A 113797-nucleotide genomic window follows, 5' to 3' on the forward strand; every position below is an offset into this window, starting at 1 on the left:
TCGCGGAGGGTCTCTCCGGTCGCGGGGTTGACGACGGCGTAGTCGCTCACTGGTGTGCTCCTTTGTCTGAGGTGCTGCTGGTGCTGGCGCGGTGCCCGGCTCGGGTCGACGCCGTCGGGGCGGGTCGGACGCGAATGCGGAGCACCACCTGCACCGTATCGAACCAGGCCCCGCCTGTCAGGAGTGGAAGCCGCTTCAGGAGTCGAAGCCCAGACCCACAGCGTCCATCGTGCGCAGCCACAGGCCCCGCTTGCCGCGGTTCCGGTCGGCGCGGGCCATCTCCGAGAGGGAGATACGGGCGCCGATGAACGCGAGCGGGTCGGGCGGGAACGGCGTCGGCTTCTTCGTGACGAAGTCCATGGTCGTGCGCTCGGTGGGGGTGCCGCTGAGGAGGTCGAGCATCACGTTGGCGCCGTACCGGGTCGCGCCGACGCCGAGGCCGGTGAAGCCCGCGGCGTGTGCCACCTTGCCGCCGTGCGCGGTCTCGAAGAAGGAGAAGAACCGTCCGCAGGTGTCGATCGCGCCGCCCCATTTGTGGGAGAACCCGAGGTCGGCGAGCTGCGGGTAGGTGTGCGCGAAGTGCGCGGCGAGCTTGAGGAAGGACTCCTCGCGCTGGTCGAACCGCGGTTCCACCCGCCCGCCGTAGTTGTACACCGCGTCGTAGCCGCCGTAGAGGATCCGGGTCGACCCGTTCGCGTCGGTCGTGAGGCGCGAGTAGTGGAAGCGGTTGTCCAGGTCGGAGATGCCCTGCCGGCCCGCCCAGCCCAGAGCGTCGAGCTGCTCGGGTGAGAGCGGGTTCGTCATGAGCGCGTAGTCGTAGACCGGCACCGTGTACTTCCGCGCTTTCGGGATGAGCGCCTTGAACACGTTGGTGCCGAGGGCGACGCGCTTCGCGACGACCGAACCGTGCGTGGTCGTGAGGGTGACGGACGTCGCATCGGAGGCGATGGAGCGGACGTGCGTGTACTCGTGGATCTCCACCCCGAGGTCGAGGCAGACCCGCCGCAGCTCCCAGGCCAGCTTCGCCGGGTTGACGAGCGCGGCGCCCGTCGGCTCGAACAGGCCTGCCTGGAAGATCGGCGAGTGGACCTCCGCCTGCATCGCCTCGCGGTCGAGGAAGCGGGCGCCGTGCTCCTCGGCGCTCTCGCGCAGCCACTCGACGTGGTGCGGTGCGGTCGCCGCCTGCAGCAGCCCCGTCTCCTCCCAGTCGCAGTCCATGCCGTACCGCGCGATGGTCTCGCCGATCTCGCGCAGGTTCTCGCGTCCCAGCTCCTCCAGGCGGTCGAACTCGTGCGGGAGGCGGCTCTTGCCGTTCGAGGAACCGTGGGTGAGGCTCGGCTCGCAGAACCCGCCGTTGCGACCGGACGCCGCCCACGCGATCCGCCGCCCCTCGAGGAGCACGACCCGGCGGTCCGGGTCGCGCTCCTTCGCGAGGAGGGCCGTCCACAGTCCCGAGTACCCGCCACCGACGATCGCCAGGTCCGTCTCGATGTCCGCTTCCAGCCGGGGGAGTGGCGCCGGCCGGCTCGGGTCGTCGAGCCAGTACGGCTCCGGGTCGGCCGCTGCCAGCTGTTCCCGCAGGCGCGCGGTGTCGGCGAGCTCTTCGGCCAGTTCGTAGGTGGTTCTCATGGTGTGGTGTCCCTTGTGGTGCTCGGTGCTCGGTGCGTGGTGCTGCGGGGCTGGTGGTGCGCCTACTCGGTGCGTGCGGGGTCGGTGCGTTCGGCCGTGGCCTTCGGGCCCCCGGATCCGCTCGCCGCGGCTGCCGCGTCACGCTTGGTGCTCCGCTGGACGAACAGCCAGATGACGACGCCGAGGGCGAGGAGGCCGAGCGCGATGCCGAGCTCGAGGAAGCCGCCGTAGCCGGTGGTGGAGAAGCCGGTCGCGCCGACGATGAGGATGATCGCGAGGAGCACCGAGAGCACGACCGACAGCGGCACGAAGAAGCGCGGCAGACGGATGGGGCGCACGGCGTCCGGGCGGTCCTTGCGCAGCAGGAAGAAGCCGGAGACGGCGAAGAAGTGCGTGAGGATGTAGCCGAGGTTGCCGGTCACGATGATCGCCAGCGGGTTCTGCAGCACGACCAGGATGACGACGTTCATGACGAGCATCACGTTGAGCGAGCGGAACGGCACCCCGCGGCGGTTGAGCACACCGAGCGACGGGACGGTGACCCGCTCCTTGCCCATGTTGAACAGCACGCGGGAGGCGTCGGCCACCGAGGTGGTCATGATGAGCAGCAGCGAGGCGATGAGGCAGAGCACCATGACGTCCGCGGCACCACCGACGAGGGAGGCGAAGCTCGCGACGAAGAAGGTGGCCGGGTTCTCGGCGATCGCCGCTTCACCCGCGTAGCCGCCGAGGGTCAGCGGGATGACGAAGAAGACACCGAGGCAGAAGAGGACGGACGCCTTGATCGCCTTCGTCGTGTCCTTCACCGAGTCGCGGTACTCCGGGGCGAATGTCGCGCAGACCTCGATGCCGAAGGTGGTCCAGGCCATGATGTACAGCCAGACGATCGCGGTGTGGAGGCCCTCGATGCCCTCGAGCTTCCAGGTGAGGTCGAGCGGTGCCCAGTCGGCGCTGAACAGCGGGAACACGATGAACACGAACAGCGGGATGAGCAGGATGCCTGCCGTGATGTAGACGAACGCCATGGTGACGCGGACACCGATGACGTTGATGAGGTACATGACGCCGATGACGCCGAGCCCGATGAGGATCGGGAAGGTGATGGAGATCGGGCCGAGCTGGATGACCCAGTCCTCGTTCGGGAACCACTGCGCCTGGATGAGCGCACCGGTGACGGCACCGTAGGTGGCGAGGTTGGTGCCCCACGGGAGCCAGTAGCCGACGCCGGTGATCGGTGCGACCCAGGGTGCGCGCGACTTCCAGGCTTCGGCCGCGTAGTGCGCGATGCCGCCGGAGGAGTTCGGGAACATGGTCGCGAGCTCCGTGTAGATCCAGTTGACGCCCATCGCGAGGATCATGGAGATCGCCCACAGCACGGCAGCCCCCCAGCCGCCGAGGCCCGTGATGGAGGCGCCGAGGGTCGCGATGAGGGCGGCGGGCATGGTCATCGCCATGGCGAAGCCGTCGAACCAGCGCATCCGTTTCGGCAGGTGCGTGGTCTCGTCGGTGCTGGTGACGTGTTCGGTGGACATGGGCTCTTCTCGATTCGTGGGGGACGAGACGTCGCTGTCTCGCGGCTGATGCACTCAATGTGCCGAAAGATTGTCGCTACGACAAGATCGGGTGGTTTCAGTTGTTGTAATCGTAACTTTGACGAAACAATACTGCTTGTTCGAGGAATCGCAAGGTTCTAGGCTGATCCCACATTCTCCCGACGACATCCGCACGACGCTGTTCGGCGTCGTCGGCCAGCCACGACACCAGGAGGTCCGGAATGACCACGTTGCCGACACCCACTCGCACCCAGCTCTTCATCGCCGGCGAGTTCACCGACGGAACCAGCTCGGAGCGCACGGAGGTGATCAGCCCCGTCACCGGTGACGTCGTCGCGTCGATCCCCGTCGCCGGCACGGCCGAACTGGACGAGGCGGTGCGCCGGGCGCACGAGGCGCAGCGGGAGTGGCGGAAGCTCGGCGTGTTCAAGCGTGCCGAGATCTGCCACCGGGTCGGCGACGCGATCAACGCCCGCGTCGAGGAGCTCGCCCGCCTGCAGACGCTCGAGCAGGGCAAGCCGCTCGCCGAGTCCATCGCCGACATCGCCGAGGCTGCACAGCTGTTCCACCTCCACGCCGAGGACGCCCTCCGCCTCTATGGCGAGACCCTGCCGTCGAGCGACATCGACAAGCGCATGTTCACCTGGCGCGCACCGGTCGGCGTCTGGGGCATCATCACCCCCTGGAACTTCCCGCTCCTCATGTTCAGTGAGTTCGTCGCCCCGGGCCTCGCCACCGGCAACGCCTGCATCGTCAAGCCGCCGAGCAACACGCCACTCGCCGTGCTCGCCGCGATGGACTGCCTCGTGGAGGCCGGTGTGCCAGCCGGGCTCGTGAGCGTCCTCCCCGGTGACGGCGCCTTCGGCTCCGAGCTCGTCTCCCACGACGGCATCGACGCGATCGGCTTCATCGGCTCGTCCGCGACCGGCGCGAAGATCGTCCGCACCGCCGGCCTCAAGCGTTCGCTCATGGAGTGTTCGGGCAACGGCCCGATCGTCGTCCTCGAGGACGCGAACATCGAGCGCGCCGCGAAGGCCGCCGTCGACTCCGCCTTCTACAGCGGCGGGCAGGTCTGCTGCGCGACCGAGCGGCTCATCGTGCACCAGAACGTCCACGACGTCTTCGTCGAGGCGGCCCTCGCCTACGCCACCGCGAACGTGCGACTCGGCAACCCGTTCGACGAGGGGATCAACCTCGGCCCGCTCAACAACGAGGGCGTCGCCGCGAAGATGGACCGCCACCTCGACGAGGCGCGTTCGCTCGGCTTCGACATCCTGCTCGGCGGCGGTCGTGCCGCCGGCCACCCGACGGACCTCTACTACGACTTCACCATCGTCGACGGCGTCTCCGAGGACAGCCTGCTCTCGCGTGAGGAGTCGTTCGGCCCGGTCCTCCCGATCCTCACGGCGAAGGACGACGACGACATCCTGCGCATCGCCAACGCCGACGCGCTCGGCCTGCAGTCCGCGGTGTTCACCGACAGCCTCTCGAAGGCGTACCGGTTCATGGAGGAGCTCGAGACCGGCCAGGTGATCGTCAACGACTCCAACGGCTGGTGGGACATCAACATGCCGTTCGGTGGTGCGGGCGGCAAGGGCACCGGTTGGGGTCGGATCGGCGGCATGTACACGCTGCACGACATGACCGACCTCCGCACGGGCGCGATCCACATCCGCTGACCGCCAGGCTCCGCCGATCCGCCCGGCCTCCCTCGGCCGGTCGGGTCGGCGTCGCCCCGGTCGACCGCCCGCGTTCGGGTCGGTCGGTCGGCCGGGGCTCGCGGCCCGGGTGTGGTGGACACCGCACCCGGGCCGTCAGGTTCCCCTCGCTACGCTTGACCGATGACCGTCCGCCAGCTGCCGGAGGAGCCCCATGAACGACCTTGACGACATCGACCGTCGGCTGATCGCGATCCTGCAGCAGGACGGACGGAAGGCGTTCTCCGAGATCGCCACCGAGACCGGGTTGCCGGCCTCCTCCGTCCGCTACCGGATCCAGCGGCTCGAGGACACGGGCATCCTGCAGATCGTCGGTATCGCGAACCCGCTGTCGATCGGCTTCGACCACCTCGCGCTCATCGGCATCCGCTGCGAGCCCGGCATGGCGCGTGGGGTGTGCCAGGAACTGTCGAAGCATGCGGAGACGAGTTACGTGGTGCTCACGAGCGGTGGTTTCGACGTGATGGTCGAGGCGGTGTGCCGCGACATGGACCACTACAAGACGTTCCTCCTCGACACCCTGCAGCCGACGCCCGGCGTCCGCTCCACCGAGACCTTCTTCGTGCTCGAAGCCCACAAGCTCGCTTACGGCTGGGGCGTCGGGTAGACCGACGGGCTGCTCCCCATCCCGCTGTCTCCGTCCCGCTCTGAAAGGCCCCTCATGACCGACGACCTCCTCGCGACCAACGCCGTCCTCCAGGGTGCCGACGTGGTGCTCGCCGACAACGCGCTCGCGCCGGAGGACGTCGTCTCGGGTTCGCCACGGAGCGGGATCGTGTCGCTCACGGCCGTCGGTGATGCCGAGGTGGGCGTCTGGGAGCTCGGCGTCGGCGTCGTGCAGGACACGGAGGTCGACGAGGTGTTCGTGGTGCTCTCCGGTGCGGCGACCGTCGACTTCGCGGACGGCACCCCGTCGCTCGAGCTCCGCGCCGGTTCCATCGGCCGACTCGCCGCCGGCGCCCGCACCACCTGGACGGTCCGCGAGACCCTCCGCAAGGTCTACGTGGCCTGAGCCTGTACCCCTCCGGTCCCTGAGCTGCCTCCCTGCACCTCTGGTCCCTGAGCTTGTCGACGGGCGCAACCCTCCCCATAGGCTGGTCGCATGAACCTGCGCACCGTCGAGCTCGACCACACGGACCACGCTGCCCTCGATCTCTGGTGGGGCGCGGCCTCCCGTGGCTTCCTCTCGAAGCCTGAAACCGACGTCGCGGTGCGCGCCGAGCGTCGCCAGCTCCTCGTCGGCAGCTCCATCCTCGGCGTCTACGACGACACCGCGGCCGAACCACTCGTCCCCGTCGCCACGCTCGGGTCCTTCCCGACCGCGTTCTCCATCCCGGGCGGCACCGTCCGTGCGCTGGCGATCACCGAGGTCACCGTCTCCACCTCCCACGAGCGTCGCGGGATCGCCCGGTCGCTCATGGAGAACCGCCTGCATCACGCGCAGGCGACGGGCGCCGCGGTCGTCGCGCTCACCGCGAGCGAGGCCACCATCTACGGCCGGTACGGCTTCGCCCCGTCGACGTGGGAGTACACGCACGAGGTCGACCCGAAGCGCGTCGCCTGGCGGGGTGCGCCGCCCGCCGGCCGGGTGCACACGCTCGACCCGCGCTCGCTCGCGATCGTCGCCCCCGAGCTGTTCGAGCGCTCGCGTGGCGCGGGTGACATCGACCGCGGGGTCGCCTGGTGGAAGCAGGCCCTGCGCGAGGTGACGATCCGGCACTTCAGCCACGGTGAGGGCGACACGCTCGCGCTCCGCTACGACGATGCCGACGGCGAGCCTCAGGGCTACGCGCTGTACCGCGTGGGTGAGGAGTGGGGGACGATCGTCGTCGACGACCTCGTCACCACCACGCCCGAGGCCCGGTACGCGCTGTGGCGACACCTCACGGGGATCAGCCTGACGACGAAGGTCACCTTCCACCAGGCGCCGGCCGACGAGGCCATCCCGTGGCGACTGGTCGACCGTCGCGCCGTCAAGACCACCGCGCGAGCCGACTCCCTCTGGCTCCGCATCGTCGACGTGCCGACCGTCCTCGGCGCTCGGCGCTTCACCGTGCCGGGACCATCGACGCCGCGCGAGCACGTGCTCGACGTCAGCGACGCGCTCGGCTTCGCGGAGGGCCGCTTCGTGCTCCGCATCGACGAGCGCGGGGCTGCGGTCGCCGAGCGCCTCGGCGACGTCCCGGAATCGGACACCGACACCGACACCGACGCCGTGCGACTCACGATCAACGAGCTCTCCGCTGTCCTCCTCGGAGGCCCACGGGTGTCGGCGCTCGCCGAAGCTGGGCTCATCACCGGCTCGGCGGACGCCGTGGGCGCACTGGATCTCGCCTTCGTGACCGAACAGGCGCCCTTCCTGCGGACGCACTTCTAGGAGTTTCGGGCGCTCTGGTCCGTCGACCTCGAGCCTGCTCCACAGGCCGCCTGAGGTCCGGCTGGATGGTGTGACCGACGGGTGTCGGCAGCCCGGATCGACCACCGTCACTACCGTCGCCTGCAGCATCACGACGGGCTTCGTCGAGGTGCGTAGCCGGCGACAGGAGCGACGCGTGGATATGACCCCCGACGAGACGACGAACGACGGCCCGGGCGGACCGCCGATAGCGGGCGGACGGGCCCGGCTCGGGCGCCGTCCGGTCATCGCGATCGTCGCTGCCGTGGTGGTGCAGCTCGGAGTGATGGTGTTCCTGTTCGTCTCCTGTGCCGGATGGGTGGGAACGGTCCGCCAGCTGCCGACCAGCGCCCCGCCCACCTCCGGCACGCCGGGCCTGCAGGCCGATCCGCGGGAGCCCCGATACGATGACCAGCTCCCCACGAGGGACGCGGCGTTCCAGTCGGCCGGCATGGCCCTGGGGCGCGTCGCCCAGCTCGCGACCGGTGGTGTGCCGTTCGCGTTCACGCCCGAGGCGTCCGAGGCGCCCTGCACGAGCCTGTCGCCCTCCGGACGTCCGACGAAGCTCGCGCGCATGAGTGCCGTGATCGAGCTGCCGGTCGGCACGAGTCGTGCCGTGTTCCAGGACATCGTCGACAGGTATGCCCCGCCGCTCGCCCTCTCGGACAGCTCCGACGAATTCAGGGCGGAGCTGCGCGAACCGCCGTCGGGGCAGATGCGGTTGTCGACACAGGTGCAGGACGACGCCATCATCGTGGAGCGTGAGGCGGGGGAGGGCGGGGACCGACTGCGGATCACGGTCGAGAACGGCTGTTTCCTCCCGCCGATAGAGTGACATCCGTCGAGTACAGGGGAGAGTCGGATGAAGATCGTCGTCGCCGGGGGCAACGGGATGGTCGGGCGGCACGTCGTGGCTGTGGCCGAGGAGCGCGGACATCGGGTGGTCAGCCTGTCTCGTGCGACGGGCGTCGATCTCGTGTCCGGCGTGGGGCTCGCCCACCAGCTGGAGGCGGCTGACGTCGTCATCGACGTGACGTCGACGGCCACCCAGTCCGCTGCGAAGTCCAGCGCGTTCTTCGGTGGGGTCACCCGCACCCTGCTCGATGCCGAAGGCGCGGCCGGTGTGCCGCATCACGTCGCGCTGTCGATCGTCGGGAGCGATCGCGCTCCGTTCGGTTACTACGCCGGCAAGGCTGTGCAGGAGGAGCTGGTGAGCACGGGGCGGATCCCATGGACGATCCTTCGGGCCACGCAGTTCCACGAGTTCGCGCAACAGATGGTCGAGCGGTTCCGGTTCGGCCCGGTCACCATGGTGCCGACGATGACCTCGCAGCCGGTCGCCGCGCACGAGGTCGCCGAGCGCCTGGTGGAGCTGGCCGAGGGGGAGCCGCAGGGCCGTCCGGCCGACCTCGCCGGCCCGGAAGCGCTCCGCATGTCCGCGATGGTCAAGGCGTACGCGGCGGCCGAGGGCGTTCGCGGCCCGGTCATCGAGATCCCGCTGCCGGGCGGCTTCGGCAAGGCGATGCGCGACGGCACCACCCTCGCGGGCCCCGACGCACAGCGTGGCGTGCAGACGTTCGCGCAGTGGATCGAGGAGCTCCGCCAGGCTCGGTGACGGGGTACCCGAGACCGGCTCACGGCCGCAGGCTGAACGCCACCTCGCTGTTCCGCGGGGTGAGCCAGGAGACTCCGGACGCGACGGGGCGATCGTCGGCGTCGAACACCGTCGACTCGACGGTCAGCAGGCGTTCGCCCGGCTCGACGAACAGGTACTCGGCGACCTCCGCCTCGGCCCCTCGGATCGAGACGAGCAGATCGTTCCGAGCGAGATCCACGCCGTGATGGTCGCGGAGGGTCGCGAAGAGGGACGCGTCGGTCAGGTCGCTGTCGAGGATGCCCGGGAACCGATCGAGCGGGAGCTCGGTGACGGCGAGATGGTGCACCGCTCCGTCGACCGAGCGCACCCGGGTCAGCCTCGCGACCCGGTCACCTGGCGTGAGACCCAGGCGACCGGCGGCCGGTTCGCGGGCCGCGCGATCGGCCAGCTCCGCCACCCGGCTCGTCACGACGAAACCCTGAGCAGTCTGCTGTGCGTGGAACCCGGTGACCGCACCGGCGAAGCGCTCCCGGTAGCGCATCCGGTGCTGCGGCTCCGTCACGAACGTGCCACGTCCCTGCTCGCGGACAAGGAAGCCCTCGTCGATCAGTCCGTCGACCGCATGCCGCAGGGTGATCCGGCTCACCCCGTATTCGGCGCAGAGCTCCGGCTCGGCGGGAAGTCTGGCTCCGGCGGGGAGCAGGCGGACCCGCGCCAGAAGGAGCGCCCGGACCCTCAGGTACTTGCTGCCGCTCATCCGCATCGATGCCCCGTTCGTCCGGCCCGCCCGCGGACGACTGCGACGACCGCGATTCGTCTCGATTCATTATGACGTCATGATGTCTTGCGTAGCGTTCGACTGACACGACCTCAGGAGAACCGATGCCCTCACTCGACGACCGCGCGATCACCACCGCCCGACTCCTCGCCCTCGACGCCGTCGAATCGGCAGGATCGGGGCATCCGGGAACGGCGATCGCGCTCGCCCCGGTTGCACACCTCCTCTTCCAGCAGCACATCCGACACGACCCCGCGGACCCGTCCTGGATCGGCCGAGACCGGTTCGTCCTGTCCTGCGGGCACGCCAGCATCCTGCTCTACACGCAGCTCTTCCTCACCGGGTACGGACTCGAGGTCGACGACCTTCGGGCGTTCCGGAGCCTCGGTGCGAAGACGCCCGGGCACCCGGAGCTCGGCCACACGGCCGGTGTCGAGACGACGACCGGACCGCTCGGTCAGGGGCTCGCCACCGCTGTCGGTATGGCGATGGCGATGCAGCACGAGCGCGCCTCGCTCGACCCCGAGGCAGCACCCGGGGCATCCGTGTTCGATCGCACGGTGTGGGTGCTCGCGTCCGACGGCGACCTGCAGGAGGGGATCTCCGCAGAGGCGGGGGCGCTCGCCGGGCGTCACCGGCTCGACAACCTCGTGGTCGTCTACGACGACAACGACATCCAGATCGAAGGCGACACCTCGCTGACGAGCTCCGAGGACGTCGTCGCACGCTTCACCGCGCAGGGGTGGCAGGTGGACCGAGTCGAGCTGGCAGCCGACGGTGACGTCGACCTCGCCCGCCTCGACATCGTGCTCTCCGACCGAGCGGCCGCCGAGGGACGCCCGCGGCTCGTCGTGCTCAAGTCGCAGATCGCCTGGCCCGCTCCGAACGCGACGAACACCTCCGCCGCCCATGGCGCGCCGCTCGGCTCGACCGAGGCCGCACTCCTCCGCGAGGTGCTCGGCGTCGAGACGGCGCCGTTCGAGATCGACGAGGAGGTCCTCGCGCACACGCGGCGAGCGTCGGACCGTGGAGCGGATCTCCAGGACGCGTGGCAGGTCGGATACGAGCGGTGGCGCCAGGAGCACCCCGACCGCGCGGCCGAGTCCGACCGGGCCAGGAGCGGCCTGCTGCCGGACGACCTCGTCGACGCGCTGCCCGTCTACGAGCCAGGTCAGACGCTCGCGACCCGCGACGCCTCAGGGCAGACGATCCAGGCGCTGGCCGCCCGACTGCCGGAGCTGTGGGGCGGATCGGCCGACCTTGCCGAGCCCAACCGCACGGCGATCGCCGGCGGAGGGTCGTTCCTCCCGGAGGAGGGCGAGCGGACGGGGCGCGCTGGACGCAACGTCCACTGGGGCGTCCGCGAGCACGCGATGGCCGCGGCGATGAACGGCATCGCCCTCCTCGGCGGTTCCCGGTTCTTCGCCGGCACCTTCCTCGTGTTCAGCGACTACCAACGCCCCGCCATCCGCCTCGCCGCGCTCATGCAACTCCCGGTCACCTACCTGTGGAGCCACGACTCGGTCGCGCTCGGAGCCGACGGCCCCACGCACCAGCCGATCGAGCACCTCGCCAGCCTCCGCGCCATCCCGGGCTTCGACGTGGTCCGGCCGGCGGACGCGGCGGAGACCGCCGCCGCCTGGCTCGCCATCCTCGAGCGCAGCCGCCCAGCGGGTCTCGTCCTGGCCCGGCAGCCGCTACCCGTCGCGGACACGGACCGAGACGTCGTCGTCGACGGCGTCCGGCGTGGTGCATATGCCGTGCTCGATCAGCAGGATCCGGACGTCATCGTCGTCGCGACCGGCTCGGAGGTCGGGCTCGCGCTCGCCGCCGCCGACCTCGCCGAACAGGACGGACTCGCCGTCCGCGTCGTCTCGATGCCGTGCCGCGAATGGTTCGAAGAGCAGCCGGCCGACTACCGCTCCGCCCTCCTCCCCGAGCACGTCACGGCTCGAGTGGTCGTCGAGGCTGCAGCGAGCTTCGGCTGGCACGACGTCGCCGGGCCGTCCGGGCGCATCATCGGCATCGACGAGTTCGGACTGTCGGCGCCGGCCGAGGACGCCCTGCGCGAGCGAGGGATGACCGTCGACCGCGTGCTCGACGCGATCCGCTCGGTGGTCCGCGCCGGCTGATCCGGTCGCCGCCGCCGCGCTCACCGCTACCAGGCGGTGAGCGCGCCGTCGATCGGCAGGTTCACGCCGTTCACGTAGCTCGCGCCGACGCCCAGGAGGAAGACCACCGGCGCGGCGATCTCGGTCACCTCCGCCATGCGACCCATCGGCGTCTGATCGGCGAGGAAGCGGTTGCGCTCGGGCGGGTTCAGGTCGGTCATCTCCGTCCGCGTGTACCCCGGGCTGACGGCGTTCACCCGGATGCCCTGCGGCACCCACTCCACGGCGAGCGACCGGGAGAGGTGGACGACGGCCGCCTTCGACGAGGCGTACCCGATGTGCGGCTCCGCACCGCGGTTGTAGATGCTCCCGCTCGCGGACGCGATGTTCACGATCGACCCGCCGGCCTCCTGCATCGCCTCGAACTCCGCCAGGCAGCTGAACAGCACGCCGCTCAGGTTGACGTCGAGCACCCGCTGCCAGTCGTCCGTCGACATCTCAACGGTGGGCTGCAGGTGGTCGATGCCGGCGCAGTTCACGGCGTACCGGACGGGCCCGAGCTCGGCCGCGGTCGCCACGGCGGCCCTCATGGCGTCCCGGTCGCGGACGTCCACTTCGATGGCGCGCGCGTCGACACCGGCGTCGGCGCAGAGCCGCAGGGTGTTCGTGAAGTCGGCCCCGGCACGGTCGAGGCACGCCACGGACACCCCCTCCGCGGCGATCGCGGCGACGATGGCGGAGCCGATCCCGCCTGCTGCTCCGGTGACGACGGCGACGGTGCCGGGTTCGAGGGTCTGCATGGTGTCTCCTTCGGGGACGGGGAAAACGGGTGCCGGCGCGTCGCCGACCCCCCTGGTGGAGTGATCAGGACGCGGACGCGGCCTGGGACTGCTGGATCCGCGCGAAGAGCTCACCGTTGGTGAGGTACCACTGGATCAGCAGGAGGTATGAGCCGTAGAGGACACCTGAGGTGCCGCGTTGCGAGAACTTCAGCTCCAGGTGCTCCATCCGCACGGCGGGGAGGTAGGTGGCCAAGCAGCCGCGGATGCGCTCGAGGATCGTCTCCGAGGCGGGGAAAGCGTCGCCGACGACGATCACGTCCGGGTCCAGGACGAAGGTCAGGCCGGCGAGGCCGTAGGCGAGGAGCTGACAGACGCGTTCGACGGCCCAGACGGCCAGTGGGTCTCCGACGTCGAAGGCGGCGAAGATCTGCTCGGGTGTCGACTGCTCGGTCAACGATGATTCCGGGAAGTCCAGCAGCCGACTCGTCACATGCTGACGGAGCGCCCGCGGTGACGCGTAGTCCTCGAAGAGCCCGTTGAACTCGTGCGTGTCCACGTTGCGGGTGTGGATGCCGGAGTTGAAGTTGATGCCGAGGTGGCCCACCTCGCCGGCCACACCTCGCGCGCCACGGAAGATCTTGCCGTCGATGATGATGCCGCCACCGAACCCGATGCCGCCGACGATGTTGAGCAGGCAGGCCGGCTTCCGGCCCGTCTCGCGCACGTGGTCCTGGTACTCCGCCAGTGCGCTGGTCTTTGCGTCGTGTTCGAGGAGCACGGGGACGTCGGGGAACATCGACTGGACCGAGGCTCGGATGTCCCGTTTGCCGAGCTCCGAGAAGCCGTCGGTATGGAGGATGACCTCGTCGTCGGTCTCGAAGAGCCAACCCAGGCTGGAGATCGCGACGCCGAGGAAGCAGCGCTCGTCGCGACGTTCCAGGATGCCGCGCAGGGTCTGCTCGATGAGCGCCAGGAGCGGTTCGATCTTGATGTCCGAGGCGATGGGGACCTCGGTGGTCTCGACCTCGACGCCGGAGCCGTCGAAGGTCCGGAAGGTGAGCTCGTACCGGTTGATGCGGACCGCCACCATGAAGTACTCGGCGAGGTCGAGTCGGATGCCGGTGGCGCGTCGACCGCCGGCCGAGAACGTCGGGATGTTGTCCTCGACGATGCCGAGACCGATGAGGTCCTGCACGAGCAGCGTGACGGCGGCGCGGCTGAGCCCGGCCTCCCTGGCCAGGTCGGAGCGGGAGATGGGTGCCCCCTGGAGGATGAGTCCGAGGACTTCATCGGGGTTCACACGTTGCGGACCACCCATCAGCGTCCTTTCACGATCTCGGCGGCATCGACCGGGTCGATCCCACCTGCGAGGATTCTACCGGCGGCCCGATAGCGCGAGAATGCGGTGTCGAAGTGGGCGACGCCGGCCGGCATGGGTGCATAGCGCGCGACGAAGCCGCGACCGAGCGCCTGCTGCGCAGCCGGGAGGGCCTCGAAGCAGCCGGCGGCCGTGGCAGCATACATGGCTGCGCCCGTCGCGCTCGCCTCGCGCTCCTCGCTCACGAGTACGTCGACGCCCAGGGCGTCCGCCATGCTCTGGCAGATGAACGGGGACTTCCGGGCGATACCGCCGACGAGGATGACGCGTTCGAAGCGGAGACCGTTGGCGGCGAGTCCGTCGACGATCGCCTTCGTCCCGAGGACGGCTGCCTCCACGAGGGCGCGGTACACGTCGACGGCGTCGTGGCCGATCCGGAGACCGAGGAGGGCGGCGCTCGCGTCCTCGTCGACATCGGGGTATCGCCGCCCGTTGATCCAGTCGTGCGCGACGATCGTGGTCGGCTGACGCTCGACGAGATGCTGCTCGAGTTCGCCGAGGAGCCGGTCCGCGGTGCGCTCCATGATCTCCGCGACCTGGTCCTCTGGCAGCACGGCGCGCAGCTCAGGTGCGAGCACGGCGCGGATCGGCCACAGGAGGACGCGGGCGTACCAGGCGAACAGATCACCGAAGGCCGCCTGGCTGGTCTCGCCGCCGAGCCGGCCGGGGATGATCGAGTCCTCCGCGATCCCGCAGAGCCGGCGGAGGTCACGACCGCTGATGGTTTCGTCGTCGGTGAGGAAGAGGTCGACGGTGGAGGTGCCCATGACGGTGACCATGCTGCGGTCGTCGATGCCGGCGCCGACCCCGCCGGCGTGGGCGTCGAGTGAGCCCATACCGACGACCGTCGAGGTCGAGAGTCGCAGGCGCGCGGCCCACTCCTCGCTCAGGGTGCCGACCCTGGTGCCTGCCGGCAGGGGCGGCGTGGCGAAGGTGTCGGCGACGGCGGCCAGGTGCGGGTGGACGGCCACCAGGACCGCACGCGGGACCATGCCGCCGAGCCGGGTGTTGTAGAGCGCCTTGTGTCCGGCCGAGCAGGCGTTGCGGGCGAAGCGCTCCACGACGTCGGCCCCGGTGAGGAGGTTCGGCAACCAGTCGGCGTGCTCCACCCAGGAGTGGGCGTGTTCGAGGATGCGACCGTTGGTGCGGACGGCGCGGAGCATCTTCGCCCACCACCACTCCGAGCTGTAGACGCCCTGATACGAGGTGTGGTCGGGCTCCGCCTCGCGGAGCGCGCGGTCGACCTCCTCGGCCTCCGTCGCGGAGGTGCGGTCCTTCCAGAGCCAGAACATCGCGTCGGGGTCGTCGGCGAACTCCGGGTGGAGCGCCAGCGGGACGCCGTTCCGGTCGACGGGTGCCGGCGTGGAGCCCGTGGCGTCGATCGCGATCGCCGCCACGGCCTCGTCGCCGAGGCGATCGGCTATCTCTTCGAAGCAGGCCTCGAGTGTCTCGAGGTGGTCGAGGGGGTGTTGACGGAAGCGGTGTTCGAGCGGATCACAGTAGGCGCCGGTCGCCCAGCGGGGGTAGCTCCTGCTGACCGTCAGCACGCCCTCGCCGGAGGCGGCGTCGACCACCGCCACACGGACCGAGTCGCTTCCGTAGTCGACCCCGGCGACGAGTATCGGGCGTTGGCCGCTCATGCCGTCGGATCGATTCGGATCACGCACTTGGTGACCTCGGCCTTGTGGTGCACCGCGTGGTCCATGCCCTGCTGGACGTCGTCGAGCCCATAGACGGCGGAGACGACGTCCTGGAGCTTGATGGTCCCTGCTGCCACGGCGGCGATCGCCTTCGGGTAGGTGTTGCGGTACCGGAAGACGGTCGTGAGCGTCAGCTCCTTGTCGATGAGCAGGTTCACGTTGAGGTCGGCGCGGCCGTCCTTCGTGTAGCCGACGAAGGTGACCGAGCCGCCGCGCTTCGCGATCCGGATGGACTGGTCCATCGTGACGCGGTTGCCGGCGGTCTCGAAGACGGCATCCGGTCCGAAGCCGAACCTGGCGGTGAGCGCGGCGAACAGATCGGGGGTCGTCTCCGCGTTGAGGACCTCGGCCCCGAGACTGCGGGCGAGCTCCAGCCGGTTCTCCATGACGTCGACGACGACGACGTCCCGCACGCCCGCCGCGCGGAGCGTGAGGAGGGTGAGGAGTCCGATGCACCCGGCGCCGAGGATCACCGCGCTCGCCCCCAGGCCGACGTCGGAGCGGTCGACGGCGTGGAAGGCGACGGAGAGCGGCTCGATGAGCGCGCCGTCGAGCAGGCCCACCGAGTCGGGCAACGGGTGGCAGAAGCTCGCGCGATGACGCACGTACTCCTGGAACGTGCCCTCCACCACCGGCAGCGAAGCCCAGAAGTACACGTCCGGGCACAGGTTGTAGCGTCCACCTCGGCAGAACTCGCACTCCCCGCACGGGACACCCGGTTCGAGCGCGACCCTGGTGCCGGGCGTGAGGTCGGTCACGGCGGACCCCACCGCGACGACGACCCCCGAAGCCTCGTGACCCAGCACCATCGGCTCGGTCACGACGCTCTCGCCGATGTAGCCGTTCTGGAACAGGGCCATGTCCGAACCGCAGATGCCGACGTAGGCCACCCGGACGAGCGCCTCGTCCGGCGCGATCTCGGGCATCGGTCGCTCCTGCAGTTCGAGGACACCGGGTTCGGTCAGGACCGCTGCGCGCATGGTGGTGCTCATTCCTTCACGGCTCCGCTCAGGAGCCCCTTAATCAGACTCTTCTGAGCCACGAAGCCGAGGATGATCGGCACGATGACCGCGATCGTCGCGACGGCCGACATCTTGCCCCAGAAGAGACCCTGCTGCGTCATGAACCGGTTCATGTACACGGGCAGCGTGCCGGACTCGGTGAAGGTGAACGACACGGCCAGGAGGAACTCGTTCCAGGTGAGCACGAAGACGAGCAGCGCGGTTGAGATGAGTCCGCCGCGGATGATCGGCAGCATCACGCTGATGAAGGACTGCCACCGCGTCGCGCCGTCGATCTGTGCGGCCTCGAGGATCGAGACGGGGATGTCGGTCATGTACGTCGTGCACATCCACACCATGAGCGGGATGCCGATCGAGGTGTACAGGAGCACGAGGACGAGTGGCGAGTCCAGGAGCCCGAGCCAGTTGACGATGAGGTAGATCGGGATGATGACCGCGACCGCTGGGAGCAGCGTCGTCGTGATGTACCAGTTGAAGTGCACCGTCGGTCGCTTCAGCCGCCCGAACACGATCGTGTACGCGATCGGCACGCCGAGGATGAGGGTGAGGATGACCGTGATCACGGTGATCACGATGGAGTTCACGAGGTGGTGAACGAGGTCGGGGGTGATGACCGCCTGGTAGTTCTCAAGCGTCGGGGCGAAGGTCCACGACGGTGGGGCGATGTCCTGCTCCGACTTGAAGGAGGAGTACACCATGTAGAGGATCGGGAAGGAGTACACGATGGCGACGGCGAACAGCGCCACGGCCGCCAGCGCTCCGGTGAGCTTCCTCAGTTGGGCTTTGCGTGCGCGGTTCATCGCTCGGTCACATCCTTCTGCGTCCGGAAGAAGACATTGATGATGATGAGGGTGAGGACGACCATCACCACGGAGATGGCGGCGGAACGCCCGACCTGCCAGTCGTAGAAGGCGGTCCGGTACACGTAGTACGGCAGATTCGCCGAGGCGACACCTGGGCCGCCCTGCGTGGTGACGAAGATGATGCCGAAGACCTTCATCAGGTTGATGAGGCCGAAGGTGGCGGCGACCTTGAAGAACGGCTTCATGAGCGGGATCTTGAAGTACCAGATCTGCCGGAGGAATCCGGCGCCGTCGACGTGCGCGGCCTCGAGGACGTCCTCGGGGAGGCTCTGGAGCCCGGACAGCAGGATGAGGAAGAGGAACGGCGTCCACTGCCAGACGCACAGCATGATGATCGTCGGCAGTGCTGTGTCGGCACTGAAGAAGGACACGGCTTGGCCACCGAGTGCTCGCGAGACGACGTCGTTGATGCCGAAGGACGGGCTCAGGATGAGCGTCTTCCACACGATGCCGATGACCGGCTCCATCACGAAGTACGGGATGATCAGCAGCGATCGCGCGATGGCCACGCCGGGGAACCGCCGATTGAAGGCGAGAGCCAGCACGAACGCGAGGAACAGTGAGATGACGAGCGAGGCACCCGTGATGAGGAGGGTGTTCCGCAGGACGACGTAGAAGTCGCCGTCCTGGAACAGGTAGAGGAAGTTGTCGATGCCGGTGAAGGTCACGGGCAGGTCGGGGCGGCGGATGTTCCAGCTGACGAACGACAGGATGATCGTGACCAGGAAGGGGACCTGGGTCACGACGAGGACGACGATCAAGCCGGGAACCTGAAGCAGGTTCACGCGATTGCGGACGGGAGTCATGGCCATTCTCTTCGGGAGGTGGGGGACAGCGTCGGGCGGACGGGCCGGCTCGTGAGCCGCGCCCGTCCGCCCGATCCGATTACTTGGTGCGGCCGCCGTCGACGAAGGCGTCGGTCGCGACCTTCTGAGCGTTCGCGAGCGCGTCGTCCGTCGAGCCGGACCCGGAGATGTACTCGGCGAGGATCTGGCCGATCTTCTCGCCCATACCGGACCATTCGGGGATGCTCGGCAGGGAGTTGCCGACGTACGGGGTGTCACCGACCGCGGGGTGGGTGAAGTCCACGTTCTCCAGGGACTCCAGCACGAGGCTCGCGTAGGGGGCGACGGCCTGGTACTCGGGTGCCTGGTAGGTGGAGGCACGGGCACCGGTGAGGACGTTCAGCCAGCCCTTCTTCTCGGCGACGAGCTTGACGTAGTCCTTCGAGGTGACCCAGGTCATGAACTGGAACGCGGCGTCCTGGTTCTTCGAGGAGGAGGTGAGGCCGATGCCCCAGCCGCCGACGGTCTGCGTGTTGCCCTTGCCGGGACCCGCGGGGGACAGGGCGTAACCCATCTTGCCGGCGACGGCGGAGTCGGCGCCCTCGAAGACGTCGGCGGAGACGGTCGCGTCGTAGTAGATCGCCGCCTTGCCGCTCGACATCAGGTTGAGCGTCTCGGTGTAGCCGTTCGAGGAGGCCTCGGGTGCGCCGGCGTCCTTCTGCAGCTTGCGGTAGAACTCCCACGCCTCGGCCATCTCGGGCGAGTCGTAGCCGGCGTTCCAGTCGTCGTCGGCGATCTGGGCACCGTAGGCGTACTGGATGGTGTTGTGGATGTACATGTTCTCGCCGTAGCCCGCCTTGCCGCGGATGGCGATGCCGACCTGGCCGCTGGCCGGGTCGTTCAGCTGCGTGGCGAAGTCGTAGATCTCGTCCCACGTGGGCTGGGCGGGCATGGTGAGACCGGCCGCGTCGAACAGGTCCTTGCGATACATGGTCATCGTGCTCTCGCCGTACAGCGGGATCGCGGCCATGCCCTGCTTCTCGGAGGAGAACGCGGAGACGGTGCCGGCGATGAGGTCGTCCTCGTCGTAAGCGGCCTTCTCGTCGGCGTCCATCTTGTCGAACATGGGGTCGAGCGGCACGGTCCAGCCGGAGTCGAGGTACGTGCCGGCGTCCGAGGTGCCGAGGGTCACGACGTCGAACTGTCCGCCGTTGACGGCGACGTCCTGCTGGATCTTGGATCGGATGTCGTTCTCCGTGAGCATCACGAACTCGACCTCGATGCCGGTCTCCTTCGTGAACTCGGGGGCGAGTTCCTGCATCGTCATCATCGGTCCGTTGTTCACGGAGGCGATCACGATCTTCTTGCCGTCACCTCCGCCCGAGGGGTCTGCTCCCTGGCAGCCCGCCAGGGCGACGGCGAGGGTGACGACAGCTGCGGGGACGGCGAGTCTCCGTAAACGCTTCTGGGACATGGGGGCCTCCTGGTTAACACCATTGTTATTTACACGATAAACAGATTTGGCGGAGCTGGTCAACACTTCCGCGATAACGGATCGATATCGCCCGGCTTTTCCTTCGCACCGTGAACATCGTGGCCCACGAATGGGTGGGCGCGAAGCTCGCGGGTGGAGACCGCTCGGTCGGTGTGCGATCTCAGGGTTTTCGATTGCTACCGATTTGGCTTGTGTTTGCTTTGCTTCGAGTGCACAGAACCAGGTATCGTCGATGTTGTCAAGAAGTTGCCCGTTCGACGGGTGTTCCGATCGGCACCGCTGCGGAGCCGAGCACGACCAGGAAGGGAGGCTGCCATGAGCGAGCCTTCGAGCTCACGAGACGCGTTCGCAACCGAGCGCAGGGAGCGCATCTGGCGACTCGTCACCGAGCGGGGGCGGGTGCGCACCTCCGAGCTCGCCCGGTCGTTCGACGTCACCGAGCCGACGATCCGTAAGGACATCGCCGAGCTGGAGTCGCGTGACCTCCTGCGCCGCACGCATGGCGGCGCGGTCGCTCGACGGCCGATGACCGAGGTCCCCGTCGGTGAACGGGAACGGAAGTTCGTCGTGGAGAAGCAGCACATCGCCGAGGCGTGCTTGCAGTTCATCCAGGACGGCGACGCCATCTTCCTCGATGGCGGCACGACGACCATCCAACTCGCGATGCTGCTCGCGGACCGCGGGTCCGATGCACCTCGCGACGTCAAGGTCATCACCAATTCGTTCGCGATCGGCGAGGTCCTCGGCAACCGCCTGGACGAGCATCCGGTCGTCCTCGGCGGCCGCTACCGGCCGCAAGGACGGTGCTTCGTCGGTCCGCTCACCATGCGCAGCCTCGAGCAGTTCCGCGTCGACGTCGCCTTCATCGGCGTCACCGGCGTGAACGGCGACGGCGCGTTCGCGGCCGACATCGGCGAGGCCGAGGTGAAGGGTGCCGTCGCGAGACGGGCCACCCGGGTCATCATCCCGATGGACCACTCCAAAGTCGGCCTGACCGACTTCGTCGAGGTCTGCCCACTTTCGGCCGTCGACACGATCGTCACCGATCGTCCCGACGCGCAGCTCACGGAATGGGCGGGCGCGCACGACGTCTCCCTGGTGTACCCGGAGGCCTGAACCGGCGCCACCTCGACGGCCAGGGCGGTCGCGACAGCACGGGCGCGGAACGATTCCGCGGCCGTGACGATCCGTGCGGATCGACTCATCCATTTCGAAGGAGAAACATGAGCACCAACACCCACCCCGACCGCTTCGCCGGGAAGACCGCCATCGTGACCGGAGCCGGCGGTGCCATCGGTTCCGCGACCGCTCGTCGACTCGCCGCGCAGGGGGCGAACGTCGTCGTCGTCGACTTCGACGAGGCGACCGCGCAGCAGACCGTCGACGCGATCACCGCCGACGGCGGCACGGCACGGGTCCGCGTCGCGGACGTGAGCGACCCCGAGCAGGTCCGCGGCTATGTTGACTACACGCTGGAGCAGTTCGAGCGGATCGACATCCTCTTCAACAACGCGGCGATCAACGGGCAGATGGTCCCGATCGTCGACTATCCGCTCGATGTGTACCGCAAGGTGGTCGCCATCAACCTCGACGGGGTCTTCTACGGTCTTCACTTCACGCTGCCGCACATGATCGCGCAGGGCTTCGGCAACATCGTGAACACCGCGTCCGTCGCCGGCATCATCGGGCACGCCGACCACTCCGCCTACGCCGCGACGAAGCACGCCGTCGTCGGGCTCACCCGGGTCGCTGCCGCCGAGGTGGCGGGCAAGGGCGTCCGCGTCAACACGCTGGCTCCCGGCCCGGTGAACGCGCCGATGATGCACGCCAACGAACGCATGCAGACGCCGGACGACCCGATGCGCTATCGCCGCAAGGTGCTCGCCAACATCCCGGCCGGGCGCTACGCGGAGATCGACGAGATCGCGAGCGCCGCCTGCTGGCTCATGAGCGACGAGTCGGAGTACGTGCACGGCATCGTCCTGCCCGTCGAGGGCGCCTTCACGTCGTCGATCTGATGCCGACGTCGTCGATCTGATGCCGACGTCGTCGATCTGATGCCGACGTCGTCGATCTGATGCCGAACGGCCGGCGCCCGATGTCCGGGTGCCGGCCGTTCGAACGGTCGTCTCGCAGCGCTCAGCGCAGTGTCAGGCCGCCGTCGATGATGAGATCGGCGCCCGTCATGTGCCCGGACGCGTCGCTGGCGAGGAACACGTATGCCCCCGCGAGGTCCTCGATCGTCGCGAGCTTGCCCATCGGGGTGAGCTGCTTCCAGCCCTCCTGCTGCGGCTTCATGCGCGGCGTCTCGACCATCGGGGTGATGGTGAACCCCGGGCTTACGGAGTTGACCCGGACGCCGTGCGGCCCCCACTCGTACGCCAGGGTGCGGGTGAGACCCCAGGCTGCGGACTTCGACGAGTTGTACGGCGCCTGGTACTGCGGCACGGAGAAGAACGACGAGATGGAGGCCGTGTTGATGATGGACCCGCGCACCCCGTTGTCGATGAACCAGCGCCCCTCCTCGCGGCAGCAGTAGAACATGCCGTCGACGTTGACGCCGTAGACGCGACGCCACTCCTCGTCGGTCGTCTCCGTAGCGGGTCCTGCGTTCCCGACGCCGGCGTTGTTGACGGCGATGTCCAGGCCGCCGAGTCGGTCGGCGACCGCGGGGACGAGCTCGGCGACGGCGGCGGAATCCGTGACGTCGCAGGTGAAGTGCTCGACGTCCCGCCCGTGCCGTTCGGCGAGGCGTGCCGCGGCCGCGCCGGGGTCGGCGGCGGCGAGGTCGACGATCGCGACCCGTGCTCCGGCCTCGATCAGGGCGTCCGCCACGCCGTAGCCGATGCCTTGCGCGGCACCCGTGACGAAGGCCGCCTTGCCTTCGAGCGAAAACGACACCATGTGTGACTCCTTTGTTCCGTGATTGCGTGTTCTGCAGCTTCTGCGGCTCCCATGTTCGCTTGATGGCCCGGAAATGGCAAGAAACCAAAATAAAGCAAACCTGATACGATCCATTTCGAAAGTGAGGTAGCAGTGCACATCGGACTCGACATCGGCGGCAGCAAGGTCGCGGCGGTCGCCCTCGACGCGCGCGGACAGGTCGTCGCCGAGGATTGGCGGGCGCATCAGGCGCGCGGGAACACCGAGGTCGCGGCAGAGCTGCTCGCGGCGGCCAGGCGCCTTCGCGACACCGGCCCGTTCGATTCCGTCGGGGTGTCCGTGTCCGGACTCGTCCGACGGGACGGTCGGATCACGAGTGGCGCCTCACTGCGTATCGCGGGAGACCTCGGCTCGGAGCTCGCCGGATCACTCGGCACCGACGTCCGCGTGGTCAACGACGGCGACGCCACCCTGCGATCCGTGCTCGACCGGCACGAGTCCGAGACCGGGGAGCGGGTGACCGACGCCGTGCTGCTCACGCTCGGGACCGGGGTCGGCGGTGCGATGGTCGCCGATGGCCGGGTGGTGAGTGGCGTGACCGGCCTCGCCGGCGAACTCGGACACCTGCCCGTCTTCCCGCCGACCGACGCACGGTGCGTCTGCGGAGGCTCGGGCTGTCTTGAGCAGTACGCCGGCGGTATGGGCATCAGCGTCCTTGCCGCACGGGCGGTGGAGACCGGCTGGACCCCAGGGCACGACGTTCCGTCGACGCCGTCGGCGAAGGACGTCGTCGATGCGGCGCTGCGCGGCGACCCGGTCGCGTCGGGCGTGCTCGACCAGGCCGCCATCGCGTGCGCGCAGGCCATCCGCGCCATCTGCGTCACGATCGAACCCGCCGTCGTCTTCCTCGGAGGCAGCATCGCGCACGGAGCCGCCGAGCTCCTACCCGCCCGCATCGAGCACCACCTCCACCGGCACTGGTCGTTCGCGGGTCTCACGACACCGCCGCCGGTGCGACTCGACGCCATCGGACCGTTCGCCGCTGCGATCGGAGCCGCGCTCCTGGCCCGCCCCGACCTCACCCAGACCATCACCCCTGCGGCGACCATCTCCGCCGTCTGACCCTCACCCCGAACCAAACCCTGGAAGGCAACCGCTATGACCACCCCCCTGCGTATCGGCATGATCGGCTGCGGACGGATCGCGCAGGCCGCGCACCTCCCCGCCCTTGCGAAGACCGACCAGCTGACCCTCGTGTCCGTCTACGACCCGAGCGAACTCCTCTCGTCCCAGGTCGCGGCCCGCTACGGCGTGACCAGCTCCGTCACGCTCGACGACCTCCTCGCAACGGACATCGACGCCGTCGTCATCGCCACCCCGGACCGTTTCCACCACCAGCTTGGCATGGCTGCGCTCTCGGCCGGCAAGCACGTCCTCGTGGAGAAGCCACTCGCCGCGACGGTCGCCGAGGCCGAGGAGCTCGTGGCGCTCGCCGCCGAACGTGGACTCCGGCTGCAGACCGGCGCGATGAAGCGCCACGACCCCGGTGTCTCGTTCGCGCACGACGCCCTGCCGGAGCTCGGCCGGGCCGTGTCGTACCACTCGGTCTACCGGGTGCCAGCCCGTCGCGCGCCGATCGAGGCCACGCTCTTCCCCGACATGATCGTCGACGCCGAGGTCCGTGCTGTCGAGAACACCTTCAAGTCGAGCGGGAACCGGACCGGTTACCTGCTCGCGACGCACGGTGCCCACGTCTTCGACACCCTCATCCACTTCACGGGACTTCCGCGCTGGATCCGCGTCCACGGCAGCCAGGTGGGCGAGGACTACACGTGGCACGGCGTCGTCGGTCTGGCTGATGGCGGGGTCGGCTCGTTCGAGATGACCGTCGACGTCCACGGCGACTGGTCGGAGGGCATCGAGCTGTCGGCCGAGCACGGCACCATCCGGACCCGCACACACCAACCGTTCTGGAAGCGCGCATCGGACGTGGAAGTGTTCCTGGAGCGGGACGGCTTCTCGCGTCGGCCGCACCCGACCGACACCAACGCGTTCAAGTTGCAGCTGGAGGCGTTCGCGGCCGCCATCGCAGCGGGTGGTGGCGAGAGCCCGAGCCCGCAGGACGGCGTCGCCGTGGTCCGCCTCATCGACGCCGCCATCGCGAGCGCCGCTGCACACGGCGAGCTCGTCACCCTGACCGAGCCGGCCCTCCGATGAGCGCCGTCGAACTCGGGGTCTTCGCCCGTTGCTTCCCGGCCCAGGCGCCGGAGCCGCTCGGCCGGGAGATCGCCGCAGCCGGGTTCTCCACCGTGCAGCTCAACCTCTCGGCGGTCGGTCTGCCGACGATCCCGGACGCTCAGGCCTCGGCCGGAGTCGACCTGGTCTCCGTCCGGCGCGACCTCGAGGCCGCGGGCCTGCGCATCTGGGGACTCTCCGGCTCGTACAACCTCGTCCATCCCGACCAGGACCGCGCGCGTGCGCAGACGGTGGATGCCGCACGGCTCATCCGTCGGGCGCCTGAACTCGGGGTCGTCGCGGTCACGCTCTGCACCGGCAGTCGGAACGCCGACGACATGTGGGCTGCGCACCCCGACAACGACACCCCGGACGCGTGGGCAGACCTCCTGAGCAACCTCGGTCCGCTGCTCGACGCCGCCGAGGAGGCGGACGTGTTGCTCGCCGTCGAACCGGAACCCGGCAATGTCGTCTCGGGGACCGACGCGGCGGTGCGGCTGCTCGACGAGCTGGGGGACCGGGGCGGACGCATCGGCTTCATCCTCGATCCGGCGAACCTCGTCGGCGAGACGGAGCCGGACGCATACGAGAGGGTCCTCCGCGACGCGTTCGACCGACTCGGGTCGCGCGCCATCTGTGTCCACGCGAAGGACGTCGTCACCTGGGACGAACGGATCGCCGGCGCCTCGGGACTCGACTTCGCTCTGGTCCGCGAGCTGCACGCCGGGCTCCCACACGCGGTGCCGGTGATCGTCCAGGACGCCGATCCCGCGAACCTCGCCGCCGTCCGCTCGCTGGTCCTCGGCGACGCATGAGTGGCGTCGACCCCTCCGAGGCCTTCGCCGAGGCTGCCGCGACGTCGGTCCTCGGCTCCGGTGAGACGGTCGTGCTCATGCTGCACGGCCTCGGTGGCGACCGGAACCAGCCGCTCGGTCTGTTGAGCGAGCCGCTCGGCGCGGGGCTCACGGTGGTCGCGCCCGATCAACGCGCACATGGCGAGACGTCTGTCATCGGTGAGCCGGAGGACTTCACTGTGGATCGCCTGGCGGATGACGCCGTCGCGCTCCTGCGGAGGCGCGGCTTCATCGCTCGACCGCTGATCGTGGTGGGGATCTCGATGGGGGCTGCGGTCGCCCTGCGTCTGGTGCAGCGTGGCGGGCTCCGGCTCCGAGGTGCATTGCTCGTCCGGCCGGCGTTCGGCGAGGAGCCCTGGCCGGAGCATCTCCGGGTCTTCCGCGAGGTGGCCGCCCTCCTGCGGGCGCAGGGCGCCGACGGCGTCGGGAGGTTCGCTGCGTCGGAGGCGTATCAGCAAGTCGCGGAGGTCTCACCTGTGGCGGCCGAGAGTCTGCTCGCGCAGTTCACGAAGCCGGGCGCTGCTGGGCGGGTCGTGCGCCTCGAGCAGGTCCCGGCGAACCCGTCGATCACCTGGGGCGGCCGCTGGACGCCGTCGTGCCCGGTGACCGTCGTGGGTGCGGAGGCCGATCCGGTGCACCCGATGTGGGTCGCGGAACTCTGGCACGAGCGGATCACCGGTTCCGAGCTCGTGGTCACACCTTCGCGCGACCGCGAGCCCGCGGCCTACGACGAGCAGATGCGCGCGGCCACCCGTCGCTGCCTGGAGGCCTGGGCCGACGGCGTCTGACGCTCGGCGTCGGGCCCTGGCATCGACTCAGGCTGCGGCCCGGACGTCCTGCATCAGTCGGGGCGTGCGCCCCTCGCCGATCCGCTTGAACCACTCGGAGGGCGGATAGGCGAGGCGGACGACGAAGTAGTTCACGTACTCGATGACGCCCAGCAGCCAGATGAACGGGATGCCGATCGCCGCGAAGGGGTGAGCGGGGAACCAGACGATGATCCCGACGAGTCCTGCCAGTAGCAGCGCTACGTCGAGCACGCGGAACCCGCGGTAGACGGAGGCCAACCCGCTGGGCATCCTGCCCTGCTCGACCCACTGTCGGGCGAGCAGCCAGTAGACGCCGGCCTGCGCGAGGATCACCAGCAGCGGGATGAGCGCGGACCAGAACGCGAGCGCATCGCTCGGGCGTTCGAGTACCGGCAGTACCGAGACAAATGCGACGCCGATGAACACGATGGCGGCGAACAGCTCCCCGAATCCGAGGCTCAGGTACCGGCCCCGGAGGACCGTGCGGCGATCGTCGGTCATCCCACCAGCCTAAGCACAGCGTGTCGGGCTGGTCGAGTGCGTTGGGGAGACCTTCAGGTGCTCAGAACGTGACGGTCGGCAGCGTCATGATCTCGGCGCCGTCCTCGGTGATCGCGATGGTGTGCTCGCTGTGGGCGGTGCGGCTGCCGGTGACGCTGCGGAGCGTCCAGCCGTCGGCGTCGGTGACGAGCTTGTCGGTGTCGACCATCACCCACGGCTCGATCGCGAGGAGCAGACCGGGGCGCAGCTTGTAGCCGCGGCCGGCGCGACCGTCGTTGGAGACGTGCGGGTCCTGGTGCATGGTCGTGCCGATGCCGTGTCCGCCGAAGTCCATGTTGATCGGGTACCCGGCGCCGCTCAGCACGGTGCCGATCGCGAAGGATATGTCGCCGATCTTCGCACCCGGCTTGGCGGCGGCGATGCCGGCGGCGAGGGCGCGCTCGGTGGTCTCGATGAGCGCGAGGTCCTCCGGCTTCGCGGTGCCGACGACGAAGCTGATCGCGGAGTCTGCGGCGATGCCGTCGAGGAGGACGGCGAGGTCGAGGGTGAGGAGGTCACCGTCGGCGAGCGCGTAGTCGCGTGGGAGGCCGTGCAGGACGGCGTCGTTGACGGCGGTGCAGATGTAGTGGCCGAAGGGTCCGCGTCCGAAGGAGGGGGCGTAGTCGACGTAGCAGGAGACGGCGCCGGCCTCGAGGATCATCGCCTTGGCCCAGCGGTCGATCTCGAGGAGGTTCGTGCCGACCGTCACGCGGTGCTTCAGCGTGTGGAGGATGTTCGCGACGAGCTCGCCGGTGCGACGGGCCTTCGCGACCTCGGTGGGGGTGAAGATCTCGATCATGCGGGGCCCTTCCATCGGTGTGCTGCGTGTGCGGTGTGGCGGTGTTCGTGCCACTCTCGGCACCCGACCAATAACTATACCGGTCAAACTATCCCGTACTACACTGGGCGCATGGTCCGCCTCCCGCTCACCCCCACCGACGTCGAACGTGGTCAGCGCCTGGGTGCGCTCCTGCGTGAGGCCCGTGGCGAGCGGTCGATGCTTGACATCGCCCTCGACGCCGGGCTCTCGCCGGAGACGCTGCGGAAGATCGAGTCCGGTCGCGTCGCGACGCCGGCGTTCTCGACGATCGCCGCGATCGCCGAGGTGCTCGACCTCTCCCTCGACGAGGTCTGGGCGACGATCAGTCCAGCTCCTGCCCGCGAGCGCCTGCGCGAGCGTCTCGTCTCCTAGCATCGCGCCCCGGTCCTCTGACGGATCCCCCGGTCCCTGAGCTTGTCGAAGGGCGCCCCGCGATCACTGCACGCCGCCCCGCTACTGCGTGTCGCTCGTCGTCGGTTCGACCGGCCGGGTGAAGACGTTCTCGCTGATCTTGGTCCACCCCTCGTCGGGGTCGAGCTGTGTGTCGACGGCGGCATCGGAGAGCACCGTGTACCGGTTGACGCTGTCGCTCAGGGTCACCTGGTCGCCGTCGCCGCAGGCGCGGAACGGCTCGGTCGCGGCGAACACGATGATGCAGATGCGTGGCTGCCCCTGCTCGGTCGCCGACGCCAGGAAGATCTCCGTATCGCCCTGCACCGCGACGAGCCGCGTCGAATCGGCATCGATCGCGAGTGGATCGTCGCTTCCGCCGCCGGGCGTGCTCACCGGGAGTCGATCCTGGTCGGTCTGGTCACGTTCCAGGTCCGCATAGCTCTGACCCGAGGCGGCGCACGCGCTGAGCCCGACAGCCAAGGTCAGCGCGGCGATTCCAGCGGCAATGCGTCGATGCATGTGACGTCCCCCGAGGTCGATTCCCGACAGCCTACGACTTCTGCTCCCTGCGGCCCGCTGCGACGCCCGCGTCTCGGCTGGCGAGCATGATCGCGATGATCCCGAGGAAGACCGGGGCGACCACCCCGCCGAGTCCGTCGAGGATCGAGAGGAACGGTGCGAACCGCGACGCGTCGGACCCTGCCGCGACGACGACGACCAGCTGCACGACCCGCACCGCAGCCGCGGCGACGAGTACCCAGAGGGGCGCGAGGTGCCACGGGCGGGGCACGATCCCGGCGCGGGCGATTTGCGTGGTGGCGATCGCGGCCAGCACGAAGCTGACGATCAGGTCGACGTGTCCGTACCCGATCATGGAGCCGTGGCCGGGCTGGGCGGCCAGGGCGACGAGCGCGGGTGTGCCGATCGCGGTCCACACGGCGAGGCCGATCAGCGCCGCGGTGCCGAGCGGTCGCCTCGCGGTCACGCTCGTGGAACGGTCTGAGCCGATCGCGAACATGATCATCGACACGACGATCAGCAGGGTCGAGAGCAGGCTTCCGGTCGGCCCGAGGTACGACCCCACCTGCAGGAGCGGGCCGAGGAGAACCGACCCGATCATCAGTGCTCCGGCGACGATCCACACCTGCTTGGATCCTGGCGTCATCTCGTTCGTCTCCCCCATGGGCGCCCAGTCTACGGACGGGCTCGCTGCGCACGCGGAGCTCCGGTCCCTGCGCTGGTCGACGGGCGTCCCGGTCTTCGTCACCCGGGCTGTGTAGCGTGGCTCGGATGACTGATGAGCATGCCGGCCCGTACGCCACCGGATTCGTCGAGGTCGAGGGTGGTGCGTCGATCTTCTGGGAGGAGTCGGGCGTCCCGGACGGCGTTCCGGCGCTGTGGCTGCACGGAGGCCCTGGCGGTTCGCTCGGCTCCGGGTGGTATCGCTCGCACTTCGACCTGTCGCGGTACCGGCTGATCGGGATCGACCAGCGGGGGAGCGGCAAGAGCGTCCCGAACATCCTCGATGCGCGTGATCGGCTCGACGAGCACACGACCCAGCGGTTGATCGCCGACATCGAGCAGGTTCGCGTGGCGATGGGTGTGGAGCGCTGGGTGGTCGCCGGGGTCTCCTGGGGCACGACCCTCGCGCTGGCGTATGCGCAGGAGCATCCCGACCACGTGATCGCGCTGGGGCTCGTCGCGGTGACGACGACGAGCCGCGAGGAGGTCGACTGGATCACCGAGGGTGTCGGCCGCGTGTTCCCGGAGGAGTGGGCGCGGTTCGAGCGCGACAGTCGCCGCCGGGATGGCGAGCGCGTCGTCGAGGCCTACGCGCGGCGGCTGCGCGAGGGTGATGCGGCCGAGCGAACCGCTGCCGCTGCCGCCTGGGACCGGTGGGAGAGCGCGCACGTGTCGCTCGACAGCCCGGAACGTGTCGGCCAGCTCTTCGCCGATGCCCGCACGCGGGAGGCGTTCGCGACGCTCGTCACCCACTTCTGGAGTCGCGACGGCTTTCTCACCGGCGAGCAGGCGGTGCTCGCCCGGATGGGCCGGATCGCGGACATCCCGGGCGCGCTGGTCCACGGTCGCCGTGACATCAGCGGACCGGCCGTGACGGCCTGGCGCCTCCACCAACTGTGGTCGGCGAGCGAGCTGACGATCGTCGAGGCCGAGGGCCACGGCGGAGCGGAGGAGAGCGCGGTGCTGCGTGCGGCGCTTGACCGCTTCAAGACCCTCGCTCCCTGAGCATCCCGGCTCGCCGCTCCCTGAGCGTGTCGAAGGGCCCCGCTCTCTCAGCCGCGCCCGCTCCGGAAACCCAACCACCCCGGTCCCTGAGCCTGTCGAAGGGCTCCCCGGCCCACCCACCTCCCCTTCCATGACACCGGCCCATGCAACACTCGTCGCATGGAACCCGAGGTCGAGATCCGCGTCGCGACGCCGGCCGATGCCGCCGGGCTGGCCGAGCTCAAGCTGGCGATGTCACCTCCAGCGGCCCCGCTCGCGGACTGGGAACGGGCCCTGTTCTCCCACGACCTGACCTCGTGGATCGCCGTCGACCCCGACTCCCGGGTGTGCCTGGTGGCCGTGGTCGACGATCAGGTCGTCGGGATGGCGTGGCTGGTCGTGTTCTCTCGCGCCCCGAACATCGGCGCGCTCCGCCGCCTCACGGGCGACGTGCAGAGCGTCTTCGTCCGCCCCGAGTTCCGCGGCCGTGGCATCGCCGGCCGGCTCGTCGACGGCCTGCTCGATGCAGCACGTGCTCGCGACATCGGACGGGTCTCCGTCAGCTCGAACGAGAACGGCGCCTCGGTCTACCGCCGTGCCGGCTTCGAGGAGGCGCCGCTCCTCCTCGAGTGGCGGGCCGAGTCGGACGGTTCCCACTAGCGTCACGATCTCCGCTGGCGGCGGTCGACGCGCTCGTCGGACGCGGCCCGACCCGTCCCACAAACGACGAATCGCCCTGATCCGCGATCCGAGCAACAGCTCGGGGCGGGTCAGGGCGATTCGCGATGCGGGGTGTCTTACATGTCGCGGTAGCGCTTGGCCTCGGCGACGAGTTCGCGCAGCTTGTCGGCGTCGACGTCCGGGCCGTAGCCGGGGGTGTCGCGCTGGATGCGCCATCCTTCGGCGAGGGCGCCGATGTCGAGGGGCTCGAAACCGAAGGAGTCGATGAGTGCGGCGACGGTGGCCTTCGCGTCGGCGTCGTCACCGGCGATGACGAGGGCGCGACGGTTGGGGGTGCCGGACGGCTTGCCCTTCGTGGTGAGGTCGGCGGCGTAGATGTGGTTGAACGCCTTCACGACCTTCGACTCGGGGAGGTGCGCCTGCAGCATCTCGGCCGTGGTGGTCGTCTCCTCGTCGAGCTCGGCGATGTGGCCGTCGCGCTCGGGGTAGTAGTTGTTGGTGTCGATGACGACCTTGCCGACGAGCGGTGCGACGGGCACGGTGTCGATCGCGTGCAGCGGGATGGTGACGATGACGATGTCGCCACGCTCGGCCGCGTCGAGGGCGGTGCCTGCGGTGGCGTGTTCGCCGAGCTCCGAGACGAGGTCCGCGAGCGTCTCCGGTCCGCGCGAGTTGGACACGATGACGTCGTGACCCTGCGCCACCGTGAGGCGTGCGAGCTGAGAGCCGATGTTTCCTGAACCGATGATTCCGATGGTTGTCATGTTGAGGGGAACGGTTCCGGCGGGGTGGGGCATTCCTGCGCTCAGCGATTCTCAGCGGACGTTCATCCGCGGCGGTCCGGTCGTGTGGTCCGGTCGTCAGTCGGCGGCAGCGACGCCCAGGAGCGCGCCGATCGCCGCATCGAGTCTGGTCCGGACCTCGCTCTCGGGTTCCGGGTCGTAGCCGAGTTGGGAGGCGACGCCGCCGGCGAGCGCCCAGACTGCCCAGGCGGCGGTGTCGGGATCGACCCAGGCCGGGATCTCGCCCTCCGCGCTTCCGCGGGCGATGAGCGACGCGATGAGGCCACGGAGTCGCGCGTCGCTCTCGGCGATGGCGGCGGCGATGTCCGCATCGACCAGTGCGACCTCCGCGAACACCTCACCCTGGCGGTGCGCGGCCCGGCGCGGTTCATCGAGGGGGAGGACGCCGATGAACAGGTCGACGAGCCACCGTCGCAGGTTCGGGCGGCCGGGCTCGCCGGACGGCAGGGGCGCCGACGTGTCGCGGAGTCGGGTGAACGCCGCCGCGACCATCCGCTGCTTGCTCGGGAACGCCTTCTGGACGGAGCCGAGCGAACAGCGGTCCTCGCTCGCGACCGCGCGGAACGACAGCGCACCGAGGCCTGACCGCGCGACGATCCGCAGCGCCGCATCGGCGAGTTCGGTCTGGCGGTCGGTCAGGTCCACGTTCTCAGGGTAGGGCTGGGGAGCCGGTCGCTGCTGTTCCGCCCGGCCGCGACGGTGTCCGCCGACCGAGGAACACCGCATAGCCGAGCATGACGAGGCAGGCGGCGCCGAGTCCGATGAGCGATCGGGTGTCGGTCGCGTCGCCGCCGATGAAGGTGACGAAGTTCCAGGCGGCGTGCCAGGCGATCGCGGGCCACAGGCTGCCGGTGAGGACGAGGAGTTGCGCGGCGACGAGACCGAAGAGCGCCGCGAACGCCACCTGCAGGATGGAGGAGCCGAGGTCGGCGCCGCCCGCGAGGTTCGCCAGGTGCAGGACGCCGAAGAGGACGGAACTCCCGACGATCGCCGTACGAGAGCTGCGTGCGCGGAGGATCGCGAACACGATGCCGCGGAACCAGGTCTCCTCGTTCAGCGCGACAGCGACCACGAGCGCGGCGTATGCCGCGATGGCCGGTGCGTCGACCCGGACACCCTGGGTGCCGAGGATGATCAGGACCGTCGCGGCGGCCGGGACGAACCACAGCGCGGCTCGCGCTCGCCGCGGACGCCGGAAGCCGTAGTCACTGACCCTCGGTCGCGAGAATCGCATGACGATGAGCCCGAGGATGGCTGAGGCGGCTGCGCCCGCGGCGAGGATGAACGCTCCGCCGATCTCTGTTGCCTCGGACAGTTGTGCCGCGGCAGATGCGCCCGCCGTGAACACGACGGGGACGAGCGCGAGGGCGATGGCGGCGAACCACGGAGCGCGCAGGTGCCAGCTCGCGGTGGGGTGGTCGCCGGGCTGTTGCTCCTCGGTTGAGGCGGTCGGTGCGGAGGGTGAGGCGGAGCGAGGGGGCATGGCCAAAGAATACACATGTATTCCGAGAGGTGGAGCTACCTGAAGCGATCGGCTGCGGCGCGGCCCGCCCGGACCGATGCATGGGCAGCGCTGCCCATCGCCGAGCGGATCGGCGCTCGGTACCGTGCGAGTGTCGGGTCAATCAGAGGAGCAGCCATGCAGATCACACGTCGAAACCAGTCCATCGCTTCGGCCGGTGCGCGCGTGCGTGGTGTCGGGTCGGGTCGAGGCGTGAGCAGGTCATTCCGAGCTCGTCGGCTCGGCGTGGTTGCCACCGGTGCGCTCCTGGCGGTGGTGATGTCGGGTTGCGCGACCCTCCCGTTCGCCCAATCCGCGCCGGATGCCGCCGCCCCCTCTGCGGCCGTCGAGCCGTCCGAGGCCCCGACGGTCGACGTGGTGTCGAAGCTGCTGACCATCGACGACCTTCCCACCGGCGGGTGGGCTCTGCAGCCCACGGACTCGAGCGAGCCGGAGACCTCCACCGACAAGGCCGAGACGACCGTCTGCCAGGGCAACCTGGCCAGCGTCCTCGGAACCGAGGAACCGCCGACGGTCTCCTTCGAGCGCGCCAGGACGGTGTTCTCCGAGTCCCTGGTCCCGACGGACGATTCGGAGGCGTTGCTTGAAACGGCCGACGCCGCCGTCTCCGCGTGCTTCGGTGAGCAGACGGAGCGGATGGTCAACGGCGAGACGATCTTGATCGAGTGGGAGCCGGTCGACGTGACCGGGGTCGACGGCGCGGTGAAGGGTTACACGCTGTCCGCGTCGACCGGCTACGTCGTGACGACGTCCATTCAGATGTACCTCGTCGCGGGCGAAGGAGCGCTCGTCTCCGTCGGCGTGCTGGCCGGCAGCGTGACCCCCGACGAGCTCGCGCAGCTCACGCAGGCGGCCGTCGACAAGGTCGCTGAGTAGCCGAGCTCCCACCGGTCACTGAGCCCCCCGGTCACTGAGCTTGTCGAAGTGCGCTTTCCGACAGGCGTGAATACGCGGCGGCCCTGACGCCCGCCTCATTCCACCGGCGGCAGCAGCTCGAACGTCAGCGGCTCGGTCGCGATCCCATTCACCTGCAGCGCGATGCCGTGGGCTCCCGGGTGGTAGCGGCGGGTGGTGATCGCTCGGAACGAGTGTTCGCGGGTGAGCAGGATGTGCTCACCGGGGGCCAGCTCGGTCGTCGTGAGCTTGAACGTCTTCGTCGTCTGTGAGCCGTTCGCCTTCTGGTGGTGGACGACGTAGTCGATCGCCAGGCGGGCGGTCTCGGCGCCGGTGTTGCGCACAGTCGCGACGAATCGGACCGTTCCGCCGAACGGGATGTGGGCGCTGTCGACCGCGAAGCCTTCGACCTCCGTGGTCGCCGCTCCGAAGCCGAGGGCCGCCAGCGCGCCCGGGTTCCCGCGCTTCACGAGGGTGCGCAGCGCGTGGCGGACGAGCGCCGGAGTGTTGACGTCGGGGTCGGAGAGCCAGCGGTCGGCGGTCGCGACGACGAGCTCGGGGTCGTCGCGGCTGAGGTCGTTGAGGTGGTTGGCGACCGAGCGGCGCACGTACTCGCTCGGGTCGCGGTAGAGGGCGTCGAGGATCGGAACGGTGACGCCCGGGTTCGCGACGATCTCACGCACGCGCACGGCCCACGGCAGGTAGGGGCGGGTGCCCTCGCTCGCGAGGCGGCGGACGTGCTCGTTGTCGGAGGTGGTCCAGTCGAGGACGATCGCGAGTGCGCGGTCGAGGTCGTGGCGGAGCAGGGTGCGGATGGCGAACTCGGCGCTGAGGCGGTCGGTGAGTTCGGCGAGGAGCCGCATGGCGTCGTCGAAGGCCTCGGGCGTCCCTTCTTCCACCCCACGGACCGCGACCGCGCTGGTCACCGGCCAGATGAGCCAGCCGGTGAACGCGGGGTCCGAGGCCTGGGCGGTGCGGACGACACCGGCGAGCGTCGCGTAGTCGCCCGGGACGTCCTCGAGCACGGCGTCGCGCAGGAGGTCGGCGCGCTCCCGGAGGGCGAGGCCGTCGAGCCGCTCGGCTGCTTGGGCCGTCGCCTCGAACGGCTTCCCCGGCGCGGCCTCCTGGAGCGAGCGGGTGAGGGTGCGGGCGACGGCGGTGCCGAGGAGCTCGTCTGCGAAGGGCATACGGCGATCTTGGCCTGTGCCGCTGACAGCTGTGCTGGGCCTGGGTTGAGTTGCCCGGAAGTGTTCTCAATCCGCGCAATTTTTCGACAGATCCAGGCGACTCAAGATGCGTGGGCCCCGCCGCCTGTCCTGAGTCGCCCGAAACTGTTCCGATCTCGCCCGATTCGCAACACATTCAGGCAACTCAGCGGGGTTGGACGCCGCGGCACTCGGCACTTCCGACGCCATCAACGAGGTCGGGTCGACACCCAACCGGCCCAGTGTCAGACTCGGAACGTGACGATCGGCGACCGACAACAGCACTCCCCGCAGCTCAGCGGCGGGCTCCACGGAGCTGATCACGACCTCCTCGAACGCCTCAACGCGGCACATGCCGAAGCCCAGATGGTCGGATGGGACTTCTCGCGGTTGGACGACGCGCTGATCTCTGACAGTCCATGGTGGGACTTCGAAACCGACTGCCTGCACGCGCTGCGTGACTCACGCATCGGAGCCGTGGATCTGGGAACAGGCGGCGGAGAGCGGTTGTCCGCGCTCCTGGAGTCGCTCTCCCGGGAGTCAGCACGCCCGCCCCTGGTCGTCGCTACTGAAGGATGGCAGCCCAACGTCCCGGTCGCGCGAGCGCGACTCGCGCCCCAGCGTGTAGCGGTCCTGCAGTACGACTCGGATGCCGGCGACGTCCTCGACCTCGCCGACCAGAGCCAGGACCTGGTGATGTCTCGGCACGAGTCCTACGACGCGGCCGAGGTCGCCCGCGTCTTGGCCCCCGGCGGCAGGTTCCTGACCCAACAGGTTGACGGCTTCGACGCGCCCCAGATCCATGAATGGTTCGGGAGTGAGTACGCCCACCCCGATGTCACCGTCGATGCCCACGCGGAGGCCCTGCGGGAGGTGGGGATGCGGATCGACCAGGTCGACCACTGGGAGGGATCGATGCAGTTCAAGGATGCTGTCGCTCTCGTCACCTACATCGGCCTCGTCCCGTGGGACGCTCCTGACTTCACCGTGGAAGCGCATGCTCAGCGACTCTCCGAGTTGAACGCCGCAGCCCCCATCACCGTGACGCAGCGCCGGTTCCGGGTCTACGCCACCAAGGAGTAGCGGCCGACCGACGTTCTGCCTCCGTTCACCCGGTCGCGATAGCCTGGCGCGCATGACTGCATCGCTGACTGCCCTGGCCGAAGAACTCACGCGTCGGGGCCTCGTCGCCTCGCCCGAGGTGGAGGACACGTTCGTCTACGGGCTCGCCCGTGCTCAACGTCGACCCCGAGCCCGAGGAGCAGGAGGTCGAGCCGGAGCCGGCGGCGCTCGCCGACTTGGCCCAGCGGGTGTTGTCCATCCCGGCGGCGGAGTGGAAGGTGCTGCTCGACCGCGTGGTGTCGGAGATCGAAGAGTCCGACGAGCTGGACGAGGTCGTCGAGACCGCCGAGCTCCGCGAAGACCTCGTGCTGCGCTCCGTGATCGTCTTCATCGACGCCGTGCTGCTGTCGTTCGACGCGCCGAAGCAGTTCCCCGACAGCTCGGTGCTCGTGCAGCTCGACGCCGATCTCGCGTTCGAGGCCGTCGAGGTCGAGGCTGACGATGACGACGAAGAGGGTGGCGAGACGATCGAGTTCTCCACCGTCGAGGAGCTGGTCCGCCGCCTCTCGATGTGAGGCGGACGCCGGTCTCGCGGATCCCGTGTCTCCTCCGGTCCTGGAGGTTGTCAAAGGACTGACACGTGTACTTTGGAAAGCCATTCGACGAGTCGTACTCGGCCTGACCACTCTTCTCGTAGCAGCGTCGCTCCTGCCATGCGCGTACTCGGCCGGAGGGTGTTAGCAAACTAATCCAATGAACCACGGGGTCTTCGGGCTCGACTTCCCGGGACTGGGGGTAGCTGCTCTGATGCTCGTTCTCTTACCAGCAAGGATCGCGGTGGTGCTAGTCGGGTGTCACCGCTGTATCAGCCCGTTGGGGAGACCTGGTACCGCACGCGCGATTTCGGTCGCGCACCAGGTCGCCACCAAATCTCCCGAGCCGACGACAACGGCGTCTGGCGGCGTTATACCTCACCGCGAGGAACTGTTTCAGGAGTCTCAGGCTCATCTCCCTGGGTCCTTATCTGTTCCTCGAGGCGAGCTTGCTCTGCCGCTCTCGCCTGAGGAGAGTGGGGGTTCAGTACGAATAGAGGATTGGCTTCGGGAACCGGCGCTTGATACGCGAGCGCATTTCGGCCGATCAGGTTGCTGCTCGTCAGGTGCCGCTTCACCGCCTCGACGCTGGTCCAGTCGCTCCCCACAGCAATCGCGCGCGCGAACGCAAGCACACGCTCTCTGATTGAGTCGATCACCGCCTGCTCCAGGACAACGGTGTTGGGCGCGGGTGTACCCAGCGGATCATAGAACCGCGACGGATGAACTAGGACGGAGACCGCAGTGCAGTCGTGACCATAATTCTGACGATGCCAATTGACGTGACCTGAAGCCTGATCTAGTTCTGACTTTATGATCCTGGCATCACTGCGATGTACGCCGGTCTTCAGTTCGATGAGTATCTGGGTCGCTTCGGAGACCGACCAGAGAACATCCGGTCCCGTGTTGTAACGCTTGTCAGGTCTGTCCGCTTCGAATCCGAGGTGGTAGCCCAAGTCTTCGAAAGCCTGCTCTGCTGCCTCGACAGCTGCCTGATCACGATCGTAGACGATCGCGTTCAGTATCGTTGTGAAGCCGAGGAGGAGCTCTACGCCGGTGGCATACCTTTCAGTGAGAAACTCACTTGCGGCATTCGCCTGAGCTGAGCTCGGTCGGATGACCCGAACCGGGACTGCCGTCAGAGGCATCATCACGTTGATGTTCGCCAGCCGCGCTTCCTGCAAAATGGTCTGGGCACGATCGGGATCGTAGCGATGCGCGTACGATGCCGCTTCCTCCTGATACCACGCCCGTTCATACGGCTTCAGGCCCCGGAGACCATCGGAAAGTATCTGCTCTGCATCGTGGGGACGGCCGGCTCGAGCAAGGTCGAATCCTCTTCTACGAGCGACCGCAACCTCGGTTACACGACCGGCGCGGTCGTACTCGACTCCCGCCGTCGCGGCTCGGCTCAGGCGTCGCCACTCCGAGTCGCGGCTCAGGAACAGGATCAGCGCGTCACGGACCGCTGAGAGCCCCTCGCCCTGGATTTGACCCGCGAGTTCGAGGCTGAGATCGATCTGAGCGCGTGTTGCCGGCGAATAGTGCTGGCGTGCTGCGGGTGAGCGCAGAGAGAGCGCCAGAGTGCTCCCAAGCAACAACACTGCTGAATAGTCCTCAGCGTCTCGAATTCCTCTGCCCATGCCCTGTTCGATTCGCTGCGTTTGACGTGCCGCGAACGTGTCTGTACCGGCAAGAGCGGCTGCCGCTCGCGCATCGCCGGGGCTCAACGGAAACGGCACCCCGTCGATGACCAGAAGCCTGCACGCATCGTCAGGCAAGTCCACCCCGTCATACTTATTCACGAGGACCACAACACCGAGCCATTCGCCAGATTTGAGGCGATGAATTGCGGCGTCGAGATCGCGGACTCTGTAAGTGTGATCGGCGTATGGGGCCCATTCGGTCGCGCGCGCATTAGATGGCACTAGGACGATCACGTTGATGCGCTTCGGCTCATCCTCTTGCCCGTCAGCAGCCCACTGTCCCCTCGAGAACTCCTTCACCATCTCGCGAACGGCGTCTTCCCCCAGGGACGGGTTAAGTGCCAGTGGGGCGAGGATAAGCCGATCGCCAAGATCCGCCGCGCGGTCCGGTGTCACTGGGGTCATCACGTCATCGGGGTCTGCGCCGAGATCAGTGACCAAGACTCCATCGTCTGAGAGCGTCGCGGTCAGGTACACACGGCGGGCGGCATTGCTGAAGGACGGGATCATCTCGATCGGCGAGCAAGGCGGCGAGATTTCGATCGATTGGCTAGTGATAGTCATGGCGCATAGATCCAACAGGGGAGACACGAGCGGCCACGAAAAGTAGATCCACTTCTGCTCATGGTCACGGCCGAGCGGATCGAGCAACTCCCTCACGCTGTCTTGCTGCGCTGACCATGCCCAAAAGGGCACTCGCAACGGAGGCCCGCCGAAACCGTTGTCGATTGCGTGCCAAGCTGACGGGCTCTGATCTTTCAGAGATTCCCCGAATAGATCCAGGAGGTCGCGATAAGCGTCCTCAGTTCGCGGAACGGTGACCCTGAACTGCTGCTCCGCGATCGCGAGAGCTGAGTGAGCATCGTCGAGAATAACCAATCCAAGCGGGAACGATGCATGGGCTCCTCCCGCGACACCGAAGACGCTTCGTCCGTTGACAAGCTTCTGCAGGGTGGTGACCAGAATCGCTTTGCTGGCCCGGAAGTCCTCGTTATAGAAATCGTCGACCGCAGGGATGCCCAACTCATCCGCCGCCTTGAGTACCTGCGACGCCAAATACGTATCGGGAGCCAGGTAAATCGCAGGGCCGATCCCCTCGTTGAGACTGGACTGTGCGATCAGCAGTCCAACTACCGTCTTGCCGCCGCCGGTGTTCTGCTTAATCACAACGTCACGCTGGGCCCGCTTCTCGCTGTGCCAGACTTTCAGCACCTCGCCCTGTTCGAGACGGAGCCGCGGCCACGGCTTGTTCGGTAGCGCGTCGAAGATGTCCCTGGGGTTCGTGACAGGCTCCCCGGAACGGATATTTAAGCTCTTCAGATTGATTGGCATGAGTACCCCCGATTTCGCGCCAGCTTCTCGAACGAAGCATATCGAGCACGGCGAGAGCCTGCGCGCATGAACTACTCGATCGGCGTTGATGGGTGACCCGGCTCGATCCGTTTGGGGGCATTGTTTGATTCATTTGATAGAATCAGAGCATTCGCAGTATCTTTGCGACTGCGCCCGTGAGCACGAGTACGGAGTTTGGAAGGCCACTGCCTCAGACAGTCACTTGTCTCTATCGGCGCGTGTGACCAGGGTGCGAAGTCCCGCATTGGAATTTGGGGCGTAGACGCGGTCGAGTCCGTTGGGTGGCTGTCAGAGTGGTCGCACCGATGATGCCCAGTCAGGCCACAGCGAATCCGAGCGGCATGCCGTCCGCCGCGGCCGGCGCCTATCTTCGCGAGCACGAGACATCTGATTCGAAGTGGTCCAGGATGCTCCAGATCGCGCGCCCGGACTCTCGGGCTTGAGATGCTTGTACGAACGCCTAAGCGGCGTCACGCACGTTGGAAGCCGCTTCGGAACTGCGTTTACGACACCACCGAGTGGGAGCTTGGGGCCGCTCGGGTCGGCGACGGTCGCGATCCCGGCACAAGCGGCCGCACCTAGCGCTGTGATACCCAGGCCTTCGCTGATGGTGCGCAGCGCGTTCGACGCCGGTGAACCGATTGTTGCCCTTGCCAGCTGCGTAGTGCTCTGGCCCAGTTCTGCCTTGACGATCGCTGCTGCTGCTGCTGCTTCGGGAGCGGCGTGCTCGGTATCCGTCGTGCACTGGTGCAATTGATGGACATACGGTAGCGATCTCGAGCGGCACGTTCTGATGGCCCAGGGCAGGCTTGCCGTCTGCCCGACGACCTACTTGTTCTCCGTCAGCCCATCCACACCAGACGCGGAGCACGACACCGAGGCGTACGCGCCCGTCGAGGTCTGCTCGGCGACCACATCGCCGTCGACGGTGATCTTGCAGCTGACGGAGCCGGTGTCCTCGGCGCCGTTGGTCGCGATGAGGGAGAACGCGGTGAAGTCGGTGTCGCTTCCCGCTGTGACGGTGAGTTCCTTGATGAAGGGAAGAGCCTGGCCCGTCGCCTGCTCGGTCCCGTTGGTACCGGCCGTGTAGGTGGAGTAGACGATGGAGGCGTCAGTGGCGGTGCCGTTGACCTCGTAGACGACGGACACTTCCTTGATGGCGGCCGCGGAGGACTCTGCTTTCGTGGTCTTCACGGCGTCGCTGACGAGTCCGGCGAACCCGGCCGTGTAGGTGATCGCGAGGATGATGCTCAGGACGATCGCGATGGCCGAGACGATCGTGCTGCCGAGCACGAGGCCGACGAGCCCCACGAACCCGGCGATGTAGTTGAGGATCGGGATGAACGCACCGACGAGCGCGAACCCACCGACGATGAGAGCGGCGATGCCAAGTCCGTTGCCGCGCTTGCCGGTTTTGACGGGAGCCGGGCCTGGCACGGGGAGCGGGTAGGGCTGGTTCTGGGCGGGCGGCTGGTTCGAAGACGACATGCGCGTGGGACCTCTCTGCGGCGTGGGTTCCACCGTACCGAGGTCGACGCCGCGGATCACTGCCGTCTTCGGTTCGCGGTCCATGCCGACAGCGAAGGGGCGGGGCATGTCCGCCCCGCCCCTCGGCTGACCAGCGCTCGTCGCTACCGGCTCGCGTCGTCGACGAGTGCCGTGTCGACGAACTGCTCGAAGCGCACGATGAGCCCGCCGCGGACGACGAAGTGGTGGGCCACCCGGGCGTTCAGCTCCTTGCCCGTGCCGCGGTGCGTCGCCGTGTATCGGGCGAGCACCACGACGTTCTCGCCGTCGACCACGTAGGTGTCGTCGTGCGCGGTCCAGTCGGCCCAGTCTGCGCCGAGTCGTTCCATCACGTTGCTGGTGACGCCCTCCGGCGTCCGGTACGTGCCGGCGAGCGGGAAGCCGGCCATCTCGGTCCACTCGACGTCTGGCGCGAGGGTCGCGCGCAGTGCGTCGAGGTCTCCGGCGGCGGAGGCGAGGTATTGCCTCCGCACGACGTCGCGTGGTGCCGAGGACGGCTCGGTCTTGGTGGTGTCGTTCAGCCCCATGTCATCTCACCCTTCGCGACCTTCGGGCCGATCTGAGCGGCGATGAGCATGCCCGAGGACGGGTACTGCTCGACGAGCGCCTGCGTCGCGGCAGCGCCATCGGCGGACGCCGCAACGATCGTCTCGAACGCCTGCAGGTACGAGCGCGTGTAGTCGATGGCGGTCGCGTCGTTCGCCGTGTCGGGGAGGCGGTGGCCGGCGATCACGAGCTGCGGGTCGAGGGCCTGCATCTCGTCGAGGAGGTCGATCCAGGCGGCGCGGAGTTCCGGCGTCGCCGTGTCTGCGGTCCACACGTGCTCCTGCTGGAAGAGGAGGACGCCGCCGAGGATGGCGCGGTGCTCGGCGTTCCAGAGGTACTGGCGGTCCGGGAGGGCGGCTGAGGCGCCCCTGAGCTCGAGGCGCTGGCCGTCGACGATGAGTGCGTCGCCGCTGAGCGGGGTGAGGGGGACGAGTCGGGTGGGCAGGTTCGCGCCGAGGGAGGCCCAGGCGGTCAGCTTGCCGTCGAACGACGCGTTGATGTGCTCGATGACGATGGGGGTGGCGACGAGCGCTGCGTCGGGGAAGGCATCCGCGACGACCTCGAGGCCGAAGGAGAAGTCGGGGTCGGCGTGGCTGACGAACACCGTGGTGAGCGTCTTGCCGGAGTCGAGGATGGATGCGACGAGGCGGTGGCCGTCGGCGCGGGTGAAGCCGGCGTCGACGAGGAGGGCTTCGGTTTCGCCGGTCACGAGGACGGCGGACTTATTCTTCGAACCTGCGGGGAAGTCGAGGTCGAAGACGTCGAAGTTGAGCGTCATGGTGGTGGATCCTTCGGTTGGACGAGGCTCGGTGCGCCCGAGTCGATGCCGCGGTGCGGCGTACATGACGGTACAACAAAAGCTGACTCGTCAGCTATTCCCGATCCTCGGACGGAGATCTCGCGGCCCGTCGGTGGCCTGTCCCCGGCGTCTACTGTGGAGACGTGACGACTGAGAACGAGTTCACTTCGGCGAAGGATGCTGCGAGTGATGCGCGCATCCTGGTGTTCGGTCGTCTGCTGGGCGCGGCGAACGGCCTCGAGTACCTGCTGGGCAAGGAGCTCGAGGAGCAGACCGGCCTCAGCCATTCGCTTTTCGAGCTGTTGCTGATCGTCGGCCGTGCCGGTGCCGGCGGGCTGTCGGTGCGGGACATCGCGCAGGCGAAGGTCGTCACGTCCGGTGGGGCGACGCGGCTTGTGCATCGTGCCGTCGAGCAGGGGCTGGTGAGTCGCCGGGCCTCTGCCGACGATGGCCGGGTGCAGCTCATCGAGTTGACGGCGGAGGGCGAGCGGGCGGTCGTCGAGGCTGCTGGTCTGCATGCGCGGAACATCGAGCGGCTGCTGTTGTCCGTCTTGCCGGCCGAGAACCGGGCGGTCTTCGAGGAGTCGGTGAAGCTGTTGAGCAAGCACGCCTCTGGGGCACTTCCGGTGATGCCGTAGGGCGGCTCGGCTCCTGTTCGATCTGCGGGTTCGGTGCCTGCCCTCTGGCTCGTCGATCACCTGCTTAGTTAGGCTCGCCGCATGAGTAGCGATGTCCCTCTCGTCCCGGGCGAAAACGCCTTCCCGCTCCACATCTTCGATGCCCTCGGCTTGGACCCGGTGGTGTTCAAGGACCGCATCGGCGGGTCGGTGATGGTGATCGAGAAGCGGCCTGAGGACGGGCCGGTGACGATCCTGACGTCCGGGGTGTCCCGGCTCGAGACCGACTCCGGTGAGCGGATCGAGCTCGCGGTGGAGGTCGTCGACGGTCAGCAGGGTGCCGCGATGGTCGCGCTGCGGATCGTGATCAACGAGATCGCGACCAACCGACGGGTGCCGCCGGTGCTCACGCCGTGGCGCAACGGGACGCCGTTCCTCAACGAGACGGCGATCTCTGCGCTCCTGGTGACGCCGTCGCGCTGGGGAGCGTCGTTCGACGAGATCCGGAACGAGGCCGGCCAGGTGGTCGGACACGTGCGGACGCTGAGGCTACTCACGGACGGTGAGGCCGCGGTTGCGGGGCAGCGTGGGTGGGATGCGCTCGTTGCCGAGGTGGGGTCGGTGGATGCGTTGTTGGACGTGGAGCGGGTGGAGCCGTTCGGAACTCTGACTGAGGCTTGAGGCTTGAGGCTCGAGGCCCCGCGTATAATCTCGCCCTTCTCGGGAGCCGGTGCCGCGGCCGACATATGGTCGGCACGTTTGCGTCGCCTGGCGCCTTGGACCTAGGTCTGATGACTGCATCGCTGACTGCCCTGGCCGAAGAACTCACGCGTCGGGGCCTCGTCGCCTCGCCCGAGGTGGAGGACACGTTCGTCTACGGGCTCGCCCGCGACGCCGAGGTCATGCTCAACGTCGACCCCGAGCCCGAAGAGCAGGAAGTCGAGCCGGAGCCGGCGGCGCTCGCCGACTTGGCGCAGCGGGTCCTCTCAACGCCGACGGCGGAGTGGAAGGTGCTGCTCGACCGCGTGGTGTCGGAGATCGAGGAGTCCGACGAGCTGGACGAGGTCGTCGAGACCGCCGAGCTTCGCGAAGACCTCGTGCTGCGCTCCGTGATCGTCTTCATCGACGCTGTACTGCTGTCGTTCGACGCGCCGAAGCAGTTCCCCGACAGCTCGGTGCTCGTGCAGCTCGACGCCGACGTCGCGTTCGAAGCCGTCGAGGTCGAGCCCGACGAGGAGCTCGTGCGCCGCCTCTCGATGTGAGTGCGGCGTCGGTCGCTGGGCCCGTGTCTCCTTCGATCCGTGAGCGTTTCGGAGGGGTGTCCGTGACCTCCACATCCCCGGTCCCTGAGCTTGTCGAAGGGCAGACATGGGCACGGTGACACGCGTCGTTCGACAACCCGTCCTCTGGGCAGTCCTCGGCCTGACCGCCCTCTACATCGCGCTCATCCTGCTGATCGTCACGAACTTCGACGGCGGCTGCCGCGAGTCGTATCCGATGAGCTGCCAATTCCTGGAACTCGACCTGCCGGGCTTGCTCACCACGGTGCTTCTCCTCGCGGTCGTCGCTGTCGACGCCGGTATCTGCGCCGCGCGTCCGCGATCGGTCGCGAGAGGAGCGCTGCTCGCTGCGCTCGGAGCCGGAGTCGTCGCCATCATGGTCCTGGGTTTCGACCTGTCGACGAATCCCGCTTGGGAGTGGCGGTACTGACTGCGAGTCGCCCGGTCAGTTGTGACGTTCCTGCCGCCCTGAGGCCGGTGCTGTCGACTTCGTCACGAGTTGTGACGCGGTGGGCTCGTGGAGGGCATCGAGTCCGTCGACACCGTCCGCAGGACTCTCTTCGCGAACGACCCGGCCCCCGTGCCCTCCGTCTCCGCAACCGAACGCGCGTACCGCCTCGAGGCATTGCAAAGCCTGTTGGGGTTGGTGCGAAGAAACGTCACTGAGGTCAACTGGTCGAGGCAAACTGGTTGACCATTGAATCGATCAGAGCCTCAAAGTCCGATCCCCGAGTCATGGCACTCAATTTCGAGGGTCTAGCCGAGGCGCGCTCCGCCACGATCAACGCTTCCGGTTCGAGGTACAGCCAATCTCGCGACTCGACGAAGTCCTCGGAGCCGTACGCATGGCGGCCGATGGTATCGGCGATGCGTTGCTCGTTCTCCGCAGCAAAAGTTCGAATGATCTCGACGACACGCGGTCTCTCGTCGATCTTGTAAGAGGTCATAAGCGTCTCGAGCAGGCCACTTGGCCGAGTGGCGCGGGAACGCCCATCAATTAGACCGTCGAGAACCGATGTCAGATCCTCGTAGACGCGGGTGTCCTCAAACTCTGGTTTGACTGCAAGGGCGTCGAGCATGAGATCCACCTCCGAATCGAACAGCTCAGCAAGAACGATGAGACGCAACATCCTACGCTCGAGCTCTGACGTCAGCTCGATGGGACCTTTGTATCGAACGCGGTGATCCACGATGTACCAAGCGTCAGAGGCCGCAGTGCGGACTTGCACCTCGACCTTAACTGGTGAACTGCCACTGTCTGTGATGGACGCGTCCCGCAAGTCGAACTGGTTGGACTCATACTTCAGTTCGTCGGGTCGAGAGACGCGCCGGTCGACTTTTGGGTCCCAGACAGTCTGGCTTTCGAGCAACTCAGTGAATTCGTGCACACCGCGCTTCGTGGGGAAAATTGCCTTTAGTGCCACAAGATCGCCCAGGCTGTCCCATGTTCGTGGCGAACTGGGGTTCTTGAATACCTTACCAAGCACGCTGCGGTGGGTCTTAACGCGACCAGACACCACCGCGCCTTTGTCTACACTCCTTGCAAGCTTCTCGATTAACTCTGTCCATCTGACTAGGGCGGCATCTAGATATGGGCGTTCAGTGAAGTAGCGGTCGGATATCGGATTGGTCATGTCTAGCTTTTCGGCGCTGATCCGAAGCTGACTTTACGCACATCGCCACGCACGATAATCGTTGTGACGCCCGTACTCACATCGGTCTCCACCTGAATCGCGCCACTCTCGAGAGCTTCGCTGCTGGCCGTGATAACAACACCCGGACCTACAAACCTGAGGCCAGATCCGTGTCCGACAACCAACGACAGGTCTTTGGGAATAACTGCGCTGGAGACCGCATCAGGTAGAGCGGCGAGGAAATCATCTCGATCATCGATTTCGAGGAACTGATCAGCAAATTCGACGGCTTGAAAACTGTCTGCCGGTGTCTGCATATAGGAAACGATGGCACCTGCGTAGCGAGCCTTCAATTCAGGACTTGATACGCGTTCGTTCACAAACGAAAGGGCAGAGTCCATGAACTGTTTGGTTCGAACCTCTGCATCATCGGCGAGTTTGCAACCCAAAAAGCTTGTCAGGAAGAAGTCGGCGAATGCGACGCCATTCTGTTGGTCGACCATCTGCCCATCTATGGAGCCGGAATCATCATTCAATATAGCGATCTTGTAGACGCGTGAGCTATTCCCAACAATCAATTCATTTAGGTGCTCGAGGTCAAAGTGATCCGCCTCCCCTGATTCATCCCTCTTAAGTCGCATCCCCTCCTGGTGTTCAGCTTTCAAGATGGCGACCGAAACAGTCGATCCGTCCTCGACGATAGCGACAATCAGGATGCCGGATGGACTATTCCCAGTTTGGCTCTGATGGAGTAGCTCAGCCAGAGACTGTGATGCAGGGACCAAAGTATCGTGGTCTCCGAGAATTTCGCGAATGTGGTCAGGGAGTGATCCGCCGAGAACATCATCTTCGATGATCAGTCTGGGATGGCGCAGCGAAAAATCGAGCATGTTTTCTTCGATGAATCGACGAGTCTCGACCTGAAGGGCCGTCTCCGAGTAGGAGAGAGACACTCGGGAGCTGTCGTCAGCTGAGTACCTTCCCTTTGGAATCTCGTGGATGATGGCCCGGCGGATTCGAATGGGCATTGCAAACCTCTTCGTCTACAGTTCTACGATGGATTCTTCAACATAGCAGCGACGTACAGTCTGGCCCTAGATTCGAGTTGTGTTGCAGTGGATTTACCGTGATAGCAGCCTCGAGCTTCACCGGTCCTGAGCGGTGGGCTCCGTCGAATACAGTCAGGTGGGTGGGTGTCCCGGTTAGTTAACCTGCCTCTGCGCTCGCGAGGCTCCGGGTGGCGGTTCGAATGCGCCAACTGGTCAAGTCGAGCGCCTCCCGATGGCGGCCGTCGAAGCATGCTCGCTCTAGTGAGGACGGAAGTAATCTTCTACTTGTTCTCCGACACCCCGTCGGCACCCGACGCGGAGCATGACCCATCGCATACGCTCCCGTCGCCGTCTGCTCCGCGACCACGTCGCCGTCGACGGTGATCTTGCAGCTGACCGAGCCGGTGTCCTCGGCTCCGTTCTGCGCCTGGAGGGAGTATGAGGCGTAGTCGTACTCGCTTCCTGCCTGGACGGTGAGCTCCTGGATGAACGGCAGTGACTTGCCGCTGGCCTGTTCCGTACTGCTGCTGCCTGCCGAATAGGTGGAGTAGGTGATCGAGGCGTCGGTGGCGGTGCCGTTGACCTCGTAGATGACGGAGATCTCCTTGTTGGCGGCCGCGGAGGACTCTGCTTTCGCGGTCTTCACGGCGTCGCTGACGAGTCCGGCGAACCCGGCCGTGTAGGTGATCGCGAGGATGATGCTCAGGACGATCGCGATGGCCGAGACGATCGTGCGAGTCCCACGAACCCGGCGATGTAGTTCAGGATCGGGATGAAGGCCCCGATGAGCGCGAACCCTCCGACGATGAGGGCGGCGATGCCAAGTCCGTTGCCGCGCTTGCCGGTTTTGACGGGAGCCGGGCCTGGCACGGGCAGCGGGTAGGGCTGGTGCTGGGCGGGCGGCTGGTTCGAAGTGGACATGCTCGTGGTGCCTCTCTGCTGCGTTGGTTCCACCGCACCGAGGGCGGGCTCCGAGGGGCAGGGGTGGACGGGCCCCTGATGCGATGGACTCGTCGGATTCGCAAACTGTGCGCGGCTGTCCGTTACTCTCCGCGCCGTCGCTCTAAGTCCGATGAAGCTCGATGCCAAACTCGCGCTCGGTCCAGTCGGGGTAGAGCTCACGTAGGACGGAGCAGTAGTCGGGGCTGCGACCGAGGGTTGCGGAAGTAGGTCCGTTGTCCACCAGCAACGGCTGGGGAGCGGACCAATCCATGCGCGCTGTGCGTGACGACGATGACCTAGAGGTAAGGACAGAGTCGACTCCTACCGATCGTTGCGGACGCCGCGCCGCGCCGGTATCGGCACTGGCCCGTGCATCGAGTCCGACTCGCTCCGAGAGCGCAACTCGTGCAGCGATCCGCCTCATTGTGCGAGCAAGACTTGAGCCGAACGTGTTTGGTTCAATGCGCAAACAAGGACAGCGTTGGCGAGCCACAGAGTCTGACAGGTGAGTCGCTGTGACGGTGCCATGTCGGTAGTGTGATCACAGCTGGTACAGGTCGGAGGGGGATTCTGTGACTGACACATTGACCAAGCCAATCGGATCGTTCGTTGTCTGAGGCAACGGCGGCTGCTCCGTGCCGCCACGTAGGCGCGCCATCTGCCGCGCATGTCGAACGAGCGGTGAAGGCTATACAGGGTCTCTATGGACATCCCGAGGTTCTTGCCTCATACGGCCTTTCTCCCAGCGAGTTCGCGTCGGTCTTGCCTGCGGCAATCGAGACAGCGCGAGGCAGCATGAGCGCCAGTACTTCAAATCGACGCCACTTTCTCGCGAGCGTGCTCTCGCACCTCGTCGAGACCGGCCTCGCCTCGAGCTTGACGAGTCCGTCATACGGTGCCGACACGGTGTATCGCTTGGAGGTGCCCGGGACGGGACCCATCGCGATCATCCAGAAGGGCTGCCCCGATGGTGCCCACAGCAGTAGCAGATGGACAGCTCCAGAATGGGCACAGGAGGTGTATCTGTGGTGGATGTGTTCGAGCATGAAGTCGCATCCAGGGGAGCATGTAGTGAAAGGCATCAATCGGCTGCGCCAGCGATTTGAATCGGATCCGGCGTGGCGTCTGACTGGGGTGATCTTCCACAATGAACTGTGCGGCTCAGTGAATCGCCCGTGCCCGAAGCAGTCGAAGGCCATCGAGATAGCTGGTCGGTCCGTTCCACCTCCCTGTGTGTACCTGGTTCCCGAAAGCGACGAGGCTTCGTCCACGTTGAATTGGACCGGCGAGAGGAAAGCCGTGTTTCCCGCGATATTGATGCGCGCATTCGGCATCGATGATGTGGAACAGCCCTTCTTCGAGGGCTACGTCGGTTTTCAACGGCGTAACAACGCAGACTTGCGCACTTCCGTTACTATCCGATTCGGAGCAGGCCGCTCCTCGACTTACAGGAGCTGATCATGACCAATCCGCTGCTCGACCAAGAGCGTGTGAACTTCCTCGCTGCCCGCCAGGTCCTAGCCACTGCGCCGCTTCCAGCATGGCCGCGTACGTCGAAGCAGCTGAACCTCGTTGAGTTAGAGGTGGACTGGGTAAAATTCTCCACCCTGAATCACCGAACGCGCGCAGAGCAACGAGCCGTTGTCGCGCTACAGGGCGATACCACGCTCTTCAGCGCCGACCCCTTCGGTTTCGCTGCACAAGAGGCACAGTACGAGATCCTGCGAACCCAGGAGGGATTCGCAGAACTTAGGTCCGACCTCGCGAATAGGGAGCAGCAAGAGCCCGCGATTGTGACGGCGGACGGCGTGCTGATCAACGGCAATCGTCGTGCTGCGGCGCTTCGCAGTTTGTACATCGACGAGGATCGCCCGGACGCGCGATACATCCGTTGTCTCGTTCTGCCTGCCGACGCTACAGTTGCCGAGCTTGTGGATCTCGAAACCGAGCTGCAGATTGCCCGGGATTTCAAGCAAGAGTATGGGTGGATCAATGAGGCGCTTCTGGTTGAGGAGCTGTACGAACGCGAGAGTCGTGACTACTCGCGTGTCGCGACGAGAATGCACAAGGATGTGTCGGCAGTTCGTTCCCTCCACGAGAAACTTCAGCAGGTGCATCAATTGGTCAGTATGTCTTCAGGTAGTCGAAACTACATTGATTTCAATGACAACGAGTCGGCCTTTGACGAACTAGCGAAACACGTTCGAAACAAGCAGCCAATCGAAGCGGAGTCGGTGCGGTCTGTCTATTTTCTAGGAACCCTGGCAAATGTTAAGTATCGAAAACTCCGTCACCTTCGTCGTCCAGACGCGGCGGAGTTGGTGAAGGCTGAAATAGAGAGTGATCCCTCCCTCAGCAAGCTCCTTGCCCTAGCCGAAGAAACAGATCGAATCGGGGGCGAAGCGCAGGACGTGCTTGATGCGATCCTTGGGGAGGCCCCGGCAGCGGGTCCGCTAACAGCGCTCCTGGGTTTAGTTGCAACTAGGCGAGTTGACGAAGCCGTGGAACTCGAAGGCGGGACGGTTGTCGAGATGGCTGCAGTCCTCGAGAGCCTGGCAAGCGCCGTAGTTGCGGCGGCCGACGAGGCCGAGGAGGATCAACGTGACCAGAGTGCGCAGGTCGCTCCGCTGGCCCGTCTGGATAAGGCGATAGTTGAGGTTGAGCGTGCAACGGAGGGCTTGGCAAGAGCTCGAGCCTTCGACGACTTCGACGAAACCGGGCTCGCTTCACGGATCACAAGGCTGCAGGCTCTCTTAGGGAATTTCGCGGAAACACAATCGTGATCAGAATAGAGCTTGGCTCACACTCTCGACCTACTGTGAGGTTGTGCCGAGAGGGAACCTATAACGCCGGTGCTTGGGCACATTTAGGCGCCGTACTTGGGCGCGGCGTAGTAGGCGGCGATGCCTCTGTCCTCGAAGTCCGAGAAGAGGTGTTCCTGTCCGAGCTGTCGAGCGTGCGCGAGGCGAGGTCATTTTATGGGGAGGACCTCTCCTTCGGGCCGAAGATCACGTCGCAGCTCACGACGCTCGCGCAAGATCGAGTTACCCGAGAACGAGCTGTGGCGAGCAGCGTAAGCGGATCATTGGAGTCCATCGAAAGCGAGCTCCTAGATGCGGGATTTGTGCGGACTCTAAAGCCCTTCCAATTGTTGAATCTTGCCCGAATATCCCAGCTGCCTCACGGCGCTGATTTCTCTGTGCCTGGAGCCGGGAAGACGACCGTCGCTTTGGCGAACTTTGCGTTGCAGCGGGCTCGTGGTGAGGTGTCTCGACTACTGGTCGTAGGACCGATCGCTGCGTTTGAGGCGTGGAAGACAGACGCTGCGGCCTGCTTCGATTCAAGTCCAATGATCTCTGTTCATCTCGGCAGCAATTCGGCTATCTCGCAAAGAACTGACATTCTCTTGACTAATTACAATCGTGTTGCCAGCGACTATGAACGCATCAGATCGTTCGTAGCATCTGGGCCGACACATTTGATTCTCGATGAGGCGCACAGAATGAAGCGTGGAGAAGCAGGCGTTCATGGTAGAGCTGTTCTGGATCTCGCCTATGTTGCCCGGAGACGTGACATCTTGACCGGCACGCCAACTCCGCAGGGGGCTTTCGACCTAGTTGCATTGATGCGGTTCCTATATCCTGGCCAAGATCGCTCGATTCTGCCACCTAGTACCTACGATGAGTCGGCCAGCCGGGAGGCGGAGGTAGTTCAGGCGGCAGGGCAGGCGATAGGCAAATACTTTGTGCGAACCCGCAAGGCTGATCTGGAGATACCCGAGCCGGAGTGGAACGTCGTTCGACGTCCGATGGGTGCGATACAGGCCGCGATCTATGATGCGCTCAAGGGTCGGTATCGGGGTGAGTTCGAGCTACCCAAAGATTCTCGCCGCAATTTCGACCGGTTGGGTCGAGTAGTAATGTACTTATTGGAGGCGGCAGTGAATCCTGCTCTTCTCACGGCGGGTTCCGATGTGGCCGACGAGACGGGGTTTGTCCATCCGCCGATTGAGCTGGACGGTTCGGAACCACTGAGTCGACTCTTAGAGAATTACGCGCAGTTCGAAACCCCCTGGAAGTACGAGTACGTACGTGAGGCTGTAGCGGCGGCGGCTCGGTCAGGTCGAAAAATTCTGGTCTGGACTACATTCGTGCGCAACATTCGGGTACTTGCTGAAGAACTCAGCGCGTATAACCCCGCGATTGTTCATGGCGGCGTGCCCGCCGAGGATGCCGTCGCCGCGGGGCAAACCAGCCGAGAGAGCGAACTGAATCGCTTTCGCTACTCCCCGGATTGCACGGTTCTGCTAGCGAACCCGGCGGCCGCGGGAGAAGGAATCAGCCTTCATCATTGGTGCCACGAAGCAATCTATTTGGACCGTACTTTCAATGCAGGTCACTTCCTTCAAAGCCAAGATCGCATTCATCGGCTCGGTCTAGAGCCCGAGACGGTCACGCGGTTCACGCTTCTTGTTAGCGAGGAATCGATCGATGACTTTGTCGACGAGCGATTGCGCGAAAAGGTAGCCGTTCTATCGCAACTGATGAATGACCCCGGACTTGTTCGCGTCGCATTGCCCGAAAGTGACCAATATCATGATGTCCCAGCAGTGGAATCGGACGACATGTCGGCGGTGGCTTACCACCTAGTTGGCCGGTAGAATATGCTTCCCACTCACGGTTCGGTGATGAGTGTCTTTCTTCTTGCTAATGTTGCGACTCACGGTAGGGCTGCCAATGATGCAGATTGGGTTGGCCAGGCGCAAAAGCGGAGCTCGTTTCTTGCTTCCGCGATTGATCACGAGCCCACCGCTCGTTTACTGCGTACAGCTGGCTTGGTCGGGTCCCAGGAAGAAGTCAAGCCGAGCTCCGCTTTGCGAGCAGTCTCCTTCGCGGCAACTCGGTCTTGTTTGATCGCAATTGCAAGTCTAATGCTCCAGATTTCTCCGCCAGACTGGCTCCCATCGGCGACTGTCGGAGGGCGTTTCCGCGAGGCGCTCGTCCCGACGGCGGATCTGCAGTCTCTTGAGTGGCTGCGTCCGGACCTTGATCGACTGCTTGTTGGTGCCATGGCCGGGAGCAGTGAACGCATAGAACTCCTTCGCTTGGGATTAGGACGTGCCGCAGAGTTAGTTGTGCTCCATATGTTGAGAGCAGGACATAGTCAGCCTACTCATGTGTCAGAAGTTTCTGACCATTACGGATACGACATAGAGTCGAGTTTTCCTGAGACCCAACAGTGGGAGGTAAAGGGCTGCTTCACGGAGGCAGCCGGTCGTTTCCACATAAGCAGAAATGAATTCGAGACGTGCAAACTGTTCAGAGACAGTTGGAAGATCGTGCAGGTTCAGTTCGCTGGTGCCGCCGTGACTGCCCCGGCTCTGACAGAGGCGCACGTAATCGGGGTCCGGCAGGCCGCGGCACCGGATGTGATAGCTCTTGCTCCCGCTGAGTCTCCGACATTCCGCTGGGAGCAGAGCGCACAGATGACCTTGCCCGCAAGTCGATGGACGTCGAGTGCCATGGGCGGGACTGCTGGTCTGAGCCTCCCAAGTCTGTACGAGCTAGGGGCCGAGGCGGCCGACCTGCGCTTGCTTCGCGTGGGCAGACGGGCTTGAAGGCGGAAGCGCAGGCGCAAGCCGGAATCGGTGGTTCACGCCACGAGATCGCTCGATGTCGGCACTGTCGCATAGTGTATCCCTGTGGATAACGTGACGTCGATCGATGCGGCGAGACCCAAGGTTCTGGAATTCTTCGCCGGGATCGGGCTTGCGCGGCTGGGTCTCGAGTCGGCAGGGTTTCGGGTAGCTTGGTCGAACGACTATGAGTTGAGCAAGCGATCGATGTACGAGGCCCACTTTGGTATGGGCGACTCGAGTCATACGTTTCGCCTTGGTGACATCGCGGGCGTAACGGCGGACGAACTGCCGTCGGACGCAAGTTTGGCCTGGGCTTCTTCTCCGTGCACCGATCTCTCGCTTGCAGGGGGACGAGCGGGGCTAGCCGGTAAGGAGTCCGGCACTTTTTGGGAGTACATACGCCTCCTGCGCGAGCTCAAGACGAAGGGGGCGTTGCCTGCGGTTGCAGTGCTCGAGAACGTCGTCGGTCTGGCGACGTCGCACGGCGGGGACGACTTGGTGGCTGCAATCTCGGCATTCAACGAACTCGGGTATTCCGTCGACGTTCTAGTTATCGATGCCAGGCGATTCGTCGCACAGTCAAGACCTCGACTTTTTCTTGTCGCAGTGACAGACCCTTCTGACGATGTCGACAGCGTTTCGGACCTGCGGCCAGACTGGCTTCAGTGGGTGTTTGGTGATGCAAACCTCCGCACTCATCGAGCGGCCTTGCCCGCTGCGCCCGCGGCGAAACTCAATGGTTTCGGTGAGCTGACCGAAGCTATGCCCCGTGATGATGCGCGATGGTGGGATAGCGAGCGCACCGCGCGCTTCATCGGTTCGCTCTCCGCGATGCAGCTCGCGCGCATTACGGAAATGCAGAAGATGGCTGGAAGCCGGTTCCGCACCGCCTATAGACGAACCAGGAACGGTGTTGCAATGTGGGAAGTCCGGCCTGACGATATATCTGGATGCCTCAGAACGGCGCGCGGCGGTTCGTCGAAGCAAGCGGTCGTCCGGCTGGGTGATGGCCAGATGCAGGTTCGTTGGATGACACCAAGAGAGTATGCGCGATTGATGGGGGCTGATGATTACCGGCTCGACGGCGTACGTACTAACCAAGCCTTGTTTGGGTTCGGTGATGCCGTGGCCGTCCCGGCGGTCCGCTGGCTGGCTAAAAACTACCTAGTGAAGGCGCTCAGCGGTGGGAGCGACTCTATGCGTCCCAGCGTGGATTTTGCACATCGATAGCTGTTCGCATGTCCGCCGTCCGACGGTGTAGGCCTATCGGTTTACCACCGGGGACTACGAGATAGATTCACGATCGGCCCGGTCGATTGCAGGTCGCCCTGTTGAGATTCGGCGGTTCCGTCAGTTGCAGATCGGTGTCTCAGAATCTATCATTACTCGCCGCCAGGCCATTCGAGCGCAATCATCAACTAGGCGGCAGCCAGGCACCGCGCTGCCGGGCGTGCCTGTGCAGCGGATCAGTGCCCCCGCAGTCGTTCCGCCCCTCCGGCATTGCGATGTGCGTTAATGCCTGCGGCTGCGCGAGCATGTTGAGGTTTCGCGCGAGGAGGCGACGACGCGGGCCGGACCAGCCCTGGCAACAAAGCTTGCCCTGCGCTCGCGAATGCAGCCACCGCACTCTTGCTCCGGGGTCTCCACCTAATGACACACCGTCTGGTCGGCGCGGTCAATCAGCATTCGCGTCCCCCGCCATCCCTGCCAGTGGCGTGCCTGGCACCTTCAACCGGATGTCACGCTCAATCCGGAACGTTAGCTGCTGCGTGGCCGCCTGGGTCGTAAAGTGCAAATGCTGCCCTGGACGAATCTGCGTCTAGTCCGCTTCCTCCCCGGTCGGGCTGCTGTGAAGAACTCTGAAGTCGACAGCTCGCTGTCACGACCCTTCGTTAGGGTCGGTGTGGGCGAACTGAACCTAGGCTCTTGTGAAGGCCGTAGTTTTGTCGGAGGGCCGGTGCTGAGTCCTTTGCCGAAATGGCCGACGCCACCTTGTCTCCGGCGATTGTGTTCTGACAACGCGCGTGACCCACCCGCACGATCACATGAAAGGCCCGCACGTGGACGCTTCTGAACTCAACTCCGCCGTCGGCCAGGGGCTCGAGCAGCTTGGGTTGGGCCTTCGGCCCATCGTCGAGGGTGCGTTCGCCGAGGCGGTGCCCGGTGTCGAGTGGACTCGGATCGTCGAGCAGAAGGATCGCGCGGCCGGGATCGGGCACGGGCGGTACTCGGCGACCGACGTGTCGCTGATGCTCCGGGCGATGACCGAACGGATCGGGGAACTGTGGTACCCGTTCGACCGCGTGCTGTCGCGGAGCGCTCGCGGGTATGCCAGTGAACTTCGGGAGGTTCGAAACGCCTGGGCGCACAACGCGGGGTTCACGGAGCAGTCTGCGTACCGGGCTTTGGACTCGATGCAGTTGTTGTTGGAGAGCGTCGGGGCCGCGGAGCAGGCTGCGGTTGTGGGGGAGTTGAAGGGGCGGGTGTTGAGCCCTTCGACAGGCTCAGGGACCGAGACGGGTGCGTTGACGAAGACGGCGAACGAAGACGAGATGGGCCCTTCGACAGGCTCAGGGACCGGAGCGGTCGCGTCGACAGGGTTGGCCGACGGTCGCGAAGCGGAAGATGGGCAGAGCGCCGCAGGCGCCATTTCCGTTGACGGCGCCGCAGGCTCCTCGTCTGCAGCAGACGCCCCCGCCTTCGTCGCCATCCGCGTCAGCGCGACGCCGACGCTCAGCTACGCGATGGCGCACTGCAGCATCGCGGTGATCGACGAGATCGTCCTCGAGAACCACGGCGGGGAACGCCGGGCGGCGTCCGTCGAGATCGACGTCGTCACCGCCGACGGTGCCCTCGCCGACACCAAGGTGCTCCTCGCCGACCTCGGCGAAGACCGCACCACCCTCCTCCGCAGCCCCGAAGTCCTCCTTGACCCACGCCGCATGCTCCTCGTCGAAGAACAGCGGCCCGGCGTCATCCGGGTCACCGTCCGCGACGCCGCAGGCACCCAGCTCGGCGCCGTCGAGAGCCCCGTCACCGTGCTCGCGTCCAACCAGTGGATCGCCGCACCCGTGCAGCTCGGCCTCGAACTCCTCGCCGCCCACGTGCAGCCCAATGCCCTCGTTGTCAGCGAGCTCATGCTCGAGGTCTCCGACCTCCTCGAGCAGCAGACCGGAAACAGCTCCCTCGCCACCTACCAACTCGACGACCCCGCCCGCATCGACGCCATCGTCGCGGCCGTCTGGGACGCCGCCCGCGCCCGCGACATCCGCTACGCCGAACCGCCCGCCAGCTGGGGCCAAAGCGGCCAGAAGGTCCGCACCCCCGAGGAAGTCCTCACCAGCCACCTCGGCACCTGCCTCGACACCACCATCCTGCTCGCGTCCGTCCTCGAAGCCATCGGCATCCACCCCCTGCTCTGGCTCCTCAACGACCACATCTTCCTCGGCTACTGGCGCGTCCAGACCACCCTCGACGTCGTCGCCAGCACCGACGTCTCCGAAGCCGTCAACTCCCTCGAACTCGGCCGCATCGGCGTCGTCGAGACCACCATGCTCACCGGCACCTCCGCGACCTTCGCCGACGCCTCCCGTCGGCCCCATACCGAACACCTCGCCGGCTCGCTCGACGACTTCATCGGCATCACCGACGTCGTCCAGGCCCGTCTCCGCAAGATCTACCCGCTGCCGAGCCGCCGCATCAACGCCGAGGGCGAGCCCGTGGTCACCCTCTACCAGGCACCCGAAGCCCGCGCCCTCACGCAGGACGCCCCGGCCACCGCCGAGTCGACCGCCGCCGGCCACGGCCCCGACGTCCCGAAGCGCGTCTCCACCTGGAAGAACGCCCTCCTCGACCTCAGCCTCCGCAACAAGCTCATCAACTACACCGACCGCTCCGGCTTCGAACTCGCCGTCCCCGGCCCCGCGCTCGGGCGCCTCGAGGACAGCATCAATCACGGCACCCCGCTCACCCTCGTCGCCTCCGACAGCGTCGCCACGATCGACCAGCAGCGCGGCATCCGCTTCGGCCGCGACCTCGACGAGAGCGACCGCATCACCTTCCTCGACGACAAGAAGAGCGCCTTCATCGACGTCACCCAAGCCGCCTACCCGACGAAGCTCCGCGCCCTCGCCTACAAGGCCAAGACGATCGTCGAGGAGACCGGCGCCAACAACCTCTACCTCGCGTTCGGCATGCTGAGTTGGCGCTTCGGCGACCGCGACCTCCGCTCACCCCTCGTGCTCGTGCCCGTCACGCTCACGACCACGAGCCGTGGCTCCTCCTACCGCCTCACCCTCGACGAGGCCGGCTCGTCCACGCCCAACTACTGCCTGCTCGAGAAGCTGCGCCTGAGCTTCGGCCTCGAGATCCCCGGACTCGCCAACCCCGTCGAGGACGGCTCCGGCATCGACCTCCCCGCCGCGTTCACCGCCGTGCGCCAGGCGATCCTCGACGCCGGCCTCCCGTTCCGCGTGGAGGAGACGGCGTCGCTGTCGATCCTCCAGTTCGCGAAGTACCGGCTGTGGAAGGACCTCGACGAGAACTGGGAGACGCTCAGCCGCAACAGCCTCGTCGACCACCTCATCAACTCGCCGCTCGAGGCCTACGCCGACCCGACGCCCGCGCAGACCGACACCGACCTCGACCGCCTCGGCCTCGACTGCCCGGTCGCCGCCGACTCGTCGCAGCTCGACGCCGTCGCCGAAGCGGTCGTCGGCCGCACCTTCGTGCTCGAAGGCCCTCCCGGCACCGGCAAGTCGCAGACCATCACCAACCTCCTCGCCCGCTCGCTCGCCGAGGGCAAGAAGGTCCTGTTCGTCGCCGAGAAGCGTGCGGCGCTCAACGTCGTGAAGCAGCGACTCGAAGACGTCGGACTCGGCGCGTTCTCGCTCGACCTCCACGACAAGGGCGCCAGGCCCAACGTCGTCCGCGCGCAGATCAAGACCGGCCTCGACCTCCGCACCAAGGCCGACATCGATGCGCTGAGCACCAACCGCGAGCTGTCCGAGTCCGGCCTCCGCACCCTCACCCGCTACGCCGATCGCCTCCACGAGGTCAACGCCGCCGGCTTCTCGCTCTACTCCGCGCGGAGTCGCCTGCTCGCGATGGACCACGACCTCGTCCCCATGGCGATCCCCGAGCAGCTCGTCGCAGCCGGTACGCCCGAGGCCTTCGAGGAGCTGCGGCAGGTGTTCCGCGAGCTGCCCGAGCGCTCGGATCTCGCGCGCCCGAGCACGACCCACCCGTGGGCGTTCCTCGACGGCCCGTCGGCTCCCGGGCTCGACGCCGCGACTGTCCAGCAGCTCGCCCGCGCGATGGACGCCGCCCTGGCCTCGACGCTCGACGCCGGCCTCCCGATGGACGCCCTGCGCCTCGCGTCGCGACCCGATCTCCTCGGCCTCTGGTCGACCGCCGTCGCCGCACCGCGCCTGCCGATCGGCGCGCTAATGGCCGGAACCAGGCCCGAGGACTTCAGCCGGCTCGACGAGGCTCTCGCTGCCGCCGAACAGCTTCGCGACGCCCAGGCCGAGTGGCGCTCGACCTTCACGCCAGCCATCCTCGACCGCGACATCGCCGGCCCGCTTCACGCCGCCGAGCAGGCTGCCGCGTCGAGCTTCTTCGGTCGCAAGAAGCGGCTCCGGGCCGCGCTCGCCCAGCTGAGCGACGTGCTCGCGGTCGACGCGACCTCGTTCAAGGTGAAGCAGCTCGTGCCACAGCTCACCGAGGCGAAAGCCGCGCAGGACCGCCTCGTCCAGCTGCGCGGCACGCTCCGCTCCACAGCCCTCCCGCTCGTCGGCGACCGCTGGAACCCACTCGTCGAGCCGACCCAGCCGGTGCGCGAACTGCTCGGCTGGTACCGCTGGCTGTCGGAGGGCTTCCGTCTCCCTGGCACGCCCGACGACGCGTTCATCACCGCCGTCCGCGACCACTACGCGACGACCCAGCCGTCGCAGGAGGCAGCCCAGGCGCTGACGACGCTCGCGAGCACCTGGAGCGAGTTCCTGCGGATTGCGTCCGTCACCACCGAGCGCCTGTCTGCGTGGTCGGGTGGCGAGGGCTTCCTGCAGGCCTGGTGGTCGACGCGCGACGCCCGCCGCCTCGACGCCGCCGAGCCCGTCGTCCTCGAGCGCTGGCTCGACCTCGTGCGGGTCATCGAACCGCTCCGCACCCACGGGCTCGACGACGTCCGCGCTGCGATCCTCGCCGGTCGCATCGAGACCGAGGACGCGACGCTCGCCTTCGAGAAGGGCCTCGCGCAGGCGTCGATCGACGAGCGCGAGCGCACCACGACGCTCGACGCCTTCGACGCCACCGCACACAACCGCAGCGTCACCCGTTTCACCACGAGCGTGAAGGCCGTGCGTGAGGAGCTGCCGCGGGCGATCCCGGCGTCGGTACTCGGGCTGCGGACGTTCAGTTCGCAGTCGGAGAGCGGTCAGGTCGGCGGGCTGCGTCGCCAGATCGACCGTCAGCGCGGCGGCATGAGTGTCCGTGCGCTGCTCGAGAACTTCGGCGAGCTCATCACGCAGATCATGCCCTGCACGCTCGCGAGCCCGGAGTCGGTCGCGCGGTTCTTCCCGGCCGCCGCCGAGCTGTTCGACATCGTCGTGTTCGACGAGGCGTCGCAGATCCGGGTCGCCGACGCGATCGGGGCGATGGGGCGTTCGCGCTCGGTCGTGGTCGTGGGCGACAGCAAGCAGATGCCGCCGACGACGTTCGCGGAGGCCGGCGCGACGATCGACGACGAGGCCGACTTCACGAGCGAGGTGCTGCAGGACGAGGAGTCGATCCTGTCCGAGTGCGTGCAGGCGCGGGTGCCGAGCAAGTGGCTGTCGTGGCACTACCGCAGCCAGGACGAGTCGCTCATCGCGTTCTCGAACCACCATTACTACGACAGTCAGTTGTCGTCGTTCCCGGCGCCGTTCGTGGGCGCGGGCGACGGTGGGGTCGAGGGCCACGGGCTGGCATTCGTGCGACTCGACGGGCAGTTCGAGCGCGGCGGCCGAGGCAAGTCGCTGCGGACGAACCCGGTGGAGGCACAGGCGATCGTCGAGGAGATCACCCGCCGTTTCGCCGCTTCGCCGGATGAGACGCCGTCGCTCGGCGTCATCACCTTCAACGCGCAGCAGCGGACGCTCATCGAGGACCTGCTGCGCGACAGCACCGACCCGCGGATCGCGACGGCGCTCGACGAGCAGGACGGGCTCTTCGTCAAGAACCTGGAGAACGTGCAGGGTGATGAGCGCGACACGATCCTGTTCTCGATCGCGTTCAGTGCGAACGAGAAGGGCGTGATCCCGCTGAACTTCGGGCCGCTGACGCGAGCTGGTGGCGAGCGGCGGTTGAACGTCGCCGTGACGCGGGCGCGGCGACAGGTGGTGCTGTTCGCGAGCTTCGACCCGTCGGAGCTGCGCGCGGAGCAGACGTCGTCGATCGGCATCAAGCACCTGAAGGCGTATCTCGAGCTCGCGCAGCGGGGGAGCGACGCGGCCGGTGAGGACGGTCGTCGTCAGGCGATCATCGACCGCCACCGCGACGAGATCGCCGACGAGCTGCGGTACGCCGGGCATGCCGTTCGGACGGATGTCGGGTTGTCGGACTTCCGCGTCGACATCAGCATCGCGACAGAGGCGGAGCCGGACCGACCGCTCGTCGCGGTGCTGCTCGACGGGGCGTCGTGGCGTGAGCGACGGACGGTCGCTGACCGTGACGGACTGCCGATCGAGGTGCTGAGTGGCCTCATGCGGTGGCCGGGCGTCGAGCGCGTGTGGTTGCCGGAGTGGCTGCACCACCGCGAGGAGGTGCTTGACCGGTTGGTCGCGGCCGTTGAGGCTGCAGGGGAGCGGGCTGCTGCGGGGCGTGCGGTGGACGCACCTGTTACCGACGAACCGGACCAGACCGAGGTGACTGCCGGCGGCAGCGAGGACGCCGTCGACGAGTCCGCCGCGGGTGCGGATGCGGTCCCGCCGGTGCGGAGTGCGCGCGTTCGGGAGTGGTCGGAGCGGCTGGCGTCGCTGGAGACCCTGTCGGAGTTCCGTGACCGCAAGGTCGGTTCGGCGCAGTCCGCGGAGGCGGCGCCGGAGACGGATACGTCGGCGCGGCATCCGGAGCTGTCCGAGTACCAGGCCTGGGACGCGCCCATGCTGGGCTCGATCGAGGTGCTCGACCGCTTGCCGGGTCGGACGTCTGTTGTCGCGGTGCAGGGTGCGATCCGTGCGGCGGTGGAGGCCGAGGGGCCGATCCATCTGACGCGTCTGGCGAAGCTGGTCGCGGGTGCGTTCGGTCTCGATCGGGTGGCTGGGTCGCGGGCGAAGTCGATCCTCGACAAGGTCCCGGCCGAGTTCCTCGGTCGCTCTGACGAGCCCTTCGCTTGGCCGACGGAGATCGACCCGCTCACGTGGCGAGGAGCGCGTCAGTCCGCGGCGGACGCGCCTCGTGCGATCGAGCACATCTCCCTGGTGGAGATCGCGAACGCGATGGCGATCGCCGCGGAGCAGTCCGCCGGTCTCTCGCCCGACGAGCTCCGTCGCGAGACCCTCGCGATCTTCGGCGGCAAGCGTGTCACCGCCGCGATCGGTGCCCGCCTCGACGAGGCCCTCGAGTTCGGTTTGGCTTCAGGGCGTGTTCGCCGGAGCGGCGAGACGATTCTGGAGGGCGTGTTGTCGTGAGACACACGAATCTCATGCACCGGCGGGTGGCCTAGTGGTTCGTACAGGGGCACGAAGCAATGAGCTTCGAAGGCTGTTGCGCGCTGCGGGGATGGAGGAGGCGGGGTCGAGACCACCGGCGCCTCGCCTCGACTCGCTCTCCGAATCGAAGGTGTCTGACATCATCGGCCTGTACAGGGGCCTTGGCGGGGCCATCGATCATCCACGGCTTGCTCCGGGCGCTTGGGACATTGCTTACCAAAATGGGCTCGTCATCGAGTTGGACGAGGAAATGCACTTCACCCGCTATCGGGCTCAAACACTCGAAACAGCCTGGGCGCCGCAACTCCCGTGGACGGACAGCTACCGCCGCTACACAGCGGAACATGAGGGCCGCGTCGGGACTGGTGGCCGACGGTGGTCGAACCCTTCCGCCGCTCGCCTGTTCGGTGGCGAAGATCCTCCGCTGACGTTCGGTGCCTTTGGGGGTCCACGCTGGAAACAGCGAGCCCTCTACGACGCCATCAAGGACGCTGCGGCTCTGGACGGTACCGTCACGCTGGCTCGGATATCGGTCCACGATGTCATTGGTGTAACGCTGCTCAACGACATCCTTTACGGGAAGGCTGCGGTCGATCTGGAGGTCCTTACTGACTTCATTGCAGCCCGAACCACTCAGTCTTAGGGGCGACGGTACGCTCTGCCCATGGCAGACACGAAAGCAACCAAGACCATCGGTGAGCACTGGGTTGCGAGCGAACTGGCGCGGCATGGTTGGGCCCCGGCCTTGACTCGAGATGGGCTTGAGCGGACGGACATTCTTGCGGTCCATTCAGGCGAGGAACGACCGATCATCGAAGTTCAGGTGAAGACCATCCGGGGCGACAGTCAAACGTCCAGCTGGCCTCTCGGCGAGAAAGCACAACTGCCTCCCAAACACTCCGGTGAGTGGTTCGTCATGGTCGCTGTCCCACACGATGTCGAACGTCCGTCGAGAGGTTTCATCGTGCCTCGAGCGCACACGGCCGCCGCGGCATGGATCGTTCACCAGCATTGGCTGACTGAGCCGGGCGTGCCGGCTGGAAAACGGAATGCGGGTGTGGACAGAAGTCGAGTCGCGTTGAAGTTCTTCGAGCGTTACGAAGCGCGTTGGGACCTCCTCCTGAAGCCGGCCGACCAGGCACCCGTGCTCCTGCCGTCAGAACTTCGGGAGATCGCCCTCGAGGAGCGTGTGGGCCTGCCGCCGGAACACCCGTGGCATCAGGAAATGCCCGATGCTTGGTAGCAGGGCGGATCCGCAACCACCTCGACCTTGAACCCGGCCTCGTTCTCGAGCCAGCCCGCGTAGTGCTCCTCGCCACCGGCGTGCGGGTAGCGGTCCTGGTACAACGGCTGCCAGCCGTGCTCCGGGGCCGCCGCCATGAGGGCGTCGACGGCCTCGCGCGATCCCGCTCGGAAGGCGAGATGGTTCACGCCCGGTCGGCGACGGTCGTGCGAGTCGGCGCTCAGGTTCGGTGACGCCGTGAGCGTCAGGTACGTGTCGCCGGCCTCCCAGGACTCACCGCCGGACCACTCGCTCGCCATCGTGAAGCCGACACGACCGAGCAACCACGCCCAGCCCGCCCGCTCCGCAGCCACGTCCGCCAGCCACACCTCGACGTGGTGCAATCCGGGACCAGCCGCGACCAGCGCGGACGGCCGCGTGCGCTGCAAGACATCCGCAGCACCCCGCAGCCGTTCCAACGTCCCCGCCACCGCGACCCGCGCGAGCGCATGCGGCCGCGCGAGCACGTCGATGTTGCGCGCGATCCGCACGTCCTTCAGCGGGACGAGCACCAACTGCGAGTCCGCCCGCGGCGCCGTGTATCGCGGGAACAACGCCAGCAGCCCGCCGCCCACGATCAGCGACGCCGCCAGGTGGTAGTCGTTCACCCGATGCGCTCGCTGGAACCGCACCCCCGCCGTCGCCTCGACCACCCCGAGCGCGACGTCCGGCGCGAAGCCCGCATGCGCCGCGATCCACGACTCCTCGGCGAGTTCCGCAGCCGACACCGACGACCGCGCGGCCAACGGATGGTCCACCGACATCGCCACGTCGAACGGCTCGCTCAACAGGGTCGTCACCGACAACTGCTCCGACGGCCACGGCTCGTCGTGATCCATGCGGTGCGCGATGACGAGGTCGTACTGGTCGACGAGCTCGGCGAACTCCGGCTGCGCGACATCGTGCTCGCCGAACACCAACGCCGGCGCGGAGCCCGCGTCCCCCTCGGCCAACAGCCCCGGCAACAGCGCCTGGCCTGCGCTCTGGAACGCCGCCACCCGCACCCGCGCACCGGTGTCGTCGCCGTACTCGCGCACCGTCTCCGCCGCGCGGTCGATGAGCGTGTGCACAGTCCCGGCCATCTCGGCCAGCGCCATGCCCGCCTCGGTCAGCCGGATCTCACGCCCGACGCGATACGTGAGCGGCACGCCCAGCTCGCGATGCAGCGCGGCCAGCTGCTGCGAGATCGCGGGAGCGGTCACGTGCAGGTGACGCGCGACGGCGGCGATCGTGCCGCGATGGGCGAGCTCGCGCATGATCCGCATCTGGGAGAGATTCATCAGCTCAAGCTAACTGGTCACGTGGAAACCCTCAATATTCATGACGGATCGATCTGACTAGCGTGGTCATCAGGACAGCGCAAGGACGCCCGTCCGCGACAGCCAGCACACCAAGCACCACCGGCAGTCGCCGCTCCCGCAGGAAGGAACGCTGTTGCTCGCCCTCTGGAAACGACCCGACACCGCCGGTTTCGAACTCGTCGAGCGCGCGATGCCGGCGATGGGCTCCGACGACGTCCTCATCCGCGTCCACCGCACCGGTATCTGCGGCACCGACCTCCACATCGAATCGTGGGACCCGTGGGCGGCCGGCGCGGTCGACGCCCCACTCGTCCCGGGCCATGAGTTCTCGGGGGAGGTCGTCGAGGTCGGCAGCCGTGTCGCGGGGATCCCGGTCGGCGCGGCGGTCTCGGGCGAGGGGCACCTCGTCTGCGGCACCTGCCGCAACTGCCGCTCCGGCCGCCGCCACCTCTGCCGCCACACCCGCGGACTCGGCGTCAACCTCGACGGCGCCTTCGCCGAATATGTCGTCCTCCCCGCCAGCAACGTGTGGGTCCACGGCGACCAGGTGACACCCGACCTCGGCGCCCTCTTCGACCCCCTCGGCAACGCCGTCCACACCGCCCTCAGCTTCCCGATCCTCGGCGAAGACGTGCTCATCACCGGCTGCGGCCCCATCGGCCTCATGGCCATCGCCGTCTGCCGGGTCGCCGGCGCGCGCAACATCGTCGCGACCGACGTCGTCGCCGACCGACTTGAGAAGGCGCTCGCCGTCGGAGCCGACCGGGTGGTGGACGTCTCGAAGGAACGGGTCGCCGACGCCCAGGCCGCGCTCGGCATGCTCGAGGGCTTCGACATCGGCCTGGAGATGTCCGGCCAAGCGGCTGCCGCGAGCGAACTCATCGACAACCTGAACACCGGCGGCAAGGTTGCATTGCTCGGTCTGCCGTCGACGAACATCGAGATCGACTGGACCAAGGTCATCACCCGCATGATCACCATCAAGGGCATCTACGGCCGCGAGATGTTCGACACCTGGCACCACGCCAGCGCGATGGTCGACCACAGCCCTGAGCTCCGGCACGCTCTCGAGACGCTCGTCACCGCCCGCTTCCCGCTCGCCGCCTGGCAGGACGCCTTCGACACCGCGCGCGGGGGAGCGGCGGGCAAGGTGCTCATCGACTGGACCGACACCCGCGACGCCGTCATCACCGGGGTCATCGACGAACACGTGCCGGAGACCGTCGGCGCGGTCACCGCAGCCTGAGCCGACGCCCGTCGCCCACCCAACCGACAACCGACCCACCGCCCACTCGACCCCGAGGAGACGACATGTACGGCACTATCAAGACCCAGTTGCGCGACCAGCTCGACCGCATCGAGGCGGACGACCTCACCAAGCGCGAGTTCGCGATCACCTCGCGGCAGGGGAGCCACGTCACCATCGACGGTGGTGAGGTGCGCAACTTCTGCGCCAACAACTACCTGGGTCTCGCGAATGAGCCGTCGATCGTCGACGCCGCCAAGCTGGCCCTCGACGAGTGGGGCTACGGGCTCGCGAGCGTGCGGTTCATATGCGGCACCCAGCAGATCCACCGTGACCTCGAACAGGAGTTGAGCGCCTTCCTCGGCACGGAGGACACCATCCTGTTCTCTTCCTGCTTCGACGCGAACGGAGCCGTCTTCGGCGCGCTGTTCGGCGAGGACGACGCGATCATCTCCGACGCCCTCAACCATGCCTCGATCATCGACGGCATCCGCCTGAGCAAGGCCCGCCGCCTGCGCTACCGCAACCGCAACATGGCCGACCTCGAGCAGCAGCTCATGAACGCCGCCGACGCTCGTCGCACCGTGATCGTCACCGATGGCGTGTTCTCGATGGACGGCTTCTACGCCCCGCTCGACGAGATCTGCGACCTCGCCGACCGTTACGGCGCGCTCGTGCTCGTCGACGATTCGCACGCGGTCGGCTTCGTCGGCCCGGGTGGTCGCGGCACGCCGGAGCTGTTCGGTGTGCAGGACCGCGTCGACATCCTCACCGGCACGCTCGGCAAGGCGCTCGGCGGGGCGTCGGGTGGGTATGTGAGTGCGAAGCAGGAGATCGTCGACGTGCTGCGGCAGTCGGGCCGGCCGTACCTGTTCTCGAACAGCCTGGCGCCGTCGCTCGTCGCCGGTGCGCGTCGTGCTGTGGAGCTGGCGGCTGCGGGCGACGAGCTGCGCGAGGGGCTCTTCCGGAAGGCGGACCTGTTCCGCGCCCGCATGACCGAGGCCGGTTTCCGCTTGTTGGAGGGGTCGCACCCGATCATCCCGGTGATGTTCGACGACGAGCAGCAGGCCGTCCAGGTGGCCGCGCGGATGCTGGAGCAGGGCATCTACGTGATCCCGTTCAGCTTCCCCGTGGTGCCGCGTGGCGAGGCCCGCATCCGCGTGCAGATCAGCGCCGCGCACAGCGAGCAGGACATCGAGGACTGCGTGGCCGCGTTCGTCGCGGCGCGGGGATAGGTGCCGCGGCTGGTCAGCGAGGGCGATCGCCGTCGCTGAGGTCGGCCGTCGATCGCAGTCGCATGCTCAGCACGTGCCGCACCGACCCGTCTGCGCCGAGGTCGTCGTCCACGCGCTGCATGCCGATCTTCTCCGCCACGCGCGACGACGCCCGGTTGTCGGGGTGGACGATCGCGACGAGTTCGAGCGCGTCAGTGTGCTCCTGCGCGAAGTCGCGGCTTGCGGCGGCTGCCTCGGTCGCGAACCCTCGACCCTGCCAGGCGGGGCGCACGTGGTAGCCGACTTCGAGCTTCAGTTCGCCGTTCACCCGCTGCCAGGTCAGACCGCAGTCACCGACGAAGTCGCCGTCGTGGGTCTCGATGATCCAGAGGCCGAGGCCGTACGTCGCATAGTTGTCCTCGTTCCAAGCGATCCAGGCTGGGGCCTGCTCGCGGGTCTTCGGCGCCGGGTAGAACTCCATGACGGCAGGGTCGCCAAGAAGCGCAGCCATCTCGTCGAGGTCCGCCGGCGTCATCCGCCGGAACCGCAGGTGCTCCGTGTTGTGAGGGACTGGCATCGGTTGAACGGCCTCTACTGCGTCAGGCCGCGTGCTGCGGCGGCTCGGCGTTCGGCCTGTGTCTCCGCTTGGTGCTTCCGAAGCGCGGACAGGACGGCGGTCCGGATGATGAAAATCCAAAGCAGCACGAACAGGATGAAGCCGAGGAGCCAAGAGGTGACGGTCAAGACGATGAGAGCGGTCGGGTCGAGGTTCACCCGTGAAGGCTACCGAAGTCGTGCGTCCGGAAAGTCGCGGGTCACTCCTTGGATGGTCCGATCAGCCGCGCAGCTTCCCAGTCGTGCGGAGCGGCGGTGAGGAGGACCACAACGTTCACCGTCGATCCTCGTTACTGAAGGATGGCTCCCTAACCTTCAGTAAGGGACCTCGTTAGTGAAGTTAGGCTCCCTAAGCTTCAGTAAGGGTGCTCATCGACGAAGGTTCTCATACGCGGAAGCCGCTCGCAGAGATGTCGTCGGCACCAGAAAACTCCCGCATTTGACTCTCCCGTAGGGGGAGACGGGATGCTTGAAGCATGTTGCACATCGGAGAGTTCGCAGGCATGACCGGCTTGAGCGTGAAGGCGCTTCGGCACTACGACGAGAAGGGTGTGCTGGTTCCGGCCGAGGTCGATCCCGACTCCTGGTACCGCCGCTACGGCGAGGAGCAGGTGCGTTCCGGCGTGATCGTGAAGGCGCTCCGCGACGCCGGCGTGCCGCTCGACGCCGTCGGCGTCACGGTCGCGGGTGCCGATCCGTCGACTACCATCGACGTCCACCACCGCCTCGTCCTGGAGCAACGGGAGCAGGAGGACCTGGCCTTCGCGCAGGCTCGTTCAGTCGTCGCGTCGCTCGCGGCTCCGGTCGAGATCGTCGAGCGCACCCTTCCGCCCCAGCCCTACGTCGGCCGGGTACTCACCGTGCCGCGCGGCGATGAGGACGCCGTGACGGACGACGACGCGAACGAGCAGTTCTCGCAGCTGTACGTCGCCGTGCAGGAGGCCGGCGTCGGCCCGTCGGGAACCTTCTGGACGACCTTGCGTCCCGGGGAGCAGGGCGCGGTCGAGATCGTCTGCTGCTGGCCGACCTCGTCGCAGCTCGAACCGACGTGGGGCGGCGATGGGACCACGGTCGACGTCCTGCCGGAACGTACCGAGCTCGCCGCGGTCTGGCGGGCCGAGCCGGGCGTCGAGCTCCCGGAGGGCTCGACCCACCCCGCGGTCGTCGCCTTGTTCGACGCGATCGCGGAGCGGGGCATCACGATGCCGACCACCGAGCTCCGGCAGCGGGTGCTCGGCCAGACCGCCGACGAGTATGCCGTCGAGGTGTCGATCACCTTGCCGTGATGCGGTGGTCAGGCGACACCTGTCGGGCTGTCAGGGCGGGTCGTTAGGCTGGAGTCGTGGCCAACAGCAAAGATTTCGACGCCCGTTACGAGCTCCGTGAGTTCCCGTTCGCGAACGGGACCGACGGTGAACCGACCCCGGAGAGCCTGGCGGCGCTCGACGCCATCGGGTTCGGCTTCCACGAGCCCACCCCGAAGCCCGAGGCGCGCAAACGCAAGGTGAACGAGTTGATCGCCGACGAAGCGGTCCTCCTCGGCGCCTACTTGCGCAACCCGCAACCCGGCTCGGTCGACGAGACCTGGCCCGCCGGCACGTTCTCCTGGTTCCCGAAGGCGCTCAGCTGGGGCGACGGCACGTCGATCAACACGCAGGCGGTCTCCGATGTCACGGTCCGCCCGACCGAGCGCCGTCGCGGGATCCTCCGTCGCATGATGACGCACGCGCTCGAGCGCGGCGTCGCCGACGGGTATGCGATCGCGGCCCTCACCGCCAGCGAGGGGACCATCTACCGTCGCTTCGGGTTCGGCTCCGCGATCCGCGAGCGCAACGTCGTCGTGAAGCGCGCGAAGGCGCTGCCGTTCCTCGCGTCGACCACCGGCATCGTGTCCGTCGTCACCCCCGAATACCTCGCCGACGGTGTCGCGCGTCAGGTGTTCGACCGCTTCGACGAGCGCTCGATCGGTTCGATGGTCCGCAACACCGGATCCTGGCCACTGGTCCTCGGCACGCTGGGTCGCGATGGCGAGCCCGCGAAGGACACCCGTGCCGCGGTGCACCGTCCGGCCGATGGCGAAGACGTCGACGGGTACGTCACGTGGCGCATGGTCGAGCAGCCCGGTGGGCAGACCGGCATCGAGATCATCGACCTCGTCTACGCAACGGACGCCGCCTACTTGTCGCTCTGGGAGTTCCTGCTTTCCATCGACCTCAACGACGTCGTGAAGTACAACCGTGCCCGCCTCGACGACCCGATCATCGCCGCCCTCGGCGACAACCGGGCGTACGACATCGAGCACGAAGAAGACCACGTGTGGCTGCGGGTCCTCGACCTGCCTGCCGTCCTCGCGTCTCGTCCCTATGCGGCCGACGGCTCGCTCACCATCGCGGTGACCGACGCGCTCGGCTACGCGGCGGGCACCTTCCGCCTCGAGGTGACGGGCGGTCGCGGCACGGCGACGAAGCTGAGCGACGAGACCGATGCGGCTGGTGCGGACCTCGCGCTCGACGTCGCCGACCTCGGCGCCCTGCTGCTCGGTGCGGTCTCCCCGGTGACCCTCGCCGCCGGCGGGGTGCTGCACGCCGCCGACGAGCAGGCGCCGCTCCTCCTGCGGTCGATGCTGCAGACCCCGCGTGCCCCGCACGGGATCACCTTCTTCTAGGAGGAGCTCGAAGCCTCGCCGCGACTCGGTCGCTCGATATGGTCATCAGGTGACAATGAGCAGAAGAGGGAACGCGTGAATGTCGCGCGTTTCATCCTCGGAGGCGTGATGATGATCGCGCTTGGCGGTTCCACGCTCGTCTTCCGGCGGCAGTTCGCCCGGATGGGCGATCGCGAGACCACCCGGGTCTACGGAAGGGTTTGGCTGCGTCTTCGCGGGAGGAAAGCTCCCCGGCCCAGTTCGATGATCATCCCCGGTCTTGCCGGCATCGCCATCGGGATCGCGAACATCGTGCAGTCGTTCCCCTGATCCCTCAGCGCGGCGGCCCGATACCTTCATGATGTGAGAACGAGCAGGCCATGGAGATCGTGAATCTGGGACGGTTCATCGGAAGTGTCCTGCTGATCCTGGCCGGCTGCGCAGTGGTCGTCTTCCGAAAGCCGCTGGCGCGCGGTATCGATCGCGGCAATACACGCCTGCACGGAAGGCTCTGGATTCACATTCGGGGAAGACGAGCGCTGTCACCCAGCACGTTGATCGCTCCGGGAATCGCCTGGATCGCTATCGGCATCTGGAACATCGCTCACTCTCTCGCCTGAACGGGCCGGGCCAGCCCGTGGGTCGCAACTCAGTCGCGCTGCTCGATGAGAGTCAGCTGCGTGCCGTCCGGGTCGATCAGGAAGCCGGCTCGGAATCCCCAGTCCTGCATCCGCACCGGGTGGAGTCGCGGTGCTCCAGTCGTGCGTTCCGGGACGCCCGACCGTCGGATCGCGTCGGCGAGCTCGTCGACCTCGGCGACTCGCAGGCAGCACATGAAGCTGCTCGACGCCGGGTCGAGGTCGGGCGCCGGGAAGAACTCGAGCTGCAGACCCCCGCGGACGAGGATCAGCCAGCCCTCATCGCGGAAGGTCTGCTCGAAGCCGAAGGCCGAGTAGAAGGCCTCGGTCACGTCGAAGCTGCGTGACGGCAGATTCGGCGTCGCGCGGTCGTGCTGGGTCGCGGTCATGGAGTCGATGATCGCAGCGCGACGACCGTCGGGGAAGGTCAATCCGTCGACGCCGGTGACGCCAGACGCTCGCGGAGGAAGGCGACCACGCGCTTGCGGGCTTCGAACGCGGGATGACCGTCGCGTTCGCGCACCTCGCCGGTGAGCACCGAGTGTGCGGTCTTCGCGAAGCCGCCGGGGTTGCCCGGTGAGGAGTCGAGTTCGATGACCTCGAAGGCGTCGCCGAGCTTCGCCGCGATGGTCGCGAATCGTTCCCGCGGCACGGCCTTGTCCTCGCTGAACCGCAGACCGAGGGCGCAGACCGATCCTTGCGCTGCGCGGGCTGCGACGGCGTCGAACTCGGCTGCGGACATGCCGGGGTCGATCCGGCGGGCACGACTGACGGGGAACGGCGTCGACGGCTGGCTCATCACCGAGGCGAGCACATGCTCGTCGACGGCGGCCGCGAGCGCGAAGCCGCCGGAGAAGCACATGCCGATGACGCCGACACCGGGTCCTGGTGTGCGGGCGGCGAGGTCGGCTGCGAGGGCTCGGACGTGGTCGGCGACCGGCCGGTGCGCGCCGGTCGCGAACGCCTTGAACTCGGCGGACACGCACACCTTCGACACGCTGGCGAGCGTGTAGCCGAGGGTGCCCTCGCGACCGGGCGTCCCGAACGGCGACGGGATCGAGACGGTGAACCCCTCCGAGACGAGGTGCTCCGCCAACCCGAGGACCTCGGGCGTGAGCCCAGGCAACTCGGGGATGAGGACGACTCCCGGCCCTGAACCCTGCTCGAAGCGGTCGTGCGTGACGCCGCCGCCGGTGAACGGAGTCCGGACCCAGCCGGAGAGTTCGCCGGTCGGAGCGTGGTCGAGGTCGGTCATGGGGCGAGCGTAACCCCGGGGTCGCACCCGAACTGCCGGATCGTGGCACGTGTCGCCTGGGAAGCCACCCGCCGTTCACCTTCCGGCCACCGTCGCTCCTCCAACCGGCAACCCCACGCCGATGGGATGGATCCAGATCCCCGTCCCTTCGTGCCCTGGAGACCCATGCCCCGCCTCAACCGCGTGTTGACGATGACCGCCGCGTGCGCCATCGGTGCAACCGCTCTCATCGCGACACCCGCCGTCGCCATCGCCGCCCCAGCGCCGGGGCTCCAGATCAACGAGGTCGAGTCCTCCGGGGGCGTCCCCGGCGACTGGATCGAGTTCACCAACACCGCCGCCACCGCTATCACGCTCGACGGCTGGGTCGTGAAGGACAACAAGGACGACAGCAACTACGCGTTCCCCGCCGGCACCGTCGTCGAGCCCGGCGCGTTCCTCGTCGTCGAGGAGGAGCAGCTCGGGTTCGGCCTCGGCAAGGAGGACTCCGTCCGCTTGTTCGACCCGACCGCGGCACTCGCCGACGAATACTCGTGGACCGGCCACGCCGTGATCACGTACGGCGTCACCGCCGACCGCTCCGGCTGGGCCGAGACCACCGAGTCGACGAAGGGCGTGGCGAACGTCTTCACCGCACCCGAGGTCCCCGAGACCCCCGGCGAGATCCGCATCAACGAGATCGACTCACAGCCCGCCGACTGGGTCGAGTTCTTCAACCCCGGCACCGAGGCACTGGACATCTCCGGGTATGAGATCCGCGACAACTCCGACGACCACCGCTGGCAGTTCCTGCCCGGCACGTCGATCGCGGCGGGCGAGTTCCTCGTCGTCGAGGAGTCGACCGTCGGCCTCGTCGGCGGCGTGGAAGCAGCCTTCCGCGACCCGATCGGCATCGGCAGCGCCGACGAGATCCGCCTCTTCGACGACGCCGGCACGCTCATCGACCGCTCCGGCACCTGGAGCGGCCACCCGGTGATCGGCGGCGACTCGCTCGCAGCGACCCTCGCCCGCTGCCCCGACGGCGAAGGCCCGTTCGTGCTCGCCAACATCACCAAGGGTGCGGCGAACGACTGCGTGCTCCCGAACCTCGCCATCAACGAGATCGAGTCGAACGGCGACGCCACCGACTGGGTCGAGGTCGTCAACCTCGAGCCGACCGCCGTCGACCTCTCCGGCTGGACGGTCATGGACGACGACCCGGTGGGCCACGCCGACCAGACCACCCCGCTGCCCGCCGGCACGATCCTCGAGCCGGGCGCCTACTTCGTCTTCGACCAGAACGTGGACTTCGTCTTCGGGCTCGGCAACGGCGACACCGTCACCGTGCGGAACGCGGCCGGCACGACCGTCGCGCAGCACGCCTACGCGGCTCACGCTGAGGGTGTCCTCGCCCGCTGCCCCGACGGTACCGGCGACTTCGCCGACACCGCGGTCTCCACCAAGGGACTCCGCAACGCCTGCGGCAACCCGGTGCGCATCAACGAGGTCGAGTCCGACGGCGGATCGCCCGACGACTGGATCGAGCTCGTCAACCCGACCGCCGCCACGCTCGACGTCTCCGGCATCGTCGTGAAGGACGACGACGACACCCACGCATACGCGATCCCCGCGAACACCACCATCGCGGCCGGCGGCTACCTCGTCATCGAGCGCGCGGCCCTCGGCTTCGGTCTCGGCGGCGGCGACACGGTCCGCCTCTTCGAGGGCGACGCACTCCTCGACTCCACCACGTGGGGCGAGGGACACCCGGCCACCACCTGGGGTCGCTGCCCCGACGCCACCGGTGCCTTCGCCGCGACCAGCGAGTCGACCAAGGGCGCCGCGAACGTCTGCGCCGGCGAGATCCCCGTCGGCCCGTGGCCCGGCTCGCCCGACGTCACCGTGCTCGACACGACGCCGACGTTCCTCGAGGACAGCTCGGGCCTCGACACCCAGGTCACCGCCGACGGCGCGTTCCTCTGGGCGGTCGACAACGGCACCGGCACGTTCTGGAAGCTCGCCATCGCCGCTGACGGTTCCGTCTCGTTCGTCGACGGTTGGGAGCAGGGCAAGCGCGCCCGCTTCCAGAAGGACGCCTCGAACCCCGCTGCGGCCGGCCCCGACACCGAGGGCATCACGGTCGACGGCGCCGGGTCCGTCTATGTCGGCGTGGAGCGCGACAACAGTGTGAAGGGCACGACGCTGAACGCCGTGCTCAAGGTCGACCCGAACGCGCCCGGACCGGACGTCGTCGCCTCCGAGGAGTGGGACCTCACGGCCCTGCTGCCGACGGTCGGCGCGAACCTCGGCGTCGAAGCGGTCGAGTGGGTGGCCGACGGTGACCTCGCCGGCAAGCTCTTCGACGACAACACGAAGGCGACGTACGACCCGGCCAACTACGCGGGTCACGGCGACGGGCTGTTCTTCGTCGGCGTCGAGGACACCGGCGACGTGTACGCGTTCGCGCTGAACGCCGACGGCTCGGCCACGCTCATCTCGACGATCGACCCGGGCCTCCCGGCGGTCATGGCGCTCGACTACGACACGACCCTCGGCGTGCTGTGGGCCGTGTGCGACGACGGCTGCGCGGGCACCGGTGCGCAGATCACGCTCAACGGGACCGAGCAGCCGGGCATCGCCCAGGTCGCCCGCCCGGCAGGCCTGCCCGACCTCAACAACGAGGGCTTCGCGACCGCGCCGGCCTCGCTGTCGGTCGACGGGAAGCGTCCCGTGTACTGGTTCGCCGACGGCTTCGCTTCCGAGGCCCTGCGTCTCGGGTCGCTGCCCGGCACGACCGCGCCGCCCGTGACGCCGCCGACCGGTGGGGTCACGCCGCTGCCCGGCACGAGCCTCACCGAGGCCAACCGTGGCGCGATCACGCTGGCCGACACCGTGCGGCGGGGCGAGACCGTGACGGTCGGGCTCGAGGACCGGTTCGCGGCCACGGCTGTCGAGGTGTGGCTGTACTCGACGCCCGCGCGGATCGCCGCGGGCACGACGAACGCCGCCGGTGACCTGCTGGCGACCATCCCGGCCGACGCCACGCTGGGCGACCACCGGGTCGCGGTCTACGCGGCGGACGGTTCGCTCATCGGGTGGACCGAGGTGCGCGTCGTCGCAGCCGACGGGACGATCGTCGACGGCGCGGCCTCCGGTGGGGCGCTCGCCACGACCGGGACCGAGCTGCCCATCGGCACGATCGGGACGGGCGTGCTCCTGCTCTTGCTCGGTGGCGTCCTCGTCGCGATGCGATCGCGTCGCCGGGCGGCCTGACCCGCCGCAACACCTGACGGCCCCGGGAGCGCACCAGCGCACCCGGGGCCGTTCCCCGTCACCTGCCGGTTTCGCTGGGCCGGTGGTGATGTTGCCAGCGCGGTGCTGTGACGTGAGCGCGGGTCTAGGACGTGAGCGCGGGTCTCCGGAGGGGCGCGCTCGCGCGTGTGGGGTGCGCCCGGGCCGGGTCGGGTGCACTCGCGTCAGCGCACCGCGCTGGCCGAAGGCGGGGACAGGGCAGGAGTGCGATGCTGGGGCGATGGACGAGCACGGGGTGACCGAGGGCGGCATGACCGTCGGCCGGGTGGCGGCCGAGATCGGGGTCAGCGTCCGCACCCTCCACCACTGGGATGAACTCGGGGTCGCGACACCCTCGGGGAGGACGAACAGCGGCTACCGCTCGTACCTGCCCGTCGACGTCGCTCGACTCCGACGCGTCCTCCTGCTGCGCGACCTCGGCGTCCCACTGGCCCGGATCCCCACGCTCCTCACCGCGCCGGCCGCGGAACGCCGCGCGGAGCTCACGCAGCGGCGCCGCGACCTCGCCGACACGATCGCCCGGCTCGAAGACGTCGCGCGTTCCGTCGACCGCCTGCTCGAAGCGGACGAGGTCGGTGTGCTCGTCCCGGAGGACCAGCACCACGACGTCTTCGGTGACGACTGGAACCCGACGATGGCCGAGTCCGCACGCGCTCGCTGGGGCGACTCCGCGCAGTGGGCCGAGTACGCCGAGCGGTCCGCCGAGCGCACGCCGGAGGATTGGCGTGCGGTCGTCGGCCCACTCCGGGACCTCGTCGACGAACTCGCCGAGGCCAAGCGGGTCGGGGTCGTCGCCGGATCCGAGGCGGCGAACGCCCTCGCCGAACGGCATCGAGCCGCCCTCGGCGAGTACTTCCACTGCACGCCGGCCATGCACGTGATCACCGGTCGCCTCGCGCTGACGGAGCCCGGCATGGCCGACACCTACGACCGGGTCGAGCCGGGCCTCGCCGCCTGGCTCTCGACCCTCATCGACGCGAACGCACGCACCCACGGCGTCGACCCGGAGACCGCCGTCTGGGAATGACCGCGGGCCAGCGCGGTCGGCTCAGCAAGCGCGGCCGGCTCGGTCAGCTCAGCCGGCTCGGCCCAGTTCGCGCAGCGCGACCTCGATGATCGTCGCGCTCGGAACGTGCAGCGCCTCGGCCGCGGTCGTCCCGGTCGCCGACAGGTAGGCGTCCACCAGGCGGTTCCCCGCCGCGTAGCCGGCACCCATCGGTAGCCCGACGGGCTCACCTCCGAACCGCAGGGCCGCCTCGTCGCCGTGCACCCACGAGACGAAGTACTGCATCCCCCCGACCTCGAGCCCCTCGACCACCCGATCGAGCACCGTGTCGTCGTCGAGGTGCGCGACCCCGATCGGCGTGTAGCCGGACACCCCGTGCAGCTGCCGGGCGAACGCGTCCGCGAGCCCCTCCGAGACCACCTGTTCACCGACCACGACGGTCGCCGGATCCCAGACCACACCACCCGGCGCGTATCGCAGGTTGTGGTTGAGCTCGTGGACGGCGGCCGCTTCGAGGCGCGCGAGGTTCTCCTCCGTCGGCCAGAGGATGAGCGAGAGGAACCCCGTCGCGCTGCCGTTGCCGATGAAACCGCGGATGGCGTCCATGAAGTAGCTGTCGTCGGGGTCGCCGAGGACGAGCAGGACGGTGATGTCGGGTACCACCAGGCTGGGGAGCGCGTCGAGCTGCACCGTCAGCGCGTCGTCGAGAGCGCGCTCGATCCGCGCCCAGGCGTCCGCGGCGACGAGTCGGTCGAGGGCGTCGACGACCCGATCCCGACTCCGGTCGATCGGGAACCCCGAGCCCATCGTGTGCATGGCGAGCAGGTCGACCTCGCCGGGGAAGTACCGGTACATGTCGGCGACGGGCTCGAGCATGGCGCGGAGTCGCGCTGGTCGTTCGGCTTCCGGTGCATCGAGGACCGAACGCATGCCGCTGGCGGTGTCGAGGATCGTGATCGTCATGGTGACGACGCTAAAGCCTCACGCCGCGTGAGGGTCAAGTGCGTCCGGCCGGGGAGCTGCCAGCGCGGTGCGACGACGCGAGCGCGCCCCTCCGACCTGGCCGCTGCGCGCCGGGCCCGAGCGCTGCGCACTCGGCGTGACCGCGCCCAATGTGCGTGAGCGCGACCCTCAGGAGACCCGCGCTCACGCGCTGGACCCGCGCTCGCGTCAGCGCACCGCGCTGGCCCAAGGGGGAGGGGAGGGAGGACTACCTGGCGCGGAGGGCCTCGAGGGCCGCGGGGGAGAGCGGTGCGCCGGCCCGCTTCGCGGCGTACAGGGCTGCACCGACCGCCGGACCGAACAGCGGGGTCCGGAGGTCGTAGCGGGCGGGTAGTGCCGCGACGGCCCGTTCGAAGCCCGTCCGCACCGGCTCGGCCGAGAACACCCCGCCCGAGTACGACACCGGGACGACCTCGTCCTCGCCGAAGCCGAGCTCCACGCGCGTCGCCTCGACGATCTCGGCCAGCTCCTCGCTCGCGTCGGCCAGGATGCGCGCGGCGACCTCGTCACCCTGTTCCGCCGCAGCGACGACCGTCTTCGCGAGGTCCGCGATGCGCGCGCGCTGCCCCTTCCACTCGTTGACCACGACGTCGATCACGTCGAGATCGCTCGTGATCCCGACCCGCGCCTTCATGAGGTCGTAGAGCGGCCCGCGTGACAGCCGGCCGTCGCTCATCCGCGTGAAGGCGTTCAAGCCTCGAGCGGCGATCCAGTACGCCGAGCCCTCGTCGCCGAACAGCTCGCTCCACCCGCCGACCCGGTGCCCGCGGCCACGGCGCTCGCCGTAGGTCATCGACCCGGTGCCGCTGATCACGTTGATGCCGTCGACGGCGCCGAGCGATCCGGCCCAGCCGCACACCATGTCGTTGTCGCACGAGTACCGGTCGTGACCGAGCACCTCGCCGGGGATCGCGTTCAGGCGGTCGAGGTCGGAACTGACCTCGCCGTATCCCGGTAGACCGAGAAACGACTGATCGATGTCGGACGCCTCGACCCCCGCCCGCGACGTGACCGCCGCCACCCCCTCGGTGAGGATCCGACCGACGAGCTCGATGCCGTCGTCGTCGAAGTAGTAGCAGCTGGCCGTCTGCGCCTCGGCGACGATGTGTCCGCCGTCGTCGAGGAGCACGAACGCGGTCTTCGAGCCGCCGCCGTCCACACCGAGGAAGAGTGACACGCCTACCGCTCCTCGGGTGCGGTGCTCGCTGCGCCGGAGGTCATCGGGTGGATCCGGACGCCCTGCACGACTCGGTTCACCGTGCCGCTCGGGAACGGGTTGTCCGGCGTCGCACCGAGCTGGAGCGAGTACGACAGCCCGAGCAGCTGCGCCACGAGCACGAAGCCCACGGCGAGCTGTGCGTCGTCGAGGCCGGCGAGTTCGGGGAGCACCCAGTCCTGCGCCGTTGCGCCCTCGACCGGTTCGGAGGAGATCGCGATGACGCGCTCCGGCGACAGCGTCGCGCGCAGTTCGGCGACGATGTCGAGGTCGTACCGGCGCGTGTACGGGTCGGAGGACAGGTAGACGACCGCGAGCGTGCTGTCGTCGACGACGGCCTTCGGACCGTGACGGAACCCGAGTGCCGAGTCGTAGTAGGTGACGATGCGTCCGGCGGTCAGCTCGAGGAGCTTGAGCGCCGACTCCCGGGCCAGCCCGGTGAGCGGACCGCTGCCGAGGTAGACGACGCGTTCGCACCCCTCGTTGGCGAGCGCGCGGATGTCGACCTCGCGCTGGTCGAGGATCGTCGTCGCGCCGGCCGCGAGTGCCTGGACTGCGGCTTCGTCGGCGCCCCCGAGGATGAGGAGGACCGAGAGCAGCATGGAGCTGAAGCTCGACGTCATCGCGAAGCCCTCGTCGTTGGAGCGGCGAGGCATGAGGACGGTGAGCGACGACGCGCGGTCGTGGTGGCGTCGGTACAGCTCGCCGGTCTCGTCGCAGGTGATCACCAGGTGGTGGACCTCGGCGAGCGACTGGTCGGCGAGCTCGGTCGCGGCGACGCTCTCGGGGCTGTTGCCGGAGCGCGCGAAGGACACGAGCAGCAGGGGGACGTCCTCGGCGAACGCCTCCCGCGGGTTGGAGACGATGTCCGTGGTCGCGACCGCGTCGATCCGGCGGCGGAGCGTCCGGGTCAGCGACGGCGCCGCGATCTCACCGATGAAGGCCGAGGTGCCCGCGCCGGTCAGGACGATGCGCAGCTCGGGCCGCGCGAGGAGCGGCGCGAGGAACGCGTCGATCTCGTCGCGGCGGGCGGCGATCCCCGTCGACGCCTCCAGCCAGACGTCGGGCTGCTGGGTGATCTCGCGGACGGTGGCTTCCGAACCGACGATGGTGGTGATGGACACGGGTGGCTCCTGGGATGGGTCGAAGTGATGGGGGGTGTTGCGGTGGGGCTGCGGTGGCCGTGCCCGAGCTGCAGGCGCGGCGATGGACGTGATCCTGCCACGCCGGGATGGGCGACTACCCCTTGAGTCCCGAGAAGGTCATGGTCGCGACGAACTGCTTCTGAGCGACCATGAAGAACAGGATGAGCGGCAGCGTGGCGACGACGTTCCCGGCCATGAGGAGCGCCCAGTCGGTGCGCCGTGCCCCCTGGAAGTTCGTGATGCCGAGCTGCAGGGTGAAGACCTGGTCGTTGTTGATCGCGATGAGCGGCCAGACGAGGTCGTTCCACGAACCCAGCAGGGTGAAGATCGCGAGGGTCGCCAGAGCCGGTTTCGCGAGCGGCAGGATCACCCGGAAGAACACCTGCAGGCGGGTGCAGCCGTCGATGAGGGCGGCCTCCTCGAGCTCCGCCGGCAGCGACAGGAAGAACTGCCGCATGAGGAAGATGCCGAACGCGGACGCGAGCCACGGCACGATCGCGGCGCCCAGGCTGTCGATGAGTCCGAGCCGCGAGAACAGGATGTAGGTCGGGATCATGAGCAGCTGCGTGGGGATCATGATCGTGGCGACGATCATGAGGAAGCCCATCGTCTTGCCGCGGAACTTCAGGCGGGCGAAGCCGTAGCCGGCGAGCGAGCAGAGCACGAGGTGGGAGGCGACGGCGACGGCCGACACGATGACCGTGTTGCCGAGCCACAGCAGGATGCCCGACTCCGTGAACAGCTTCGCGAAGCCGTCGAAGGTGATGTGCGACGGGAGGATCCGCGGCGGGAAGGTGTTGATCTCCGACTCCGGCGTCACCGAGGTGATGAACATCTGCACGAACGGGATCGCGAAGATGATCGCGATCGGCGCGAGCACGAGGTGCCAGAGGCTGAAGCGCCGACGGGTGCGGCGTTCGGCGGGCGGTGCGGTGACCGAGGGCTTGCCGGTGGCGGCGTCGCCACGCGGTGGGGTGGTCAGGACGGTCATCAGAATGCCTCCACGTTGGACCGGCGGGAGTACAGGACGACACCGATCGTGGCGACGAGGGTCACCGCGAAGAGGCCGTAGGCCACGGCGGAGCCGTACCCGAACTGCAACTGCTTGAACGCCGCGTCCCACAGGTAGAACACGATCGTCTGGGTGGCGCCGAGCGGGCCGCCCCTGGTGGTGGTGTACACGAGGTCGAACAGCTGGATCGCCTGGATGAACTGCCAGATCGCCACGAACACGGTGACCGGTCCGAGCTGCGGGAAGGTGATGCGCCAGAACGACTGCCAGGCGTTCGCCCCGTCGATCCGGGCGGCTTCGAGGAGCTCGGAGGGGATGTCCTGCAGTGCCGCCAGATAGATGACGGTCGTGAAGGCCGCCTGCCCCCAGAGCGACATGATCGTGATGACGACCATCGCCTGCCCCTGGTCCTCGAGCCACCCCTGCGCCGGCAGCCCGAGGAAGCGGAACACGGTGTTGAGGAGGCCGAACTGCGGGTTGAAGAGGTAGGTGGTGAGGATGCCGGTGGCCGCGGCCGACGCGACGAACGGGACGAAGATCGCCGTGCGGTAGACCCCGATGAAGCGGATCCGGCGGTTGAGGGCGACGGCGAGGAAGAGCCCGAGGCCGAGCGACGCCGGGACGAACAGGAGCGTGTAGACGACGGTGTGCACGACGGCCGCCTGCAGCTCGTCGTTGCCGATCATGCTGGCGTAGTTCTCGAGCCCGACCTGCTCCGGCTCACTGAAGCCGTCCCACTTCTGGAGCGACAGGAAGAACGCCCAGATCGCGGGGAAGATCGACAGACCGAGCACGATGAGCATCGCCGGGGCGACGAAGCCCCAGCCGGTGAGGTTGTCGCGGAGGCGTCGCCGGCCGGGCCGGGGCGCGGCGGGCCTGTGCCCACCCCGCCCCGGCTTCGCCGTGCGCTTCGTGTCGCGTTCCGCGGTGGTCGACATCAGTCGTCCGCCAGGGCGGCGTCGGCGGCCTTCGCGGCATCCTCCAACGCCTGCTTCGGCTCGCCCTGCCCCTGCAGGACCGCGGAGATCGCCTTGCCGATCGCCTCGGAGAGTCCCACGTAGCCCGGGACGGTCGGTCGGGCCTGCTTGGCGTTCACGCCGTTCTCGGCCATGACGTCGAGACCGGGGAGCTTGTCCACCTGCGCCTGGAACTCCGGGGTGTCGATCTCGCTCGACCGCAGCGGCAGGTTGCCGTACGCGACGTTCCACTTGAGGTCCTGCTCGGAGTCCGTGAGCCACTTCGTGAACTCGTACGCCCAGTACTCGCGGTTCTTGTCCTTGTGGTCGAACAGGGCCCACACGTCCGGACCGGAGACCGTCTGGTGGTCGCCGTCGGTGCCCGGCAGGACGGTGACGCCGTACTTCGTGCCCTTCGTCTGCAGGGTGGAGAGCTGCCACGGGCCGGAGGTGATCATGCCGATGCGGTCGCTGGCGAACAGGTCGCCGAACTTCGTGTCGGTCTGGTCGAGGTAGACGCTCTTGTCCTCGACCGCCATGTCGCGGAGGAAGGCGAGGGCGTCGACCCCGGCGTCGGAGGCGAACTCGGCGGTCTTGTCGTCGTCGGAGATGATCGACCCGCCGTTCTGCCAGAGGTGCGGCCAGAACTGCCAGGTCGTCTCCTCACTGCCGGAGACGGAGTACGCATACCCGTAGGTGTTCGTCGCCGGGTCGGTCAGTTGCTTCGACGCCTCACGGAAGTCGTCCCAGGTCCAGTCGGCCGTCGGGTAGGCGACACCGGCGGCGTCGAACACCGTCGTGTTGTACAGGAGCGAGATGTTGTCGACGACCGCCGGGAAGCCGATGGTCTTCTCGCCCGTCGGCTGCACGGTCTGGCGTGCGGCCTCGGAGAACTCGTCCCACTTGACGTCGGGCTCCGCCACCTGGTCGGTGATGTCGAGGGTGCGACCGGAGGCCTCGAGGCGGCTCGCCCACGAACCGAACGCGTAGGAGACGTCCGGGTAGTTGCCGCCGGCGAAGCTCGCGGAGAGCTTCTGCAGGAGGTCCTCCGTCGACGGCGCGCCGGACGACACGTCGATGGTCACGTTCGGGTGCAGCTCCTCGAACTCGTCGACGAGACCGGTGAGGATCTGCTGGGCGGCGTCGGCCTGCCCCGTCCAGAACGTGAGCTTGACCTTCGCCTCCTTGTCGAGGGTCGTCGCACCGGAGGATCCGCCGGCGCAGCCGGAGAGCGCGAGGGCTCCGGCGGCGACGATGGCGGTCGCGGTGATGAGGCGGCGTGCTCGGCGTGCGTGACGCGAGGCTGGGACGTGGATCGTGGAACGGGGTGGGAACATCGGTGGTCGTCTCCTGTGTCGATCGTTCGGGAACGGTGCGGGTCGGCGGTGCGGTCAGATGCGGTCGGCGGGGATGATCTCCCGCAGCGGCTCCGGCAGGAGGTCGCCGTGCGCGGCGACGAGGTCGTTGCACAGCTCCCAGATCTGCTCCGGCGTGAGGGTCGAGGAGGCGTTCGGGTCCATGAGCACCGCCTGACGGATGAGTGTCGGGTTCCCGGTGCGGGCGGCCTCGATCGTGAGTTCGGCCACCGAGACGTAGGGGCGGTTGAGCGCGGCACACTGCACGGGCAGCGCGCCCATCGCCTGCGGGGCGATCCCGTTCGCGTCGACCTGCACGGGCACCTCGACGACCGCGCCCTGCGGCAGGTTGTCGATGAGGCCGCGGTTGACGACGTTGCCGTGGATGAGGCGCGGGGTGTCCGTCACGAGCGAGTGGATGAGCTGCGGGGCGTACTCGCTGGCCTCCTCCTCGAGCGTCAGCGGGGTGCCGGACGCGAGTGCCGCCTTCGTCGCCTCGAACTCGGCGACGTTCTCCTCGCTGATGCCGAGGTACTCGAGCGGCTGGAGCCGGTAGCGCGCGACCTGCTCGGGGGAGCGGAGGAACCACGACAGGTACTCGGAGGAGTGCTCGCTCGTCTCCGTCGGGTAGAAGCCGATGCGTCGGAACATCTCGACGCGCACGCGCCGGCTGAGCTCGGGGTCGTTCCGGATGCGCTCACGCAGCAGCGGATAGAGGTCGCGGCCGTCGTGCGTCCACTCGAGCAACCAGGACTGGTGGTTGACGCCGGCGGCGCGGTACGTCGTGCCCTCGATCGGGACGCCGACGAGCTCGCAGAGGTCGTTCACCGTCCAGAAGACGCTGTGGCAGAGGCCGATCGCGCTGATGTCGGGGGCGACGACCGACGCCCACCAGATGTTCATGGCCATCGGGTTGGTGTAGTTGAGCAGGTGGGCGTCGGGGCAGATCTCCCGCATGTCGGCGGTCAGCGCCGAGAGCAGCGGGAAGGTGCGGAGGGCTCGGAAGACGCCGCCGACGCCGGTGGTGTCGCCGATGGTCTGCAGGAGGCCGCGCGCGGCCGGGATCTCGAGGTCGGAGTAGGTCGCGGCGATCCCGCCGACCTGGACCATGTTGATCACGAAGTCGGCGCCGGCGAGTGCCCGGCGGCGGTCGGATTCGGCGGTGATCGTGGCACGACCGGCGAGACGCTCGTCCACCTGACGGGCGGTGCCCTCCGCCACGGCGAGGCGTTCCGCGTTGATGTCGTGCAGCACGATCTCGAGCCCTGCGAGCTCGCGGTACCGCAGCAGGTCGGCGATGAGCTGGCGGGTGAAGACGACGCTGCCTGCTCCGATGAAAGTCACTCGTGTCATGGAGCGATCATCGACTACAGTGATCGAACCGAGCAAGAAGTTGATCGGATTTTGCCTGAAGTGATCACTTTCGCTGAGCGTCGGGGGTGCGCCAGGCGACGGGACGACGGAGGAGTCGCCATGCAGGGACCCACCGCGGCGGAGTTGTCGCAGCGTGCGCCGTCGGGGAAGCGCAGTCAGCGGATGCGCGACATCCTCGCGCAGCTGGCCGCCGCCGACGCAGTGGTCTCGATCGACGAGCTGACGACCCGGCTCGCGGTCTCCGCGCCGACGATCCGACGCGACCTCGCCGACCTCGACGACCTCGGCCTCGTGCTCCGCACCCACGGTGGTGCCCGGGCGATCGACGCGCGCGACGAGGTGCCGGTCCGGTTCCGCGACACCCAGTTCCGGGAGGCGAAGCGTCGTATCGCCAGGCGGGTCGCCGACATGATCCCCGCCGGCCCCTACGCCATCGCGCTGAGCGGCGGGACGACGACGGCGGCCGTCGCCAAGGAGCTCAGCAACCGCTCGGAGCTCACGATCGTGACGAACTCGCTGACGACGGCGACGGAGATCGCGTCGAGGCCGAACCTGCAGGTCATCATGACCGGCGGCCTGGTGCGCTCCTCGTCGTTCGAGGCCGTCGGGGCGCTCGCCGAGAACACCTTCAGCGCGATCAACGTGGGGACCGCGATCCTCGGAACCGACGGCATCAGTGCGTCCGGTGGGGCGACGACCCACGACGAGCGTGAGGCGCGGACGAACCTCGCGATGGTGACGCACGCGCAGCGGGTGATCGTCGTCGCCGACGGCTCGAAGGTGGGGCGCGTCACGCTCGCGCGTATGGCGGACCTCGGGCAGATCCACGACCTGGTGACGGACGCCTCGGCCGATCCTGTCGAACTCGAGCGTCTGGCCGCGGCTGACATCGCGGTGCACGTCGTCGCCCTCTGACATCCGCCAGTCCATCCCACCTCGGTGGCTTGCGCCAGCGCGGTGCGCTGACGTGAGCGCGGGCCTGTGACGTGAGCGCGGGCCTCCGGAGGGGCGCGCTCACGGTTGTGGGGTGCGCTCACGCCGATTCCCGCGCACTCACGTCAGCGCACCGCGCTGGCCTTCAAGTCGACAGATGTCCCTGGCGGGGAATGCATTGTTCTAGTAGCATTGCAAACATGTTGTTCCGCATCGATCCGACCTCGACGACCTCCCTCGCCGAGCAGATCGCTGTGCAGGTGCGGTCGGGGATCGCCTCGGGCGACCTCGGTCCGGGGGAGCGGCTGCCGCCCGCTCGCGACCTCGCCCGGGCGCTGCAGATCAACATGCACACGGTCCTCCGCGCCTACGGAGAGCTCCGCGACGCCGGACTCATCGGCATGCGACAGGGGCGAGGCGCATGGGTGCGGGAGGACGCCGTCCCCGGACTCGTGCGGGTCGAGGAGCTCGTCACGCAACTGGTCGCCGAGGCCCGCAAGCTCGGCATTTCGCCTCAGGACCTCAACCGGATGATCGAACGCGCCTGACCGGTCCATCCACCACGCGCGACACCGACCGTCCGCGCAGCATCATCGCCGACCACCGCAGCAGCTCAGGGGGAGCACATGCACGACACCACCACACCGCCACCGGCAGCACCAGCTCGCGGACGCATCGTCCTGGCCGGCCTCGCCATGGCCGTCCCGGCGATCGCGATCGCCATCACCCGGCTCGTCTGGGGCGATGCGCTCCCGGTCGACGTCGCCTCGCATTGGTCGGGCACTGGTGCACCGGACGACTCGCAGCCCGCCGCGGGTGTCTTCGTCGTGACGTTGATCATCGCGTCCGTCGTCGCGATCGCAGCCATCATCCTGCTCGCCCTGCCACGGCCCTCCATGCGGATCAAGCGCATGATCGTCCTGATCCTCGGCATCGCCGCGGGATCGGCCGCCGCCGTCTGGGTCATCCCCACGTGGCTCACGCTCCAGGCGGGATCGGTCGATGGCGCCGTCCTCGGTTGGTGGGTCCTCCCGCTCACCGCATGCGCGCTCTGGGGCGTCATCCCCGCGGCGATCCTGCCGGCCCGGCCGCTGCTCGCCGGTGCAACTGCACGACCGGCGCCGATGGACCTCGGAGAGACCGAGGTCGGTGCGTGGAGTCGCAGCGTCACGGCCCTCATGTTCCTGTGGATCACGCTCGGCCTCGTCGCCATCGGTGCCGTCGCGTACACGCCGATCCTGCTGGATGGCGAGTCGGGCGTCGCGACGTTCGGTCTGTCGATCCTCGCCCTCGCGACCATCCTCTGCGCCTCGTTCGTCCGCCTGCGCATCAGCGTCGACTGGCGTGGCCTCCGCGTCGTCTCGCTCTTCGGCATCCCGATGAAGCGCATCCCGCTCGACCAGGTCGACGTCGTCGAGGCGACCGACATCCGCCCGATGGACTGGGGCGGTTGGGGCTACCGGATCATGCCCGGCCGCTCGGCCGTCGTGCTGCGCTCCGGTCCGGGCCTCGTCGTCACGAGCACCTCCGGCAAGCAGTTCGCGATCACGATCGACGACCCCGAGGAACCCGCCGCGCTCCTGCAGGCGCTCGTGGCCCGCGCCGCAGCCCGCGTCTGAGATTGCCGCGGATGACGATCGGGGCCTCGCGGCGCCGGTGAGCCAATACGGTGAGTCCATGAGCGAAGCACCCCTGGCGACCGGACCGTCGACGACCGCACTGCCCACCACGACCATCGGGACGGGCGGTGACGCCGCCGAGGTCGGCGCCATCGGCTACGGTGCGATGTCGATCGCGGGCACCTACGGCGCGATCGCCGACGCCGACGTCACCGCGGTCCTCGATGCGACCCTGGCGGGTGGAGCGAACCTCATCGACACCGCGAACGTCTACGGCGACGGCCGGAGCGAGGAACTCCTCGGCCGATACCTGGCCGGGCGTCGCGACGAGGTGTTCCTCGCCTCCAAGGTCGGCATCGTCACGGGCGGGGGCATCGGCAAGCGTGGTGTCCGCGGCGATCGCGCCCACCTCCACGAACAGGTCGACCGCTCGCTCGCCCGACTCGGCACCGACCGCCTCGACCTCTACTACCAGCACCGGGTCGACCCGAACATCCCCATCGAGGAGACCGTGGGGGCGCTCGCCGAACTCGTGACGGCCGGCAAGGTGCTCCGCATCGGCCTGTCGGAGGCGACCGGTGACGAACTGCGTCGCGCCCACGCCGTCCACCCGATCGCCGCGATCCAGTCGGAGTGGAGCATCGTGAGTCGCGACATCGAGACCTACGTGGTGCCGGCGGCCGCCGAGCTGGGCGTCACGGTCGTCGCCTTCTCGCCGCTGTCGCGCGGGCTGTTCACGGAGGACTTCACGGCCGAGACGGTCCCGCTCGGCGGGACGCGCGGCAACTTCCCGCGCTTCCAGCCGGAGCACCTCGCGGCGAACCTCGAGCTCGCCGCCCGGTTCCGGACCCTCGCCCGGCGCCTGGGGACGACGGCCGAGGCGCTCGCGCTCGCGTGGGTGCACGACCGAGGGCAGCAGCTCGGCGCACGCGTCGTCTCCATCCCCGGCACCCGCAGCGTCGCCCACCTCCGCGCGAACCTCGCGGCGTTCGACGTCGAACTGACCGATGAGATCCGTGCCGAGATCGACACCTACGCCGAGCAGGTCAGCGGCCCCCGTTCCGCCGATTCGAACTGGGTGTCGGGCGGTCGCGAGGGACTCCTCTGACGCGGTCGCGCGGTCAGGCGCTGGCCCCACCGGAGGGGCTGCGGGTGTTATCCGTGCCATTGGCTAACATGTGGAAATGACGTCATCCGGGGGACCGACAGCGCTCGACGCACCAGCACCGAAGGGCGAGCCGGGACCGCCTGGGAGGCGCAAGCAACGCGACAAGCGCACCCGCATGCCCACGATGGCCGACGTCGCCGCGATCGCCGGTGTCTCCCCGCAGACCGTCTCCCGGGTGCTCCGCGGCCTCGACAACGTGACCGAGGTGACCCGGCTCCAGGTGGAGGCGGCTGTCGAGCAGACGGGCTACCGACGGACGGGGCTCGCCCGCGCGCTCGTCACCGGCCGCAGCCGCACCATCGGCGTCCTCACCCACGAGACCGACTACTACGCGCGCTCGTCGATGATGCTCGGCATCCAACGTGCGACGCACCAGCACGACTACTTCGTGAGCGCCGCCGGGACGACGTCGTTGTCCGCCGCGTCCATCACCGACGCCATCGACCGGCTCCGGAACCAGGGCGTCGACGGACTCGTGATCGCCGTTCCGATCTGGGACGAGGTCTCCCTGCTGCGGGTGACGGCCGACCTGCCGACGGTCGTGATCGACGGCCTCGAGTCCTTCGCCGACGAGATCGTCCGGGTGGACCAGGAGGCCGCCGGCCGCATGGCGACGGAGCATCTGCTCGACCTCGGGCACGAGACCGTCTGGCACCTGAGCGGCCCGACGGCCTGGAAGGACGCTGGAGGCCGGACGATCGGCTGGCAAGCCGCCCTGCGCGACCGCGGCATCGACGAACCACCCGTCCTGTACGGCGACTGGAGCCCGGAGTCGGGCTACCGCAACGGCCTCCTCCTCGGTCGCATGCCGGACGTCACGGCGATCTTCGTCTCGAGCGACGAGATGGCGTTCGGGGTGCTGCGCGCCCTCGCCGAACTCGGCCGGAGCGTGCCGGGTGACGTGTCCGTCATCGGGATGGACGACATCGCCCTGGCGCAGTACGCCTCGCCGCCACTGACGACCATCCGGCAGCCGTTCAGTGAGATGGGTCGCGTCGCCGTCGAACATCTGCTCACGCTGATCGAGGAGCCCGCGGCGGAGCGCGAGACGGTCGTCATGCTGCCGGAGCTGATCGTCCGCGGGAGCACCGCAGCGCCCGGCACGGCGCACTGAGCGCCGGGCTCAGAACTCCTCGACGTACTCCTCGGTCGGTCCGAGCTCCGGGCGGCTGACGAACTCGACGCCGGACCCCGATCGGTGCAGTTCGAGGACGACGATCCGGTTCGACCCCGACCGCAGGAGCGGCCCGGGAACGTAGAGCGTCTGCTGCGGACCGATGTTCCAGTACCGGCCGAGCATCGCGCCGTTGATCCAGACGAACCCCTTCGTGAACCCGGGGAGCCGCAGGTGGGTGTCGAGTGGTTCGTCGACGTGGAAGGTCCCGCTCGACAGACCGCCGTCGCCGGTACCGTCGGGCGTGGCTCCGTCTCCCGACCGCTCGATGACCGACCGTTCGACGACCGACCGCAGGTGCAGGGCGTCCAGGCGGTCGAGGGCGACGGGCCGTGCTCGCCAGCCGTGCACGAGACGACGCTCCACGAGCACCGGGCCGAGCAGGCCCTTCCGGGAGCCCAACTGCGGTCCGTAGTTGACGCGGCCGAGGTTCTCCACCACGACCGTCAGTTTCGAGACGAGTCCCGTACCGATCACGGTCACCGTACCGGCCGCCGTGATCGTCGCCTGGTGCTCGCCGTCGAGGAAGATCTGGGCGCGGTCGGCGACGCCGTCGAACACGAGCTCGACCGGGCGGTCGGGGAGGAGGACGTCCGCCTCGTAGACGACCAGGCCGCCGTCGACGTCGAGGTCTTCGAAGGACGCCGGTGACGCCGTCCGCTCGGCGAGCGGACCGCCGAGCCCACCGAGGGCGTCGAGCAGGCCGGCGCCGTGCTGCAGTGGCACGCTGCGTTCCGGCAGGTACCGGAGCTCGGGCGAGCGCAGCGGCTGGTCCGCCATGCCGAGGGCCTCGCGGAGGGCGAAGAACTTGGGCGTGAGTCGGCCGTCCTCGGCGATCGGCGCGTCGGAGTCGTAGCTGGTGATGGTCGGCCGCAGTTCGCCCTCGACGACGTTCGCCCCCGACCAGAGTCCGAAGTTCGTCCCGCCGTGCGCCATGTAGATGCTGATGCTTCCGCCGTCGGTCAGGATGCCTCGCGCCACCTCCGCGGCGTTGTCGGCGTCGCGCACGTGGTGCGGCTGGCCCCAGTGGTCGAACCATCCGTTCCAGAACTCCGCGACGAAGAAGGGCTCGTCGGGCCGGCGGCTCCGGAGCAGGGCGCGAGCCTCATCCGGCTTCGAACCGAGCGTGGCGGCCATCATGATGCCGGGGATCGAGCCGCCGTCGATCATCAGATCGGTGGGCCCGTCGGCGGTGTAGAGCAGCTCTTGCACGCCGAGTCGGCGCAGGAGCGAGGCGAGCCAGCCGGGGTACCTGGCGTCGTCGCCGTAACTGCCGTACTCGTTCTCGACCTGCACGGCGACGACCGGCCCGCCGTGGACGGCCTGGTAGGGCGCGAGCCGGGGGATGAGCTCCTCGAACCAGGTCTCGACCGGCTGCTGGTAACCCGGGTCCGAGCTGCGGAGCGTGATGTCGCGGGCGGTGAGCCAGGCCGGCAGGCCGCCGTTCGACCACTCCGCGCAGATGTAGGGGCCGGGGCGGAGCAGCACGTCGAGACCGAGGTCGGCGGCGGTGTCCATGAAGGCACCGATGTCGCGCCAGCCGGTGAACCCGGGTGCCGCGTCGACCTGGGGCTGGTGGAAGTTCCAGGGGATGTAGGTGTCGATGGAGTTGAGGCCGAGGTCGACGAACCGCAGCATCCGGTCGCGCCAGTGCTCCGGGACGACCCGGAAGTAGTGCAGTGATCCGGACCGGATGGAGTGCGGGACGCCGTTGCGGAACAGCTTCCCGTCGCCCCAGTGCAGCGCCGCGGGGACGGCGGGCTGCGGCTCGTCCGCGACGTGGGGAAGGGCTGAACCGACAGCGTCGGCGAACTTCGTCATGGTGCGGTCGTCTCCTCGGATCAGCGTGCAGGCTCCCACTATGGGGCATGCATGTTATGGATGCCAAGCCTCTATTCGTCGGCTTTAAGCCACTTTGTAACGCTTTCGTGTCGGCGATTGTTATCCGTATCATTTTCTGCCAGCATGACTCCCAACCACCGCCGACCCCGCTCCACTTCCACGGAAAGGCCGCACCGATGAACAGCACCGACGCTTCCGCTCACGGCCTCCGTGCAGCACGGCACCGCGGTCGTCGCCGGACACGTCTGCTCGTCGCCGCCGGCGCAGCGGTCCTCGCGTGCGTCGTCGTCGCCGGGGTCGCGGTCACCGGGGCCGGAGCGGCTCCCGCGGAGCTGGGGACGATCGGTGGCACCACGGTCACCCGCGACGAGCTGCTCTTCCACATGGAACGTGTCCGCCCCGCGATCGAGAACGAGGTCCTCGTCGAGACCGGCTCCGCGACCGTCGACTGGGATGCACCGCTCGGCGACACGACGGCGATCGACCGCCTGCGCACGGCCGCCCTCGACGAGCTCGCGGCCGACCGCGTCGTCTTCGAGCTCGGCCACGAACACGGGCTGGTGCCGTTCACCGACTTCGCCGGATTCGAACAGACGCTCGCCGACACCAACACGGCGCGCGCCGCACAGCTCGGCGAGGGGGAGGTCGTCTACGGGCTCACCTCGTTCCGCGCGCAGGAGTTCTACGGTCGTCTGCTCGCAGACGTCCGGACCAAGCTGGCCTCGGCCGTGAGCTCGGGAGACGACCCGCTCATCGACGTCTCCGAGGCGCAGGTCCGCGACGCGTTCGAGGCGCACGCCGACGACTGGACGCTGAACGCGAGCACCTACGCCCTCACGCGGATCGCCGTGCCACTCGCCTCGACCACGGCCGAGCAGTTCGCCGCCCGGCTCGCGACGGAGGGTGTCGACGCCGTCGGCAGCACCGGCGCGACGGTCTCCGCTTCGACCCTCGACGGCGCCACCGGTCTCCTCGACGGCGGGTCCCGCACGCCCGACCCGCGCCTGGTCGCCGAGGTCGCCACCCTGCCCGTCGGCGCGCTCAGTTCGCCCGTCGTGGAGCAGGGCGACCACGTGGTCTACCGGGTGGACACCGTCACCGTCGACCGCGACGCCGCTTTCGCCGCCTATGCCAGCCGCATCCGAGCCCAGCTCGTGAACGACGCCCTCGACGCGCTCATCGCCGAGCGCGTCGCAGCCCAAGACCGCCAGATGGACAGCAACGCCCTGCACCAACTCACGATGGAGGACACGCACTGATGAACACCGCCACCCCCGCGGCGATCCCGGAACCCCGACGCAGACGTCGGAACCGGCCCGCACACCACCCCGCCCTCCGAGGGCTTGCCGCTCTCGGGCTCACCGCCCTCTTCGTCACGGCCTTCGCGCCGGCGGCGTCGGCGGCCCCGACCACCCCCGACGCCGCCGTCCAGGCGGCCGCCGCTCCGACGGGCTGGGCCGGTGACACCCCGAACACGACGGGTGGCACGGACTACTTCGTCGACGCGACCGCCGGTGACGACGCCGCAGCGGGCACCTCGGCCGACACGGCGTGGAAGAGCTTCACGCCCGTCAACGCCACGACCTTCGCGCCGGGCGACCGCGTCCTCCTGAAGGCCGGGGAGACCTGGTCCGACACCTCCCTGTGGCCGAAGGGTTCCGGGACCGAGGCGGCGCCCATCGTCATCGACGCCTATGGAGCCGCCGATGCGCGTCGCCCCTACATCGCGACGAACGGACAGGTCCCCAGCCCGTTCACGAGCCCGGGCGTGAAGAACCCCGAGACCGTCGGACTGACCGGTGCCGTGATCCTGCGCAACCAGCAGTACGTCCACATCGCGAACCTCGAGGTCTCCAACGACGACGACTTCGCGACCGACATCACGACGGGCAGCTACGTCCGCGACGGTGTCTCCGTGTCGATCAACGCCGACAAGCTCGAGGCCGGTGCCGACTCGATCATGCGCGGCATCAGCGTCACGAACGTCTTCGCGCACGACATCGACGGTCCGTCCTCGTGGCAGAAGATCCACTACGCCGGTGTCAACTTCCAGGTCTTCGGTTCCCAGCAGTACACGGCGTACCCGACGGGTGGCCACCACTTCGAGGACATCACCATCCAGGACAACATCTTCGAGAACGTCGAGCTGCACGCCGTGCAGTTCGCGTTCAACTGGTTCGGCGACCAGCAGGGCCAGACGGACGCCTCCGGCAAGTACCACGAGGGTTGGGAACAGCTCTGGGTCCGCGACCACGACCTCTACAGCCGTGACGTGACGATCAGCCACAACTACGCCGAGAGCACCGGCCAGGGCCCGTTCCAGTTCGCGAACACCCAGCGCCTCACCGCCGAGTACAACGAGGCGAACGGCTGGCTCGAGCGCTACAACCAGGTCTCCGCCGGCCTCTACCTGTGGGCCGGTGCCGACAGTGTGATGCGCTTCAACGAGATCTACGGCGGCCCCGCCAACGAGTACGACGCGACGCCGTGGGACCTCGAGTTCACGAACTTCAACGTCGTCTACGAGCACAACTACTCGCACGACAACCAGGGCGGCTGGATGTCCTACATGGGCAACAGCTCCAACTCGATCGCCCGCTACAACCTCAGCGTCAACGACAACGGTGTGATCTTCAAGAACATGCTGTCGTCGAACTACTCGCCCACCTACATCCTCAACAACGTCTTCGTCTACGACGGCGCCGAGCTGGAGAGCTTCCACGACGAGGTGCTGAAGGACCGCGTCTACTTCGCGAACAACGTCTTCTACAACACCTCCACCACCACGTCCACGAACTGGGCGCGGAAGGCGGGCGGCCTCGACAAGGGCGTGTTCTCGAACAACGCCTACTTCGAGGCGAGCGGCAAGCAGTCGGCCAACCAGCCGGTGGACAAGCGGGCCGTCATCGGCGATCCGGAGTTCGTCGGGAACCCGGCCGACTACGCGAAGGACGCCGGCGTCGACGCCATCCGCGACTCCGCCTCGCTGTTCAAGCTCCAGGAGACCTCGCCGTTGATCGACGCCGGTCGCTACAACGAGCGCATCGGCTCCGACGACTTCTTCGGCACCGAGCTCTACTACGGTGACGGCGTCGACATCGGGCTGTACGAGGCCGCGGTCGGTGCGAAGGTCGACAACCCGGTCGACACCGACCCGATCGAGAACGAGGGCGTCGACACCCGCGTCGACCTCGCCAAGGGCAAGCCGATCGTCGCCAGTAGCACGCACCCGCACAACGACTTCGAGTTCAACGCGGGCAAGCTCGTCGACGGTGATCCGGCGACACGCTGGGCCGGTGCGGACGACGCCCCCTACCCCCTGACGATCGACATCGACTTCGGTGCCGACACGACGTTCAACGAGGTCGACCTCTCGGAGTTCACCGACTCCGGTACCGACGCCCGCGTCAACGCCTTCTCCCTCCAGCGGTGGGACGCGGCCGCCGGTGCCTGGGTGGGCTTCTCCTCCCAGACGGGGATCGGAGCGAGCAAGGTCGTGAAGGACTTCGGTTCGATCACCAGCTCGAAGCTCCGGGTGTCGCTCGAGAGCCTGCTGCCCGGTCAGGTCTACGCACCGACCCTCACCACCATCAGCGTCTTCAACAGCGCGGTCGTCGCCACCGATCCCACGGTGACCCCCACGGCAGCGGTCATGGACAAGAACGCCGCGATGGCGGAGGACCCCGACAACCTGCCGACGTTCACGGTCGACCTCGACGGTGACACCCTCACCGGTCTCCGGTACGTCCAGCCTTCCGGCGCGATCGTCGGCAGCCTCGACGACGCCGACTTCGTCCGCACCGACACGGCGGACGGCGCGACGATCACGCTCACGAACGCCTTCGCCGCCGACAAGGAGCTCGGTGCCTCCGGGGTCGTCTTCGAGTTCGGCTCGAACACGACCGAGCGGGTCACGGTGGAGATCGTCGACACGACGGAACTCGCGGCGTCGATCGCCACGGCGAAGGCCCTCCTCGCCTCGTCAGCGCCCGCAGCGCAGTCGGCGCGCGCCGCCGCTCCGGCGGCCGACGGAGCCGAGACGTTGACCGCGGCGATCGCCTCCGCGGAAGCCGTCCTGGCGCTCGTCAACCGCGACACCGTCGCGACCGGCAACACCGCCGTGACGAACGCCGACGTGCAGGCAGCGGTCGTCGCGCTGAACGCCGCGATCGAGGCCTTCGAGCCCGGTGGCGGCACCCCGGTCACGCCGGGTGGACCGGGCACACCCGGCACGCCCAGCGCAGGAAGCCCCGGTACCGGTGGATCTGGCGCCACCGGTACCGGTTCCGCCGGCGGCTCGCTCGCGAGCACCGGAGTCGACGGTCTCGCACCGGCAGCCGCGGGGATCCTGCTCCTGCTGGCCGGAGCAGCAGCACTCACCCTGCGGGCCCGTCGCGCATCGGCCATGAACCGATGACGGACCGCTGCGACCTCGCCCATCCCCGCAACCGCATCACCGCACTCCCCACCACCCCCTGCAGCACCCACCAGCACTGGGAAGGACCCCTGTCATGAAGCACACGAGAACCGTCGGCGTCATCGCCGCCGTCGCGACGGTCGGCATGCTCGCCGGCTGCGCGGGAAACTCCGGCACGAGCGGCGACGACGCCGACACCCTGAAGATCGCCGCATTCGAAGGCGGCTACGGCTCCGAGATGTACGAGGAGGTCGTCGCGGCCTACGAGAAGCTCAACCCCGACGTGAAGATCGAGCTCACGACGAGCAAGACCCTCGCCGACGAGCTCACCCCGCAGGTCGCGGCCGGCGACTACCCCGACCTCGTCGTCCTCGGCCTCGGCGCCAAGGAGGGCTTCACCGAGTCCTTCGTCCGCGACAGCAACCTCGAGGACCTCACGAGCGTCCTCGACGCGAAGATCCCCGGCGAGGACGTCACCGTCGGCGACAAGCTGACCCCCGGCATCGTCGGCAACCTCAACACCAACCCCTACGGTGACGACGAGGTCTACCTCATGCCGATGTACGCGTCGCCCACGGGTCTCGTCTACAACCAGAAGCTGTTCGCCGACAACGGCTGGACCGTCCCCACCACCTGGGACGAGATGTTCGAACTCGGCGACGAGGCGAAGGCGGAGGGCATCTCGCTCTTCACCTACCCGACGGCCGGCTACCTCGACTCGTACTTCTTCTCGCTGCTGTCCGCGGTGGGCGGGCCGGAGTTCCTCAACGACGTCCTCACCTACAAGAAGGACGTGTGGAAGTCCGACGACGCGACCGAGGCCCTCGAGCTGACGACGAAGCTCCTCAGCTACGCGGCACCGACCACGGTCGGCTACGCCAACGGTCAGGACTTCACGAAGAACCAGCAGACCATCCTCGACGGCACCACGCTGTTCATGCCGAACGGGTCGTGGATCGCCAACGAGATGAAGGACGCCCCGCGCACCGACGGGTTCCAGTGGGGGCTCACCCCGGTCCCCGCTCCCGAGACCGACGGCACGCGTTACCTGACGACGTTCGTCGAGTCGGCGTGGGTCCCGAAGGAGGCCACGAACAAGGACGCGGCGAAGGACTTCATCGCGTACCTGTACTCGGACGAGGCCGCTGACATCTTCGCGAAGGCCAACGCCATCCAGCCGATCCAGGGACTCCCGGAGCGCCTGACCGGCGAGGCGAAGGACTTCTACGCCGTCTACAGCGAGCCCGGTGTCGAGGCCGTCGTCGGTGCCTTCGCCGCGACCAAGCCGGTCCCCGGGGTCGACCTCAAGGCCACGCTGTTCGACGCGGCCAACAGTGTCCTCTCCGGCACCACCACCCTCGAGGACTGGCAGAACCAGGTCAACGAGGCGAGCAACAAGCTCACCGACCAGCTCGCGGGCTGATCCCGACCGGTGTGCCCGTCCGATCCCCCTTTCGGACGGGCACACCACCCCCTCCTCGCAGAAAGGACGCGCCGTGGCCAGACGCTCCGTCTCCCTCAACACCCGTGGGAAGAACCGCTTCGTGCTGCTGTGCGTCGCGCCCGCGATCATCCTCTACGTGCTCTTCATGGTCGTCCCGACCTTCGACGTGTTCCGGATGTCGCTCTACAACTGGACCGGCGTCGGCGGCACCCCCACGTTCGCCGGCTTCGACAACTTCATCGCCCTCGCCGGCGACATGCAGTTCGTGCGGGCATTTCAGAACACCGTCTTCCTCCTCGTGGTCGTCTCTATCGTGACGATGGCCGGCGGGCTCGTGCTCGCCGGGGTCATGACGCAGGGCAAGGTGCGCGCCCGCAACCTCTACCGCTTCGTGCTCTACCTGCCGAGCGTCCTGTCGATCGTCGTCGTCGCCGCGATCTTCTCCGCCGTGTACGACCAGCAGAACGGGCTCATCAACGGCTCGTTGACCTTCCTCGGCCTCGAGTCGTTGTCGCAGGTCTGGCTCGGCGACCAGAAGATCATCATGTACAGCATCGCCTTCGCGATGGTGTGGCAGTCGCTCGGCTACTACCTCGTCCTCTACATGTCGGGCATGTCGAACATCCCGGCGGAGATCTACGAGGCCTCAGCGCTCGACGGGGCCGGCCCGTTCCGGCAGTTCTTCGACGTCACGCTGCCGCTCGTCTGGGAGACGCTCCGCACCTCCCTCATCTTCTTCATCATCAGCTCGATCAACCTCGCCTTCGTGCTCGTCCGGGCCCTCACGGGCGGCGGCCCCGACGGTTCCTCCGAGGTCCTCCTCGACTACATGTACAAGCAGGCGTACACGAACTCGAGCTACGGCTACGGCATGGCCATCGGGACGGCGATCTTCCTGTTCTCATTCCTCGCGGCGCTCATCATCAGCCGTGCGACCAAGCGAGAGGTCCTCCAGTTCTGATGACCACGACCACCTCAGCTCCCGTCCCGCCGATCGTGACACCGCCGTCATCCTCGGTTCCACCCGGACCCACCTCCCGTCGGCGCGTCCGTCGCCGCAAGCCGGTGTCCTGGATCTCGAACCTCGTCCTGATCCTCATCTCGCTCATGATCCTGGTGCCCGTGCTCTGGGTCGTCATGGCGTCCGTCAAGACCAAGGGCGAGTTCTACGGCAACCCGTGGGCGCTGCCCGAGGGTCTGCACTGGCAGAACTTCGTCGACGCGTTCGTCGACGCGAACATGGGCCCCTACCTGCTCAACTCGCTGCTCGTCACGGTCGTCGGCCTCTGCTTCGTCCTCATCATCGCCGTGCCGGCCGCGTATGCGCTGGCCCGGTTCGAGTTCCGCGGCAAGTCGATCCTCGAAACGCTGCTGCTCGCGGGCCTGTTCATCAACGTGAACTACATCGTCATCCCGATCTTCCTCATGCTCCTCGGGTGGGACAAGGCCCTGCGGACGTTCATGCCGAGCGGCTTCTTCATCGACAACCTGTTCGTCCTCGGGCTCGTCTACGCGGCGACGTCGCTCCCGTTCACGATCTACCTGCTGCTCGCCTACTTCCGCACCATCCCGGTGTCATACGAGGAGGCCGCCACGCTCGACGGCGCGTCGCGGTTCCGCACGATGCGGACGGTCATGCTGCCGATGGCGATGCCGGCGATCAGCACGGCGATCCTGTTCAACTTCCTGAGCTACTGGAACGACTACATCATCTCGTTGTCGCTGATCCCGGGTGAGAACAAGACCCTGCAGGTGGGGCTGCTGAACCTGTTCCAGGCGCAGCGAGCGGCCGCCGATTACGGCCGGTTGTACGCGGGTATGGTGATCGTCATCATCCCTGTCGTGATCCTGTACATCATCATCCAGAAACGTCTGTTGCAGAACGTCGGAGCCGGAGGGCTGAAGGAATGACCAAGGAACGTGTGGGAGCCGTCGTCGCTGCGGTCGTGTTCGTGAGCTGCGTGGCCGCGGTGATCATCGCCAACCAGTCGGTGGGGTGGCTGAACCTCGGGGTGATGCTCCTCGGGCTCGCCGGCTTGATCACGCTGCTCGCCCTCTACAACCGGAAGTTCCGATGAGCCGCGCGGGGGCCGAGCGTTCGGCCGGACCGGTGATCGACACTGAGCAGCGCCTGGCCGAGGCGGTCGCCGTCGTGCCGTCGCCGCGGCAACTCGCTTGGCAGCGCCTTGAGTTCTACGGCTTCATCCACTTCGGGGTCAACACGATGACCGACCGGGAGTGGGGTGACGGCACCGAATCGCCCGCCGTGTTCGACCCGTCCGGCGTCGACGCCGAGCAGTGGGTCGCCGCTGCGAAGAGCGCCGGCATGCGCGGGCTCATCCTCACCTGCAAGCACCACGACGGGTTCGCGCTGTGGCCGACAGCCGTGAGCGACCATTCCGTCGCGTCGAGCCCGTGGCGCGATGGCGGTGGCGATCTCGTCGCCGAGGTCGCGGCGGCGTGCCGGGCGGCCGGACTCGCGTTCGGTGTCTACCTGTCGCCCTGGGATCGCGCCGAGGCCAGCTACGGCTCGGGCGACGCCTATGACGACTTCTTCGTCGCGCAGCTCACCGAACTCCTCACCGGCTACGGCGAGTTGTTCTCGGTCTGGTTCGACGGCGCGAACGGTGAGGGGCCGAACGGCAAGAAGCAGCTGTATGACTGGGACCGCTACTACGCCGTCGTCCGCGAACTCCAGCCGAACGCCGCGATCAGCGTGTGCGGGCCGGATGTGCGCTGGTGCGGGAACGAGGCCGGATCGACCCGCGCGGACGAGTGGAGCGTGGTCCCGGCGTCATTGCGTGACGCGGAGCGCACCGCCGACCGCTCGCAGCAGGTCGACGACGGGCTCTTCTCGCGGGCCGTGCAGTCCGACGAGGAGGACCTCGGCAGTCGCGCCGCGATCGTCGCGACCACGGAGCCGCTCGTCTGGTACCCGGCCGAGGTCAACACCTCGATCCGTCCGGGCTGGTTCCACCACCCTGCGGAGGACGGGATGGTCCGGTCGGCCGAGGAGCTCTTCGACATCTACGAGCGCAGCGTCGGCGGGAACGCCACGTTCCTGCTCAACCTGCCGCCGACCCGCGACGGGGTGATCGCGGAGCCCGACCTCGAGAGCCTCTCCGGTCTCGGCCGACTGATCGACGAGCTGGAGCGGCTCGACGTCGCAGGCTCCGCACTGCTCACGATGTCGAGCGCGCCGGTGCCGGCCGCGTCGATCACGGGGACCGGGTCGCAGCTGGACGTGGTGACGTGGCGCCCGGACGACGACGATCCCCTGCCGACCCTGCGGTTCCGATGGGACCGACCGCAGCCGGTGTCCGGAGTGAGTGTGCGGGAGGCTATCGCGCACGGCCAGGTGGTCGAGGGGGTCGAGGTCTCGATGCTGGATGCCGACGGTGTGCCGCGGGTGCTCGCTTCGGCGGCGACCGTGGGTGCTCAGCGGATCCTCCGGTTCGACGCGGTCGAGACGACCGAGTTGCGCGTGACGATCACCGCATCCCGAGCGCAGCCGCACCTCGCGCGGATCTCGGTCTTCACCACCTCCTGACGCTCTTCCTCCGCCGGTCTGCGTCAGCGTGTTGTGTCGGCGCGGTGCGCTGGCGTGAGCGCGGTGTTGCGGGCGCGGGCGTGCCCCGGTGACGTGGGCGCGGGCCTCCGGAGCGGTGCGCTCACGCCGCCGGGGCGCGCTCACGGCGGTGAATCGGTGCCGGGTTCAGCAGCCGATGGTGGGTTTACCGGGTCGGCAGGGTTTGTCGACGCCGACGGTCGCGTTGCGGACGATCTGGATGGGGTGCGGAGTGTCCGAGGGGATGGTCAGGGTTCCGATCACGGGAAGCCAGCCACTGTCGCCGACCCGGTACTCGGCCGCGTACTCGACCTCCACGGTGATCGTCTTGGACCCGACGGTCGTGTACCGGTGACTGGTCGGGGTCTTGGAGAACTCGGGGAGTCCGAGGGACGCCCAGGTCGCTCCGCCGGTGCTGCTGGTGGCGGTGGTGCCGTCGCCGTAGTCGATGGTGAACCCGACGGGGATGAAGTTCACCTCCGCCGTCTGTCCGAGGAGGGTGCCCGAGCGGGTGTGGCCTGATGCACCGGCGATCACGTTCGTGTGCAGCCCGCGCACACCCCAGCTCCCCGGTTCGGTGGTGACGGTCGGTGCGGCGGGCGCGAAGCTGATGAGGTCCCGGATCGTGACCGGTTGTGCGGCGGGTGTGGGTTCGAAGCCGGGGATCAGCTCGCCCGGGGTGATCGTGTAGCAGTCGTCGGGACGCACGAGACTGCACACAGTCCGTTCCCCGTTGGGTCCGTCGGTGACGCCGGGCGGAAGCTCGGTCGAGCCGCCACCGCTGTCACCACCGCCTGAGCCACCGGAGCCCCCACCACCGGAGCCGGGCCGCTCGACGCTGCCACCGATGTCGACCGAACCGTTCCCGATGCAAGCACCTTCCAGTTGGCCCTCCGATCCGCAGGAGGCGGCGATCGCCACGTTTGCGGGCGCGAGCGTGAGTGCTACCACCAGGGCTGTTGCGGCTGCGAGAGCGCACCTCAGATTTCGCATGACTCTCCCTCGGCGACCGCAACGTGGTTCATCAGGACGAGTTCGGATTGCTCCTTGTTACCCGTGCCCACGTCGTAGGCCCATGTGCGCGTCCGAGGGCGGTCAGGTCGCACCGTGGAGTTGCCGGCGGCGTCAAGAACATCGACAGTGCTGAGATCGATGCAAGACTTCGCCTTCGCGATGACGCCGAGGGAGTCCGGGCTGGAGTACCACTCTGAGAGGTGCGTCGAGACGAGTGTCGGCGCTCCGACCATGGTCTTTCCGGCGGTAGCGAGTTCGACGAGGCTTCCGTGTTCGAACTCAGCGAGCTCCTTCCCAACGATGACGTCGATTCGTTGGACCTCCAGGCCTCCATCCAGAAGGATTGCATTCGAGATCCGCATGTACTCCTGGTACGTCTCCGTCACCGCGGTGAGTGCCTGCTCCTCGCTGGCGAACACCGGCGGGGCGCTGCTCGGCGGCGGCGCGGGATCCGGGCCGGAGCACGCCGTCAGGGCGAGGAGGCCCGCCGCGAGGGCGAGGGCGGAATGGGTGCGAGGACGTGGTGTGACTGGCATCCCTCGACGCTAGGCGCGGACGGAACCCGACCCGGGGTTATCCACAGAGCAGATATGCCTACACCGACATATGTCTTTGATAGGCGCGGTTCGGGGCGGCTGGAACCGGCCTAACGACGACCGAGCCACCAGGCGGGGGAGGCGGCGATGACGGTGCGGGCGGCGGCGTCGATGTCGTCGAGCTCCCCGGTGCGGAGCCACTCCTCGATCGCCGCGACCGTGCCGGCCCCGGCGTAAGCGACGAGCATGCGCACGTGTCGTTCGGGGTCGACACCCTCCTCGCGCGGCGGGGCGATCTGCGGGTGACGGTCGAGGTGGTGACGGAGGGCCGCCTCGATCCGTTCGGTGAGCGCATCGCGGAGTGGTCCGACGAGCCGGGGCTGCATCGCGTTGCGGTAGATCGTCGCGTGCTCGGCGACGTGCCGCAGGAGGTCGCGCTCCGACTCGTCGAAGACGCTCAGTTCGGAGCCGCTCTCCGCCGGGAGGTCGACGTGCGCGCGCAGCGTGTCGTCCAGTTCCTCGCCGAGCACGTCGGCGAGCAGGTGGACGGGCGTCGGCGCGTGCCGGTAGAAGGTGTCGCGGGTGATTCCGGCCGCTCGAGCGACATCCGCGACCGTCACCTGGTCGATGCGGCCCTCCGTCGCGAGCGTGTGGATCGCCTCGCGGAGGGCGCGACGGGTGCGTGCCTGGCGGGGGTCCATCCGCTCACTCTAGTGAGCGCGGCTGCGAGCTCGTCGCGGGCTCGAAGCGAGCGACTTGCACCCTGGGATGGAGAGTGCAATACTGCACTTCGTGATGCAGAGTGCAACTTCGACGAATCGGCTGTCCGAGCGGATGGCCGCGACCGCCACACGCCTGACGACGGTGTCCCGACGACTCACCGCTGCCCAGGGCCTCAACGGATTCACCATCGAGGAACTCTGTGAGGAGGTCGGCGTCTCGCGCCGCACCTTCTTCAACTACTTCCCCAGCAAGGAGGACGCGGTCCTCGGCATCGACGAGTCCGAGGAGAGCGAGCGGTTCGCCACCGAGTTCCTCGCCCTCGGCTCGCGGGGGTGGCGCGCCGTGCTCGACGACTTCATGCTCATCGCGGCCGCCCATGCGGAGCGGTCCGGGTTCGGCCTCGCCGAGCACGTCGACTTCCACGCCGCCCTCGAGCGCGAACCCAAGCTGCTGGTCCGCTTCATGGGCCTGAACCGCGAGCGTGAGCAGATGCTCGTCGAGCTCATCGCCGTGCGGGAAGGCGTCCCGGCCGACGACCCGCGTGCCCGCGCCTGCGCCGATCTCTTCGGGATGGCGATCAAGACGACCATGGCGCGCGTGTTCGGCAGCGGTGTCGTCGACCTCGGCGAGGGCGGCGAGTTCGACATCGTCGGCTCCATCCGCGACTGCCTCGCGACCTACCGCGCCGTGCTCGAGCCTGTCGAGGACGACGGCGACGCAGTCACCCCCCAGAACCCCCACACCGACCCCACTCCCCGAAAGGACCTCCCGTGACCGCCGCCACCGCCGCGCCCACCGAGGGCCCGATGCTGCTCACCAAGCGCCGCATCTGGATCATCTTCGCCGCCCTCATCGCGGGCATGCTGCTCTCCAGCCTCGACCAGACGATCGTCTCCACAGCCATGCCGACGATCGTCGGGCAGCTGGGTGGCGTCGACCACCAGGTCTGGCTCACCACCGCCTACCTGCTGGCGACCACCGTCGTCATGCCCGTGTACGGCAAGTTCGGTGACGTACTCGGCCGTCGTCGACTGTTCCTCGTCGCGATCGCGCTGTTCACCATCGCCTCCGTCGGGTGCGCCTTCGCCGGCGACTTCACCCAGCTCATCGTGTGGCGCGCCGTCCAGGGCCTCGGCGGCGGCGGGCTCATGATCCTGTCGCAGGCGATCATCGCCGACATCGTCCCCGCCTCCGAGCGCGGCAAGTACCTCGGCCCGCTCGGTGCCGTGTTTGGTCTCTCCGCCGTCGGTGGCCCGCTCCTCGGTGGCTTCTTCGTCGACCACCTCACCTGGCAGTGGGCGTTCTACATCAACATCCCGGTCGGTATCGCCGCCTTCGCGATCGCGTTCTTCACCCTGAAGCTGCCGAACAAGAAGGCCACGGCCCCGATCGACATCCTCGGCGTGATCTTCCTCTCGGCCTTCACCACCTGCCTGATCTTCTTCACCGACTTCGGTGGCGACGAGGCCCACGGCTGGGGTGCGATCGAGACCTGGTTGTTCGGCATCGGCATGCTCGTCGCCGCACTGCTCTTCGTCGTCACCGAGGCGCGCGCGAAGGACCCGATCATCCCGTTGTCGCTGTTCAAGAACCCGACGTTCATCAACGCGACCGCGATCGGCCTCACGCTCGGGCTCGGCATGTTCTCGGCGATCGGCTTCGTGCCGACCTTCCTCCAGATGTCGTCCGGCACCTCCGCCGCCGCGTCCGGCCTGCTCATGATCCCGATGATGGTCGGCCTCATCGGTACGTCGATCGTGTCGGGCAACCTGATCACCAAGACCGGTCGCTACCGGATGTTCCCGGTCATCGGCACGCTCGTCACGGCGGCGTCCATGATCGCCTTCACGACGCTCACGGCCGACACCCCGATCTGGCTCATCTGCGTGTTCCTGTTCTTCTTCGGCGCCGGTCTCGGCTTGATCATGCAGGTCGTCGTCCTGGTGGCGCAGAACTCGGTCGATGCGTCGATGGTCGGTACGGCGACGAGCACGAACAACTACTTCCGCGAGGTCGGTGCATCGCTCGGGGTCGCCGTGTTCGGCACGATCTTCACCACGCGCCTGACGTCGAACCTGCGGGACGTCTTCGCCGGTTCGGGTGCGAGCCCAGACGAGGCGTCCAGTGCGGCGTCGACGATCAACCCGCAGACGCTCAGCCAGCTCCCGCCGGGCGTCCGCGACGGGGTAGTGACCGCGTACGCCGACGCGCTCGCCCCGGTGTTCTGGTACCTGCTGCCGTTCATCGGTGCCGCGTTCCTGCTCTCGCTGCTGCTCAAGCAGATCCCGCTCTCCGACGTCGCCGGGCTCGTCGCCCGCGGCGAGGCACTCGGTGGCGAGGAGGCTGAGTCCCTCGAAGCCGCCGCGCGCGGCAAGGTGACGGCGTCCGCCGCCGGTGGCACGACGACGGACCGGGCGAGTGACGGCATCGAGGATCCAGCGACTACCACCTCCGAGTCGCGCGAGCGGTAGCCGCAACCGGTCGGACGACGACGGCCCCGGGACCTGAGGTCCCGGGGCCCTCCCTCGTGCGGCGGACGGCTAGCCCTTCGGGGAGACGACCTTGATCCGGGAGTGACCCGAGGGGCCGCCGGTCGACTCGATGTAGGTCTTGAACGACTCGAGCGTCCCACGGACGGCCCGCCCGGCGAGCCCGAGCGCCGCAGCGGTCCGCTCCACCGCGGTCACCGGCTTCCAGTGCACCGTGACGTCCACGCGGGTCTGCTGCTTGTCGATCGCCTCGAACACGGCGTCACCACTGAACCAGACGTCGCCTTCGATGGTGCGCCAGACCAGACGCTCCTCGGGAAGCTGCTCGAGGATCTCGACCAGGAACTGCCGCGAGAGTTTGCTGATCGCGACGGTCCAGCGACTGTAGACCTCGCCGGTCGTCGACACCTCGCGCACCGCCGGGAGGAACTCCGGGTACGACTCGAAGTCGACCCACTGCTTGTAGACGGCCGCGATAGGGAGCTCGACGACGACACTGTGCTGCACGGTCGACACCCCGTCGCGCTCCCGGCGGTCGCGTTTCGCCGACTGCTCCTCGTCCGGCCCGGTGCCGGGCTCGTCGTCCGCTGCCGCTGCTGACATGCCTCGTCGTCTCATTTGTCCTTCTTACCGTTCCCGTTCCCGTTCCCGTTGCCGTTGTTGCCGTTGTTGCCCTTGTCCCCGTTCTTGCCGTTGTCACCCTTGTCGCCGTCGTTCCCGTTCCCGGGGCCACCATCGTCGCCTGGCTCATCCGCGCCGTCATCCACCGGGGCGGCAGGCTCCACCGGCTCGACCGAACTGGGCGTGGGCGTCGGTGTCGGCGTGGCTGCCGGCGTCTCGACGACGGGGGAGAGGTCGGCGCGGACGGTGGCGATCGCCGATCGGATCTCCGACAGTCGGCTCGCGGAGACGGAACCGTCCGCCTCAGCCTCGGCCAGCCGCGCCTCGAGGGCGTCCAACGCCGCGATGGCACCGGTGGTGTCGCCGGCGGCGGCGGCATCGGCGACCAGGACGACCCCCTGTTGCAGCTCACGGCCGGTGTCCGCATCGAGTCCGGCGTCCGGCGACGCGCAGCCGCCGAGCAGCGCCACGACGAGCAGGGGAGCTGCGAACAGCGCCCGAGTGCGGTTCCCCGGCCGCGTCACGGGGTCACCTCCCGCATGAGCTCGTCCAGGTGCGTCGACAGCGGATCCGGCAGCTCAGGCAGGGCCGGCACGGAGGGGTGCGCCGACGAGACGAGGAACCACACGAGGGCGGCGGCCGCCACGAGCAGGATCACGCCGAGGAGCACCCAGACCCGGATCGTCCGCCGGCGGCGCTCGACGGCGGCGCGTCGAGCGCGCTCATCGACCCGACGCGTCGAGCGCGGTGAGTCGTCGAGCACGGCCGTCGTGGCGAGCCCCGCACCGTCGCGCGACCCGATCGGGAGCACCAGCGTCGGATCGACAGGCGGGCCCGGCGCATCGAACCGTTCCGTCGTCGCCGTCGGAGCCGCCGCCATCGCGGTGGCAGGCGTGGTCGCGTCCGTCGTCGACGCCGGCCCGGCCGACATCGCCATCGTCGCGGTCGCCGGGTCCGGTGCCTGGTCGCGCACCGGGTCGAGGTCGCGGACCGCCATGGCGACCTCGAGCGCCGTCGGGCGCGCGGCCGGATCCGACGCGGTCATCGCCGTCAGCAGGGACTTCCACTGGTACCCGAGCGTCCCGGGGATCGTCGGCGACGCGTTCAAGCGCGCCATCAGGGATTCATGGGTGCTCGTCTGCGGGTAGGCACGGCGGCCCGTCAGGGCTTCGAGGAGGACGAGCCCCAGCGCGTAGACGTCGGCGGGCGTGGCCGGATCAGCGCCCCGGACGAGTTCGGGACTGAGGTACGCGACGGTGCCCATCAGAGAGCCGGGTGCGGTCATGCGGGTGCTGTCGATGAGGTGCGCGATGCCGAAGTCGGCGAGCTTCGCGCGATACTCCTGGTGCGGGAGGACCGATCGGCGCAACAGCACGTTCGACGGCTTGATGTCGCGGTGCACGACCCTGGCGGCGTGCACGGTGTGCAGCGCCTCGGCGAGGTCGACCGCCATCGCAGCGACCTCAGGTGACGGCAGCGGCGACCGGCTGATGCGTTGCGACAGCGTCGGTCCGTCGACGTACTCCATGACGAGGTAGGAACCGTCACCGGAGACGACGCGCGCGTCGAAGAGGGTGACGAGCGCGTGATGGTTGAGCGAGGCCAGCAGACGCGTCTCCGAGGCGGTCCGCGCGCCGAGCGAGGCGTCGGTCGTGCCGGGGCGGAACAGCTTCACCGCGACCTGACGCCCGAGGGTCTCGTCGGTCGCGAGGTGGACGGTCGCCATGCCGCCGGATCCGATGCGCGCTCCCAGGCGGTAGCGTCCGTCGAGGAGTTCGCCGGTGCGCGGGTCGTCGACGCCGGGTTCGGCCATGGGTGGTGCGATCGCCCCGGTCCTCAGAGGACGGGACCGTCGTTGTCGGTGGTGCTGCGGCGGGTCACGCGCTCGCCGCTGCTCGGGTCGACGGCGGAACGCGTCGTCGACGACACCTGGCGGTGACGCAGCACGAGGATGAGCGAGATGAGGAACACGACGGCACCTGCTGCCATGAGGATGTACCCGATGAGGGTGAGGTCCACGGCTGGGACGTCGATGTTGACGGCGAAGGCGAGGATGGCTCCGATGACGATCAGGGCGATTCCGGTTCCGATACCCATGACAAGCTCCTTCTCCAGGTGACCCGGGCGTCGAGCGGGCGTGCTCGAGCGTGACCGACGGGTGACTCAGACTATTATTGAGTCAATCGTGGTTGAGTCAACGGGGGTTGTGTCGGTGGAGTCGCTGGCGGTAAGGGCATCCAAGTTCGCCGCGCTCGCCGAGCCCGCCCGCCTGCGCATCGTGGACCTCCTCGCGCTGGGCGATCTGTCGCCGACGGAGATCCAGACGGCGCTGGGGATGGGCTCGAACCTCGTCGCCCATCACCTGAGCGTCCTGCAGAAGGCGGGGATCCTGTCGCGCTCGCGGTCGGAATCCGACGGGCGTCGCAACTACGTCCGCCTCGTCCCCGGCGCGTTCGACCGCCTCGCGCCGGAACCGATCAGCGTTCCGAGCCGTGTGGTCTTCGTGTGCACGGCCAACTCCGCGCGATCCCGGATGGCCGAGGCGCTCTGGCTGGACCGCAGCACCGTGCCGGTCGCCTCGGCGGGCAGTCGTCCCGCCGACGAGGTGAACCCGGGAGCGGTGCGGGCGGCAGCACGACACGGCGTCCGGATCGGTTCGCAGCACCCGCGTGGCACGCAGGAGGTCCTCCGGCCGGACGACTTCATCATCACGGTCTGCAACCGGGCGCACGAGGAACTCGTCGGCCGCGACGACCTGCACTGGTCCGTCCCCGACCCCGCCCTGACCGCCACCGAGGAGGCGTTCGACGAGGCGTTCAGAGACCTGCGGGTCCGGGTCGACGAGTTCGTCAGCCGGTTGGCACCGGTACCCGCGGGGCCGCACGACGAGGCGCCGCACGGACTGGCCTGACGGCGGTCACCCGGCGTCGGGGAGGAGCTCCGGGCAGTCGCCGCCGGGGGTGGTGGCCAGTTCGAAGTGCCAGATCTCGTTCGCGTAGGTCTGGCAGAGGCCGAACGCGGAACCGTGCTCGATGAGCCAGTAGTCGGCGTCCGTCGCACCGATGTCGACGGCGGCCCCGCGGGTGTGCGAGGAACCCTCGGGGGTGGCGACGAACTGCCGGGCCGCCTCCTCGCTGCCGTACCGCAGGATCGCCTCGTCGAGCAGATGCTGCTGGTAGGCCGTGCTCCGCCATCCCGAGCTGATGAACAGCGTGATGTCGTCGTCGGCTGCGGCCTCGGTCGCCTGCCGGACCGCCTCGAGGAGGTCCGGTTCGAGGTTCGCGACGCCGGGCAGCGCGATGTCGTCCACGGTGAAGCGGTTCTCTTCGAGTACGCCGTCGGCGGTCCCGAACCCGCCGTCGGTCGTGGTCGTACCGTCGTCCAGATCGGGCTGCCCCGCCGAGGAGGTGATCGCGCGCGTGATCGCGGGCGCGACGCCGGTGCACGCGACCAGGGCGATCGCGGCGGCGAGGGCGACGGCGGAGACGGCGAGGACGGTGACGGCCAGGTTCGCGGTGCGCCGGCCGGCTGCCGGCCGTCGCGTCGCGTGCTGTCGCCGCGGGTGGCGCCGCTGGTCGAAGTCCTGGTGTCGCATGATTCCTCCTCCACGGACCACCGCGGGTCGACGTCCGGCGATCGTGGTCCCAGTCCAGCCGCCCGGGGGTCTCGTGGGCGTCGGGCGATCGTCAGACGGTTCCGAAACATCCGGCCGCCTACGATCGACACGACGCCCAGACGACCGGAGGTTCCATGCGTGTCTTGATCGCCGAGGACGAGCAGTACCTGGCCGAGAGCATCCTCGAGGGGCTGCAGCACGAGGGGCTCGCCGCCGACCTCGTGTTCGACGGCGACGCCGCGCTCGAACGGCTCGCCGTCAACAGCTACGACGTCGTCGTCCTCGACCGCGACCTCCCCGGTACGCACGGCGACGACGTCTGCCGCTGGATCGTCGCCCGGGAGCTGCCCTGCCGCGTGCTCATGCTCACCGCCGCCGCCGAGCTCGACGACAAGGAGAGCGGGTTCGAGATCGGTGCCGACGATTACCTGACGAAGCCGTTCGAGCTGCGCGAGCTCGTCCTGCGACTGCGCTCGCTGGCGCGCCGGCCTGCCGCGTCCCTGCCTCCGGTGCTGGAGTACGCCGGGGTGCGGCTCGACCCGTTCCGTCGGGAGGTGTACCGCGACGGGCGGTACGTGCGCCTGGCGAAGAAGCAGTTCGCCGTGCTGGAGGTCCTCCTCGCGGCCAGGGGTGGGGTCGTGAGCGCTGAAGACCTCCTCGAACGGGCCTGGGACGAGCACGCCGACCCGTTCACGAACGCCGTCCGGGTGACGATGTCGACCCTCCGGAAGGTGCTCGGTGAGCCGTGGGTCATCCACACCGTGCCGGGCGTCGGGTACCGGGTGCTCCCGCCGGGCGAGGACGAGCCCACGAGGGTGGACGGCGCATGACCACCGCGTCGCCCGCGCGCCCGGTCTCGTCCCGTCCCACACGCATCACCGCCCGCGTCAAGCTCACCGCGACGTATGCCGCCTTCACCGTCGTCACGGGCCTCGTCGCGCTGATCGTCATCAACGTCATCATCTGGCGCTTCCCCGACTACCCGATCGCGCCGGCCGGCGATCCGGAGCAGTTGTCCGGCATCACCCGCGGCGAGATCCGCGACTCGCTCATCAACTACTCGATGCTCGCGCTCATCGCGATGGCCGTGATCGGCACCGGCGTCGGCTGGATCGTCGCCGGTCGGGTGCTGCGGCCGCTGCGCGACCTCAACGACGCGGTGCGGGCTGCCGCGGCGGGCTCGCTCGACCACCGCATCGCGATGACGGGTCCGCGCGACGAGTTCCGCGAACTCGCCGACCGCTTCGACGACATGCTCGCACGCCTGGAGCAGTCGTTCCTCACGCAGAAGCGGTTCGCGGCCAATGCCTCGCACGAGCTGCGCACGCCGCTCGCGACCATGAAGATGCTCATCGAGGTGGCGCAGGCCGATCCGGAGGGCCGCGACGTCGACCGCGCGCTCCGCCGGCTGCACGAGACGAACGAGCGGGGGATCGCGATCGTGGAGGCCCTCCTGCAGCTGAACCAGCTCGACCGCCGACCGCTCGTGACCTCGCCCGTCGACCTGGCGGCGGTGGTCCGTGACGCGTCGCAGCTCGTCTCACCGGACGCCGCCCATGCCGGTGTCGCGATCTCCTCGACCCTCCGGAGCACCGCCGTGCTCGGCAACCGCGTGCTCCTCCAGCAGCTGCTGACGAACCTGCTGTCGAACGCCGTGCGGTACAACAGCGGTCCGCGCGGGTGGGTCTCGGTGTGGGTGGGCAGGGATCCGCAGGCCGACCGGTCCGCGGCCGAGTGCGCGGTCGTGGTCGTCAGCAACTCCGGACCGCTCCTCGGCGTCGACGAGGTCGCTCGCTTCGTCGAGCCGTTTGATCGCCGCGACGCCAGGATCGCGCGCGCCGCCGGGCCCGACCGGGGCAACGGGCTGGGGCTGACGCTCGGTGCGCGGATCGTCGAACTGCACGGTGGTTCGCTGCGCCTCGCGCCACTGCCGGCCGGTGGTCTCGAGGTGACGGTGCTGCTGCCCGCCGTGCACGGTCCCGAGCCGGACGACGCCTGACCCCGCGACGCCGGGACGGCCGACCGATCGACGGATCGGTCGGCCGTCCCGGCGGGAGCGGTCGTCACTGCACGGCGCAGGCTCTGGCCTCGTCGAACAGGTCCTCCGGCAGGTCCCACACGCCGTTCGCGTCGGGGTCCGGGACGTCGAACCCCTGGTCGCGCAGGCACTGGGCGCGGAGCCGTAGTTCGTCGGAGATCTCACCCCTGGTGGGCTGGTCGGGGTTCGCCGGCGGTGGGCCGAGTTCCGTGGTGCAGGCGTCGTAGGCCTGGTTCATCGCGTCGCTGCCGTCGAGCGTGATCGCCGTACCGGGTTCGGGGTCCACGACGTCCACCCCGTGGTCGCGCAGGCAACCCGCGAGGGAGATCGTGTAGTCGTCGAACGCCTGGGCGTAGGCGTCGGCGGTCGGCGGCGCGTCACTTCCGGGCGGTGCATCCGTCCCGGAACAGGCGGTGAGCCCCAGCATGAGGGCGAGGACGGGGAGGGCGAAGCCGAGGGCGGCGGATCTGCGCATGGGATGGTCCTTTCTGAGCGCGACCGGTGTCGGTCATCCGCCCATCCCAGCAACCGAGGTGTTCCGTCCTCGTCTGTCGATCACCAGACGTCCTCGACATGCGCGCGGACCACGGGGTCAGTTCATGCGCATGACGATCCAGACGATCACCGTTCCGACCACGAACACGACGGGGATCCACGTTCCGGATCGTCGCAACCTGCGGCCGGACGGAGCGACCCCCGGCGGCGGTTTGATGAGCCCGAGGGCGGGAGCGTCAGCCTGGGTGCCCGGTGCAGACGGGTGCCCCGATGCACCGGTCGACTGCGGCTGGAGGCGGTCGTCCCGCCACCGTGCCCACTGGTCGAACTTCGTCGTCAACGCGTCGACGATCCCGAACAGCCACGCCCAGGTGTCGGGATCGAGCGTCGACACCTCCCGTTTCGTGTAGAGGAACAGCCAGTCGTCGATGATCTCGACGT

General features: G+C 68.0%; 105 protein-coding genes and 1 pseudogene (1 of these 106 cut by a window edge). 55 read left to right on the forward strand and 51 right to left on the reverse strand.

The genetic code is table 11. From position 1 onward, the window contains the following. Positions 1-195 precede the first annotated feature (195 nt). On the reverse strand, positions 196-1629 hold the full coding sequence (locus ASF68_RS16100; protein WP_056013549.1) for an FAD-binding oxidoreductase: 1434 nt from the start codon (positions 1627-1629) through the stop codon (positions 196-198). A gap of 62 nt (positions 1630-1691) precedes the next feature. After that, a complete protein-coding gene (locus ASF68_RS16105; RefSeq protein ID WP_082498749.1) occupies positions 1692-3161 on the reverse strand; it encodes an APC family permease in 1470 nt (489 codons plus the stop codon). Positions 3162-3403: 242 nt separating this feature from the next. Between ASF68_RS16105 and ASF68_RS16110 the strand changes: the two genes are divergently transcribed. The 6 genes from ASF68_RS16110 (at position 3404) to ASF68_RS16135 (ending at position 8910) form a co-directional block, all read left to right on the forward strand. Beyond that, positions 3404-4861: an aldehyde dehydrogenase gene (locus ASF68_RS16110; RefSeq protein WP_056013552.1), complete on the forward strand. Its 1458-nt coding sequence runs from the start codon at positions 3404-3406 to the stop codon at positions 4859-4861. Positions 4862-5054: 193 nt separating this feature from the next. After that, on the forward strand, positions 5055-5507 hold the full coding sequence (locus ASF68_RS16115) for an Lrp/AsnC family transcriptional regulator (RefSeq protein ID WP_056013555.1): 453 nt from the start codon (positions 5055-5057) through the stop codon (positions 5505-5507). Between the two features lie 54 nt (positions 5508-5561). Continuing rightward, positions 5562-5912: a cupin domain-containing protein gene (locus tag ASF68_RS16120; RefSeq protein WP_082498750.1), complete on the forward strand. Its 351-nt coding sequence runs from the start codon at positions 5562-5564 to the stop codon at positions 5910-5912. A gap of 90 nt (positions 5913-6002) precedes the next feature. Further along, entirely contained in the window at positions 6003-7277 is a 1275-nt protein-coding gene (locus ASF68_RS16125) for a GNAT family N-acetyltransferase (RefSeq protein ID WP_056013566.1), read from the forward strand. A gap of 175 nt (positions 7278-7452) precedes the next feature. Then, positions 7453-8130 carry a hypothetical protein gene (locus ASF68_RS16130; protein WP_157580553.1) on the forward strand — a complete coding sequence of 226 codons (678 nt, stop codon included), beginning with the start codon at positions 7453-7455 and terminating at the stop codon, positions 8128-8130. A 27-nt stretch (positions 8131-8157) separates the two neighbouring features. Continuing rightward, complete coding sequence (locus tag ASF68_RS16135; protein WP_056013568.1) at positions 8158-8910, forward strand: SDR family oxidoreductase; 753 nt, start codon at positions 8158-8160, stop codon at positions 8908-8910. A gap of 19 nt (positions 8911-8929) precedes the next feature. Here ASF68_RS16135 and ASF68_RS16140 read toward each other — a convergent pair whose 3' ends face one another. Then, positions 8930-9649, reverse strand: coding sequence for a GntR family transcriptional regulator (locus ASF68_RS16140; protein ID WP_056013570.1), 720 nt, complete (start codon positions 9647-9649; stop codon positions 8930-8932). Between the two features lie 125 nt (positions 9650-9774). Between ASF68_RS16140 and tkt the strand changes: the two genes are divergently transcribed. Then, positions 9775-11802, forward strand: coding sequence for a transketolase (tkt, locus tag ASF68_RS16145; RefSeq protein ID WP_056013572.1), 2028 nt, complete (start codon positions 9775-9777; stop codon positions 11800-11802). A 26-nt stretch (positions 11803-11828) separates the two neighbouring features. Here tkt and ASF68_RS16150 read toward each other — a convergent pair whose 3' ends face one another. The 7 genes from ASF68_RS16150 to ASF68_RS16180 all read right to left on the reverse strand — a co-directional run bounded on the left by ASF68_RS16150 (position 11829) and on the right by ASF68_RS16180 (position 19785). After that, on the reverse strand, positions 11829-12581 hold the full coding sequence (locus ASF68_RS16150) for an SDR family oxidoreductase (RefSeq protein ID WP_056013576.1): 753 nt from the start codon (positions 12579-12581) through the stop codon (positions 11829-11831). Positions 12582-12645: 64 nt separating this feature from the next. Then, positions 12646-13881, reverse strand: a complete 1236-nt coding sequence (locus tag ASF68_RS16155; RefSeq protein WP_056013578.1) for an ROK family transcriptional regulator — start codon at positions 13879-13881, stop codon at positions 12646-12648. Continuing rightward, the gene (locus tag ASF68_RS16160) at positions 13881-15581 is read right to left on the reverse strand and encodes a ribulokinase (protein WP_056013581.1); all 1701 of its coding nucleotides are present in this window, start codon (positions 15579-15581) and stop codon (positions 13881-13883) included. The genes ASF68_RS16155 and ASF68_RS16160 overlap by 1 nt, the downstream gene beginning before the upstream one ends. After that, positions 15578-16633, reverse strand: a complete 1056-nt coding sequence (locus ASF68_RS16165; RefSeq protein ID WP_056013583.1) for an alcohol dehydrogenase catalytic domain-containing protein — start codon at positions 16631-16633, stop codon at positions 15578-15580. Before ASF68_RS16165 ends, ASF68_RS16160 begins: the two co-directional genes overlap by 4 nt. Further along, a complete protein-coding gene (locus tag ASF68_RS16170; RefSeq protein WP_056013586.1) occupies positions 16630-17463 on the reverse strand; it encodes a carbohydrate ABC transporter permease in 834 nt (277 codons plus the stop codon). Before ASF68_RS16170 ends, ASF68_RS16165 begins: the two co-directional genes overlap by 4 nt. Next, a complete protein-coding gene (locus ASF68_RS16175) occupies positions 17460-18332 on the reverse strand; it encodes a carbohydrate ABC transporter permease (protein WP_162239368.1) in 873 nt (290 codons plus the stop codon). The genes ASF68_RS16170 and ASF68_RS16175 overlap by 4 nt, the downstream gene beginning before the upstream one ends. Before the next feature lie 79 nt (positions 18333-18411). After that, positions 18412-19785 (reverse strand): sugar ABC transporter substrate-binding protein, encoded by a 1374-nt coding sequence (locus tag ASF68_RS16180; protein ID WP_056013591.1) that lies wholly within the window; start codon positions 19783-19785, stop codon positions 18412-18414. Positions 19786-20121: 336 nt separating this feature from the next. Here ASF68_RS16180 and ASF68_RS16185 point away from each other — a divergent pair, with 336 nt between their 5' ends. Both ASF68_RS16185 and ASF68_RS16190 read left to right on the forward strand, forming a co-directional pair. Further along, positions 20122-20922 carry a DeoR/GlpR family DNA-binding transcription regulator gene (locus tag ASF68_RS16185; protein WP_056013594.1) on the forward strand — a complete coding sequence of 267 codons (801 nt, stop codon included), beginning with the start codon at positions 20122-20124 and terminating at the stop codon, positions 20920-20922. Between the two features lie 107 nt (positions 20923-21029). Beyond that, positions 21030-21824 carry an SDR family NAD(P)-dependent oxidoreductase gene (locus ASF68_RS16190; RefSeq protein ID WP_056013595.1) on the forward strand — a complete coding sequence of 265 codons (795 nt, stop codon included), beginning with the start codon at positions 21030-21032 and terminating at the stop codon, positions 21822-21824. A gap of 121 nt (positions 21825-21945) precedes the next feature. Here the strand turns inward: ASF68_RS16190 and ASF68_RS16195 are convergent, their stop codons facing one another. Continuing rightward, the gene (locus tag ASF68_RS16195; RefSeq protein WP_056013598.1) at positions 21946-22710 is read right to left on the reverse strand and encodes an SDR family NAD(P)-dependent oxidoreductase; all 765 of its coding nucleotides are present in this window, start codon (positions 22708-22710) and stop codon (positions 21946-21948) included. Positions 22711-22842: 132 nt separating this feature from the next. Here ASF68_RS16195 and ASF68_RS16200 point away from each other — a divergent pair, with 132 nt between their 5' ends. The 4 genes from ASF68_RS16200 to ASF68_RS16215 are packed head-to-tail and all read left to right on the forward strand — an operon-like array spanning position 22843 to position 26566. Next, positions 22843-23811 carry an ROK family protein gene (locus ASF68_RS16200; protein WP_056013600.1) on the forward strand — a complete coding sequence of 323 codons (969 nt, stop codon included), beginning with the start codon at positions 22843-22845 and terminating at the stop codon, positions 23809-23811. 36 nt (positions 23812-23847) lie between these two features. Beyond that, the gene (locus ASF68_RS16205) at positions 23848-24906 is read left to right on the forward strand and encodes a Gfo/Idh/MocA family protein (RefSeq protein ID WP_056013602.1); all 1059 of its coding nucleotides are present in this window, start codon (positions 23848-23850) and stop codon (positions 24904-24906) included. Next, complete coding sequence (locus ASF68_RS16210; protein WP_056013604.1) at positions 24903-25739, forward strand: sugar phosphate isomerase/epimerase; 837 nt, start codon at positions 24903-24905, stop codon at positions 25737-25739. The genes ASF68_RS16205 and ASF68_RS16210 overlap by 4 nt, the downstream gene beginning before the upstream one ends. Further along, positions 25736-26566 (forward strand): alpha/beta fold hydrolase, encoded by an 831-nt coding sequence (locus ASF68_RS16215; RefSeq protein ID WP_056013607.1) that lies wholly within the window; start codon positions 25736-25738, stop codon positions 26564-26566. Before ASF68_RS16210 ends, ASF68_RS16215 begins: the two co-directional genes overlap by 4 nt. Positions 26567-26593: 27 nt before the next feature. Here the strand turns inward: ASF68_RS16215 and ASF68_RS16220 are convergent, their stop codons facing one another. Continuing rightward, positions 26594-27088 carry a hypothetical protein gene (locus tag ASF68_RS16220; RefSeq protein ID WP_056013609.1) on the reverse strand — a complete coding sequence of 165 codons (495 nt, stop codon included), beginning with the start codon at positions 27086-27088 and terminating at the stop codon, positions 26594-26596. 61 nt (positions 27089-27149) lie between these two features. Next, on the reverse strand, positions 27150-27926 hold the full coding sequence (map, locus tag ASF68_RS16225; RefSeq protein WP_056013611.1) for a type I methionyl aminopeptidase: 777 nt from the start codon (positions 27924-27926) through the stop codon (positions 27150-27152). Between the two features lie 111 nt (positions 27927-28037). Between map and ASF68_RS16230 the strand changes: the two genes are divergently transcribed. Further along, entirely contained in the window at positions 28038-28319 is a 282-nt protein-coding gene (locus ASF68_RS16230; protein WP_056013614.1) for a helix-turn-helix domain-containing protein, read from the forward strand. 81 nt (positions 28320-28400) lie between these two features. Here the strand turns inward: ASF68_RS16230 and ASF68_RS16235 are convergent, their stop codons facing one another. Both ASF68_RS16235 and ASF68_RS16240 read right to left on the reverse strand, forming a co-directional pair. Further along, the gene (locus tag ASF68_RS16235; protein WP_056013616.1) at positions 28401-28859 is read right to left on the reverse strand and encodes a hypothetical protein; all 459 of its coding nucleotides are present in this window, start codon (positions 28857-28859) and stop codon (positions 28401-28403) included. 31 nt (positions 28860-28890) lie between these two features. Further along, the gene (locus tag ASF68_RS16240; protein ID WP_056013619.1) at positions 28891-29523 is read right to left on the reverse strand and encodes a hypothetical protein; all 633 of its coding nucleotides are present in this window, start codon (positions 29521-29523) and stop codon (positions 28891-28893) included. 107 nt (positions 29524-29630) lie between these two features. On the opposite strand from ASF68_RS16240, the gene ASF68_RS16245 reads away from it, so the two are divergent. Together ASF68_RS16245 and ASF68_RS16250 are read left to right on the forward strand one after the other, a co-directional pair. Then, entirely contained in the window at positions 29631-30587 is a 957-nt protein-coding gene (locus ASF68_RS16245; RefSeq protein ID WP_056013622.1) for an alpha/beta fold hydrolase, read from the forward strand. A 159-nt stretch (positions 30588-30746) separates the two neighbouring features. Next, positions 30747-31226, forward strand: a complete 480-nt coding sequence (locus tag ASF68_RS16250) for a GNAT family N-acetyltransferase (protein WP_056013625.1) — start codon at positions 30747-30749, stop codon at positions 31224-31226. 137 nt (positions 31227-31363) lie between these two features. Here the strand turns inward: ASF68_RS16250 and ASF68_RS16255 are convergent, their stop codons facing one another. The 3 genes from ASF68_RS16255 to ASF68_RS16265 form a co-directional block, all read right to left on the reverse strand. After that, the gene (locus ASF68_RS16255; protein WP_056013628.1) at positions 31364-32011 is read right to left on the reverse strand and encodes an NADPH-dependent F420 reductase; all 648 of its coding nucleotides are present in this window, start codon (positions 32009-32011) and stop codon (positions 31364-31366) included. A gap of 96 nt (positions 32012-32107) precedes the next feature. Further along, positions 32108-32695, reverse strand: a complete 588-nt coding sequence (locus ASF68_RS16260; protein ID WP_056013630.1) for a TetR/AcrR family transcriptional regulator — start codon at positions 32693-32695, stop codon at positions 32108-32110. Positions 32696-32699: 4 nt separating this feature from the next. After that, positions 32700-33533: a CPBP family intramembrane glutamic endopeptidase gene (locus ASF68_RS16265; RefSeq protein WP_056013633.1), complete on the reverse strand. Its 834-nt coding sequence runs from the start codon at positions 33531-33533 to the stop codon at positions 32700-32702. 231 nt (positions 33534-33764) lie between these two features. On the opposite strand from ASF68_RS16265, the gene ASF68_RS16270 reads away from it, so the two are divergent. After that, complete coding sequence (locus ASF68_RS16270; RefSeq protein WP_157580555.1) at positions 33765-34448, forward strand: hypothetical protein; 684 nt, start codon at positions 33765-33767, stop codon at positions 34446-34448. 95 nt (positions 34449-34543) lie between these two features. On the opposite strand, the gene ASF68_RS16275 is transcribed toward ASF68_RS16270, so the two are convergent. Then, positions 34544-35653 carry a DNA alkylation repair protein gene (locus ASF68_RS16275; protein ID WP_056013638.1) on the reverse strand — a complete coding sequence of 370 codons (1110 nt, stop codon included), beginning with the start codon at positions 35651-35653 and terminating at the stop codon, positions 34544-34546. Positions 35654-35929: 276 nt separating this feature from the next. Between ASF68_RS16275 and ASF68_RS16280 the strand changes: the two genes are divergently transcribed. Both ASF68_RS16280 and ASF68_RS16285 read left to right on the forward strand, forming a co-directional pair. Next, positions 35930-36754: a class I SAM-dependent methyltransferase gene (locus ASF68_RS16280; RefSeq protein WP_235526855.1), complete on the forward strand. Its 825-nt coding sequence runs from the start codon at positions 35930-35932 to the stop codon at positions 36752-36754. Between the two features lie 149 nt (positions 36755-36903). Beyond that, positions 36904-37308 carry a hypothetical protein gene (locus ASF68_RS16285; RefSeq protein ID WP_056013641.1) on the forward strand — a complete coding sequence of 135 codons (405 nt, stop codon included), beginning with the start codon at positions 36904-36906 and terminating at the stop codon, positions 37306-37308. A 389-nt stretch (positions 37309-37697) separates the two neighbouring features. On the opposite strand, the gene ASF68_RS16290 is transcribed toward ASF68_RS16285, so the two are convergent. From ASF68_RS16290 to ASF68_RS16305, 4 genes are all read right to left on the reverse strand, one after another. Beyond that, positions 37698-40364: a helicase C-terminal domain-containing protein gene (locus tag ASF68_RS16290; protein ID WP_056013644.1), complete on the reverse strand. Its 2667-nt coding sequence runs from the start codon at positions 40362-40364 to the stop codon at positions 37698-37700. Between the two features lie 849 nt (positions 40365-41213). Further along, on the reverse strand, positions 41214-41873 hold the full coding sequence (locus ASF68_RS16295; RefSeq protein ID WP_162239369.1) for an MmpS family transport accessory protein: 660 nt from the start codon (positions 41871-41873) through the stop codon (positions 41214-41216). Between the two features lie 143 nt (positions 41874-42016). Next, positions 42017-42439 carry a nuclear transport factor 2 family protein gene (locus ASF68_RS16300; RefSeq protein WP_056013650.1) on the reverse strand — a complete coding sequence of 141 codons (423 nt, stop codon included), beginning with the start codon at positions 42437-42439 and terminating at the stop codon, positions 42017-42019. Beyond that, positions 42430-43236 carry an MBL fold metallo-hydrolase gene (locus ASF68_RS16305; protein WP_056013652.1) on the reverse strand — a complete coding sequence of 269 codons (807 nt, stop codon included), beginning with the start codon at positions 43234-43236 and terminating at the stop codon, positions 42430-42432. Before ASF68_RS16305 ends, ASF68_RS16300 begins: the two co-directional genes overlap by 10 nt. Positions 43237-43400: 164 nt before the next feature. Between ASF68_RS16305 and ASF68_RS16310 the strand changes: the two genes are divergently transcribed. The 4 genes from ASF68_RS16310 (at position 43401) to ASF68_RS16325 (ending at position 45584) form a co-directional block, all read left to right on the forward strand. Further along, positions 43401-43895, forward strand: a complete 495-nt coding sequence (locus ASF68_RS16310) for a MarR family winged helix-turn-helix transcriptional regulator (RefSeq protein WP_056013656.1) — start codon at positions 43401-43403, stop codon at positions 43893-43895. Between the two features lie 81 nt (positions 43896-43976). Further along, entirely contained in the window at positions 43977-44555 is a 579-nt protein-coding gene (locus ASF68_RS16315) for a suppressor of fused domain protein (RefSeq protein WP_056013658.1), read from the forward strand. A gap of 110 nt (positions 44556-44665) precedes the next feature. Continuing rightward, complete coding sequence (locus ASF68_RS16320) at positions 44666-45136, forward strand: hypothetical protein (protein ID WP_056013661.1); 471 nt, start codon at positions 44666-44668, stop codon at positions 45134-45136. Positions 45137-45242: 106 nt separating this feature from the next. Further along, a complete protein-coding gene (locus ASF68_RS16325) occupies positions 45243-45584 on the forward strand; it encodes a hypothetical protein (protein ID WP_056013664.1) in 342 nt (113 codons plus the stop codon). 238 nt (positions 45585-45822) lie between these two features. Here the strand turns inward: ASF68_RS16325 and ASF68_RS16330 are convergent, their stop codons facing one another. From ASF68_RS16330 to ASF68_RS19265, 4 genes are all read right to left on the reverse strand, one after another. Then, positions 45823-46788, reverse strand: a complete 966-nt coding sequence (locus tag ASF68_RS16330) for a RelA/SpoT domain-containing protein (RefSeq protein WP_082498755.1) — start codon at positions 46786-46788, stop codon at positions 45823-45825. A 2-nt stretch (positions 46789-46790) separates the two neighbouring features. Next, entirely contained in the window at positions 46791-47816 is a 1026-nt protein-coding gene (locus ASF68_RS18545; RefSeq protein ID WP_082498756.1) for a nucleoid-associated protein, read from the reverse strand. 178 nt (positions 47817-47994) lie between these two features. Then, on the reverse strand, positions 47995-48567 hold the full coding sequence (locus ASF68_RS19260; protein ID WP_369796537.1) for an MmpS family transport accessory protein: 573 nt from the start codon (positions 48565-48567) through the stop codon (positions 47995-47997). After that, the gene (locus ASF68_RS19265) at positions 48540-48758 is read right to left on the reverse strand and encodes a hypothetical protein (RefSeq protein ID WP_056013674.1); all 219 of its coding nucleotides are present in this window, start codon (positions 48756-48758) and stop codon (positions 48540-48542) included. Before ASF68_RS19265 ends, ASF68_RS19260 begins: the two co-directional genes overlap by 28 nt. Positions 48759-50239: 1481 nt before the next feature. Here ASF68_RS19265 and ASF68_RS18880 point away from each other — a divergent pair. The 7 genes from ASF68_RS18880 to ASF68_RS18570 all read left to right on the forward strand — a co-directional run bounded on the left by ASF68_RS18880 (position 50240) and on the right by ASF68_RS18570 (position 64350). Next, positions 50240-51562, forward strand: a complete 1323-nt coding sequence (locus ASF68_RS18880) for a hypothetical protein (protein WP_157580558.1) — start codon at positions 50240-50242, stop codon at positions 51560-51562. A gap of 416 nt (positions 51563-51978) precedes the next feature. Beyond that, entirely contained in the window at positions 51979-53439 is a 1461-nt protein-coding gene (locus ASF68_RS18555) for a DEAD/DEAH box helicase (protein WP_235526876.1), read from the forward strand. 408 nt (positions 53440-53847) lie between these two features. Beyond that, the gene (locus ASF68_RS19435; protein ID WP_369796538.1) at positions 53848-54396 is read left to right on the forward strand and encodes a DUF3883 domain-containing protein; all 549 of its coding nucleotides are present in this window, start codon (positions 53848-53850) and stop codon (positions 54394-54396) included. A gap of 84 nt (positions 54397-54480) precedes the next feature. Then, the gene (locus tag ASF68_RS18565) at positions 54481-55647 is read left to right on the forward strand and encodes a DNA cytosine methyltransferase (protein ID WP_082498760.1); all 1167 of its coding nucleotides are present in this window, start codon (positions 54481-54483) and stop codon (positions 55645-55647) included. 830 nt (positions 55648-56477) lie between these two features. Further along, positions 56478-63086 carry a DUF4011 domain-containing protein gene (locus tag ASF68_RS16355; RefSeq protein ID WP_235526856.1) on the forward strand — a complete coding sequence of 2203 codons (6609 nt, stop codon included), beginning with the start codon at positions 56478-56480 and terminating at the stop codon, positions 63084-63086. Positions 63087-63237: 151 nt separating this feature from the next. Then, positions 63238-63750, forward strand: coding sequence for a hypothetical protein (locus ASF68_RS16360; protein WP_157580563.1), 513 nt, complete (start codon positions 63238-63240; stop codon positions 63748-63750). Positions 63751-63771: 21 nt separating this feature from the next. Then, positions 63772-64350, forward strand: coding sequence for a hypothetical protein (locus tag ASF68_RS18570; RefSeq protein ID WP_082498761.1), 579 nt, complete (start codon positions 63772-63774; stop codon positions 64348-64350). Here ASF68_RS18570 and ASF68_RS19270 read toward each other — a convergent pair. Next, on the reverse strand, positions 64326-64754 hold the full coding sequence (locus tag ASF68_RS19270; RefSeq protein ID WP_235526877.1) for a VOC family protein: 429 nt from the start codon (positions 64752-64754) through the stop codon (positions 64326-64328). The genes ASF68_RS18570 and ASF68_RS19270 overlap by 25 nt on opposite strands. Before the next feature lie 45 nt (positions 64755-64799). Continuing rightward, positions 64800-65669 (reverse strand): annotated as a pseudogene (locus ASF68_RS19275) (LysR family transcriptional regulator); the annotation flags it as partial. Positions 65670-65823: 154 nt separating this feature from the next. Here ASF68_RS19275 and tdh point away from each other — a divergent pair. Next, positions 65824-66936 carry an L-threonine 3-dehydrogenase gene (tdh, locus tag ASF68_RS16370; protein ID WP_082498762.1) on the forward strand — a complete coding sequence of 371 codons (1113 nt, stop codon included), beginning with the start codon at positions 65824-65826 and terminating at the stop codon, positions 66934-66936. Positions 66937-67001: 65 nt separating this feature from the next. Then, positions 67002-68171 (forward strand): glycine C-acetyltransferase, encoded by a 1170-nt coding sequence (locus ASF68_RS16375; protein ID WP_056013690.1) that lies wholly within the window; start codon positions 67002-67004, stop codon positions 68169-68171. A 13-nt stretch (positions 68172-68184) separates the two neighbouring features. On the opposite strand, the gene ASF68_RS16380 is transcribed toward ASF68_RS16375, so the two are convergent. Together ASF68_RS16380 and ASF68_RS16385 are read right to left on the reverse strand one after the other, a co-directional pair. Beyond that, a complete protein-coding gene (locus tag ASF68_RS16380; protein ID WP_056013693.1) occupies positions 68185-68727 on the reverse strand; it encodes a GNAT family N-acetyltransferase in 543 nt (180 codons plus the stop codon). Between the two features lie 14 nt (positions 68728-68741). Beyond that, the gene (locus ASF68_RS16385) at positions 68742-68924 is read right to left on the reverse strand and encodes a hypothetical protein (protein WP_056013697.1); all 183 of its coding nucleotides are present in this window, start codon (positions 68922-68924) and stop codon (positions 68742-68744) included. 317 nt (positions 68925-69241) lie between these two features. Between ASF68_RS16385 and ASF68_RS16390 the strand changes: the two genes are divergently transcribed. From ASF68_RS16390 to ASF68_RS18885, 4 genes are all read left to right on the forward strand, one after another. Beyond that, positions 69242-70051 (forward strand): MerR family DNA-binding transcriptional regulator, encoded by an 810-nt coding sequence (locus tag ASF68_RS16390; RefSeq protein WP_056013700.1) that lies wholly within the window; start codon positions 69242-69244, stop codon positions 70049-70051. 56 nt (positions 70052-70107) lie between these two features. After that, the gene (locus ASF68_RS16395; protein ID WP_056013702.1) at positions 70108-71430 is read left to right on the forward strand and encodes a GNAT family N-acetyltransferase; all 1323 of its coding nucleotides are present in this window, start codon (positions 70108-70110) and stop codon (positions 71428-71430) included. 105 nt (positions 71431-71535) lie between these two features. Then, entirely contained in the window at positions 71536-71739 is a 204-nt protein-coding gene (locus tag ASF68_RS16400; RefSeq protein ID WP_157580566.1) for a hypothetical protein, read from the forward strand. A gap of 50 nt (positions 71740-71789) precedes the next feature. Further along, positions 71790-72029, forward strand: a complete 240-nt coding sequence (locus ASF68_RS18885; RefSeq protein ID WP_157579753.1) for a hypothetical protein — start codon at positions 71790-71792, stop codon at positions 72027-72029. 29 nt (positions 72030-72058) lie between these two features. Here ASF68_RS18885 and ASF68_RS16405 read toward each other — a convergent pair whose 3' ends face one another. Then, positions 72059-72436: a bleomycin resistance protein gene (locus ASF68_RS16405; RefSeq protein ID WP_056014612.1), complete on the reverse strand. Its 378-nt coding sequence runs from the start codon at positions 72434-72436 to the stop codon at positions 72059-72061. Positions 72437-72474: 38 nt separating this feature from the next. Next, on the reverse strand, positions 72475-73302 hold the full coding sequence (locus ASF68_RS16410) for a dienelactone hydrolase family protein (RefSeq protein ID WP_056013710.1): 828 nt from the start codon (positions 73300-73302) through the stop codon (positions 72475-72477). 165 nt (positions 73303-73467) lie between these two features. Here ASF68_RS16410 and ASF68_RS16415 point away from each other — a divergent pair, with 165 nt between their 5' ends. Together ASF68_RS16415 and ASF68_RS16420 are read left to right on the forward strand one after the other, a co-directional pair. Then, positions 73468-76554: a lamin tail domain-containing protein gene (locus tag ASF68_RS16415; protein WP_056013712.1), complete on the forward strand. Its 3087-nt coding sequence runs from the start codon at positions 73468-73470 to the stop codon at positions 76552-76554. A 259-nt stretch (positions 76555-76813) separates the two neighbouring features. Further along, positions 76814-77620 carry a TipAS antibiotic-recognition domain-containing protein gene (locus ASF68_RS16420; protein ID WP_056013714.1) on the forward strand — a complete coding sequence of 269 codons (807 nt, stop codon included), beginning with the start codon at positions 76814-76816 and terminating at the stop codon, positions 77618-77620. A 48-nt stretch (positions 77621-77668) separates the two neighbouring features. Here ASF68_RS16420 and ASF68_RS16425 read toward each other — a convergent pair whose 3' ends face one another. The 7 genes from ASF68_RS16425 to ASF68_RS16455 form a co-directional block, all read right to left on the reverse strand. Further along, a complete protein-coding gene (locus ASF68_RS16425; protein ID WP_056013717.1) occupies positions 77669-78562 on the reverse strand; it encodes a DUF2268 domain-containing protein in 894 nt (297 codons plus the stop codon). 247 nt (positions 78563-78809) lie between these two features. Continuing rightward, on the reverse strand, positions 78810-79778 hold the full coding sequence (locus tag ASF68_RS16430) for an N-acetylglucosamine kinase (protein WP_056013720.1): 969 nt from the start codon (positions 79776-79778) through the stop codon (positions 78810-78812). 2 nt (positions 79779-79780) lie between these two features. Beyond that, complete coding sequence (locus ASF68_RS16435; protein WP_056013723.1) at positions 79781-80941, reverse strand: SIS domain-containing protein; 1161 nt, start codon at positions 80939-80941, stop codon at positions 79781-79783. Positions 80942-81056: 115 nt separating this feature from the next. After that, the gene (locus tag ASF68_RS16440) at positions 81057-81953 is read right to left on the reverse strand and encodes a carbohydrate ABC transporter permease (RefSeq protein ID WP_056013726.1); all 897 of its coding nucleotides are present in this window, start codon (positions 81951-81953) and stop codon (positions 81057-81059) included. Next, on the reverse strand, positions 81953-82912 hold the full coding sequence (locus tag ASF68_RS16445; protein WP_082498763.1) for a carbohydrate ABC transporter permease: 960 nt from the start codon (positions 82910-82912) through the stop codon (positions 81953-81955). The genes ASF68_RS16440 and ASF68_RS16445 overlap by 1 nt, the downstream gene beginning before the upstream one ends. Next, entirely contained in the window at positions 82912-84267 is a 1356-nt protein-coding gene (locus ASF68_RS16450) for an ABC transporter substrate-binding protein (RefSeq protein ID WP_056013729.1), read from the reverse strand. Before ASF68_RS16450 ends, ASF68_RS16445 begins: the two co-directional genes overlap by 1 nt. A gap of 54 nt (positions 84268-84321) precedes the next feature. Further along, positions 84322-85638, reverse strand: coding sequence for an alpha-glucosidase/alpha-galactosidase (locus tag ASF68_RS16455; protein ID WP_056013732.1), 1317 nt, complete (start codon positions 85636-85638; stop codon positions 84322-84324). Between the two features lie 120 nt (positions 85639-85758). Here ASF68_RS16455 and ASF68_RS16460 point away from each other — a divergent pair, with 120 nt between their 5' ends. The 5 genes from ASF68_RS16460 (at position 85759) to ASF68_RS16480 (ending at position 90493) form a co-directional block, all read left to right on the forward strand. Beyond that, a complete protein-coding gene (locus ASF68_RS16460) occupies positions 85759-86574 on the forward strand; it encodes a DeoR/GlpR family DNA-binding transcription regulator (protein WP_056013734.1) in 816 nt (271 codons plus the stop codon). A 218-nt stretch (positions 86575-86792) separates the two neighbouring features. Beyond that, positions 86793-87140: a GntR family transcriptional regulator gene (locus tag ASF68_RS16465; RefSeq protein WP_056013737.1), complete on the forward strand. Its 348-nt coding sequence runs from the start codon at positions 86793-86795 to the stop codon at positions 87138-87140. 78 nt (positions 87141-87218) lie between these two features. Next, positions 87219-88211 carry a hypothetical protein gene (locus tag ASF68_RS16470; RefSeq protein WP_056013740.1) on the forward strand — a complete coding sequence of 331 codons (993 nt, stop codon included), beginning with the start codon at positions 87219-87221 and terminating at the stop codon, positions 88209-88211. Between the two features lie 58 nt (positions 88212-88269). Beyond that, complete coding sequence (locus ASF68_RS16475; RefSeq protein ID WP_082498764.1) at positions 88270-89319, forward strand: aldo/keto reductase; 1050 nt, start codon at positions 88270-88272, stop codon at positions 89317-89319. Between the two features lie 76 nt (positions 89320-89395). Beyond that, positions 89396-90493: a LacI family DNA-binding transcriptional regulator gene (locus ASF68_RS16480; RefSeq protein WP_200920992.1), complete on the forward strand. Its 1098-nt coding sequence runs from the start codon at positions 89396-89398 to the stop codon at positions 90491-90493. 9 nt (positions 90494-90502) lie between these two features. Here the strand turns inward: ASF68_RS16480 and ASF68_RS16485 are convergent, their stop codons facing one another. Further along, the gene (locus ASF68_RS16485) at positions 90503-92374 is read right to left on the reverse strand and encodes a beta-galactosidase (protein ID WP_082498765.1); all 1872 of its coding nucleotides are present in this window, start codon (positions 92372-92374) and stop codon (positions 90503-90505) included. 197 nt (positions 92375-92571) lie between these two features. Here ASF68_RS16485 and ASF68_RS16490 point away from each other — a divergent pair, with 197 nt between their 5' ends. From ASF68_RS16490 to ASF68_RS16515, 7 genes are all read left to right on the forward strand, one after another. Beyond that, on the forward strand, positions 92572-93654 hold the full coding sequence (locus ASF68_RS16490; RefSeq protein WP_056013743.1) for a peptidyl-prolyl cis-trans isomerase: 1083 nt from the start codon (positions 92572-92574) through the stop codon (positions 93652-93654). Then, positions 93654-96812, forward strand: a complete 3159-nt coding sequence (locus ASF68_RS16495) for a discoidin domain-containing protein (protein ID WP_056013745.1) — start codon at positions 93654-93656, stop codon at positions 96810-96812. The genes ASF68_RS16490 and ASF68_RS16495 overlap by 1 nt, the downstream gene beginning before the upstream one ends. A 94-nt stretch (positions 96813-96906) precedes the next feature. Next, on the forward strand, positions 96907-98235 hold the full coding sequence (locus ASF68_RS16500; RefSeq protein WP_056013746.1) for a carbohydrate ABC transporter substrate-binding protein: 1329 nt from the start codon (positions 96907-96909) through the stop codon (positions 98233-98235). A gap of 73 nt (positions 98236-98308) precedes the next feature. After that, positions 98309-99217, forward strand: a complete 909-nt coding sequence (locus ASF68_RS16505; protein ID WP_235526857.1) for a carbohydrate ABC transporter permease — start codon at positions 98309-98311, stop codon at positions 99215-99217. After that, positions 99217-100167, forward strand: a complete 951-nt coding sequence (locus tag ASF68_RS16510; RefSeq protein ID WP_082498766.1) for a carbohydrate ABC transporter permease — start codon at positions 99217-99219, stop codon at positions 100165-100167. Before ASF68_RS16505 ends, ASF68_RS16510 begins: the two co-directional genes overlap by 1 nt. Beyond that, entirely contained in the window at positions 100164-100334 is a 171-nt protein-coding gene (locus tag ASF68_RS19095) for a DUF6903 family protein (protein ID WP_200936462.1), read from the forward strand. Before ASF68_RS16510 ends, ASF68_RS19095 begins: the two co-directional genes overlap by 4 nt. Continuing rightward, entirely contained in the window at positions 100331-101806 is a 1476-nt protein-coding gene (locus ASF68_RS16515; RefSeq protein ID WP_082498767.1) for an alpha-L-fucosidase, read from the forward strand. Before ASF68_RS19095 ends, ASF68_RS16515 begins: the two co-directional genes overlap by 4 nt. Before the next feature lie 165 nt (positions 101807-101971). Here the strand turns inward: ASF68_RS16515 and ASF68_RS16520 are convergent, their stop codons facing one another. The 3 genes from ASF68_RS16520 to ASF68_RS16530 form a co-directional block, all read right to left on the reverse strand. Continuing rightward, positions 101972-102532: a hypothetical protein gene (locus ASF68_RS16520; protein WP_082498768.1), complete on the reverse strand. Its 561-nt coding sequence runs from the start codon at positions 102530-102532 to the stop codon at positions 101972-101974. Positions 102533-102804: 272 nt separating this feature from the next. Continuing rightward, positions 102805-103374 carry a hypothetical protein gene (locus ASF68_RS19100; protein WP_200936463.1) on the reverse strand — a complete coding sequence of 190 codons (570 nt, stop codon included), beginning with the start codon at positions 103372-103374 and terminating at the stop codon, positions 102805-102807. A gap of 110 nt (positions 103375-103484) precedes the next feature. Further along, positions 103485-104075 (reverse strand): TetR/AcrR family transcriptional regulator, encoded by a 591-nt coding sequence (locus tag ASF68_RS16530; protein ID WP_056013755.1) that lies wholly within the window; start codon positions 104073-104075, stop codon positions 103485-103487. A 94-nt stretch (positions 104076-104169) separates the two neighbouring features. On the opposite strand from ASF68_RS16530, the gene ASF68_RS16535 reads away from it, so the two are divergent. Both ASF68_RS16535 and ASF68_RS16540 read left to right on the forward strand, forming a co-directional pair. Beyond that, a complete protein-coding gene (locus ASF68_RS16535; RefSeq protein WP_162239371.1) occupies positions 104170-104871 on the forward strand; it encodes a TetR/AcrR family transcriptional regulator in 702 nt (233 codons plus the stop codon). Positions 104872-104903: 32 nt separating this feature from the next. Further along, positions 104904-106568 carry an MDR family MFS transporter gene (locus ASF68_RS16540; protein ID WP_056014639.1) on the forward strand — a complete coding sequence of 555 codons (1665 nt, stop codon included), beginning with the start codon at positions 104904-104906 and terminating at the stop codon, positions 106566-106568. A 69-nt stretch (positions 106569-106637) separates the two neighbouring features. On the opposite strand, the gene ASF68_RS16545 is transcribed toward ASF68_RS16540, so the two are convergent. Genes ASF68_RS16545 through ASF68_RS16560 form a run of 4 tightly spaced genes read right to left on the reverse strand, consistent with a single transcriptional unit; the run spans position 106638 to position 109304 of the window. Next, positions 106638-107189: an SRPBCC family protein gene (locus ASF68_RS16545; RefSeq protein WP_056013759.1), complete on the reverse strand. Its 552-nt coding sequence runs from the start codon at positions 107187-107189 to the stop codon at positions 106638-106640. 11 nt (positions 107190-107200) lie between these two features. Continuing rightward, positions 107201-107731 carry a hypothetical protein gene (locus ASF68_RS16550; protein WP_056013761.1) on the reverse strand — a complete coding sequence of 177 codons (531 nt, stop codon included), beginning with the start codon at positions 107729-107731 and terminating at the stop codon, positions 107201-107203. Continuing rightward, complete coding sequence (locus ASF68_RS19105) at positions 107728-109020, reverse strand: serine/threonine-protein kinase (protein ID WP_056013764.1); 1293 nt, start codon at positions 109018-109020, stop codon at positions 107728-107730. Before ASF68_RS19105 ends, ASF68_RS16550 begins: the two co-directional genes overlap by 4 nt. Before the next feature lie 23 nt (positions 109021-109043). Then, positions 109044-109304, reverse strand: coding sequence for a DUF6458 family protein (locus ASF68_RS16560; protein ID WP_056013767.1), 261 nt, complete (start codon positions 109302-109304; stop codon positions 109044-109046). 88 nt (positions 109305-109392) lie between these two features. On the opposite strand from ASF68_RS16560, the gene ASF68_RS16565 reads away from it, so the two are divergent. Continuing rightward, positions 109393-110118: a metalloregulator ArsR/SmtB family transcription factor gene (locus ASF68_RS16565; protein ID WP_235526858.1), complete on the forward strand. Its 726-nt coding sequence runs from the start codon at positions 109393-109395 to the stop codon at positions 110116-110118. A 6-nt stretch (positions 110119-110124) separates the two neighbouring features. Here ASF68_RS16565 and ASF68_RS16570 read toward each other — a convergent pair whose 3' ends face one another. Next, positions 110125-110802 (reverse strand): M15 family metallopeptidase, encoded by a 678-nt coding sequence (locus tag ASF68_RS16570; RefSeq protein WP_082498772.1) that lies wholly within the window; start codon positions 110800-110802, stop codon positions 110125-110127. A 155-nt stretch (positions 110803-110957) separates the two neighbouring features. On the opposite strand from ASF68_RS16570, the gene ASF68_RS16575 reads away from it, so the two are divergent. Together ASF68_RS16575 and ASF68_RS16580 are read left to right on the forward strand one after the other, a co-directional pair. Further along, positions 110958-111653, forward strand: coding sequence for a response regulator transcription factor (locus ASF68_RS16575; protein ID WP_056013773.1), 696 nt, complete (start codon positions 110958-110960; stop codon positions 111651-111653). Next, positions 111650-112822, forward strand: a complete 1173-nt coding sequence (locus tag ASF68_RS16580) for a HAMP domain-containing sensor histidine kinase (RefSeq protein ID WP_056013776.1) — start codon at positions 111650-111652, stop codon at positions 112820-112822. Before ASF68_RS16575 ends, ASF68_RS16580 begins: the two co-directional genes overlap by 4 nt. Before the next feature lie 64 nt (positions 112823-112886). Here ASF68_RS16580 and ASF68_RS16585 read toward each other — a convergent pair whose 3' ends face one another. Together ASF68_RS16585 and ASF68_RS19280 are read right to left on the reverse strand one after the other, a co-directional pair. Then, positions 112887-113336: a hypothetical protein gene (locus tag ASF68_RS16585; RefSeq protein ID WP_056013779.1), complete on the reverse strand. Its 450-nt coding sequence runs from the start codon at positions 113334-113336 to the stop codon at positions 112887-112889. Positions 113337-113453: 117 nt separating this feature from the next. After that, positions 113454-113797: the 3' portion of a DUF3137 domain-containing protein gene (locus ASF68_RS19280; RefSeq protein ID WP_235526859.1), read on the reverse strand. Its footprint extends 226 nt past the window's final position; the window shows 344 of its 570 coding nt (coding positions 227-570); its start codon lies off the right edge, out of view; the stop codon is at positions 113454-113456.

Origin of the sequence: Plantibacter sp. Leaf314, from assembly GCF_001423185.1 — a bacterium.
In the GTDB taxonomy this organism is placed as follows: Bacteria; Actinomycetota; Actinomycetes; order Actinomycetales; family Microbacteriaceae; genus Plantibacter.

Bases quoted from the DNA above. Each gene is read 5' to 3' on its own strand.
- ASF68_RS16100 (WP_056013549.1), bottom strand. From the start codon at position 1,629: ATGAGAACCACCTACGAACTGGCCGAAGAGCTCGCCGACACCGCGCGC.
- ASF68_RS16105 (WP_082498749.1), bottom strand. From the start codon at position 3,161: ATGTCCACCGAACACGTCACCAGCACCGACGAGACCACGCACCTGCCG.
- ASF68_RS16110 (WP_056013552.1), top strand. From the start codon at position 3,404: ATGACCACGTTGCCGACACCCACTCGCACCCAGCTCTTCATCGCCGGC.
- ASF68_RS16115 (WP_056013555.1), top strand. From the start codon at position 5,055: ATGAACGACCTTGACGACATCGACCGTCGGCTGATCGCGATCCTGCAG.
- ASF68_RS16120 (WP_082498750.1), top strand. From the start codon at position 5,562: ATGACCGACGACCTCCTCGCGACCAACGCCGTCCTCCAGGGTGCCGAC.
- ASF68_RS16125 (WP_056013566.1), top strand. From the start codon at position 6,003: ATGAACCTGCGCACCGTCGAGCTCGACCACACGGACCACGCTGCCCTC.
- ASF68_RS16135 (WP_056013568.1), top strand. From the start codon at position 8,158: ATGAAGATCGTCGTCGCCGGGGGCAACGGGATGGTCGGGCGGCACGTC.
- ASF68_RS16140 (WP_056013570.1), bottom strand. From the start codon at position 9,649: ATGAGCGGCAGCAAGTACCTGAGGGTCCGGGCGCTCCTTCTGGCGCGG.
- tkt (WP_056013572.1), top strand. From the start codon at position 9,775: ATGCCCTCACTCGACGACCGCGCGATCACCACCGCCCGACTCCTCGCC.
- ASF68_RS16150 (WP_056013576.1), bottom strand. From the start codon at position 12,581: ATGCAGACCCTCGAACCCGGCACCGTCGCCGTCGTCACCGGAGCAGCA.
- ASF68_RS16155 (WP_056013578.1), bottom strand. From the start codon at position 13,881: ATGGGTGGTCCGCAACGTGTGAACCCCGATGAAGTCCTCGGACTCATC.
- ASF68_RS16160 (WP_056013581.1), bottom strand. From the start codon at position 15,581: ATGAGCGGCCAACGCCCGATACTCGTCGCCGGGGTCGACTACGGAAGC.
- ASF68_RS16165 (WP_056013583.1), bottom strand. From the start codon at position 16,633: ATGAGCACCACCATGCGCGCAGCGGTCCTGACCGAACCCGGTGTCCTC.
- ASF68_RS16170 (WP_056013586.1), bottom strand. From the start codon at position 17,463: ATGAACCGCGCACGCAAAGCCCAACTGAGGAAGCTCACCGGAGCGCTG.
- ASF68_RS16175 (WP_162239368.1), bottom strand. From the start codon at position 18,332: ATGACTCCCGTCCGCAATCGCGTGAACCTGCTTCAGGTTCCCGGCTTG.
- ASF68_RS16180 (WP_056013591.1), bottom strand. From the start codon at position 19,785: ATGTCCCAGAAGCGTTTACGGAGACTCGCCGTCCCCGCAGCTGTCGTC.
- ASF68_RS16185 (WP_056013594.1), top strand. From the start codon at position 20,122: ATGAGCGAGCCTTCGAGCTCACGAGACGCGTTCGCAACCGAGCGCAGG.
- ASF68_RS16190 (WP_056013595.1), top strand. From the start codon at position 21,030: ATGAGCACCAACACCCACCCCGACCGCTTCGCCGGGAAGACCGCCATC.
- ASF68_RS16195 (WP_056013598.1), bottom strand. From the start codon at position 22,710: ATGGTGTCGTTTTCGCTCGAAGGCAAGGCGGCCTTCGTCACGGGTGCC.
- ASF68_RS16205 (WP_056013602.1), top strand. From the start codon at position 23,848: ATGACCACCCCCCTGCGTATCGGCATGATCGGCTGCGGACGGATCGCG.
- ASF68_RS16210 (WP_056013604.1), top strand. From the start codon at position 24,903: ATGAGCGCCGTCGAACTCGGGGTCTTCGCCCGTTGCTTCCCGGCCCAG.
- ASF68_RS16215 (WP_056013607.1), top strand. From the start codon at position 25,736: ATGAGTGGCGTCGACCCCTCCGAGGCCTTCGCCGAGGCTGCCGCGACG.
- ASF68_RS16220 (WP_056013609.1), bottom strand. From the start codon at position 27,088: ATGACCGACGATCGCCGCACGGTCCTCCGGGGCCGGTACCTGAGCCTC.
- map (WP_056013611.1), bottom strand. From the start codon at position 27,926: ATGATCGAGATCTTCACCCCCACCGAGGTCGCGAAGGCCCGTCGCACC.
- ASF68_RS16230 (WP_056013614.1), top strand. From the start codon at position 28,038: ATGGTCCGCCTCCCGCTCACCCCCACCGACGTCGAACGTGGTCAGCGC.
- ASF68_RS16235 (WP_056013616.1), bottom strand. From the start codon at position 28,859: ATGCATCGACGCATTGCCGCTGGAATCGCCGCGCTGACCTTGGCTGTC.
- ASF68_RS16240 (WP_056013619.1), bottom strand. From the start codon at position 29,523: ATGGGGGAGACGAACGAGATGACGCCAGGATCCAAGCAGGTGTGGATC.
- ASF68_RS16245 (WP_056013622.1), top strand. From the start codon at position 29,631: ATGACTGATGAGCATGCCGGCCCGTACGCCACCGGATTCGTCGAGGTC.
- ASF68_RS16250 (WP_056013625.1), top strand. From the start codon at position 30,747: ATGGAACCCGAGGTCGAGATCCGCGTCGCGACGCCGGCCGATGCCGCC.
- ASF68_RS16255 (WP_056013628.1), bottom strand. From the start codon at position 32,011: ATGACAACCATCGGAATCATCGGTTCAGGAAACATCGGCTCTCAGCTC.
- ASF68_RS16265 (WP_056013633.1), bottom strand. From the start codon at position 33,533: ATGCCCCCTCGCTCCGCCTCACCCTCCGCACCGACCGCCTCAACCGAG.
- ASF68_RS16275 (WP_056013638.1), bottom strand. From the start codon at position 35,653: ATGCCCTTCGCAGACGAGCTCCTCGGCACCGCCGTCGCCCGCACCCTC.
- ASF68_RS16290 (WP_056013644.1), bottom strand. From the start codon at position 40,364: ATGCCAATCAATCTGAAGAGCTTAAATATCCGTTCCGGGGAGCCTGTC.
- ASF68_RS16295 (WP_162239369.1), bottom strand. From the start codon at position 41,873: ATGTCGTCTTCGAACCAGCCGCCCGCCCAGAACCAGCCCTACCCGCTC.
- ASF68_RS16300 (WP_056013650.1), bottom strand. From the start codon at position 42,439: ATGGGGCTGAACGACACCACCAAGACCGAGCCGTCCTCGGCACCACGC.
- ASF68_RS16305 (WP_056013652.1), bottom strand. From the start codon at position 43,236: ATGACGCTCAACTTCGACGTCTTCGACCTCGACTTCCCCGCAGGTTCG.
- ASF68_RS16315 (WP_056013658.1), top strand. From the start codon at position 43,977: ATGAGTAGCGATGTCCCTCTCGTCCCGGGCGAAAACGCCTTCCCGCTC.
- ASF68_RS16320 (WP_056013661.1), top strand. From the start codon at position 44,666: ATGACTGCATCGCTGACTGCCCTGGCCGAAGAACTCACGCGTCGGGGC.
- ASF68_RS16325 (WP_056013664.1), top strand. From the start codon at position 45,243: ATGGGCACGGTGACACGCGTCGTTCGACAACCCGTCCTCTGGGCAGTC.
- ASF68_RS16330 (WP_082498755.1), bottom strand. From the start codon at position 46,788: ATGACCAATCCGATATCCGACCGCTACTTCACTGAACGCCCATATCTA.
- ASF68_RS18545 (WP_082498756.1), bottom strand. From the start codon at position 47,816: ATGCCCATTCGAATCCGCCGGGCCATCATCCACGAGATTCCAAAGGGA.
- ASF68_RS19265 (WP_056013674.1), bottom strand. From the start codon at position 48,758: ATGTCCACTTCGAACCAGCCGCCCGCCCAGCACCAGCCCTACCCGCTG.
- ASF68_RS18880 (WP_157580558.1), top strand. From the start codon at position 50,240: ATGACCAATCCGCTGCTCGACCAAGAGCGTGTGAACTTCCTCGCTGCC.
- ASF68_RS19435 (WP_369796538.1), top strand. From the start codon at position 53,848: ATGGCCGGGAGCAGTGAACGCATAGAACTCCTTCGCTTGGGATTAGGA.
- ASF68_RS18570 (WP_082498761.1), top strand. From the start codon at position 63,772: ATGGCAGACACGAAAGCAACCAAGACCATCGGTGAGCACTGGGTTGCG.
- ASF68_RS16375 (WP_056013690.1), top strand. From the start codon at position 67,002: ATGTACGGCACTATCAAGACCCAGTTGCGCGACCAGCTCGACCGCATC.
- ASF68_RS16380 (WP_056013693.1), bottom strand. From the start codon at position 68,727: ATGCCAGTCCCTCACAACACGGAGCACCTGCGGTTCCGGCGGATGACG.
- ASF68_RS16390 (WP_056013700.1), top strand. From the start codon at position 69,242: ATGTTGCACATCGGAGAGTTCGCAGGCATGACCGGCTTGAGCGTGAAG.
- ASF68_RS18885 (WP_157579753.1), top strand. From the start codon at position 71,790: ATGGAGATCGTGAATCTGGGACGGTTCATCGGAAGTGTCCTGCTGATC.
- ASF68_RS16405 (WP_056014612.1), bottom strand. From the start codon at position 72,436: ATGACCGCGACCCAGCACGACCGCGCGACGCCGAATCTGCCGTCACGC.
- ASF68_RS16410 (WP_056013710.1), bottom strand. From the start codon at position 73,302: ATGACCGACCTCGACCACGCTCCGACCGGCGAACTCTCCGGCTGGGTC.
- ASF68_RS16415 (WP_056013712.1), top strand. From the start codon at position 73,468: ATGCCCCGCCTCAACCGCGTGTTGACGATGACCGCCGCGTGCGCCATC.
- ASF68_RS16420 (WP_056013714.1), top strand. From the start codon at position 76,814: ATGGACGAGCACGGGGTGACCGAGGGCGGCATGACCGTCGGCCGGGTG.
- ASF68_RS16425 (WP_056013717.1), bottom strand. From the start codon at position 78,562: ATGACGATCACGATCCTCGACACCGCCAGCGGCATGCGTTCGGTCCTC.
- ASF68_RS16440 (WP_056013726.1), bottom strand. From the start codon at position 81,953: ATGACCGTCCTGACCACCCCACCGCGTGGCGACGCCGCCACCGGCAAG.
- ASF68_RS16445 (WP_082498763.1), bottom strand. From the start codon at position 82,912: ATGTCGACCACCGCGGAACGCGACACGAAGCGCACGGCGAAGCCGGGG.
- ASF68_RS16450 (WP_056013729.1), bottom strand. From the start codon at position 84,267: ATGTTCCCACCCCGTTCCACGATCCACGTCCCAGCCTCGCGTCACGCA.
- ASF68_RS16455 (WP_056013732.1), bottom strand. From the start codon at position 85,638: ATGACACGAGTGACTTTCATCGGAGCAGGCAGCGTCGTCTTCACCCGC.
- ASF68_RS16460 (WP_056013734.1), top strand. From the start codon at position 85,759: ATGCAGGGACCCACCGCGGCGGAGTTGTCGCAGCGTGCGCCGTCGGGG.
- ASF68_RS16465 (WP_056013737.1), top strand. From the start codon at position 86,793: ATGTTGTTCCGCATCGATCCGACCTCGACGACCTCCCTCGCCGAGCAG.
- ASF68_RS16470 (WP_056013740.1), top strand. From the start codon at position 87,219: ATGCACGACACCACCACACCGCCACCGGCAGCACCAGCTCGCGGACGC.
- ASF68_RS16475 (WP_082498764.1), top strand. From the start codon at position 88,270: ATGAGCGAAGCACCCCTGGCGACCGGACCGTCGACGACCGCACTGCCC.
- ASF68_RS16480 (WP_200920992.1), top strand. From the start codon at position 89,396: ATGACGTCATCCGGGGGACCGACAGCGCTCGACGCACCAGCACCGAAG.
- ASF68_RS16485 (WP_082498765.1), bottom strand. From the start codon at position 92,374: ATGACGAAGTTCGCCGACGCTGTCGGTTCAGCCCTTCCCCACGTCGCG.
- ASF68_RS16490 (WP_056013743.1), top strand. From the start codon at position 92,572: ATGAACAGCACCGACGCTTCCGCTCACGGCCTCCGTGCAGCACGGCAC.
- ASF68_RS16495 (WP_056013745.1), top strand. From the start codon at position 93,654: ATGAACACCGCCACCCCCGCGGCGATCCCGGAACCCCGACGCAGACGT.
- ASF68_RS16500 (WP_056013746.1), top strand. From the start codon at position 96,907: ATGAAGCACACGAGAACCGTCGGCGTCATCGCCGCCGTCGCGACGGTC.
- ASF68_RS16510 (WP_082498766.1), top strand. From the start codon at position 99,217: ATGACCACGACCACCTCAGCTCCCGTCCCGCCGATCGTGACACCGCCG.
- ASF68_RS19095 (WP_200936462.1), top strand. From the start codon at position 100,164: ATGACCAAGGAACGTGTGGGAGCCGTCGTCGCTGCGGTCGTGTTCGTG.
- ASF68_RS16515 (WP_082498767.1), top strand. From the start codon at position 100,331: ATGAGCCGCGCGGGGGCCGAGCGTTCGGCCGGACCGGTGATCGACACT.
- ASF68_RS19100 (WP_200936463.1), bottom strand. From the start codon at position 103,374: ATGCCAGTCACACCACGTCCTCGCACCCATTCCGCCCTCGCCCTCGCG.
- ASF68_RS16530 (WP_056013755.1), bottom strand. From the start codon at position 104,075: ATGGACCCCCGCCAGGCACGCACCCGTCGCGCCCTCCGCGAGGCGATC.
- ASF68_RS16535 (WP_162239371.1), top strand. From the start codon at position 104,170: ATGCAGAGTGCAACTTCGACGAATCGGCTGTCCGAGCGGATGGCCGCG.
- ASF68_RS16540 (WP_056014639.1), top strand. From the start codon at position 104,904: ATGCTGCTCACCAAGCGCCGCATCTGGATCATCTTCGCCGCCCTCATC.
- ASF68_RS16545 (WP_056013759.1), bottom strand. From the start codon at position 107,189: ATGTCAGCAGCGGCAGCGGACGACGAGCCCGGCACCGGGCCGGACGAG.
- ASF68_RS19105 (WP_056013764.1), bottom strand. From the start codon at position 109,020: ATGGCCGAACCCGGCGTCGACGACCCGCGCACCGGCGAACTCCTCGAC.
- ASF68_RS16560 (WP_056013767.1), bottom strand. From the start codon at position 109,304: ATGGGTATCGGAACCGGAATCGCCCTGATCGTCATCGGAGCCATCCTC.
- ASF68_RS16570 (WP_082498772.1), bottom strand. From the start codon at position 110,802: ATGCGACACCAGGACTTCGACCAGCGGCGCCACCCGCGGCGACAGCAC.
- ASF68_RS16575 (WP_056013773.1), top strand. From the start codon at position 110,958: ATGCGTGTCTTGATCGCCGAGGACGAGCAGTACCTGGCCGAGAGCATC.
- ASF68_RS16580 (WP_056013776.1), top strand. From the start codon at position 111,650: ATGACCACCGCGTCGCCCGCGCGCCCGGTCTCGTCCCGTCCCACACGC.
- ASF68_RS16585 (WP_056013779.1), bottom strand. From the start codon at position 113,336: ATGCGCAGATCCGCCGCCCTCGGCTTCGCCCTCCCCGTCCTCGCCCTC.